The 111,987-nt window shown below is 61.7% G+C and carries 113 protein-coding genes, 1 tRNA gene and 1 riboswitch (2 of these 115 only partly in view); of the genes, 48 read left to right on the forward strand and 66 right to left on the reverse strand.

Translation table 11 applies throughout. The features are described from left to right. The 7 genes from BSY240_RS11645 to BSY240_RS11675 form a co-directional block, all read right to left on the reverse strand. On the reverse strand, positions 1-337 hold the 5' end (the start) of the coding sequence (locus tag BSY240_RS11645) for an ATP-binding protein (RefSeq protein WP_236759248.1). 1,922 nt of this gene lie to the left of the window's left edge; only the first 337 of its 2,259 coding nucleotides appear in the window; the start codon lies at positions 335-337; its stop codon lies beyond the left edge, outside the window. Continuing rightward, the gene (locus BSY240_RS11650; protein ID WP_069042420.1) at positions 334-828 is read right to left on the reverse strand and encodes a molybdopterin-dependent oxidoreductase; all 495 of its coding nucleotides are present in this window, start codon (positions 826-828) and stop codon (positions 334-336) included. Before BSY240_RS11650 ends, BSY240_RS11645 begins: the two co-directional genes overlap by 4 nt. A 17-nt stretch (positions 829-845) precedes the next feature. After that, positions 846-1,241 carry a response regulator gene (locus tag BSY240_RS11655; RefSeq protein ID WP_054149097.1) on the reverse strand — a complete coding sequence of 132 codons (396 nt, stop codon included), beginning with the start codon at positions 1,239-1,241 and terminating at the stop codon, positions 846-848. 202 nt (positions 1,242-1,443) lie between these two features. Next, positions 1,444-2,067, reverse strand: coding sequence for a nucleoside triphosphate hydrolase (locus BSY240_RS11660; RefSeq protein WP_069042421.1), 624 nt, complete (start codon positions 2,065-2,067; stop codon positions 1,444-1,446). Further along, positions 2,064-2,846, reverse strand: coding sequence for an ATP-binding cassette domain-containing protein (locus tag BSY240_RS11665; RefSeq protein ID WP_069042422.1), 783 nt, complete (start codon positions 2,844-2,846; stop codon positions 2,064-2,066). Before BSY240_RS11665 ends, BSY240_RS11660 begins: the two co-directional genes overlap by 4 nt. Beyond that, entirely contained in the window at positions 2,846-3,928 is a 1,083-nt protein-coding gene (locus BSY240_RS11670) for an ABC transporter permease (RefSeq protein ID WP_054149100.1), read from the reverse strand. Before BSY240_RS11670 ends, BSY240_RS11665 begins: the two co-directional genes overlap by 1 nt. A gap of 140 nt (positions 3,929-4,068) precedes the next feature. Further along, positions 4,069-5,094: a sugar ABC transporter substrate-binding protein gene (locus BSY240_RS11675; RefSeq protein ID WP_054149169.1), complete on the reverse strand. Its 1,026-nt coding sequence runs from the start codon at positions 5,092-5,094 to the stop codon at positions 4,069-4,071. Positions 5,095-5,325: 231 nt separating this feature from the next. Here BSY240_RS11675 and BSY240_RS11680 point away from each other — a divergent pair, with 231 nt between their 5' ends. Further along, a complete protein-coding gene (locus BSY240_RS11680) occupies positions 5,326-6,570 on the forward strand; it encodes an ROK family transcriptional regulator (RefSeq protein ID WP_054149101.1) in 1,245 nt (414 codons plus the stop codon). After that, positions 6,554-6,982, forward strand: a complete 429-nt coding sequence (locus BSY240_RS11685) for an RbsD/FucU family protein (protein WP_054149170.1) — start codon at positions 6,554-6,556, stop codon at positions 6,980-6,982. The genes BSY240_RS11680 and BSY240_RS11685 overlap by 17 nt, the downstream gene beginning before the upstream one ends. Positions 6,983-6,996: 14 nt before the next feature. On the opposite strand, the gene BSY240_RS11690 is transcribed toward BSY240_RS11685, so the two are convergent. The 4 genes from BSY240_RS11690 to BSY240_RS11705 form a co-directional block, all read right to left on the reverse strand. Further along, entirely contained in the window at positions 6,997-7,731 is a 735-nt protein-coding gene (locus BSY240_RS11690; RefSeq protein ID WP_006727990.1) for a Crp/Fnr family transcriptional regulator, read from the reverse strand. A gap of 157 nt (positions 7,732-7,888) precedes the next feature. Beyond that, positions 7,889-8,929, reverse strand: coding sequence for a 4-hydroxyproline epimerase (locus tag BSY240_RS11695; RefSeq protein WP_069042423.1), 1,041 nt, complete (start codon positions 8,927-8,929; stop codon positions 7,889-7,891). 288 nt (positions 8,930-9,217) lie between these two features. Then, positions 9,218-9,294, reverse strand: a tRNA-Arg gene (locus BSY240_RS11700). 118 nt (positions 9,295-9,412) lie between these two features. Continuing rightward, a complete protein-coding gene (locus BSY240_RS11705; protein WP_069042424.1) occupies positions 9,413-10,900 on the reverse strand; it encodes a sensor histidine kinase in 1,488 nt (495 codons plus the stop codon). Positions 10,901-11,276: 376 nt separating this feature from the next. Here BSY240_RS11705 and rpmH point away from each other — a divergent pair, with 376 nt between their 5' ends. The 5 genes from rpmH to yihA are packed head-to-tail and all read left to right on the forward strand — an operon-like array spanning position 11,277 to position 15,297. Continuing rightward, a complete protein-coding gene (gene rpmH / locus BSY240_RS11710; RefSeq protein WP_006727993.1) occupies positions 11,277-11,414 on the forward strand; it encodes a 50S ribosomal protein L34 in 138 nt (45 codons plus the stop codon). A gap of 32 nt (positions 11,415-11,446) precedes the next feature. Next, positions 11,447-11,836, forward strand: coding sequence for a ribonuclease P protein component (gene rnpA / locus BSY240_RS11715; protein WP_069042425.1), 390 nt, complete (start codon positions 11,447-11,449; stop codon positions 11,834-11,836). Beyond that, a complete protein-coding gene (yidC, locus tag BSY240_RS11720; RefSeq protein WP_150127457.1) occupies positions 11,836-13,626 on the forward strand; it encodes a membrane protein insertase YidC in 1,791 nt (596 codons plus the stop codon). Before rnpA ends, yidC begins: the two co-directional genes overlap by 1 nt. 57 nt (positions 13,627-13,683) lie before the next feature. Further along, positions 13,684-14,589 carry a DMT family transporter gene (locus BSY240_RS11725; protein ID WP_069042426.1) on the forward strand — a complete coding sequence of 302 codons (906 nt, stop codon included), beginning with the start codon at positions 13,684-13,686 and terminating at the stop codon, positions 14,587-14,589. A 48-nt stretch (positions 14,590-14,637) separates the two neighbouring features. Next, positions 14,638-15,297 carry a ribosome biogenesis GTP-binding protein YihA/YsxC gene (gene yihA, locus BSY240_RS11730; RefSeq protein WP_054149108.1) on the forward strand — a complete coding sequence of 220 codons (660 nt, stop codon included), beginning with the start codon at positions 14,638-14,640 and terminating at the stop codon, positions 15,295-15,297. 59 nt (positions 15,298-15,356) lie between these two features. On the opposite strand, the gene BSY240_RS11735 is transcribed toward yihA, so the two are convergent. The 3 genes from BSY240_RS11735 to BSY240_RS11745 all read right to left on the reverse strand — a co-directional run bounded on the left by BSY240_RS11735 (position 15,357) and on the right by BSY240_RS11745 (position 17,340). Further along, positions 15,357-15,914, reverse strand: a complete 558-nt coding sequence (locus BSY240_RS11735) for a fasciclin domain-containing protein (protein ID WP_069042427.1) — start codon at positions 15,912-15,914, stop codon at positions 15,357-15,359. Between the two features lie 177 nt (positions 15,915-16,091). Beyond that, positions 16,092-16,808 carry an anti-sigma factor gene (locus tag BSY240_RS11740; RefSeq protein WP_069042428.1) on the reverse strand — a complete coding sequence of 239 codons (717 nt, stop codon included), beginning with the start codon at positions 16,806-16,808 and terminating at the stop codon, positions 16,092-16,094. Next, positions 16,795-17,340, reverse strand: coding sequence for a sigma-70 family RNA polymerase sigma factor (locus tag BSY240_RS11745; RefSeq protein WP_069042429.1), 546 nt, complete (start codon positions 17,338-17,340; stop codon positions 16,795-16,797). Before BSY240_RS11745 ends, BSY240_RS11740 begins: the two co-directional genes overlap by 14 nt. A 158-nt stretch (positions 17,341-17,498) precedes the next feature. On the opposite strand from BSY240_RS11745, the gene argB reads away from it, so the two are divergent. Continuing rightward, entirely contained in the window at positions 17,499-18,386 is an 888-nt protein-coding gene (gene argB, locus BSY240_RS11750) for an acetylglutamate kinase (RefSeq protein WP_054149112.1), read from the forward strand. A gap of 21 nt (positions 18,387-18,407) precedes the next feature. Here argB and BSY240_RS11755 read toward each other — a convergent pair whose 3' ends face one another. Together BSY240_RS11755 and BSY240_RS11760 are read right to left on the reverse strand one after the other, a co-directional pair. After that, complete coding sequence (locus BSY240_RS11755; protein ID WP_069042430.1) at positions 18,408-19,904, reverse strand: MFS transporter; 1,497 nt, start codon at positions 19,902-19,904, stop codon at positions 18,408-18,410. 315 nt (positions 19,905-20,219) lie between these two features. Next, positions 20,220-21,134 carry an EamA family transporter gene (locus BSY240_RS11760; protein WP_069042431.1) on the reverse strand — a complete coding sequence of 305 codons (915 nt, stop codon included), beginning with the start codon at positions 21,132-21,134 and terminating at the stop codon, positions 20,220-20,222. Positions 21,135-21,452: 318 nt separating this feature from the next. Here BSY240_RS11760 and BSY240_RS11765 point away from each other — a divergent pair, with 318 nt between their 5' ends. Continuing rightward, the gene (locus BSY240_RS11765) at positions 21,453-22,172 is read left to right on the forward strand and encodes a pyrimidine 5'-nucleotidase (RefSeq protein ID WP_069042432.1); all 720 of its coding nucleotides are present in this window, start codon (positions 21,453-21,455) and stop codon (positions 22,170-22,172) included. Between the two features lie 108 nt (positions 22,173-22,280). Beyond that, positions 22,281-22,964: a calcium-binding protein gene (locus BSY240_RS11770; protein ID WP_069042433.1), complete on the forward strand. Its 684-nt coding sequence runs from the start codon at positions 22,281-22,283 to the stop codon at positions 22,962-22,964. A 39-nt stretch (positions 22,965-23,003) separates the two neighbouring features. Here the strand turns inward: BSY240_RS11770 and BSY240_RS11775 are convergent, their stop codons facing one another. Further along, entirely contained in the window at positions 23,004-23,882 is an 879-nt protein-coding gene (locus tag BSY240_RS11775; protein WP_069042434.1) for an LOG family protein, read from the reverse strand. A gap of 138 nt (positions 23,883-24,020) precedes the next feature. On the opposite strand from BSY240_RS11775, the gene dapD reads away from it, so the two are divergent. The 4 genes from dapD (at position 24,021) to BSY240_RS11795 (ending at position 27,157) form a co-directional block, all read left to right on the forward strand. Further along, complete coding sequence (gene dapD / locus BSY240_RS11780; protein WP_069042435.1) at positions 24,021-24,881, forward strand: 2,3,4,5-tetrahydropyridine-2,6-dicarboxylate N-succinyltransferase; 861 nt, start codon at positions 24,021-24,023, stop codon at positions 24,879-24,881. A 5-nt stretch (positions 24,882-24,886) separates the two neighbouring features. After that, positions 24,887-25,267, forward strand: coding sequence for a DUF805 domain-containing protein (locus BSY240_RS11785; protein WP_054149119.1), 381 nt, complete (start codon positions 24,887-24,889; stop codon positions 25,265-25,267). 113 nt (positions 25,268-25,380) lie between these two features. Continuing rightward, a complete protein-coding gene (gene dapE / locus BSY240_RS11790; RefSeq protein WP_069042436.1) occupies positions 25,381-26,574 on the forward strand; it encodes a succinyl-diaminopimelate desuccinylase in 1,194 nt (397 codons plus the stop codon). Further along, on the forward strand, positions 26,561-27,157 hold the full coding sequence (locus BSY240_RS11795; protein ID WP_069042437.1) for a hypothetical protein: 597 nt from the start codon (positions 26,561-26,563) through the stop codon (positions 27,155-27,157). Before dapE ends, BSY240_RS11795 begins: the two co-directional genes overlap by 14 nt. Positions 27,158-27,167: 10 nt before the next feature. Here the strand turns inward: BSY240_RS11795 and truA are convergent, their stop codons facing one another. From truA to BSY240_RS11820, 5 genes are all read right to left on the reverse strand, one after another. Next, entirely contained in the window at positions 27,168-27,935 is a 768-nt protein-coding gene (gene truA / locus BSY240_RS11800) for a tRNA pseudouridine(38-40) synthase TruA (RefSeq protein WP_054149122.1), read from the reverse strand. Then, complete coding sequence (gene fmt, locus BSY240_RS11805; protein ID WP_069042438.1) at positions 27,935-28,879, reverse strand: methionyl-tRNA formyltransferase; 945 nt, start codon at positions 28,877-28,879, stop codon at positions 27,935-27,937. Before fmt ends, truA begins: the two co-directional genes overlap by 1 nt. A gap of 140 nt (positions 28,880-29,019) precedes the next feature. Next, positions 29,020-29,532, reverse strand: a complete 513-nt coding sequence (def, locus tag BSY240_RS11810) for a peptide deformylase (RefSeq protein ID WP_069042439.1) — start codon at positions 29,530-29,532, stop codon at positions 29,020-29,022. A 72-nt stretch (positions 29,533-29,604) separates the two neighbouring features. After that, positions 29,605-31,107: a globin-coupled sensor protein gene (locus BSY240_RS11815; protein WP_069043951.1), complete on the reverse strand. Its 1,503-nt coding sequence runs from the start codon at positions 31,105-31,107 to the stop codon at positions 29,605-29,607. Positions 31,108-31,220: 113 nt separating this feature from the next. Continuing rightward, on the reverse strand, positions 31,221-32,729 hold the full coding sequence (locus tag BSY240_RS11820; RefSeq protein ID WP_069042440.1) for a globin-coupled sensor protein: 1,509 nt from the start codon (positions 32,727-32,729) through the stop codon (positions 31,221-31,223). 297 nt (positions 32,730-33,026) lie between these two features. On the opposite strand from BSY240_RS11820, the gene BSY240_RS11825 reads away from it, so the two are divergent. The 3 genes from BSY240_RS11825 to BSY240_RS11835 all read left to right on the forward strand — a co-directional run bounded on the left by BSY240_RS11825 (position 33,027) and on the right by BSY240_RS11835 (position 37,704). Beyond that, positions 33,027-34,250 (forward strand): DNA recombination protein RmuC, encoded by a 1,224-nt coding sequence (locus BSY240_RS11825; protein WP_069042441.1) that lies wholly within the window; start codon positions 33,027-33,029, stop codon positions 34,248-34,250. Between the two features lie 54 nt (positions 34,251-34,304). Beyond that, complete coding sequence (locus BSY240_RS11830) at positions 34,305-35,204, forward strand: ribokinase (RefSeq protein ID WP_069042442.1); 900 nt, start codon at positions 34,305-34,307, stop codon at positions 35,202-35,204. A gap of 154 nt (positions 35,205-35,358) precedes the next feature. Beyond that, a complete protein-coding gene (locus tag BSY240_RS11835; RefSeq protein ID WP_069042443.1) occupies positions 35,359-37,704 on the forward strand; it encodes a methyl-accepting chemotaxis protein in 2,346 nt (781 codons plus the stop codon). A 66-nt stretch (positions 37,705-37,770) separates the two neighbouring features. Here BSY240_RS11835 and BSY240_RS11840 read toward each other — a convergent pair whose 3' ends face one another. Continuing rightward, positions 37,771-38,715, reverse strand: a complete 945-nt coding sequence (locus BSY240_RS11840) for a nucleoside hydrolase (protein ID WP_069042444.1) — start codon at positions 38,713-38,715, stop codon at positions 37,771-37,773. A gap of 140 nt (positions 38,716-38,855) precedes the next feature. On the opposite strand from BSY240_RS11840, the gene BSY240_RS11845 reads away from it, so the two are divergent. Further along, entirely contained in the window at positions 38,856-39,278 is a 423-nt protein-coding gene (locus BSY240_RS11845; protein WP_054149131.1) for an Hsp20 family protein, read from the forward strand. A 49-nt stretch (positions 39,279-39,327) separates the two neighbouring features. Continuing rightward, entirely contained in the window at positions 39,328-39,585 is a 258-nt protein-coding gene (locus BSY240_RS11850) for a DUF1150 family protein (protein ID WP_054149132.1), read from the forward strand. Positions 39,586-39,606: 21 nt separating this feature from the next. On the opposite strand, the gene trmB is transcribed toward BSY240_RS11850, so the two are convergent. From trmB to BSY240_RS11930, 16 genes are all read right to left on the reverse strand, one after another. Then, entirely contained in the window at positions 39,607-40,323 is a 717-nt protein-coding gene (trmB, locus tag BSY240_RS11855; RefSeq protein ID WP_069042445.1) for a tRNA (guanosine(46)-N7)-methyltransferase TrmB, read from the reverse strand. A 5-nt stretch (positions 40,324-40,328) separates the two neighbouring features. Then, the gene (metK, locus tag BSY240_RS11860; RefSeq protein WP_069042446.1) at positions 40,329-41,567 is read right to left on the reverse strand and encodes a methionine adenosyltransferase; all 1,239 of its coding nucleotides are present in this window, start codon (positions 41,565-41,567) and stop codon (positions 40,329-40,331) included. A gap of 165 nt (positions 41,568-41,732) precedes the next feature. Then, positions 41,733-42,149 carry a helix-turn-helix domain-containing protein gene (locus tag BSY240_RS11865; protein WP_054149135.1) on the reverse strand — a complete coding sequence of 139 codons (417 nt, stop codon included), beginning with the start codon at positions 42,147-42,149 and terminating at the stop codon, positions 41,733-41,735. Positions 42,150-42,297: 148 nt separating this feature from the next. Beyond that, the gene (gene lnt, locus BSY240_RS11870) at positions 42,298-43,887 is read right to left on the reverse strand and encodes an apolipoprotein N-acyltransferase (protein WP_069042447.1); all 1,590 of its coding nucleotides are present in this window, start codon (positions 43,885-43,887) and stop codon (positions 42,298-42,300) included. Between the two features lie 89 nt (positions 43,888-43,976). Then, positions 43,977-45,278, reverse strand: a complete 1,302-nt coding sequence (locus tag BSY240_RS11875) for a hemolysin family protein (protein WP_236759249.1) — start codon at positions 45,276-45,278, stop codon at positions 43,977-43,979. Between the two features lie 12 nt (positions 45,279-45,290). Continuing rightward, positions 45,291-45,797 carry an rRNA maturation RNase YbeY gene (gene ybeY / locus BSY240_RS11880; RefSeq protein ID WP_054149137.1) on the reverse strand — a complete coding sequence of 169 codons (507 nt, stop codon included), beginning with the start codon at positions 45,795-45,797 and terminating at the stop codon, positions 45,291-45,293. A gap of 20 nt (positions 45,798-45,817) precedes the next feature. After that, entirely contained in the window at positions 45,818-46,873 is a 1,056-nt protein-coding gene (locus BSY240_RS11885) for a PhoH family protein (protein ID WP_054149138.1), read from the reverse strand. 39 nt (positions 46,874-46,912) lie between these two features. Continuing rightward, positions 46,913-48,307 carry a tRNA (N6-isopentenyl adenosine(37)-C2)-methylthiotransferase MiaB gene (miaB, locus tag BSY240_RS11890; RefSeq protein ID WP_069042448.1) on the reverse strand — a complete coding sequence of 465 codons (1,395 nt, stop codon included), beginning with the start codon at positions 48,305-48,307 and terminating at the stop codon, positions 46,913-46,915. Between the two features lie 57 nt (positions 48,308-48,364). After that, positions 48,365-49,159: a lysophospholipid acyltransferase family protein gene (locus BSY240_RS11895; protein WP_069043953.1), complete on the reverse strand. Its 795-nt coding sequence runs from the start codon at positions 49,157-49,159 to the stop codon at positions 48,365-48,367. 33 nt (positions 49,160-49,192) lie between these two features. Beyond that, positions 49,193-49,621 carry a Fur family transcriptional regulator gene (locus BSY240_RS11900; RefSeq protein WP_006728031.1) on the reverse strand — a complete coding sequence of 143 codons (429 nt, stop codon included), beginning with the start codon at positions 49,619-49,621 and terminating at the stop codon, positions 49,193-49,195. A 44-nt stretch (positions 49,622-49,665) separates the two neighbouring features. Then, entirely contained in the window at positions 49,666-50,163 is a 498-nt protein-coding gene (locus tag BSY240_RS11905; protein WP_054149140.1) for a GNAT family N-acetyltransferase, read from the reverse strand. A 1-nt stretch (position 50,164) separates the two neighbouring features. After that, entirely contained in the window at positions 50,165-50,812 is a 648-nt protein-coding gene (gene tsaB, locus BSY240_RS11910; RefSeq protein WP_069042449.1) for a tRNA (adenosine(37)-N6)-threonylcarbamoyltransferase complex dimerization subunit type 1 TsaB, read from the reverse strand. A gap of 21 nt (positions 50,813-50,833) precedes the next feature. Continuing rightward, positions 50,834-51,397, reverse strand: a complete 564-nt coding sequence (locus BSY240_RS11915; RefSeq protein ID WP_054149142.1) for a NifU family protein — start codon at positions 51,395-51,397, stop codon at positions 50,834-50,836. A 100-nt stretch (positions 51,398-51,497) separates the two neighbouring features. Then, on the reverse strand, positions 51,498-51,989 hold the full coding sequence (locus BSY240_RS11920; RefSeq protein ID WP_069042450.1) for a universal stress protein: 492 nt from the start codon (positions 51,987-51,989) through the stop codon (positions 51,498-51,500). A gap of 73 nt (positions 51,990-52,062) precedes the next feature. Beyond that, positions 52,063-53,127: a tryptophan--tRNA ligase gene (gene trpS, locus BSY240_RS11925; RefSeq protein WP_054149144.1), complete on the reverse strand. Its 1,065-nt coding sequence runs from the start codon at positions 53,125-53,127 to the stop codon at positions 52,063-52,065. Between the two features lie 80 nt (positions 53,128-53,207). Further along, complete coding sequence (locus BSY240_RS11930) at positions 53,208-53,636, reverse strand: VOC family protein (RefSeq protein WP_069042451.1); 429 nt, start codon at positions 53,634-53,636, stop codon at positions 53,208-53,210. A 250-nt stretch (positions 53,637-53,886) separates the two neighbouring features. On the opposite strand from BSY240_RS11930, the gene BSY240_RS11935 reads away from it, so the two are divergent. After that, entirely contained in the window at positions 53,887-54,306 is a 420-nt protein-coding gene (locus tag BSY240_RS11935; protein ID WP_054149146.1) for a YcbK family protein, read from the forward strand. Here the strand turns inward: BSY240_RS11935 and murJ are convergent. The 3 genes from murJ to mutS form a co-directional block, all read right to left on the reverse strand. Further along, positions 54,297-55,907, reverse strand: a complete 1,611-nt coding sequence (gene murJ / locus BSY240_RS11940; protein ID WP_069042452.1) for a murein biosynthesis integral membrane protein MurJ — start codon at positions 55,905-55,907, stop codon at positions 54,297-54,299. The two genes, BSY240_RS11935 and murJ, sit on opposite strands and share 10 nt — an antisense overlap. Before the next feature lie 3 nt (positions 55,908-55,910). Then, positions 55,911-58,736, reverse strand: a complete 2,826-nt coding sequence (locus BSY240_RS11945) for a [protein-PII] uridylyltransferase (protein WP_069042453.1) — start codon at positions 58,734-58,736, stop codon at positions 55,911-55,913. Positions 58,737-58,826: 90 nt separating this feature from the next. Next, on the reverse strand, positions 58,827-61,478 hold the full coding sequence (gene mutS, locus BSY240_RS11950) for a DNA mismatch repair protein MutS (RefSeq protein WP_236759368.1): 2,652 nt from the start codon (positions 61,476-61,478) through the stop codon (positions 58,827-58,829). 198 nt (positions 61,479-61,676) lie between these two features. Here mutS and BSY240_RS11955 point away from each other — a divergent pair, with 198 nt between their 5' ends. Then, positions 61,677-63,962, forward strand: coding sequence for an NADP-dependent malic enzyme (locus BSY240_RS11955; protein ID WP_069043954.1), 2,286 nt, complete (start codon positions 61,677-61,679; stop codon positions 63,960-63,962). Here BSY240_RS11955 and BSY240_RS11960 read toward each other — a convergent pair. The 7 genes from BSY240_RS11960 to BSY240_RS11995 form a co-directional block, all read right to left on the reverse strand. Beyond that, a complete protein-coding gene (locus BSY240_RS11960; RefSeq protein WP_069042455.1) occupies positions 63,959-64,876 on the reverse strand; it encodes a LysR substrate-binding domain-containing protein in 918 nt (305 codons plus the stop codon). The two genes, BSY240_RS11955 and BSY240_RS11960, sit on opposite strands and share 4 nt — an antisense overlap. A gap of 448 nt (positions 64,877-65,324) precedes the next feature. Further along, positions 65,325-66,155, reverse strand: a complete 831-nt coding sequence (locus BSY240_RS11970) for a GNAT family N-acetyltransferase (protein ID WP_371418504.1) — start codon at positions 66,153-66,155, stop codon at positions 65,325-65,327. A gap of 137 nt (positions 66,156-66,292) precedes the next feature. Then, positions 66,293-66,784, reverse strand: a complete 492-nt coding sequence (gene lspA / locus BSY240_RS11975) for a signal peptidase II (protein WP_069042457.1) — start codon at positions 66,782-66,784, stop codon at positions 66,293-66,295. A gap of 2 nt (positions 66,785-66,786) precedes the next feature. Next, the gene (locus tag BSY240_RS11980; protein ID WP_069042458.1) at positions 66,787-67,647 is read right to left on the reverse strand and encodes a TrmH family RNA methyltransferase; all 861 of its coding nucleotides are present in this window, start codon (positions 67,645-67,647) and stop codon (positions 66,787-66,789) included. After that, complete coding sequence (locus BSY240_RS11985; protein WP_150127460.1) at positions 67,644-68,786, reverse strand: class I SAM-dependent methyltransferase; 1,143 nt, start codon at positions 68,784-68,786, stop codon at positions 67,644-67,646. Before BSY240_RS11985 ends, BSY240_RS11980 begins: the two co-directional genes overlap by 4 nt. A 96-nt stretch (positions 68,787-68,882) precedes the next feature. Further along, positions 68,883-69,227, reverse strand: coding sequence for a LapA family protein (locus BSY240_RS11990; protein ID WP_054149156.1), 345 nt, complete (start codon positions 69,225-69,227; stop codon positions 68,883-68,885). Between the two features lie 91 nt (positions 69,228-69,318). Further along, positions 69,319-69,621: an integration host factor subunit beta gene (locus BSY240_RS11995; protein ID WP_054149157.1), complete on the reverse strand. Its 303-nt coding sequence runs from the start codon at positions 69,619-69,621 to the stop codon at positions 69,319-69,321. A 301-nt stretch (positions 69,622-69,922) separates the two neighbouring features. Here BSY240_RS11995 and lptC point away from each other — a divergent pair, with 301 nt between their 5' ends. The 6 genes from lptC to ptsN all read left to right on the forward strand — a co-directional run bounded on the left by lptC (position 69,923) and on the right by ptsN (position 75,015). After that, on the forward strand, positions 69,923-70,606 hold the full coding sequence (lptC, locus tag BSY240_RS12000; protein ID WP_054149158.1) for an LPS export ABC transporter periplasmic protein LptC: 684 nt from the start codon (positions 69,923-69,925) through the stop codon (positions 70,604-70,606). After that, positions 70,603-71,154, forward strand: a complete 552-nt coding sequence (locus BSY240_RS12005; protein WP_069042460.1) for an LptA/OstA family protein — start codon at positions 70,603-70,605, stop codon at positions 71,152-71,154. Before lptC ends, BSY240_RS12005 begins: the two co-directional genes overlap by 4 nt. Before the next feature lie 75 nt (positions 71,155-71,229). After that, complete coding sequence (gene lptB / locus BSY240_RS12010; protein WP_054149174.1) at positions 71,230-71,976, forward strand: LPS export ABC transporter ATP-binding protein; 747 nt, start codon at positions 71,230-71,232, stop codon at positions 71,974-71,976. A gap of 139 nt (positions 71,977-72,115) precedes the next feature. Beyond that, positions 72,116-73,684, forward strand: coding sequence for an RNA polymerase factor sigma-54 (gene rpoN, locus BSY240_RS12015; protein WP_069042461.1), 1,569 nt, complete (start codon positions 72,116-72,118; stop codon positions 73,682-73,684). 223 nt (positions 73,685-73,907) lie between these two features. Continuing rightward, positions 73,908-74,483, forward strand: a complete 576-nt coding sequence (gene hpf / locus BSY240_RS12020; RefSeq protein WP_054149161.1) for a ribosome hibernation-promoting factor, HPF/YfiA family — start codon at positions 73,908-73,910, stop codon at positions 74,481-74,483. A 67-nt stretch (positions 74,484-74,550) separates the two neighbouring features. Further along, on the forward strand, positions 74,551-75,015 hold the full coding sequence (gene ptsN / locus BSY240_RS12025) for a PTS IIA-like nitrogen regulatory protein PtsN (RefSeq protein WP_054151256.1): 465 nt from the start codon (positions 74,551-74,553) through the stop codon (positions 75,013-75,015). Between the two features lie 79 nt (positions 75,016-75,094). Here the strand turns inward: ptsN and grpE are convergent, their stop codons facing one another. Further along, complete coding sequence (gene grpE, locus BSY240_RS12030) at positions 75,095-75,721, reverse strand: nucleotide exchange factor GrpE (RefSeq protein ID WP_069042462.1); 627 nt, start codon at positions 75,719-75,721, stop codon at positions 75,095-75,097. 105 nt (positions 75,722-75,826) lie between these two features. Then, positions 75,827-76,915: a heat-inducible transcriptional repressor HrcA gene (gene hrcA / locus BSY240_RS12035; protein ID WP_054151196.1), complete on the reverse strand. Its 1,089-nt coding sequence runs from the start codon at positions 76,913-76,915 to the stop codon at positions 75,827-75,829. Between the two features lie 171 nt (positions 76,916-77,086). Here hrcA and rph point away from each other — a divergent pair, with 171 nt between their 5' ends. Genes rph through BSY240_RS12060 form a run of 5 tightly spaced genes read left to right on the forward strand, consistent with a single transcriptional unit; the run spans position 77,087 to position 80,816 of the window. Beyond that, positions 77,087-77,803 carry a ribonuclease PH gene (gene rph, locus BSY240_RS12040; RefSeq protein ID WP_054151197.1) on the forward strand — a complete coding sequence of 239 codons (717 nt, stop codon included), beginning with the start codon at positions 77,087-77,089 and terminating at the stop codon, positions 77,801-77,803. A 13-nt stretch (positions 77,804-77,816) separates the two neighbouring features. Continuing rightward, positions 77,817-78,221 (forward strand): VOC family protein, encoded by a 405-nt coding sequence (locus BSY240_RS12045; RefSeq protein WP_069042463.1) that lies wholly within the window; start codon positions 77,817-77,819, stop codon positions 78,219-78,221. Between the two features lie 13 nt (positions 78,222-78,234). Continuing rightward, the gene (rdgB, locus tag BSY240_RS12050) at positions 78,235-78,879 is read left to right on the forward strand and encodes an RdgB/HAM1 family non-canonical purine NTP pyrophosphatase (protein ID WP_069042464.1); all 645 of its coding nucleotides are present in this window, start codon (positions 78,235-78,237) and stop codon (positions 78,877-78,879) included. Between the two features lie 4 nt (positions 78,880-78,883). Then, positions 78,884-80,065, forward strand: a complete 1,182-nt coding sequence (gene hemW, locus BSY240_RS12055; RefSeq protein WP_069042465.1) for a radical SAM family heme chaperone HemW — start codon at positions 78,884-78,886, stop codon at positions 80,063-80,065. 13 nt (positions 80,066-80,078) lie between these two features. Further along, positions 80,079-80,816 carry a class I SAM-dependent methyltransferase gene (locus BSY240_RS12060; protein ID WP_069042466.1) on the forward strand — a complete coding sequence of 246 codons (738 nt, stop codon included), beginning with the start codon at positions 80,079-80,081 and terminating at the stop codon, positions 80,814-80,816. Between the two features lie 77 nt (positions 80,817-80,893). Here the strand turns inward: BSY240_RS12060 and dnaA are convergent, their stop codons facing one another. The 4 genes from dnaA to mutM form a co-directional block, all read right to left on the reverse strand. Next, the gene (gene dnaA / locus BSY240_RS12065; RefSeq protein ID WP_054151257.1) at positions 80,894-82,444 is read right to left on the reverse strand and encodes a chromosomal replication initiator protein DnaA; all 1,551 of its coding nucleotides are present in this window, start codon (positions 82,442-82,444) and stop codon (positions 80,894-80,896) included. An 813-nt stretch (positions 82,445-83,257) separates the two neighbouring features. Then, the gene (gene rpsT, locus BSY240_RS12070) at positions 83,258-83,524 is read right to left on the reverse strand and encodes a 30S ribosomal protein S20 (RefSeq protein WP_006724980.1); all 267 of its coding nucleotides are present in this window, start codon (positions 83,522-83,524) and stop codon (positions 83,258-83,260) included. 189 nt (positions 83,525-83,713) lie between these two features. Next, positions 83,714-84,487, reverse strand: coding sequence for an enoyl-CoA hydratase (locus tag BSY240_RS12075; protein WP_054151201.1), 774 nt, complete (start codon positions 84,485-84,487; stop codon positions 83,714-83,716). 27 nt (positions 84,488-84,514) lie between these two features. Further along, positions 84,515-85,405, reverse strand: coding sequence for a bifunctional DNA-formamidopyrimidine glycosylase/DNA-(apurinic or apyrimidinic site) lyase (mutM, locus tag BSY240_RS12080; RefSeq protein ID WP_054151202.1), 891 nt, complete (start codon positions 85,403-85,405; stop codon positions 84,515-84,517). 137 nt (positions 85,406-85,542) lie between these two features. Here mutM and ubiE point away from each other — a divergent pair, with 137 nt between their 5' ends. The 7 genes from ubiE to BSY240_RS12115 all read left to right on the forward strand — a co-directional run bounded on the left by ubiE (position 85,543) and on the right by BSY240_RS12115 (position 92,643). Continuing rightward, the gene (gene ubiE, locus BSY240_RS12085; RefSeq protein ID WP_069042467.1) at positions 85,543-86,319 is read left to right on the forward strand and encodes a bifunctional demethylmenaquinone methyltransferase/2-methoxy-6-polyprenyl-1,4-benzoquinol methylase UbiE; all 777 of its coding nucleotides are present in this window, start codon (positions 85,543-85,545) and stop codon (positions 86,317-86,319) included. Between the two features lie 5 nt (positions 86,320-86,324). After that, positions 86,325-87,899, forward strand: a complete 1,575-nt coding sequence (gene ubiB, locus BSY240_RS12090) for a 2-polyprenylphenol 6-hydroxylase (RefSeq protein WP_069042468.1) — start codon at positions 86,325-86,327, stop codon at positions 87,897-87,899. Between the two features lie 110 nt (positions 87,900-88,009). Next, positions 88,010-89,497, forward strand: a complete 1,488-nt coding sequence (locus BSY240_RS12095) for a sensor histidine kinase (protein WP_069042469.1) — start codon at positions 88,010-88,012, stop codon at positions 89,495-89,497. A 2-nt stretch (positions 89,498-89,499) separates the two neighbouring features. Then, on the forward strand, positions 89,500-89,937 hold the full coding sequence (locus BSY240_RS12100; RefSeq protein WP_069042470.1) for a response regulator: 438 nt from the start codon (positions 89,500-89,502) through the stop codon (positions 89,935-89,937). A gap of 13 nt (positions 89,938-89,950) precedes the next feature. Further along, complete coding sequence (locus tag BSY240_RS12105) at positions 89,951-90,991, forward strand: sensor histidine kinase (RefSeq protein WP_069042471.1); 1,041 nt, start codon at positions 89,951-89,953, stop codon at positions 90,989-90,991. Positions 90,992-91,078: 87 nt separating this feature from the next. After that, positions 91,079-92,293 (forward strand): bifunctional phosphopantothenoylcysteine decarboxylase/phosphopantothenate--cysteine ligase CoaBC, encoded by a 1,215-nt coding sequence (gene coaBC, locus BSY240_RS12110; protein ID WP_069042472.1) that lies wholly within the window; start codon positions 91,079-91,081, stop codon positions 92,291-92,293. Continuing rightward, positions 92,290-92,643, forward strand: coding sequence for an MmcQ/YjbR family DNA-binding protein (locus tag BSY240_RS12115; protein WP_069042473.1), 354 nt, complete (start codon positions 92,290-92,292; stop codon positions 92,641-92,643). The genes coaBC and BSY240_RS12115 overlap by 4 nt, the downstream gene beginning before the upstream one ends. A gap of 8 nt (positions 92,644-92,651) precedes the next feature. Here BSY240_RS12115 and BSY240_RS12120 read toward each other — a convergent pair whose 3' ends face one another. Beyond that, positions 92,652-93,479, reverse strand: a complete 828-nt coding sequence (locus BSY240_RS12120; RefSeq protein ID WP_054151210.1) for a class II glutamine amidotransferase — start codon at positions 93,477-93,479, stop codon at positions 92,652-92,654. Between the two features lie 242 nt (positions 93,480-93,721). Between BSY240_RS12120 and BSY240_RS12125 the strand changes: the two genes are divergently transcribed. Further along, positions 93,722-94,633: a pirin family protein gene (locus BSY240_RS12125; RefSeq protein ID WP_069042474.1), complete on the forward strand. Its 912-nt coding sequence runs from the start codon at positions 93,722-93,724 to the stop codon at positions 94,631-94,633. An 80-nt stretch (positions 94,634-94,713) separates the two neighbouring features. Here the strand turns inward: BSY240_RS12125 and thiD are convergent, their stop codons facing one another. Then, complete coding sequence (gene thiD / locus BSY240_RS12130) at positions 94,714-95,529, reverse strand: bifunctional hydroxymethylpyrimidine kinase/phosphomethylpyrimidine kinase (RefSeq protein ID WP_069043955.1); 816 nt, start codon at positions 95,527-95,529, stop codon at positions 94,714-94,716. 66 nt (positions 95,530-95,595) lie between these two features. Then, a riboswitch (TPP riboswitch) is annotated at positions 95,596-95,692 on the reverse strand. A gap of 127 nt (positions 95,693-95,819) precedes the next feature. On the opposite strand from thiD, the gene BSY240_RS12135 reads away from it, so the two are divergent. Beyond that, entirely contained in the window at positions 95,820-96,494 is a 675-nt protein-coding gene (locus tag BSY240_RS12135; protein WP_150127462.1) for an HAD-IA family hydrolase, read from the forward strand. A 46-nt stretch (positions 96,495-96,540) separates the two neighbouring features. Here the strand turns inward: BSY240_RS12135 and BSY240_RS12140 are convergent, their stop codons facing one another. Beyond that, positions 96,541-98,124, reverse strand: coding sequence for a peptide chain release factor 3 (locus BSY240_RS12140; RefSeq protein WP_054151212.1), 1,584 nt, complete (start codon positions 98,122-98,124; stop codon positions 96,541-96,543). Between the two features lie 86 nt (positions 98,125-98,210). On the opposite strand from BSY240_RS12140, the gene dut reads away from it, so the two are divergent. Together dut and BSY240_RS12150 are read left to right on the forward strand one after the other, a co-directional pair. Then, on the forward strand, positions 98,211-98,687 hold the full coding sequence (gene dut, locus BSY240_RS12145; protein WP_069042475.1) for a dUTP diphosphatase: 477 nt from the start codon (positions 98,211-98,213) through the stop codon (positions 98,685-98,687). A gap of 7 nt (positions 98,688-98,694) precedes the next feature. Beyond that, positions 98,695-99,576 carry a GNAT family N-acetyltransferase gene (locus BSY240_RS12150; RefSeq protein ID WP_069042476.1) on the forward strand — a complete coding sequence of 294 codons (882 nt, stop codon included), beginning with the start codon at positions 98,695-98,697 and terminating at the stop codon, positions 99,574-99,576. Between the two features lie 6 nt (positions 99,577-99,582). Here BSY240_RS12150 and BSY240_RS12155 read toward each other — a convergent pair whose 3' ends face one another. Next, positions 99,583-100,041 carry an Lrp/AsnC family transcriptional regulator gene (locus BSY240_RS12155; RefSeq protein WP_150127463.1) on the reverse strand — a complete coding sequence of 153 codons (459 nt, stop codon included), beginning with the start codon at positions 100,039-100,041 and terminating at the stop codon, positions 99,583-99,585. Positions 100,042-100,147: 106 nt separating this feature from the next. Between BSY240_RS12155 and BSY240_RS12160 the strand changes: the two genes are divergently transcribed. Continuing rightward, positions 100,148-101,050 carry a DMT family transporter gene (locus tag BSY240_RS12160; RefSeq protein ID WP_069042478.1) on the forward strand — a complete coding sequence of 301 codons (903 nt, stop codon included), beginning with the start codon at positions 100,148-100,150 and terminating at the stop codon, positions 101,048-101,050. A gap of 1 nt (position 101,051) precedes the next feature. Then, positions 101,052-101,354 (forward strand): NIPSNAP family protein, encoded by a 303-nt coding sequence (locus tag BSY240_RS12165; protein ID WP_069042479.1) that lies wholly within the window; start codon positions 101,052-101,054, stop codon positions 101,352-101,354. Between the two features lie 3 nt (positions 101,355-101,357). Here BSY240_RS12165 and BSY240_RS12170 read toward each other — a convergent pair whose 3' ends face one another. Beyond that, a complete protein-coding gene (locus BSY240_RS12170; protein ID WP_442855984.1) occupies positions 101,358-102,017 on the reverse strand; it encodes a LysE family translocator in 660 nt (219 codons plus the stop codon). Positions 102,018-102,258: 241 nt separating this feature from the next. On the opposite strand from BSY240_RS12170, the gene BSY240_RS12175 reads away from it, so the two are divergent. From BSY240_RS12175 to BSY240_RS12185, 3 genes are all read left to right on the forward strand, one after another. Next, positions 102,259-102,876: a LysE family translocator gene (locus BSY240_RS12175; RefSeq protein WP_069042480.1), complete on the forward strand. Its 618-nt coding sequence runs from the start codon at positions 102,259-102,261 to the stop codon at positions 102,874-102,876. 176 nt (positions 102,877-103,052) lie between these two features. Continuing rightward, the gene (cysK, locus tag BSY240_RS12180) at positions 103,053-104,021 is read left to right on the forward strand and encodes a cysteine synthase A (RefSeq protein WP_054151220.1); all 969 of its coding nucleotides are present in this window, start codon (positions 103,053-103,055) and stop codon (positions 104,019-104,021) included. Between the two features lie 115 nt (positions 104,022-104,136). After that, positions 104,137-105,180: an HWE histidine kinase domain-containing protein gene (locus tag BSY240_RS12185; protein ID WP_069042481.1), complete on the forward strand. Its 1,044-nt coding sequence runs from the start codon at positions 104,137-104,139 to the stop codon at positions 105,178-105,180. Between the two features lie 57 nt (positions 105,181-105,237). Here BSY240_RS12185 and BSY240_RS12190 read toward each other — a convergent pair whose 3' ends face one another. The 6 genes from BSY240_RS12190 to BSY240_RS12215 form a co-directional block, all read right to left on the reverse strand. After that, on the reverse strand, positions 105,238-106,767 hold the full coding sequence (locus tag BSY240_RS12190; RefSeq protein WP_069042482.1) for a YifB family Mg chelatase-like AAA ATPase: 1,530 nt from the start codon (positions 106,765-106,767) through the stop codon (positions 105,238-105,240). A 193-nt stretch (positions 106,768-106,960) separates the two neighbouring features. Further along, positions 106,961-107,908: a glutathione synthase gene (gene gshB, locus BSY240_RS12195; RefSeq protein ID WP_069042483.1), complete on the reverse strand. Its 948-nt coding sequence runs from the start codon at positions 107,906-107,908 to the stop codon at positions 106,961-106,963. Between the two features lie 96 nt (positions 107,909-108,004). Beyond that, positions 108,005-109,117, reverse strand: a complete 1,113-nt coding sequence (locus tag BSY240_RS12200; protein WP_069042484.1) for a sn-glycerol-3-phosphate import ATP-binding protein UgpC — start codon at positions 109,115-109,117, stop codon at positions 108,005-108,007. A 14-nt stretch (positions 109,118-109,131) separates the two neighbouring features. Beyond that, positions 109,132-109,974 carry a sn-glycerol-3-phosphate ABC transporter permease UgpE gene (ugpE, locus tag BSY240_RS12205; protein ID WP_054151225.1) on the reverse strand — a complete coding sequence of 281 codons (843 nt, stop codon included), beginning with the start codon at positions 109,972-109,974 and terminating at the stop codon, positions 109,132-109,134. A gap of 10 nt (positions 109,975-109,984) precedes the next feature. After that, positions 109,985-110,866 (reverse strand): ABC transporter permease subunit, encoded by an 882-nt coding sequence (locus tag BSY240_RS12210; RefSeq protein ID WP_054151226.1) that lies wholly within the window; start codon positions 110,864-110,866, stop codon positions 109,985-109,987. A 69-nt stretch (positions 110,867-110,935) separates the two neighbouring features. Then, on the reverse strand, positions 110,936-111,987 hold the 3' portion of the coding sequence (locus tag BSY240_RS12215; RefSeq protein WP_069042485.1) for an extracellular solute-binding protein. The gene runs 247 nt beyond the window's last position; only the last 1,052 of its 1,299 coding nucleotides appear in the window; its start codon lies off the right edge, out of view; its stop codon occupies positions 110,936-110,938.

The raw sequence follows: 111,987 nt of genomic DNA on the forward strand, positions 1-111,987 counted from the left end.
CGGAGAAGTAGGTCCCGAACTTCGCTTGATCGAGGATCGAGACGCGGGAATAGAGGATGTCGTAGCGCAGGGACAGATCGTCGAGCAGTTGCGGATCCTGTGGATCGGCTTTCGCGCTGCTCAGGCTATGACTGAACTGTCGTACTTCGCGGTCCAGTTGATAGACCGACCAGAGCGAATTTTCGCGGACGCCATCCTCCATGATCCGGTATTGGCGCGCGATATCGACAAAGAGAACCAGAAGCACGATCAAAAGCACCGCAGACACGGTCTGCAGAACGAAGGCAACAGTGCCTCCGCCTGCAAATTTCCGGGCTTTGGCGCCTGTCAGTGTCACTGGCCGACCTCGATTTCCTTGATCTGCCAGACAGACCGCGAGAAGTACTTCTCGTTGAACAGGTCTGCATTCAGATCGAATGGATAGACCAGCATGAGCGGGCCCTTGTCGCGGATCGACATCGGCTTGCCATCAATCTTGGTGGCGAGGATCGTGTCGAGCTTGGCATCTTCGGCCGGCACATCGGCGGCGTAGTCGTTCAGGGCGCGGACCTTCAAATTCGTGCCGGTCGCACCGACTGCAGCGAGGATTTCGCGCAGGAGCGGGCCTTCGAAGGTCACCCTGCCAGTTGTCCAGGGCGTTTCCATCTCGCCCTTGCGGCCTTTCAGCTTCTCCAGCATCGCCATGTCGAACTGAGCGGCGTCACCGGCGTTGGTATTGGAGATCTTGCCCGTCACGGTCAGCACGACCGGTCCGCTCGGCGCTTCCAGCGCCAGGGCGGCCGTTGCAGAGAGACCGATTGCAAGTATCGCAGCGATAATGCTTTTCATGGTGCAGCTCCTTCCGATCAGGCCGAACGCAGTTCCGGATGCACGGCGCCTGCGCCGATGTGATCCGAAAGCAGCTTGCGGAAGGCGACCGCTTCAACCGGCTTGTGCAGGAAGTCCGTGATACCGGCTGCCTTTGCTTCCTCGCGAAGACGCGGCTCGTCGTCTGCCGTCACCATCACCACAGGAACATCACGGTAACGGTCCATCAGGCGCACGGCCTTGACAAACTGAAGCCCGGACATGCCCGGCAGCATGTGGTCGACAATCAACATTTCGAAGTTCTCGGCATGACACAGCATCAGAGCCGTGTTGCCATCGCCGGCAACCTTGATCTCTTCAACGGTGACCTTCTTTGCGAGATGCTTGATGATCATCGCATTGGTCGGATTGTCTTCGACAATTAGTATGGCCATTTCCAAACCCCCATGAACACGCCCAGCCCAGGCTCCGTCGGCCTTCCAGGCCGGACGGGAACTGCGTTAACCTTTCATGGAGGAGTTGTATCAGGGGGAGGCTGAAATTCGCTGAACCAAACCGGTACAATTTTACCGATGGCACATTTAATTAGAACTTAAGAATTTTCGCAGGCTCGACTACACCTTGAGACGGGCGTGTTCACAGCGTATTGAAGGAGAAATCGGCCGCCGCGCTGCGCTCGATGACGAGCCTACCATTGGGCAAATCATTGCCTTCCACTTTCGCTTCGATCTGTGCCGGTGTGAGACCATAATGGGTCCAGCGTGCTACGAGCCTGCGCTCCAGTTCACTGATCGGCGGCGCAACCATGACGGTAAGGTCGAAGAGATCCGCCAGGCTCGCCCAGCGCCCCTGCTGCAGCAGGAGATAATTGCCCTCGGCAATGACGATGCGATCTTCCGCGACAATGCATCGCGCGGCGGCGATGGCGAGTTCGCGGTCACGATCGAAGACGGGCGTGAAGACTTCACCGCCGGCCTTGACGGCTCTGAGGATGTCGCCCAGGCCCCTGATGTCGAAAGTATGCGGAGCGCCCTTGCGGGCGATGTCACCGCGCTCTTCAAGGATCGCATTGTCGAGGTGGAAGCCATCCATCGGCAGAACTGCGCTACGGTGGCCCCTCTCCGTCAGAGTCTGATGCAATCGATCCGCCAAAGTTGACTTACCCGCGCCTGGTGGTCCGGCCACACCTACGAGCAGGCGGACGCCATCCTGCGCCCGCCGCTCGATCTCGGTGATCAGATCATCCAGCACCGGCGTCATGCGGCGCGCTCGACCTCTGGGGCCGGACGGGCGCCGGTCATGAAGGCGACGGCATCCGACATGGTGTAGTCCTTAGGATTGATGACGCAGAGACGCTTTCCGAGACGGTGAACGTGGATGCGATCGGCAACCTCGAAGACATGCGGCATGTTGTGACTGATCAGCACGATCGGCAGGCCGCGCGAGCGGACGTCGAGGATCAGTTCGAGTACCTTGCGGCTCTCCTTGACCCCGAGTGCGGCCGTCGGCTCGTCAAGGATGATGACCTTGGAGCCGAATGCCGCCGCACGCGCGACTGCCACACCCTGGCGCTGGCCGCCCGAGAGCGTCTCCACCGCCTGATTGATGTTCTGGATCGTCATCAGGCCGAGTTCGGACAGCTTGTCGCGGGCGATCTTCTCCATAGCCGGACGATCCAGCTTGCGAAACAGGCTGCCCATGATGCCCGGTTTGCGCAGTTCGCGGCCGAGGAACATGTTGTCGGCAATCGAGAGTGCCGGCGACAGAGCGAGGTTCTGGTACACGGTCTCGATGCCGGCATTGCGCGCATCGATCGGCGAGCGGAAGTTGATCGGCTTGCCTTCGAGCATGATCTCGCCCTCATCAGGCGAAACGGCACCGGAGATCGCCTTGATCAGCGAAGACTTGCCGGCTCCGTTGTCACCGATGACCGCGAGGATCTCGCCCGGATAGAGATCGAAGTCTGCCTGATCGAGGGCGGTGACGCGGCCGTAACGCTTGACCAGGCCGCGGGCTGTGAGAATGGGTTCCTGGGTCATCAGCCTGCTACCTTTCTGATCCACTGGTCGATTGCGACGGCGGCGATGATGAGAACGCCGATCAAGAGATAGGTCCATTGCGGGTCCGTGCCGATCAGGCGTAGGCCGAGCTGGAAGACACCAACGATCAGCGCGCCGAAGATCATGCCGAGGATCGAGCCACGCCCGCCAAAGAGCGAAATGCCGCCGATCACCACGGCCGTGATGGATTCGATATTGGCAAACTGTCCGGCGGTCGGGGAAACCGAGCCGATTCGGCCGATCAAGGCCCAGCCGGCGAGCGCGCAGATGAGGCCGGACAGCGTGTATACGGAGATCAGCATGCGCTTGACGTTGACGCCTGCGAGTTCCGCCGCATCCGGATCGTCACCGACCGCATAGACGTGGCGGCCCCAGGCGGTGTGGTTCAGCACATACCAGAGGAGTGCAACGAGGAGCACCATGGCGATAACGCCATAGGTCAGCACCGCGCCGCCCATGCGGATGTTCTCCCCGAAGAACTTGAGGATCGGCGCGTTCGCATCGATGTCCTGGCTGCGGATCGTCTCGTTGGCGGAATAAAGGAAGTTGGTGGCAAGCACGATCTGCCACATGCCGAGCGTCACGATGAAGGGCGGCAGTTTCATGCGCGCCACGAGCACCCCATTGATGAAGCCGCAAAAGGCGCCGACACCGAGACCGCAGATCACGGCAAGCTCGGGAGGAAGGCCGTAGCGGAAGGCAAACTGGCCCATGACCACCGACGATAGAACCATGATGGCGCCGACCGAGAGATCGATGCCCTTCGTCAGGATTACCAGCGTCTGCGCTGCTCCAACGATCCCGACAATCGCGACCTGCTGCAGAATGAGCGTCATCGTGAAGGCGGAGAAGAACTTGCCGCCGAGAATAAGGCCGAAGACGGCGATCGACAGAACAAGCACGATCAGCGCCACGGCTGCCGGGCTTGAATGCAAGAAATGCTGGAAGCGCTCGAGGGCACTCTTTTCATGACGGTCGAACGAGGCGACTTCGGTCGAACTCGACGACAGGACCTTTTCAAATTCTTGCGTGGTCCGCGTCTCGGGATTGGCCGGCTGCATGGGTCATCCTCCCTGCCGTTGGTCTCAGTATTTTACATGAAGGATACGCCCGACCTGCCGCCGCGCAAAGGCCGGGCGTTGCGCCTAGCGGCGGGAGACGAGCTCCCGCCGACGTTTCAGTTCAGGCGCAGGAGTTTCGATCAGCCCCAGCACTTCTCGGTGCCGACCTTGGTGTCGATCGACTCGACGCCGGCTGCCGGCTTGTCGGTGACGAGGGCGACGCCCGTGTCGAAGAAGCTCTTGCCTTCGGAGGCCGCCGGCTTTTCACCGGTGTCTGCGAACTTCTTGATCGCTTCGATGCCGAGCGATGCCATCAGCAGCGGATACTGCTGCGAGGTGGCACCGATGACGCCTTCGGCGACGTTCTTGACGCCCGGGCAACCGCCGTCGACCGACACGATCAGCACGTCACCTTCCTTGCCAACGGCCTTCAGCGCTTCATAGGCGCCGGCGGCTGCCGGTTCGTTGATGGTGTGAACGACATTGATGGACGGATCCTTCTGGAGAAGGTTTTCCATGGCGGTGCGGCCGCCTTCTTCATTGCCGTTGGTGATGTCATGGCCAACGATGCGCGGATCGGTTTCGTCGCCGATCTTGTTGATGTCGACCACGTCAATGCCGAAGCCCTTCATGAAGCCCTGGTTACGCAGGACGTCGACCGACGGCTGCGAGGGGGTCAGGTTGAGGAAGGCGATCTTGGCGTCCTTGGCGGCGTCGCCGAGGGTTGCTGCTGCCCACTTGCCGATGAGTTCGCCGGCGAGAAGGTTGTCGGTCGCGAAGGTCATGTCGGCAGAATCGATCGGCTCCAGCGGCGTGTCGAGGGCGATGACGAGGAGACCTGCGTCACGGGCCTTCTGAACAGCCGGAACAATGCCCTTGGTGTCGGATGCGGTGAGCAGAATGCCCTTTGCGCCGTCGGCGATGCAGGTTTCGATGGCGGCAACCTGGCTTTCGCTATCGCCGTCGACCTTGCCGGCATAGGACTTGAGCGTCACGCCAAGCTCGGCGGCCTTGGCGGTCGCGCCTTCCTTCATCTTGACGAAGAAGGGGTTGGTGTCGGTCTTGGTGATGAGGCAGGCAGAAACGTCGGCTGCCTGTGCCGGGGCGGCGAAAACAACGCCGAGGGCAAGGGTCGACAGGGCAGCAGTGATCAGAGACTTTTTCATTTGGTAATCCTCCCGAATGGTGTCGGCCAGCTCCTCCGGCCGCAGCGTGTCGGCACGGATCACCTTCCGGCGATCCGATCGGCTGCCATCAGGCATCCACTCCTCCACGGGCCCATTTAGAACATGAGGACATTTCAGCTGTCAATAAATAAATCCAGTTGAATTATTAAATCGGTGTGACATTCTGCGAGCGCTTTCGTAAAAGGAAGCGGTCGGGAGGAGCGGCCTTCAGTGTCACAGGATGATCATGCACGACTGGCGGATCCGGCGCCCAGGGTGAGCGCCGGCGGCGGCTCGAACCAGGTGCGCGTGCGCGCCTATAACGAGCGGCTGGTGCTATCGCTCGTGCGGCAGAATCCTGGCTGTTCGAAGGCCGATATCGCTCGCCTTACCGGCCTTTCCGCCCAGACCGTCTCGGTTATCATGCGCTCGCTCGAAAGCGACGAACTCTTGATGCGCGGCGAACCGATCCGCGGCCGTGTCGGCCAGCCCTCCGTTCCGATGTTCATAAACCCGGAAGCGGTCTTTTCCTTCGGCGTGAAAATTGGCCGCCGAAGCGCCGACCTCGTGCTGATGGATTTCGCCGGCACGATTCGGGAGCAACGCCACCGCACCTATCGCTACCCCCATCCCGATCATCTCCTGCCCTTCATCTGTGACGGCATCGCCGCCATGGAAGCTGAAATGGACGAACACACGCGGGCACGCATTGCCGGAATCGGCATTGCCGCGCCCTTCGAACTCTGGAACTGGGCCGAGGAAGTCGGCGCACCGGAAGGGGCGATGGATATCTGGCGCAAGGTCGACCTGCAGGTCGAGGTCCAGAGCCGCATGGCGCATCCCGTCTATCTGCGCAACGACGCGACCAGCGCCTGCGGAGCAGAACTGGTGTTTGGCGCAGGCCAACGCTACCCGGATTTCGTCTACTTCTACATCGGCTCGTTCATCGGCGGCGGCATCGTCGTCAATTCGTCCCTCTTCGTCGGCCGAACCGGGACCGCAGGAGCGATCGGCCCCCTGCCCGTCCGCGACAAACACGGCCAGACGCGCCAGCTTCTCGACATCGCCTCGATCTTCGTTCTCGAGAACCTGCTGCGAGAGCGCGGGCTCGATCCCCAGCCGCTCTGGTATGCAGCGGAAGAATGGATCGACTTCGGCGAGCCGCTGGAAATCTGGATCCAGGATACGGCAGCAGCGCTGGCCCAGGCCGTGATCGCGGCCGCATCGATCATCGACTTTGCTGCCGCGATCATCGACGGCGGCTTCCCGGCCTGGGTTCGCCATCGCCTGGTCAAGGCCACCATCGAGGCGATGAACCGCCTCGACCTGCAGGGCGTCGTCATTCCCGACATCGTCGAGGGCGAGGTCGGCGATCAGGCCCGCGCCATCGGCGGCGCCAGCCTGCCGATCTTCGACCGCTATCTCATCGATCAAACCGTGTTGTTCAAGGATACCACCCATGCTGAAGGGCATTGACCCCCTCCTAAGCCCCGAACTTCTCGCCACCCTCCGCGCCATGGGCCATGGCGACGAGATCGCCATCGTTGACGGCAACTACCCTGCGCTCGAACATGCGCGGCGCCTGGTACGCCTCGACGGGCATCACCTCGTGCCCGTGCTGAACGCGATCCTCAGCGTGATGCCGATCGACGATTTCGTGCCGGAGGCGATCTTTCGGTCTGTCGTCGGCGGGAGGCCGGACCAGGTCGATCCGGTGCACCAGGAGATCATCGACTGCTGCGCAAAGCATGAGCCGAAAGTACCCGTGACGAAGCTGATCGGTGCGGATTTCTACAACCGGGTCAAGGCCGCCCATACCGTCGTGCAGACGGGTGAGCCGCGCCTCTACGCCAATGTGATCCTGCGCAAGGGCGTGATCTACCCCTGATCCAGCGGCTGCGCTCAGCCCTCGAGGGCGCGCGAGATCCTTCGGGACAGTTCCACGGGGTTCTTCAGAACGATGGCGCGGCTGGTGCGCTCCACCAGCTGTTCGCGCGCCAGCCTCGACATCTCGCGCGACACCGTCTCTCGGCTAGCGCCGATATGTTCTGCCAGTTCCGCATGCACCAGCGGCGGCGAAATGATGCGTTCGCGACCACCGTCGTTGCGCACGCGCGAAAGCCTGAGCAGTGTGTTGTAGAGGCGATGCTTGGTGTCGAGGAACGAGAGTTCCGACAGGCGATCGTTCATCGCCCTGATACGCTTCGAAAGAAGCTGCAGCAGCGCCAGCGCGACATCAGACCTCTGCCGCAGAATGTCGAGAAAGACGATGCAGGGGATCACGGTCACCGTTGCGTCGCTAACGGCCATGAGGCTTGCGGAACGGGCCATGTCATCGATGGCGGACTGTTCGCCGAGGATGTCGCCGCGCTTGAAGCTGCCGAGAATGGCCTCCTTACCGACGGAGAAACGCAGCACGGCGCGGATCTCTCCCGTCTGGACGATGAAGACATCCTTGGACATATCCTCGAAGTCGACCAGACTTTCGCCGGCACTCAGCGTACGAGAATGGCAGCGCAAAAGCCATTCGCGGTCCTCTTCCGGCGTGAGACCAGCAAAAATCGCACATCCGCGCAGTGTCGGAAGCGTTGTTGCCGGAAGCGGCAGGGCGGAGCCTGTCGTAGCGTTTGCTTTCATTTACGGATTACTTGTCGCGTTCATGACGATGGAGCTTACTTATTCGCCGGTATCGATGCTTAGCAAGATGTCGAAAACCAAGACCCTTACAATTCGGCTACCGCAGAGCATCGAATTTCATTCAATTTGAAACAATGCAGAAACCGGTGCGCAAGAGTCAACCGATGGAACCCGATGACGGCCCCCAGACGTCGGTGAGGGCAAAGCCGCGCTCGAAGGGATCGAAGGGATCGAGCGCGACCTGATGCAGGCCGAAGGTGAAGCCTCGGCCGCTGATGGTCGGGATGACGGCCGGACGACCGGCCACCTCCGACAGGTCGGCAAGGCCCACCTCGAATTCAGAACCGATGATCGAGCGGGACAGCATCGTGTCGCCGACCGCGACCTTGCCTCGGGCGTGCAGCGTCGCGAGATTGGCAGAGTTTCCGGTGCCACAGGGCGACCGATCGACGCGACCCGGCCACATCGTGGTGCAGGTGCGGATTGCACCGTCAGGATCGACATCGCGGAACATCACATAGGCAACGCCGGAAATGGCCGGGATCTCGGGATGGACAACAGGGATCTTGCGATTGATCTCTTCCTTCAGGATCATGCCGGCCTCGACAAGCGCCCGGGCATTGCCCTTTTCGATCGTGAGCCCGACCTGACCAACATCGACGAGGGCATAGAAGATGCCGCCATAGCTCAGATCGAAGGTGATACGGCCCCATTGCTCGGTGTCGAGCGTCACATCCAGCTCGTGCACGAAAGACGGCACCATGGTGAGCTTGACGCGCTCGCAGCGCCCGTCACGGCAGGTGGCGGTCGCCTTGACGAGTCCGGCTGCCGTTTCCAGCATGACGACCGTCTCGGGCTCCTGCATCTCGACCATGCCGCTTTCCAAAAGCGCCGTCGTCACGCAGATCGAGTTGGAGCCGGAGCTCGCATGGGCCTGGTCGGGCTGGAGAATGACGAAGGCGGCATCGGCGGAGGGGTTCTTCGGCGGCAGCAGCAGGTTCACGGAGCCGATAGGTGCGCCGCGCGGCTCGAGCACCAGCATGCGCCTCAGCGCCTCGCCCTTGGGATCCGTGTTCAGCCAAAGCAACTGCTCGGCGACGGTCTCACCCGGGATCTTCGGCACGCCACCGATGGCGACCTTCCCGATTTCACCCTCGGCGTGAACGTCGAGCAATTGAAGAGTGCGCTTCCATCTCATGTCATTACCCCATGCCGGTCGACCAGCCCGTCGCGAAAGCGGGCCACTGCCCTTCAAGAGCACAAGCTTATGCGACATCTCAAGGGGATACATCACAGGCGGCGACCTGCAACGTTGCCGGGGCCGTGTTAAATCAGGGGAACGAGATATCCAAGTGCTTTTATTGCGTGCTCATGAAAACGGCTTTGGCGATCACCCGCGAGTAAGACCGCACGGAGAGTCACGGCAATGAGCCTGCCCTTGGTCAGCTGACGCCGACAATCATGCCATGATGAAAGCGAGAGTAAATGGCGCACCCGAAGAGATTCGAACTCCTGACCCCCAGATTCGTAGTCTGGTGCTCTATCCAGCTGAGCTACGGGTGCTTGCCAAGGCCGACTGTGCGTCGGCATGTGGCGATCCTCTAAAGCGGGACGATCAGGATTGCAAGCGCCCTTTTCGAAAAAAGAGTCATTTTCCTGTCACGTGCCTCGCCGGACGGCCTCAGGCGCGGGCGCGCCAGTCGTCGAGAGCCACTGGCCTGTCGGGGATTTCGACACGGAACATGGTGCCGGGACCCGGCTTTTCCACAAGGGCGATTGTTCCACCATGGGCGATCACCAGCTCGCGGGCAATCGCCAGGCCAAGGCCCGTGCCGCCGGAACGCGCCGAACCACGGAAGGCAGTGAAGAGGTTCTCCCGCGCCTTGCGCGGCATGCCGGGGCCCGTGTCGTCGATGACGATGGCCACGACCGATCCGGTTCGCTGGGCGGATACGGTGATGCGTCGGACATGCTCGGGATCATCAGGCGTGAAGGTGGCCAGCGCCTGAATGGCGTTGCGGCAGATGTTGTGAATGACGCGGAAGAGTTGCTCGCTATCGGCATCGACCTCGATGTCGACGCCGACGTTGTCGATGAATTCGATACCCGCCTCGTGGCTCAGATGCAGGAGATCCCGAACCTCCTGACAGACTTCAGACAAAAGGAAGCGGCGACGGCGCGGCTCGGCTTCCGAGGTCTGGCCATAGGAGAGAACCTCGCTGGTATAGCCGACGGCGCGATCGATGGTGCGCAAGAGCTTGGGGGCGAAGCTTTTCACCAGGGGATCGTCGACATCGACCAGACGGTCGGACATCAGCTGGGCCGAGGCCAGGATGTTGCGCATGTCGTGATTGATCTTGGAGACGGCGAGACCGAGGTCGGCGAGCGTCTTCTGCTGCCGCAGCGTCTTCTGCAATTGGTCCTGCATCCGTGAAAGATGACGCCCAGCAACCGCGATCTCGTCATTTCCGACGGTCGGCGGCAACACGCGCGTGGGATCTTCGGGATTTTCCGCGAACACCTGCATGCTTCGGGCCAGACGTCGCACCGGCATGATCATCACGCGATTGATCGCCAGGAACATCAGGACGGCAGCGATAACGGAAATAATCAGGGAGATGAAGAGGATGTTGCGGGCATAGCCGAGCATGGCCTTGCGCAGCGGCGCTTCGTCCATGACGATCTCGACGGTCACGTCACTGCCTTCCGCGATGGGCCCGTAGACGCGCAACAGGCGGTCGCCGCCGAAGATCAGCGTGTAGAAGGCGTCGCGAATCGATCCGAGCTCCGAGTAATCCGAGAGGTCGAAGGCGGCATCCACTTCGCTCGGCATCTCGGTCACCGCAAGCAGGCGCGAGGTGCCGTCCTTGCGAAGCACGATGGCCTTCGTTCCCGTGGTTGTCAGCGTATCTTCCTGAACACCACGGGGCAGCTCCAGCGGCTGGAGCCCATCGATCACCACTCCAGCGGCAGCCGCTGTGTTCAGCCGATCCTGCAGCCAGCGCTGGCGCATCGTGGCAACGGACGGTGCAAAGATCAGGATCTCAGCCAGCATTACGAAGGCGATTGTCAGCCACAGGAGCTTGCCGGATAGTCCCCTGATGCGGGACGGCATGGCATACCCCCCGGAGAGGTCGGCCTGCAGATGATTGTCCTGCCGGTCGAGCATCGGCCCTCATTCCTTATCGTTCCGGCCTGCCCAAATATGGCGCCGTCCGGCACGACTTCACGTCAGTGTGAAGCTGTCTTCTCATGCGTATCACGCGCAAGCCGCGAAGGAACATGAAAGTTTGGTCATGTTCTTTGCGTGGTCACCAGTATAAACGATGGAGCCGGCGTGGCGGATGTGTGGCGAGACGCGGTTTTTTCGCCTTTATTCGCAAGATAGAGGCTAAAAAGCCGCGTGATTGACTCCTGTGCGCCCTGACACTATAAGCCGCGCACGTTCGGATACAGGCGCCCGGCGGCGCTCACCCGTGCGACGAACCAAAACGCTGTTGCAATTTGCACATCCAAGAAGGGCCGCACACCGCGGTATTAAATAAATGTCGAAGCGTACTTTCCAACCTTCCAAGCTTGTTCGCAAGCGCCGCCACGGTTTCCGTGCGCGTATGGCCACCAAGGGCGGCCGTCAGGTCCTCAACGCACGCCGCGCTCGCGGTCGCGCGAAGCTCTCGGCCTAAGGCCGGATGAGCCCGACGAGGCTGACGGGCCCATGACGTCCACGGACTCCAAGACATCTGTTGGCCGGCTCAAGAGCCGGCCTCAGTTTCTCGCCGTCAGGCACGGCGAAGCGCGCAAGGGTCGCACCTTCCTTCTGGAGGTTCTCGACCGCAAGGATGACGCGCCGCCCCGCGTGGGCTTCACAGTCACAAAGAAACACGGCAATGCAGTGGAACGTAACCGCATGCGGCGCAGGCTGAAAGAAGCCGTGCGACTGAATGCGGCGTTTGCAATGCAGCCGGGACACGACTATGTCATTGTCGCCCGGCGCGAGGTACTCGATGTACCTTTCGATCAATTGTCCCGGCAATTGATCCTGCGCATCGAAAACCGCCAGACGAATAACTCCCGGTCGAACAAGACCGCTCCCAGGAAAGAGTGATGCAGAACAACCGCAACTATTTCATCGCGATTGCCTTATCGGTGGTGATCGTCCTCGCCTGGCAGTTCTTCTATATGAACCCGCGTATCGAGGCCCAGCGTCAGGCTCAGGAGGCGCAGATCGCCCAGCAGCAGGCGCAGGCCGAGCAGCAGGCGACGAGCCCTGCAGCCACGGTTGACGGTAGCTTGCCAGCGGGTGCGGCCGCCAATCCGGAAGCAAGCCGCGATGCCGCCGTGGCCCGGACGGCCCGCGTCGAGATCGACACCCAGGATCTCGTCGGCTCCATCAATCTCACCGGTGCCCGATTCGACGATCTGAAGCTGCGACAGTACCGCGAGACCGTCGATCCGACGAGCCCGATCGTTACCCTGTTCAATCCTGCCGAAACACGGGACGGCTATTTTGCCGAACTCGGCTTTATCGCCGGCGAAAATGCCGGTTCCGTTCCGGGCCCCAACACCGTCTGGACGGCACCCGAAGGCGCAAAGCTGACCGAGGCGACACCTCTTACGCTGACCTTCACCAACGAAGCCGGCCTCACCTTTACCCGCACGATCGCCGTCGACGAACATTACATGTTCACCATCGAAGACCAGATCGTGAACAATGGCGCAGCGTCCGCAAGCCTTGCGCCCTATGGCCGCGTAACGCGCTACAACAAGCCGTCCACGCCTTCGATCTTCGTTCTGCATGAAGGTTTCCTCGGCGTTGTCGGCACCGAGGGCAGCCTGGCGGAATACGACTATACGGATGTAGAGGAAGACGCCGTTGCCAATGCCAAGGCCACCGGTGGCTGGCTCGGCATCACGGACAAGTACTGGGCCACGTCGCTCATTCCGCAGCAGACCCTGCCTTACGAATCGCGCTTCTCCTACTTCACCGACGGTCAGGCCCGCTTCCAGGCCGATTACAAGAACGATGCCGTCAGCATTCCGGCCGGCCAGAGCACCTCGGTCAAGACCCTCTTGTTTGCCGGTGCCAAGCAGGTTCCGGTCATCGACAGCTACCAGGAAAGCCTTGGTATTCCGAAGTTTGATCTGATGATCGACTGGGGCTGGTTCTACTTCATCACCAAGCCAATGTTCCACCTGATGGACTACTTCTTCCATCTCGTCGGTAATTTCGGCGTGGCCATCCTGCTCACCACCATCGTCGTCAAGCTGTTGTTCTTCCCGCTCGCCAACAAGCAGTACGCCTCCATGGCCAACATGAAGCGTGTGCAGCCGAAGCTCGAAGAACTGAAGACCAAGTATGCCGACGACCGCATGGGCCTGCAGCAGGCGATGATGGCGCTCTACAAGGAAGAGAAGATCAATCCGGTTGCCGGCTGCTGGCCGGTACTCCTGCAGATCCCGGTCTTCTTCGCGCTCTACAAGGTCATCTACGTCACCATCGAAATGCGCCACGCGCCGTTCTTCGGCTGGATCCAGGATCTCTCAGCTCCCGATCCGACGAGCTTGTTCAACCTGTTCGGTCTGCTGCCCTTCACGCCGCCGCTCTTCCTGATGATCGGCGTCTGGCCGCTCATCATGGGCGTCACCATGTGGGTCCAGATGCGCATGAACCCGACGCCGCCGGATCCGACGCAGGCGATGCTGTTCAACTGGATGCCCGTTGTCTTCACCTTCATGCTCGGCACGTTCCCCGCCGGCCTGGTGATCTACTGGGCATGGAACAACACGCTGTCGATCCTGCAGCAGGCCTTGATCATGAAGCGTCACGGCGTGGAGATCGAGCTGTTCAAGAACATCGCCAACATGTTCCGGCGGAAACCGGCCCAGACCAAGTGACGATCAAAAGCCCCGGCCATGCCGGGGCTTTTTCTATGGTGATCGAGATTTAATCCCATGTCCGACTCCTCCGCCACACAACGTTCCTGGCTCGGCATTGCTCTCGTTGCCGGCTCGGCGGTCGCGTGGAGCTATGGCGGAGCGATCCAGCGTTTCATCGGCGTGGAGGATGGCTGGACGATCGTGTTCTGGCGCTGCCTGTTCGCTGGCCTTTTTCTCCTTGCCTTCATGCTGATCTGTGATCGGATCGATGGCACGATACGCCTGTTCCGCGCCATGGGCTGGCCGGGCTTCTGCATCGCCGTCGGCTTTGCCCTTGTCTCGACCTTCTTCGTGCTTGCCGTCACCATGACACCGGTGGCCAATGTCGTGCTGTTCATGGCATCCATCCCACTGTTTGCAGCCCTTCTCGCGCGCGTCGTACTGGGGGAACCGATCACGCCGGTCACCTGGGGCGCCATCGCAGCCGTCATCCTCGGTGTGGGCATCATGGTCTCGGCCTCGATCGGTGACGGCGGCTCGATCCTCGGGCTGACGCTGGCCGCCGCCATTCCGGCGATCTTCGCCTGCATGACGGTGCTGACCCGCCGCTATCCCGGCATCCGCATGACGCCGGCTGCCTGTGGCGGATCCTTCATCGCATCCGCGATTGCCGCCACCCAAGCCGGTGCCTTTGCCGTTGGCTTCCAGGATCTCACTTTGCTCTTCTGCTTCGGCGCCCTCAATCTCGGGCTCGGCATGGCACTTTACGTCACCGGTGCCCGGATGATCCCCTCGGCACTCGCGGCGTTGCTCGGTACCGCCGAGATGATCCTTGCGCCGGTCTGGATGGTGATCCTGCACGACGAGATCCCGTCGGGGCGCACGATCATCGGCGGCGCGCTCGTCATGGCCGCCCTATTCACCTATCTCATAAGCCACGCGCGGCAGGCGTTGCGGCCCGTTCCGACCTCTGCTGCTTGACTTTCCGGGCCAAAACCCGGATCTGTCCCGCTTACGAAAGGCCAGCCCATGACCGAGACACACGACAAACCCGACCAGCCGCTTTTCGGCCGCCCCTGGATCTTCATCCGCGGCGTGCCGTCGATGGAATTCCTGCCGCCGGAAGGACCGCTCGAAGTGGCCTTTGCCGGGCGCTCGAATGTCGGCAAGTCGTCGCTGATCAATGCGTTGGTCGGCCAGAAGGGACTGGCACGCACGTCGAACACGCCCGGTCGCACGCAGGAGCTCAACTACTTCGTGCCCGACGGCTATTCCGGCGGCGCCGGAGACCTGCCGCCGATGGCGCTCGTCGACATGCCCGGCTACGGCTATGCCCAGGCGCCGAAGGAACACGTCGATGCCTGGACGAAGCTGGTTTTCGATTATCTTCGGGGTCGCGCGACACTGAAGCGCGTCTATGTGCTGATCGACAGCCGCCACGGTCTGAAGAAGAACGACGAGGAAGTGCTTGGCCTGCTCGACAAGGCGGCGGTCTCCTACCAGATCGTGCTCACCAAGACCGACAAGATCAAGGCTCCCGCTGTGCCGAAGCTGATCGCGGAAACGCAGGAAAAGATCAAGAAGCGGCCTGCCGCCTTCCCGGGCGTTCTCTCGACATCATCTGAAAAAGGTGATGGCCTCGACCAATTGCGCGGGGCAATCAGCGAGGCCATCGGTCGGAGCCTTTGACGCTCAGGCTCCGATCAGGTCGACCCGATCAGGCGGTGACCGGGCCGAACCGTCGTTCCTTACATCTTCGGCAGGATCACTGTGTCGACGACATGGATGACGCCGTTCGACTGCTTGACGTCGGCGATCGTGACGGTTGAGACGCCGCCATTCTCGTCGGTCAGCGTCACCTTGCCGTCTGCTGCCTTGCCCTTCAGCACGCAACCGCCGACGGTCGCCACATCGGCTTCACCGCCGTTGTCGGAAATCATCTTGACGAGGGCTTCGGACATCACGTCAGCTGCCACCACGTGGCAAGTCAGAACCTTGGTGAGCTGTTCCTTGTTCTCCGGCTTCAGCAGCGTGTCGACAGTGCCGGCCGGCAGTTTGGCGAAGGCATCATTGGTCGGTGCGAAGACGGTGAACGGACCGGCGCCCGACAGGGTTTCAACGAGACCGGCTGCCTGGACGGCGGCAACGAGCGTCGTGTGATCCTTCGAATTGACGGCGTTTTCGACGATGTTCTTGGTCTCGAGCATTTCACCACCGCCGACCATCGGATTGGCGGCATAGGCTACGGCAGCGCCTGCCAGGATGGCTGCGGAGAATGCGAGCGGGCGAAGAGCGGTCTTGAACATTACGGTTTCCTCTTATCCTTGGTGTTCACGATCGTGTCCCTGCGGTTCGGGCGGGACATCGGCGTTCCTCAGTCGGAACACCACCAAGGACGGAGCCTCGTACAGCTAAGTTTCAGGCGGCCCGAAAAAATCGACCGCCTGAAAACAATCCATTGAATTTATGAGGGAATTTCTTCGTCAGGGACGAACTTCGCCGAGCGCCACGACAGGCCCGGTGGCTTGTCCAGTTGGCGATCCACCGAAAGGCTCGAGGCTGACGGCCAGCACGACACCCTCCGTCAGGCGCGCGCGCAGCGCCTCGGGAACATCGAGTTCGCCTTGCCCGGTCTGCGGCAGCACGCCGAGCGATATCGGCGGCTGTTCACCCTCGACGAGCCAGAGTTCGAGCGACTTCTCATCTGAACCACCGCTTGCGACGGGCGTGACAGCAAGGCGGCCCGAGTTCCCGTCGTAGCGTGCATGCAGGGCAATCGCCTGGTTCTCGCCAGCAAGTTCGGCGGTCAGAGCGGCCTGCGGCATTGGACGCATGCGTTCTGCATAATCGAGCCCGAACACCAGACCGAGTGCCGCAATGGAAGCAAAGCTCAGGCCGCGCCAGAGCACCAGCGAATTCCACAGGCTGCCCTTTACCGCCGCGACCGCGGCAGGAGACGCAAACAGCCGATCCTCGATCTTCGAAAACAGCTGATCCGGCGGTGAGGCCTCGGCGTAATCGTCGTTGAACTGGGTGAGGTTCTCTTCCCAGCGCTTGACCATGGCGGCGAACTGCCGGTCGTGGCGCAGACGTGCGTCCACCTTCTGGCGCTCGGCTCCACTCAGGACGCCCAGGACGTATTCGCCCGCAAGAACTTCGTCCCGCGACCGGTCTCCCTTGCTTTGGTCAGGCGTGCTCATCCATGCACTCTCTCAGTTTCAAAAGGCTGCGCCGCAGCCAAGTACGCATCGTGTTCAAGGGAACGGCGAAATGGTCGGCCAGTTCCTGATAGGACAGTCCTTCCACATAGGCCTGGCGAACGGCGAGCGCCCGATCAGGATCCAATGCCTCCAGGCATGTGTCAATGCGGCCACCCTCGGATCGGAGCATCGCATGCTGCTCCGGATCCGGCGCGAGATCCGCCAGATCGATCGCCGCCTCTATGTCTTCCCCCTGCGGTCGACGCGCCCGAAGACGATCAATGCAGTGGTAGCGGACGATGGCGCAGAGCCATGGATAGGCATTGTCGCCGTCGCCCGTATAGCTGCCGGCCTTGTGCCAGATCTTGACGAACACGTCCTGGAGCGCCTCTTCGGCCTCTCCCCTGTCTTTGAGCATACGGATGCAGATGGCGAAAAGTTTCGCTGAAACACGACCATAGAGCAAGGAAAAGGCGCTCCGGTCCCGCAGGGCTACCCGGGCCAGCAATCCGCCGATGTCGTCGCGTTCCATAGAGCCCCCTCACCCAGTGGCCTTGATATAGCACGGCATCTTCGGTGGACAATGCGACGAGAAGAAGAAGCATGTCACGTGCCGCTTATATTGTGGCTCGATTATTCCCTACAGGCGACACATGCGCTAAAAGGCCGCCATCCAATGCGAGGTTTCCCATGACATCGACCGAAAGCGAAATGCAGGCCCGTCTTCTCGTCCAGGCCCTGCCCTTCATGCAGCGCTACGAGAACAAGACGATCGTCGTCAAATATGGCGGCCATGCCATGGGCAATCCTGAGCTCGGCAAGGCGTTTGCCGCCGATATCGCACTTCTGAAGCAGTCGGGCGTCAACCCGATCGTCGTGCATGGCGGCGGCCCGCAGATCGGCGCCATGCTTGCCCGTATGGGCATCGAATCACGCTTCGAGAACGGCCTTCGCGTCACCGATCAGAAGACCGTCGAGATCGTCGAGATGGTGCTGGCCGGCTCGATCAACAAGGAAATCGTCGCGCTGATCAACCAGACCGGCGAATGGGCGATCGGGCTCTGCGGCAAAGACGGCAACATGGTCTTTGCCGAAAAGGCGCAGAAGAAGGTTCGCGACCCCGACAGCAATATCGAGCGCGTGCTCGATCTCGGCTTCGTTGGTGATGTCGTCGAAGTCGACCGCACACTGCTCGATCTGCTCGCCCGCTCAGAGATGATCCCGGTCATCGCGCCTGTCGCTCCTGGCCGCGATGGTGCTACCTACAATATCAATGCCGACACCTTTGCCGGTGCGATTGCCGGTGCCCTCAATGCCTCGCGCCTGCTCTTCCTCACCGACGTGCCCGGCGTGCTCGACAAGGACGGCAAGCTGATCAAGGAACTCTCGGTCGCTGAAGCCCATGCGCTGATCAAGGACGGCACGATTTCCGGCGGCATGATCCCGAAGGTCGAGACCTGCATCGAGGCCATCCAGGCCGGCGTGCAGGGCGTCGTCATCCTCAACGGCAAGACCGCCCATTCCGTATTGCTCGAGCTCTTCACCGAGACGGGTGCAGGCACGCTGCTCGTTCCCTGACCCGGATCTCAACGCTGCCGGTCACTCGATCGGCAGCGGACGCTCCAGCTTCTCGCTTCCCGGCGTCACTGTGCGCATCGAGGCAACCGCGATCAGCACGATCGCATAGGCGACGAAGTTGTAGATCAGGCCGAGGCTCAGGCCTTCGGCATAAACCTGCTGTCCAGACATCCCTGCAGCAGCATTCCTCGCCAGATCCGAGAAGAAGATCTCGCTGACGATCGCGATCCCCAATGCGCTTCCCACCTGCTGGATCGCCTGAAGCGCCCCCGATCCGCCACCGGCATCCTGCGGTGGCACCCCGGCCAGCACGAGCTGGAACATCGGCGCAATCGCAATGCCCATGCCAAGGCCGCTGAGCAGGAACCAGGGCAGGAGCGCCATGCGGTCAATGCTGTCCCCTACAGTCTGGATCTCGCTCCGCAACAGCCCCATGCCGATCACCACCATGACGACACCGACGACCACACGGATGCGCGGCGCAATACTGCCAAGGCGGCCTGAAATCAACGAAGCGATGAAGATGCCAACGGAGAAGGGCACGGTGGTCATGCCCGACTGCAGCGGGGTGAGACCATAACCCTGCTGCAGGAACATCGCAAAAATCAGAAAGAAGCCGGGCAGCGTCGAGAAGAAGGTCGCAGTCATCAGCGAGCCGATGACATAGTTGCGGTTTTTCATCAGCGCCACGGGTAAAAGTTCCGGTGCCTTGATGCGGTGCTGGCGACGCTCCCAGAAGCCGAAAGCCACGCCAAAGGGAATGGCCATCGCGACCATCACGAAGCACCAAAGGGGCCAGCCGAAACCGCGTCCCTCGATCAGCGGGAAGATGATGCAAAAGATCGTCAGGGCAGCCAGAATGATGCCGACGAAATCGTTCTTCAGGCCGGGCTTGGGCGGAAGTGCCGGGATCAGACGCCAGCCTAGCAGGATCGTCATGATCCCGACTGGAATGTTGATGAGAAAAATCGGCCGCCAGCCAAGCCCGAGTACATCGAGACTGATCAGCCACCCGCCGAGGATGGGCCCGGACACCGAAGCGAGGCCGGCGCTGAGGCCGAACAAGGAGAAGGCCGCAGCCCGCTCTTTCGGCGGGAACATCATCTGGGCAATCGCCAGCACCTGAGGCGTCATCACCGCAGCCCCCGCGCCCTGCAGCAAGCGTGCGACGACCAGCCAGCCGATGTCCGGCGCCAGGCCGCACAGCAGCGAGGCGATAGTGAAGGCCGCGACACCAACCAGAAACACCTGCTTCTTGCCCCGGACATCCCCGAGACGTCCAAAGGGTAGGAGCCCGAGCGCGAAGACGAGCACATAGCCGGCCACCACCCACTCGATCTGGCTCGAGGTCGCGCCAAGCTCCGACTGAAGGCTCGGCAGCGCGACATTGACGATGGTGACATCAAGCAGGTTCATGAAGTTCGCCAGCATCATGACCGCCAGCGCCGTCCAGCGCTTGGGGTATGGATGCGACGCGTCGGCGCTGATCGCTGGTGACGCGGGTGTCTTGGTGTGCACTTTTGTCTCCCCGCCCTCGGCGCGCTTGTGCCGTACGGTGTATCGCGCAGCGGGATGGGTCGCAACGGGGCAAAGGGTGTCCGCTATGCCGAGGTGGGCGTGGGGTCCCATCTCCCCCTTGGTGGGGGAAAGCGATTTCGATGAATTAGGCCAGTGCAAATGGTCTAAACATCAGAAATCGCAAGTGAGGGGGGCCGTGATGTCGTGGCAACGGAACCGATCCCCTCACCAACAAAATCTGAGGTTTAGCCCTGATCGGGCTAGGCCCTCGATTTTGTAACCTCTCCCACAAGGGGGGAGAGGGGTATCGCCCCCTCACACCAGCACCAGCAACAAAACCCCGAACACAATCAGCACGCATCCCGCAATCTCCAGCCTGTTGATCCTCTCCTTGAAGAACAGCACCGACGACGCAAAGGTGAACAGCATCTCGACCTGGGCGAGCGCCTTGACCACCGCCACCTGCTGCAGCGTCATAGCCGTGAACCAGCCGAAGGAGGCCGTGGCGCCAACGAAACCGACGAGGGCGCTGACCTTCCAGGCAGCGCGGACGCGGGTCAGCTCTGTCCGATCACGCCAAGCCATCCAAAGAAACATCGACAGGGTTTGGATCGTGATGACGACGCAAAGCGTGTAGCCGGCCTGCACCATGGCATCCGGCGCGGGCAGGCTCGGGGCCAGTGACAGTGAGGCGGAGCGGTAGGCGATCGCGGAGACACCGAAGAAGAAACCGGAGGCGAGGCCGATCAGTGCCGTGCGGCTTCCAACCGAGGTGACGAGGCTCATGGGCGTGAAGGCCGTACGCGCCACGGAAATCAGCATGACACCAAGGATCGAGACGAGGATTGCGGCGGCCGTGCCCAAGCCGATCGTCTCTCCGAACAGAAGAAGCGCCAGCAAAGCCGCTTGCGCGGGTTCGGTGCGCGAATAGGCGGTACCGACAGCGAAGTTTCGGAACGAAAAGAGGTGCACGAGCAGGAAGGTGGCGGTGATCTGCGCGAGCGCCCCGATGACCGCCCAGATCGCAAAGGTCAGCCCCGGCACCGGCAGCGGACGGTCGAGGCCAAGATGCAGGATGGCGAGATAGAGGAAGGCGAAGGGCAGGCCGAAGCCAAAGCGGACGAAGGTGGCACCTGTTGTGCCCATCCGGCCTTTAAGGTGTTTTTGCAGCGTCGAGCGCAGGTTTTGCAGGAAGGCGCTGCCAACCGTGATGAGGGCCCAAAGTTCCATGGGAGAGCGTCCAGAAGAGCCGCAGCGCAGGGATGTCGGCTTGCGGTAGGAAATCGGAAAGGGGGGAGGTCTTGCCTGAGCTTACGCCTCAGGTCCTGCGGCTCACGCCTGACGCTGGCGAATCGTACCGGCGCTGACCGGATGAAAACGCGCGGGCAGGCGCTTGCGGTCCTGCAGGACCACGACCCGCTCCATTGCAGAAATCGCCATCTTCTTTCCCATCTTTTCCAGATAGCACTTCCCGAAGCGGCGACCAATGCTAATTAGAGGCAACGCGCCTGATGTCGTCAGGCCTTTCGCACTGCCCAAGAGGACCTGATGAACACGCCAGCCAAGATCCCCTCGCCCGCCGATTTTTCCCATGTGCGCGACTGGGTCTTCGACCTCGACAACACGCTCTATCCGCATCACATCAACCTCTTCGCGCAGATCGATACGAACATGACCGCCTTCGTGTCCGAGCTTTTGCAGCTGGAGCCGGCCGAGGCGAAGCTTCTGCAGAAGCGCTACTACCACGAACACGGGACGACGCTTGCCGGGCTGATGCTGCATCACAAGGTCGATCCGAACGCGTTTCTGGAACGGGCGCATGCGATCGACTATTCGGCGCTTCTCCCCGACGAGGTCCTGGGGTCTGCGATCAAGCGGCTGCCGGGCCGCAAATTCATCTTCACCAACGGCACGGTTGCGCATGCGGAAGCGGCGGCCCGGGCACTCGGCATCCTCGACCATTTCGACGACATCTTCGACATTGTCGCTGCCGATTACGTACCGAAGCCGGCAGGCGCGACCTACGACAAGTTTGCGAGCCTCAACCGCATCGACACGAAACATGCCGCGATGTTCGAAGACCTGCCGCGCAATCTGATGGTGCCAAAGGCACTCGGCATGAAGACGGTGCTGCTCGTGCCCCGTAATCTCGACACCGCGATCCTTGAGACCTGGGAGCGGGTCGAGCATATCGATGCCGATATCGTCGACTACCTCACTGACGATCTCACCAGCTTCCTGCAGCGGCTGCTCTCCGATCCAGCGTGAGCACAAGCTTACGAAAGTTTCATGCAGCTTACCGAGAGTTAAGTAGGGCCTGAGCCTTGCCGCCGTTACGGTTATCCCATCGAAGCAGACACTTGAAAGGATATCCCAATGAACGGCAAGACCCTGACGCTGGCCGCCGTGGCAGCCTCCCTGCTCATCGGCACGACCGCCGGCGGCGCCTTTGCGCAGGACCGCGGCGAGCGCCGTGGCGGTCCGGAAGTGATGTTCGTGCAGATGCTGCAGCAGCACGACACCAACAAGGACGGCAAGATCAGCAAGGAAGAAGCGACGGCTGCGGGCAAAGCAATGTTCACCGCCATCGATGCCGACAAGGACGGCGTGCTCATCCCTGGCGAGATGCGCCAGCATCGGGAAGCGATGCGCGAAGAGCACAAGGCGGCCCGGGAAGCCATGCGGGCCGAGCGCCAGGCGGAACGCGAAGCCGCCAAGGCCGATGCGTCCACCCCACCCCAGGGTGGCGCACCGCAGGAGCAGGCCATGAACGGCGACGGTCCCGGTCGGGATGGCCGAGGCCATGACGGCAAAGGACATGAAGGCAAGCGCCATGGCTGGCACAACGAGCGCGCCGATCGCGGCGGGGATCGCGGTGGCCGAGACGGCATGCGCGGCGAGGGCCGGATGATGCGGGTGGCCGATACCGACGAGAACGGCCAGATCAGCCAGGCGGAAGCGACCGCCATGGCCGACCGGATGTTCACCCGGATGGACCGTAACAATGACGGCGTCATCAGCGCCGAAGATATGCCGAAGCGGCCGGTCATGATGCGCTGATTGCGCGATCACATCACCAAATCAACTGACGGCGGCCCCTCATGGGGCCGCTTCGTCGTTCAGATCATAGAAATCAGCGATGATCTTCCAGGCCTCTTCGGCCGTTTCGGCGAACTGGAAAAGCTCTAGATCGTCAGGGGCGATCGTGCCGAAGGCGGCGAGCGCCTCGAAGTTGATGATGTCCTCCCAGAAGGCGCGGGAGAAAAGGATCAGCGGGATCGGCGCCATACGCTTGGTCTGAATGAGCGTGATCGTCTCGAAAAATTCGTCCAGCGTGCCGAAGCCGCCTGGAAAGATGGTGATCGCCTTGGCGCGCATCAGGAAATGCATCTTGCGGATGGCGAAATAGTGGAAGTTGAAGCTGAGCTCCGGCGTCACATAGGGATTGGGCGCCTGCTCGTGCGGCAGGACGATGTTGAGGCCGATCGAGGGCGCGCCGACCTCCTGGGCCCCGCGATTGCCAGCTTCCATGACACCGGGGCCCCCGCCGGTCACGACCACATATTCCTGGTAGCCGCTGTGTTGTGCATGCTCAGAGCAGAGTTGAGCAAACTTGCGGGCTTCCTCATAATAGATCGAAGCGTCTTCCAGGTTCTTCTTCTGGATATCGTTCTTCGCCGCCCAGGCAGCTTCGCCGGGCGCGGGGATGCGCGCGCCGCCGAACATGACGACCGTCGACTTGATGTTTCGTTCGGTGAGGATCATTTCCGTCTTCAGCAATTCGAGCTGTAGACGCACCGGCCGAAGTTCCTCGCGGCAGAGGAATTCATCGTCGACATAGGCAAGCGTATAGGACGAAGACGCCGATTGCGGCGTGCGCGGAATGACTTCAGCCGTCTGCTTGTCGGTCGAGCTATCCTTCAGCGGATCCCAGGATCCGTCCTTGCGTCTGTGCTTGCCATTCTTCCACCGTGCCATGCCTCTTCCTTTCCAAAGCGCAGAGCTCCCACGGCTGTTTTCTTCCAGCCCTTTATGCGCTAGAGCTTTGCGCGAATTTTCGATCAGATCCTGATCGGTTCCATCCCCACGGTAGACAACGAAGTTTAAGGAATTCAGATGAGCGCCACCGATCTCGCCCAGCTCGAACACGTCATCGAAGCGGCATTCGACAACCGCGATACGGTTTCGACCACCACCACGGGCGAGATCCGCGACGCGGTCGAAACAGCGCTCAACCTCCTGGACAGCGGCCAGGTTCGTGTCGCAGCCCGTGGCGAAGACGGGACCTGGACCGTGCATCAGTGGCTGAAGAAGGCCGTGCTCCTCTCCTTCCGTCTGAACGACATGGAAGTCGTGAAGGGCGGTCCGGGTGCTTCCACCTGGTGGGACAAGGTGCCGTCGAAGTTCGAAGGCTGGGGCGAAAGCGAATTCCGCTCGGCCGGCTTCCGCGCCGTACCGAACGCCGTTGTCCGCCGCTCGGCTTACGTGTCCAAGGGCGTCGTCCTGATGCCGTCCTTCGTCAATCTCGGCGCCTATGTCGGTGAAAACACCATGGTTGACACCTGGGCGACGGTCGGCTCCTGCGCCCAGATCGGCGCGAACGTGCATCTGTCCGGCGGCGTCGGCATCGGCGGCGTGCTTGAGCCGCTGCAGGCCGGCCCGACGATCATCGAGGACAATTGCTTCATCGGTGCCCGCTCGGAAGTCGTTGAAGGCTGCATCATCCGCGAAGGCTCGGTTCTCGGCATGGGCGTTTACATCGGCAAGTCGACCAAGATCGTCGACCGAGCCACCGGCGAAGTGATGTATGGCGAAGTGCCGCCCTATTCCGTCGTCGTTGCCGGCTCCATGCCGTCGGGCAATGCGGTCATGGCAAACGGCTTGGCCGCACCGCATCTCTACTGCGCCGTCATCGTCAAGCGCGTCGATGAAAAGACCCGCTCGAAGACCGGCATCAACGAATTGCTGCGCGACTAAAGCGGATGTCCGGGCCGGGGCGAGAGACGACGGTCGGCTGGGCGCTCTTCCTTTGGGACGGGCGCATCGGCCGGCGCATCTTCATCCTCGGCACCCTTTTCTGGATGATGACGAACGCGGCCGTGATCGCGTTCGTCACGGGCCAATCAGACGAGCAGGTCGCACCCGGCTTCCTCTCGCTCTTCCTCGCCTCTGCTTCCCTCTCCCTCCTGTCGTTGCTGATGCTCGGCACCAAGAGGCTGCACGATATCGGCATGCCGGGCGTGGTGGCGGCGCTCCTGATCATGCCTGCGTTCTCACTGATCATCTTCTTCGCGCTCTGCGTCTGGCCCTCGGTCGAGGATGACAACCGCTATGGACCGGGTCCTGATATGCGTTCGACCTGAGGGGGGCGCGTGGTGGGTGACAGGCTCCGGCGGATCGGCTAAGTCTGCCTTATCTTCTCAAGGCACCGACGGCCGGGCTGAACCGGCACTCGGTCAATCCCGTAAAAGTTTTCATGACCACTACCAATCCCGTCGATATCCTCCAGGCCCTTATCCGCTGCCCCTCCGTCACGCCCGCCGAAGGCGGCGCGCTTGATGTGCTGGAAGGCCTCCTTTCGCCTCTCGGCTTCAAGGTCGATCGTATGGTCGCAAGCGACGAGGGCACGCCTGATATCGAGAACCTCTATGCCCGGGCCGGATCTGATGGACCGCATCTGATGTTTGCGGGCCATAGCGATGTCGTGCCCGTTGGTGCCGAGACCGACTGGAGCGCTGGCCCGTTCTCGGGCGACGTTCGTGACGGAATGCTCTATGGCCGTGGCGCTGTTGATATGAAGGGCGGGATCGCCTGCTTCATCGCGGCTTATGCGCGGCTGGTCGAAGCCGGTAAGCTGCCGAAGGGCTCGGTCTCGCTGCTTATCACCGGCGACGAGGAAGGACCCGCCGTCAACGGCACGGTGAAGTTGCTCGAATGGGCGGCGACGCGTGGCGAGCGCTGGGACGCCTGCCTGGTCGGTGAGCCGACCAATCCCGATGCACTCGGCGACATGATCAAGATCGGCCGGCGGGGCTCGGTTTCGGGCACCGTTACGGTGAAGGGCGTGCAGGGTCACGCGGCCTATCCGCATCTCGCCGACAATCCGGTGCGCGGGGCGCTGTCGCTGGCGAAAAGCCTGATGTACCCGGCCTTCGATCAGGGCACGGAAAACTTCCAACCGTCCAACCTCGAAGTGACCACCATCGATGTCGGCAATGCGGCAACGAATGTCATCCCGGCATCCGCTCGCTTCAAGTTCAACATCCGCTTCAACGATCTGTGGACCGCCGACAGCGTCAAGGCCGAGATCATTCGCCGGCTCGAAGCTGCGGCTGTGGATCCCGAGCTTCGCCCGGATCGCGCTGCGATCGGCTACGATATCGTCTGGTCGGAGCGTCCGAGCCATGTTTTCCTGACGCGCAACAACGCGCTGATCGCCTCGCTGTCGGGTGCAATCGAGACGGTAACGGGCAAGACGCCGAAGCTCTCGACCACCGGCGGCACATCGGATGCCCGGTTCATCAAGGATTATTGCCCGGTGGTCGAATTCGGCCTTGTCGGGCAGACCATGCACATGGTCGACGAAAGGGTTGCCGTTTCGGATCTGGAAACGCTCACCGTGATCTACCAGACCTTCATCGAACAGTGGTTCGCCCATGCCGACGCTTAAAGAGGTCGAGTTCTATCTCAGGGGCCTCTGGCTGCTGTTCAAGCAGGATCCGTCAGGCTTTTCCTATCTCGACCTGACCGACCGCGGCGCGATGCGCTCTTTCTGGGCCGTGCTCTGGGCGCTGCCCGCGATCCTGATCTCGTTTGCCTGGTGGCGGCTGCTCTATCTCCAGGGCCTGCCGGAGGGGACGGAGACAGGCGCCCTGTTCTTCTTCCGCCTGGCGCTGGTCGAGGCCTCCAACTGGCTGTTTCCGCTGATATTGCTTGGCATTCTCTGCTGGATGGTCGGGACCGGCGAGAAATACGCATCGATGGTCGTGGCGATCAACTGGCTTGCTCTGCCGGTCTCCTATTCCTACGGCCTTCTGGTCCTGTTGATGATGTTCCTGCCCGGCCTGGCAGGCCTCGTGGCGCTGTTGTGGTTTCTGCTGATGATCACCGTCATCGCGGCGCTCTTCCGCATCATACGCATGATCGTCGGCGACCAGTTGCTGATGGTCTCAACCATCGTTCTGATCCTGCTCGTGCCCGCCATGATCATTGCCGAGGTGCTGGAACGCTATCTCGGCGTCTATCCGGGTTGAGCCTTGAGCCTCAGCCGCTGAACGGCTCGTCGCCGGGATAGTCCACAGCCATGAAGAACAGTCCTTCCGGTGGCGCGACCGGCCCGCAGGCTGCACGATCACGGGCTTCGAGTGCAGCGCGCACATCGGCCGGTGTCATCTTGCCCTCGCCGGCAAGCTTCAAGGTGCCGGCGAAAGACCGGATCTGATTGTGCAGAAAGCTTTGGGCCGTGGCGCGGATCTCGATGAGATTGTCGGAGCGCGTGACATCCAGGCGATCCAGCGTGCGGACTGGGCTCTTCGCCTGGCAATGGGCCGAGCGGAAGGTGGTGAAGTCGTGGTGACCGACAAGCTGCTGCGCCGCCGCATGCATCGCCTCGTGATCGAGCGGCTTCGGCACCCACCAGGCACGTTTGTCCTCCAGCGCGAGACGCGCCGGGCGGGTGATGATGCGGTAGAGATAATGCCGGCGGAGCGCCGAGAAGCGGGCGTCGAACTCATCAGGTACGGCCTGCACATCGATTACGGCGACCTGTTCCGACGCCATGGCAAGATGAGCGTTCAGCGCGTTGCGCAGCTTGTGCGGCTCCCAGGCGCGGGAAAGATCTGCATGGATGACCTGGCCCATGGCATGGACACCGGAATCGGTACGACCTGCGCCCCGGATCACGACAGTCTCGCTGGTCAAAGACAGGATCGCTTGTTCGAGGGCGGTCTGGATGGAGTGGCCGTTGTCCTGGCGCTGCCAGCCGACATAGGCCGAGCCATCATATTCGACGGTCATCCGGAAGCGGGGCATCAGGCGATCACCGTGCCCTTGGGGAGTGGGGTGCCACGCAGGAAGTCTTCGGCGTTCAGTGCCTTGCCGCCGGCCTTCTGGAGGCGGACGAGGCTGATTGCGCCCGTACCGCAAGCGATCGTCAGGTGCTCGTCAAGGGCCGTGCCGGCAGCCGCCAACACTTCATCCTTCTCGGCGAGATGCGAGGCGAGGAGCTTGACGCGTTCGAGCTTGCCATTGACCTCGATCTCGGTCCAGGCGCCCGGGAAGGGCGAGAGGCCGCGGATATGGTTGTGGACCTCAGTTGCCGAACGGGAGAAGTCGACGCGGGTCTCGGCCTTGTCGATCTTTGTCGCGTAGAGCACACCGTCTTCGGCCTGGGAGACGGTTACGAGTGTTCCAGCTTCCAGCCCCGCCATTGCCTCGACCATGGCTTCGGCGCCGGCCAAGCTCAGAGCGTCGTGCAGTTCGCCGGCGGTCATGTCGGGACCGATCGCAACCTTGCGTGTGAGTGCTACGGGGCCCGTGTCGAGGCCCTTGTCCATTTTCATCACCATCATCCCGGTCTCGGCATCGCCGGCCATGATGGCGCGCTGGATGGGGGCAGCCCCTCGCCAGCGCGGCAGCAGGGAGGCATGGCCGTTATAGGCGCCGAGACGCGTGCCGTTGAGGATCGCCTCCGGCAACAGCAAGCCATAGGCAACGACCACCGCGACATCGGCCTCAAGCGCGACAAAGGCATCACGGTCGGCCGGATCGCGGAAATTCAGGGGGTGGCGGACTTCGATGCCGAGGTCTTCGGCCGCCTGATGCACCGGCGACTTCTGCAGGTCCAGGCCACGGCGACCGCCCGGACGGGGCGGTTGCGAGTAAGCGGCGACGATCTCGTGGCCTGCCGCATGCAAGGCTTTCAGGGTCGCGACGGAAAAGTCCGGCGTGCCCATGAAGATGATGCGAAGTGCCATTCTGTCAGCCTTCAAGCGCGGGTTAAACTACGCCCAGAGCATTTCCGGCGAAAACGGAGCGCCGTCAATGCTCTATCATTTTGTTTATACGCAATTCCGGACGCAAAACCGCTTCGCACTTTTGCTAGATTTGCTCGATATCAGATCTTCTGACGGGCGGCCTTGGTGAACCTCTTGATCACCATCTCACGCTTCAGGCGGGAGATGTGGTCGATGAAGAGCACGCCGTTCAAATGGTCGATTTCATGCTGAAGGCAAGTGGCGAGCAGGCCGTCGGCCTCGGTCACCGTCTCCTTGCCGTCCCGGCCGAGCGACTTCACCGTGATCGAGGCCGGACGTTCAACCTCGGCGTAATAGTCCGGGATCGACAGGCAGCCTTCCTCGTAGACCGAGCATTCGTCCGAACTCTTGACGATCTCCGGATTGATGTAGACGAGCGGCGCCGGCTCTTCGCCTTCCTTGGCGAGATCGATCACCAGCAAACGGCGCGGCACGCCGACCTGGATCGCCGCAAGGCCGATGCCCGGCGCTTCGTACATGGTTTCGAGCATGTCATCGATCAACTGCTCGAGCTCGGCATCGACGCGCTCGATGGGCGCGGATACCTGACGCAGCAGGGGATCGGGCAGGATGATGAGAGGCTTGATGGTCATGGTCTCCCTTAGCGCAACTTCCCCACGGAGGAAACGGAAAAAACGCTTCCGTTTCTCCGATTCTGAGCCGGATCAGGCGACCCGTCGTTCCATGATGCGACGCCCCTGCGGGGCTGCGTCGGCACGGGTGCGGATCTGAGACAACTGCTCGACGAGACCGGCGACCTCGGCCCGCAGGCGGCGCGTCTCGTCCGACGTGCGCTCGACCATGTCGCTGTTCTCGTGGGTCAGGAGATCCATGTTGCGGGTCGCCTGGTTCACTTCATTGAGGCCGATCGCCTGGTCCTTGGCCGCGGTCGCGATGTCGGAGACGAAGGTGTCGATCGCATCGATGCGCGTGATGATGTCGGTCAGGGCTTCGCCGGTGCCGGTGACAAGACCGACGCCTTCCTTCACCTGGGCGGAGCTCTGGGAAATCAGCTGCTTGATTTCCTTCGCCGCATCGGCTGAGCGCTGGGCAAGCTGGCGGACTTCCTGGGCGACCACGGCAAAACCCTTGCCGGCATCGCCAGCGCGTGCTGCTTCGACGCCGGCGTTCAGCGCGAGCAGATTGGTCTGGAAGGCGATTTCATCGATCACCCCGATGATCTTGGAGATCTCAGTGGAGGACTTTTCGATCGCATCCATGGCGGAGACAGCCTTCGACACGACCGTACCTGACGTCTTCGCCTGCTGCTGCGTATCGCGCACTTCCTGCGAGGCACGCTCGGCATTGGCTGCCGTCTGACTGACGCTGACGGACAGCTGCTGCAAGGCGGTGGAGCTTTCCTGCACGCCGCTGGCCTGGCGGGTCGTGCGGCTCGCCAGTTCGCTCGAGGCGTGAGCGATCGCATCGGTTCCGCTCAGAATGCCTTCCGAGGCGCGGCGGATCGCGGCAAAGGAAACGTTCAGGCGATCGACCGTATCGTTGTAATGCCCTGCCATCTCCTTGAAGTTCTCAGGCAGGTCCGTGGTCATGCGGGCTTCGAAGTCACCTTGGGCCAGCGATTCCAGGCCACGACGCAGATGCTCCATGGCGATCGCCTGATCGGCCTCAAAACGGGCACGCTCTTCCTCGAGCGCCCGGCGCCGGCTTTCCAGCTCTTCCAGGTAGACGGAAATCGAATAGTCCATGTCGAGCATGGCGGCCTTGACCACGGCGCGCATCTTGTCGGCGAGCGAGGCGGCATGCTGTTTGCCGAACGGGAAAGGCCAGTGCTTGACCAGGATGCCGGCCAGAAGTTCGCCGACCAGCATCGAATAGCCGCCGATATACCAGCGAGGCTCGAGACCGATCCGGGCATGGGCCTTGCCGACAGCCGTGACCCCGCGCACGTAGTTTTCATCGAAATTGCCGCTGGCGACCTTGTCCCAATGGCCGATCTGGGCGCTCTTTGCGCCATTCATATGGGCGCCATCGCGGAAATGCGCGGCGGTCTTCCCGGTCTTTGAAACCTTGGCGTAAAACTTGTCCAATGCCCCGCCCAGGACCTCCTTGATCGAAGGCCGAAGCTCGGCGAGCGTGCTGCGCGTCTTCTGATCGATCTCCAGGAATTCAAGACGTTCGGTGAGGTCGTTCTGAGTGTTCGAGGTCATGATGTTATGAAGACTTTCGGTTTGGCTGGTATCAGTCAGAACTGCCACGCTTTGCTGAACAGTTCCTAAACGGTCGCGCGGTTTCCGCGCGACCGTGACGGGCAAGGGCCGGATTACGAGGCCATGCGGTAGTTGCTGCCCGGGTTCGACGTCTGCATGCGGCTTCCGCTCGTCTTGAAACCTTGCAGCGCCTGGACGAGGCGCCCGGCCTCTTCCATCAGCGTCGCGGTCTGGGCCGAGCTTTCCTCGACCATGGCGGCGTTGCGCTGGGTGATCTGATCCATCGACTGAACTGACGTGTTGACCTCGCGCAGGCCGCCGGACTGGTCGGCTGCGGCAAGCGCGATCTTGCCGACGATGTCGTTGATCTCGCCGATGCGAACGATGATCTTGCCGAGTGCATCGCCAGCATTGTTGACGAGGCCGACACCAGCTTCGACCTGTGTCGAGCTCTGCGAGATCAGGTTCTTGATCTCGCGGGCGGCGTTGGCGCAACGCTGCGCAAGCTCACGAACTTCCTGCGCGACGACCGCGAAGCCACGCCCGGCCTCACCCGCACGGGCAGCCTCCACGCCGGCGTTCAGCGCCAGAAGGTTGGTCTGGAAGGCAATCTCGTCGATGACGCCGATGATCTTGGAAATCTCGTCGGAGGATTTCTCGATGGCCCCCATGGCGGTGACAGCGCGGGAGACAACCTCTTCGGAGACGCGGGCTTCCGTCAAGGCAGCACCGACGACCGTGGCAGCCTCCTTCGCGCCATCGGCGGTCAAGGTGACATTCTGGGTCAGCTCGTGCAGCGCGGCAGTGCTTTCCTCGAGACCCGCCGCCTGCTGCTCGGTGCGCTGTGCGAGATCATCGGTGGCATCGGAAATCGCAGTCGTCGACTTGAAGATTTCGTCGGCAGAATGGCGCACGGTCGTAATCGTCGCGCGCAGTGCATCGACCGACGCATTGTAGTCCTCGGCCATCTGCGCGAAATTGGCCGGCAGATCGTTCGGCAGCCGGGCTTCAAGATCGCCGGCAGACAGCTTGCCGAGTGCGCCGCGCAGGGCTGCGAGCGCCGTTGCCTGCTCGGCTTCCGCCTTCAGCCGGGCGTCTTCCGCAGCCTGACGCTGCTCGGCCAGGATCGCCAGATAGACGGAGATGGAATAGTCCATGTCGAGCAAGGCAGCCTTGACGACGACAGAGATCTCTTCAGCGAGCTGCTCGGAATTGCGCCGACCGAAACGGCTCGGCCAACGTTCGCGAACGACCGCATGTACGAGTTGCTCGAGAACGAGCGCATAACCACCGATATACCAGCGTGGCTCGAGGCCAATGCGCGCATGGGCCTTGCCGACCTTGGTGACACCCTCGACATAGCTATCCGTATAGTCTGCGGTGCCGACGATGCCCCAGTGTTCTTCCTGACGCTTCTTGGCACCCTTAATATGATCGTCGTTGCGAAAGAAAGCGGCGGTCTCTGGAACCTTGCGGATCTTGTCGTAGAATATTTCGAGTGCACCGCCGATGTTCTTGCGGATCAGCGGTCCAAGTCTTCGCAGAGTTTCCCTGCCCTTGTCGTCCAATCCCAGGAAGCGAAGACGGTTCTTCAGATCTGCATTTTCGGTTTGCGACGCCATGGCCGGTACTTCACTCTTCTGGTTCACAAAAACATCAGCGATTGCTGATAAGCGACATTCAGAGAATTCTAAAATGGTAAATGTTCAGTTGTCGGGGGAGAGCATATTTTTGCCTTCGCGAGCGTATCGCGGTCGCACTGAACGAAAAACGTCCAGATTTCCGGGGAAGGATTGATTATCGTCACATACTGAAGGCGCGTATTTTTTCGCTATAGCAACCTGTGACTTCCCGGCAAGGGAGACGTCCGTTCACTCTTTGATCTGTTTTCGCGGTCCGAATCAGCTATCATCCCGCGCATGACCCTTCTCGACATTCCGGCAGTGACCATCGGCTCAGTCACCCTTCAGCCCGCGTTCCTCATCGGCCTCGTGGCTCTTCTGTTTTTACTGCCGCTCGTCTTGATCGTCATCGCGACGATGCGGGCCGCACGTTTGCGCGCCGAATTGCGGGAAGAGACTGCACGGCGGGACGAAGCTGCGGAAGCGCGGCTTGCGGAACTGCTGAAGGCCCAGGCCGAAATGCAGGGACGGCTTGCAACCATGGCCGAAGTGTTCGGCAGCCGCCAGGCCGAGCTCAATCAGTCGATCAGCCAACGGCTTGATGGCATGACGCATCGGTTAGGCACGACGATCACCGAGCAGACCAAGTCGACGCATGACAATCTGCGCACGCTGCAGGAGCGACTGGCGGTAATCGATGCCGCGCAGAACAACATCCAGTCGCTGGCCAAGGATGTCGTCGGCCTTCAGGCGATCCTGTCCAACAAGCAGACGCGCGGCGCCTTCGGCCAGTCGCGCATGGAGACGATTGTCGCCGACGGTCTGCCGATGGGCGCCTATGCGTTCCAGACGACACTTTCCAACGGCTCGCGTCCCGACTGCACCATCCGGATGCCGAACAATTCGCCGCCACTGGTGGTGGATGCGAAGTTCCCACTCGAAGCCTGGAACGTGATCCGGGAGACGGAAAATCCGGAACAGAAGAAGGCTGCCTCGCAGCAGTTCCGCCGGGATATGGAGGTGCATATCCGCGACATCTCGGAGAAGTACCTGATCCCCGGCGAGACCCAGGATATGGCCTTCCTGTTCGTGCCGTCGGAATCGATCTTCGCTGAGATCCACGAGAACTTCGAAGGCGTTGTGCAGAAAGCGCACCGGCAGAAGGTGGTGATCGTGTCGCCATCGCTGCTGATGCTGTCCATCCAGGTGATTCAGGCCGTACTGAAGGACCAGCGCATGCGTGAACAGGCGCACCTGATCCAGGGCGAAGTCATCCGATTGATGGAGGACCTTGGACGTCTGGACGACCGGACGCGAAAGCTTCAGAGCCATTTCCTCGCGGCCCAGAAGGATGTCGAGATGATCATCACCTCCTCGGACAAGCTGGCAAAACGCGGCGCCAAGATCGAAGCCATGGAATTCGAAACACCCGGCGGACGAGAGGATGGCGACGATGCGCCCAGCCGCGCCGTCGAGAGCCGCACGGGTCTACTCAAGCTCAGGGTTGTTGACGAGGACTGAGACCCGGTCCAAAAGAGCGCGACAGCCTAGAGCATTCAGGGAGGCACCGCGCTCATGATCACCGTCTTCGGCTCCATCAACATGGACCTCGTTGCCACCACGCCCAGGCTGCCAAAGCCGGGTGAAACGGTCGCCGGGACGGGATTTGCAACGGCAGCGGGCGGCAAGGGTGCAAATCAGGCGCTGGCAGCCCGGCGCGCCGGGGCCGAGGTGCGCATGGTCGGCGCTGTCGGTCGCGACGAGTTCGCAGGCCCGGCGCTTGATCTTCTCGACAAGGCAGGCGCAATCCTTTCGGCCGTTGCCCGCGTCGATGGCCCGACCGGTACCGCGCTCATCCTGGTGGGGGGCGACGGCGAGAACATGATCGCCGTCGTGCCCGCCGCCAATGGCACCGTCAGCGCTGCGCAGGCCGAGAGCGCTATAGAGGGCATGCAGGACGGCGATATCCTGATGGTGCAGCAGGAGGTGCCGGCAGGCTCCGTCGAGGCTGCGCTGAAGAGCGCGAAAGCACGGGGCGTCCGGACGGTGCTGAACATCGCACCCCTCACCCCGGAGACAGAAGACCTGGCGGCGCTTGCGGATATCGTCATCGCTAACGAAACCGAATTCGAACGGCTGGTCGGCCGTGACAACCTGACAGGCGAAGAGCGGGAGCAGATCCTCCTCGACATGCATGGCAAGACCGGTCAGATCCTGATCGTCACCCTCGGCGCCGATGGCGTGATTGCTGCCGAAGGTGGCACTGTGCACCGGACCAAGGGCCTGAAGATCGTGCCGGTCGATACGGTCGGCGCTGGCGATACCTTCTGCGGCTATCTTGCCGCGAGCCTGGACGCTGGTCTTGCTTTCGGCGATGCGCTGCGCCGCGCAGCCGTCGCCGGATCGCTTGCTTGCCTCAAGGCCGGCGCCCAGCCGTCGATCCCCGTGGCCGCCGATGTGACGGCCTCGCTTTGATACTTAATCAGGCCGCTTAAGTCTGATTTATTGCCCGTTAAGCAATGGAACATAGCATCGGTCGCGATCGGGGTATGCGAAAGCGTGCCCGGCCGCGCCATGACAGCGCGGAACGAATGTCCCTGCGTCCTGATCCTCAGTTTTCGAGGCTCCCATGTTCGCCTTCTTTACCCGTTCGATCGCCGCCAAACTTCTGGTCGTCACCGGCGTTGCCATCGGACTTGTGCTTTTCCTTTCCAATCTCGTTCTGATTTCTCAGACCCGTGATCGGGTTCATTCCCTGACAATGGAACAGGCCAATGCCGAGGCCAAATCCATCGCCCGCGAGATCGCCGGGGACATCGGCGAACTGGCAAGTGCCGCACGCACCATGTCCGGCGTCATCGGTCGCGGCCACGAAGGAAAATCGCTCGACCGCCAGGGGATCACGAACATCCTCAAGGCCAACCTTGAGCAGAACCCATTCGCCTTCGGAAGCTGGATGGCGGAGGAACCCCGCGCCATCGACGGTCAGAAGGATGAAATCAAGGGCAAGCTTGAGCTCTCCGCCAATGACGACGGTGACTTTACGCCCTATTGGTCGAAAGATCGTAATGGCGACATTCAGTTCTCCACCTTCCGGGCGGACTATCCGGCAGAATGGTACGCACTCGCTGCCAAGAGCGGCAAAGGCGCGATCACCGCACCCTATCTCGCCGAAGGCACCGACGTTCCGACGACGATGAGCTCTATTGCCTATCCGGTCTATTCCGGCGGCAAGCTGCTCGGCGTGACGGGCGTCGACATGTCCCTGCTTTCGCTCTCCGAGAAGCTCAAGGCGTTGAAGCCATTTGAAACCGGGCGTGTGCTGCTCGTGGCGCAAGGCGCGCAGTGGCTCGTGGCCCCGACTGACGAGCTTCTGATGAAGTCATACGAAGCCGAAGGGGCCGACGCCCTCAAGACTTCGCTGTCGAACGGAACCGGCAGCCTCGTACCAAATCTTTCCGACGCAAGCGGCGAAGGCTACGACCGCCTGCTCTACCCCTTTGCCGTTCCCGGCGTGAACGCCACCTGGGCGGTGATCATCGACATTCCGCATGCTGCGATCAACGCACCGATCGAGGCACAGACCATGATGATGATCATTGGCGGCCTGATCGTACTTGCAGCCGTGATGCTGGCGCTGTTCCTTGCAGTGCGTTCGATCGCCCAGCGCCCGCTGCACGGGCTGGTCGGCGACGTCGAACGCATGACCAAGGGCGACTACGCCAGTGACGTTTCAAACCAAGATCGCCAGGATGAGATCGGTCTTGTCGCCAAGGCGCTCGACGGCTTCCGCCACAAGCTCGCCGAAAGCAACATGCTTGCCGCCGAAGCCGATGCACAGCGCAAGGCCGCTGAAGGCGAGCGCCGTCGCAACGAAGACGAACGCACTCAATCCGCTTCGGTGCAACAGCATGTCGTGACCGCGCTCGGAAGCGGTCTCGCGCAGCTCTCTCAGGGCAATCTCACCTATCGGATCGCCGACGAATTCCCGGGCGAGTATGCCGCCCTGAAGCGCGACTTCAACGATGCCGTGACAAGCCTCGAACAGGCGCTCGCCTCTGTGAACGGCAGCGTGGTCAACATCGCCGCCGGCACCAGCGAGATCTCCGAAAGCGCTGCAGACCTTTCCAAGCGAACCGAGCAGCAGGCGGCGAGCCTTGAGGAGACGGCGGCGGCTCTGAACGAGCTGACCGAACAGGTCAATTCGAGCGCCGACAATGCAGGGACAGCGGCAAACACCGTTTCGGTTGCAGTGAAGGATGCCGAAAAGTCTGGCGAGGTAGTACAGAAAGCAGTTGCCTCGATGCATGGCATCGAGCAGTCGTCGCAGGAAATCTCCCGCATCATCGGGGTCATCGACGAGATCGCCTTCCAGACCAACCTGCTCGCGCTCAATGCGGGCGTGGAAGCGGCGCGTGCCGGGGAAGCCGGAAAGGGCTTTGCCGTCGTCGCGCAGGAAGTCCGTGAGCTCGCCCAGCGTTCGGCAACGGCCGCCAAGGAGATCAAGGCGCTGATCAATGCCTCGGCCGCCCAGGTCAAGGACGGCGTCGAGCTTGTCGGCGAAGCCGGTCAGACGCTCGAAAAGATCGCCCAGCAGGTCATGCAGATCAACGGCCTCATCCGCCAGATCTCCGCTTCGGCAAGCGAACAGGCATCCGGCCTCAAGGAGGTCAATGCCGCCGTCAACCAGATGGACCAGGTGACCCAGCAGAACGCTGCGATGGTGGAAGAGACGACGGCGGCCAGCATGGCGCTGCGCAACGAGTCCGATACGCTGCGCGGCCTGGTGGCGAAGTTCCAGGTAACCGGCGCTGCTGCGCCAGTTGCGGCCCTGCGCGCTGCGGCGGAAACGATGCGAAGCCCCGCAACCTCAACGGCTGCAAGCCCCAGAGCACCGGTCTATACGCCGGCCCCTCGCAAGATGGCGGCGGCAGGCGGCGCTGCGGCAAGTGCGGACAATTGGGAAGAGTTCTGAGGTTCAGAGCCCAAGTCCAAATCCAAATCAAAGGGCGCTGCCGAGGCAGCGCCCTTATTCGTTTGATCAAAGGCGGGCAAAGCGCTCGATCAACAGATCGAAGAAGCCGTCGGCATCGACGCTGCGCATGAAGGTCGCATTCGGCGTGCGGCCGGAGACGCGCCACCAGTCGACAACGGTCATGCCGACCGTCAGCTCGGACTGAAGCTCGACTTCGACATTGCAATGACGTCCGCTGAAGAGTTCCGGCTTTAGAAGGTAGGCAACCACCGTCGGATCATGTAGCGGGCCGCCATCCGAGCCGTATTTCTCCTCGTCGAAGCGCTCGAAGAATTCCAGCCACTCGACCATGACCTTGGCCGGCTTTGTGCCGAGCGCCGCCATGCGCGCAACGCGGGCCTTGGTGGTCATCAGCTGGTGGGTGACATCGAGCGGCATGATGGTGACCGGGATGCCCGAGCCGAGGACGGCAGCCGCGGCATGCGGATCGACATAGATGTTGAATTCGGCGGCCGGCGTGATGTTGCCCCCCTCGGAGAAGCCACCACCCATCATCACCAGTTCCTTGACGCGCGGGGCGATGTCCGGCGCCTTCTGAAGCGCAAGGCCGATGTTCGTCAGCGGGCCGAGCGTGCAGAGCGTGACGGTGCCTGCCGGCTCGTTGCGGACTGTCTCGATGATGAAGTCCACGGCGTGCTGGCTCTGGACGGCCATTGTCGGTTCGGGGAGAACCGCACCATCAAGTCCGGTCTTGCCATGGACGTGTTCGGCTGTGACGAGCGGGCGTACCATGGGCCGATCAGCCCCTTCGAAGACGCGCCGGTCGGTCTCGCCGCAGAGCTCGCAGACGATGCGGGCATTGCGGCTCGTCATCGTGAGGGGCACGTTGCCGGCGACCGTGGTGATGCCAAGCAGGTCGAGTTCATCCGGGCTCGCAAAGGCGAGCATGAGGGCGGCGGCATCGTCCTGACCGGGGTCGGTATCGATGATGATCTTGCGGGGTTCTGTCATGGAGCAATCCTAAAGTCGAAAGGCCGAGGCTTGGAACGCGGGTTCGCTTTTGTCAAGCAAGACAGTGCTTGTCGAGGGCCGTGCGATTTCCCATATTTGGCAGACGACGACAGTCCTTGAGGGCTGCACAAGGGAATGAAATGACGCGCAACAGACTGCCATCCGAAGCCTTCATCATCACCTTCGACACCGGCGACGGTAGCGCCTTTCGGCGCCCACGGGGTAGCGATGGCTACCCGCCCTATGACATCGAGCGACTGCCGCCGCAGAAAGGCAGCGAACGGCTGCGCGTGACGCTCGCCGTGGCAGGCTTCGCAGAGGACGAACTCGATGTCAGCGTGGAGGCCAGTCAGCTCGTGATTCGTGGCAAGCAGGCCGAACGCGAGGAGGCAGACTATCTCTTCCGAGGCATTGCCTCACGTCAGTTCCAGCGGGTCTTTGCCATCGAAGACGGCATGGAGGTGACCGGGGCCTCGCTGAGAAACGGTCTTCTGGCAATCGAGATCATCCGCCATGATCCCGTGCATCTGGTAAGGAAAATTAACATCTCCACCGCAGAATGAAGTTCGCGGCAATGTTCTGCCGCCTCTCCCTCATTCGCGGAGGATCGGAATGTTACTCAAAGAAGCCTCATCCCGCCTGACGAAATCCGAACTGGCGCATCTCGGCGCCGGCGAAGTGGGCTATATCAGGAAGATGAAATCGGACGACGTGTCCCGCTGCTTTCCGGAGGCCCCGGAAATCGATCCAACGCTGGATCTCTGGGCGCTGTTTGCCGCAGACGGCACGCCGATCCTGCTCACCGACAACAGGTCCAGCACCTTTTTCAAGGCAGCGGAAGACGACCTCAAGACCGTTTCGCTGCACTAACAAGTGCAGCGAGCCGCCATCTCACAGAGATGCAAATCGGCGCTTTTGAAATGTGAGATAGGCCGACGACCGGCCTTCACGCCGAGCCTTGGCTTCATAGCGTGTCCCCGGCCAGCCCTCATAGGGCGTGAGCCAATCGCTCGCATTGCGGGCCAGCCACTCAAAACCACCATGATCGCGGCAGTGTTGCAGCGTCCAGTTGACGTAGGTGTCGATGTCGGAGGCGAAGCAGAAGGTGCCTTCCGGCTTCAGGACCTTGTGGAAGCGCTGCAGGTTCACTTGCGAGACGAAACGTCGCTTCCAGTGCTTTTTCTTGGGCCAGGGATCAGCGTAGAGAAGATCGATCTGGTCGATCTGGCCTTCCGGTAACCAGTCCAGCAATTGGGTCGCGTCATCATCATAGACGCGAATGTTCTTCAGACCCTCGGCCTCGACGACCGCGAGTAGTTTTGCCATGGAATTGACGAAGGGTTCGACACCGATAAAGCCGGTCGTCGGATTGTTCCGGGCCCGGTGAACCAGATGCTCACCGCCCCCGAAGCCGATTTCGAGACGGATCTTGTCGACGGGAATAGGGAAGAGCGACTTGAGATCACCCGGCACCGGCGACGCCAGGTCGACCTTCAGCTCCGGCAGGACGGTTTCCATGCGCTCGACCTGTTGCTCGCGCAACGGCTTGCCCTTGCGTCGACCGAAGAAAGCTTCGGTCGACCTCGTCCTGCGTTCCTGTTCCGTCATTCAGATCAAGCCTTGATCGTATCCTTGAGCGGCTTGACCAGATCCAGCTTCTCCCAGGAGAAGGAACCATCACGGCCAGCCTTGCGGCCGAAATGGCCGTAGGCCGACGTCTTAGCATAGATCGGCTTGTTCAGGTCAAGATGGCGGCGGATGCCCGATGGGGACAAGTCCATGACCTTGCGGATGCCGGCTTCGACCTCGTCCTCGGTCACCTTGCCGGTGCCATGCAGGTCGACATAGATCGACAGCGGCTGGGCAATGCCGATGGCATAGGAGATCTGGATCGTGCAGCGGTCAGCCAGACCGGCAGCGACGACGTTCTTTGCGAGGTAGCGGGCAGCGTAAGCGGCCGAGCGGTCGACCTTGGTCGTGTCCTTGCCGGAGAAGGCGCCACCGCCATGGGGGGCTGCACCGCCATAGGTGTCGACGATGATCTTGCGGCCGGTGAGGCCGGCGTCACCATCCGGGCCGCCGATGACGAACTTGCCGGTCGGGTTGATATACCAGGCGCAATCGTCGGCAATTTTCAGGTCGCCCAGTGCTTCCTGGATATAGGGCTCGACGACCTCGCGAACCTTCTTGGAGTCCCAGCTCTCGTCGAGGTGCTGGGTGGAGAGAACGATCGACGTTGCTTCGGCAGGCTTGCCGTCAACGTAACGGACGGTGACCTGGCTCTTGGCATCAGGGCCGAGCTTGCCGACATCGCCCTCGCCCTTCTTGCGGGCGGCAGAGAGCGTCTGCAGGATCTTGTGCGAATAATAGATCGGGGCCGGCATCAGGTCCGGCGTTTCCTTGCAGGCGTAACCGAACATGATGCCCTGGTCGCCAGCGCCTTCGCTGTTGGAACTGTCGGCCGCCTTGTCGACGCCCTGGGCGATATGAGCCGACTGCGAATGCAGGAGCACATCGATCTTGGCCGTCTTCCAGTGGAAGCCGTCCTGCTCATAGCCGATGTCGCGGATTGCCTTGCGTGCGGCGGACTTGAACTTCGCGGGGTTGATGACCTCGTTGCCATTCTTGTCGGTCTTCATCAGGCTCGGCGGAAGGCGGACTTCACCGGCAATAACGACACGGTTGGTGGTGGCAAGCGTTTCGCAGGCGATGCGTACGGTCCAGGGATCGACACCAGTCTTGGCGGCTTCGCGGTAAACGAGATCGACGATTTCGTCGGAGATTCGGTCACAAACCTTGTCCGGATGACCTTCGGATACGGATTCGCTGGTGAAAAGATAATTCGCACGCATCGGGATTCCCCTCAAAGTATGGATGGCGGGCATCGTTACTCAGTTCGAAACCCGATGACAAGGACACAACCACATAAATATATCTTTATGTGAGTAAATTTTTCCTTCCGCGGGCACAAAAAAAGCGGCCCTGCGGCCGCTCTCTTTGTCAGGAGTGCATCCAGCTTACTCGCTGTCTGCTTCAGCCGCCAGCGCCTTGACGAGGTCAACGATCTTGCGACGGACCTTGGCGTCGCCAATCTTTACAAAGGCGCGGTTGAGCTGCAGGCCTTCGGAAGACGACAGGAAGTCGACAACGTAATTCGAGCTGGAGGCTTCTGCCATGCCCGCACCCGACGGCTGCTCGCCCGGCGCATCTTCGAAGAAGAAGGAAACCGGCACAGTCAGAATGTTGGAGATGTTCTGAAGGCGGCTCGCACCAACGCGGTTGGTACCCTTTTCATACTTCTGGATCTGCTGAAAGGTGATCCCGAGGCTTTCACCAAGCTTCTCCTGGCTCATGCCCAGCATCGTACGACGAAGGCGAATCCGGCTTCCGACATGGATGTCAATCGGGTTCGGCTTCTTCTTGTTCTCGATCATTAATGTCGTCCTGACAAAATTGTTGGCGTTGCGACCATAACCCCTTGCCCGCCAAACCATAACGAGACGTTGTGCTCGCCATCGATCATCTTTCAGCATACTTGCAGATTATCGGTCTGATCCACTATGCAATTTTAGGGGTTTTTGGTCAATTCGTCCGCCTAATAAAACCCAGACTAGAAACTACAGCCAGAAGGCTCATGAACACCAGCACCAACCAAAAGTTTAAATTGTGGTTGTGGATGTTTTTTTCCGGAACAGATTCTATACCGAAGGTTGAATCTGCAGCTCCGACGGCATCAAGAGAAAGTCCCTCAATGACACGTCCATAGGGGTCGATCACAGCGGAAATGCCGTTATTGGCTACCCGGATCAGCGGCACGCCAGTCTCCACGGCGCGCAAACGGGCCTGAAGGAAGTGCTGGTATGGGCCCGGGGTTGCGCCGAACCAGGCGTCATTGGTGACGTTCAAGATGACACTGGCGCCGGCGAGATCAGGGGCAATTTCCGCCGGAAAGATCGCCTCGTAGCAGATCAACGGATAGAGCCCGATGCCGGAGGGAAGCGTCAGTGGCGTGCGGCTGGATGCTGCGGTGAAGCCGCCGGGCAGGCTTATCAGTTCCTCAATCCCGAATTCCCGCAACAGGCTCTCATAGGGCACATATTCGCCGAAGGGCGTGAGATGGACCTTGTCGCTCGCGGCGAGGATCTGGCCCTCGTCGTCGATCATGTAGACGGAATTGTAGTAGAGCGGCATCTGGCCCGCGCCGCGCTCCTCGGCCCGAACGGCGCCAGTCAGCAGGATCTGCCCTTCCTCGAGCACATCGCCAATGCGCGCCAGAGCATCAGGGTTTTCCGTCAGGATGAAGGGGACCGAGGTTTCCGGCCAGACGATCACATCCGGCCGGGGCTTGCCTTCCTCCGGTGCTGCTGCCGTCAGCGCCAAGTGCTTCTCGAAGATGCCGATGCGGTCGGTGTTCTCCATCTTTTGCGACTGATCGATCGATGGCTGCACGAGGCGGACAGTGAGCGTCTTGTCCGTCGGAACCACCGGCGCGACATACAGGCGGTAGGCGCCATAGCCCAGATGAGCGCTGAGAAGGCTCGCGGCCAGCAGCAAACCGGGCCACGCCCCGCGACGCGTGCCGAGGAGTGCCGGAGCCGCAAAGACGAAGACGGCCAGCGGTGTGATGGCGAGGACGCCGAGCACATGGCTCGACTGCATCATCAGGGGGACGGGCATGGCGGCATAGCCGATCGCATTCCAGGGGAAACCGGTCGCGACGAAGCTGCGGAGCCACTCGGCAAAGCCGAAGGCGGCAGCAAGTGCTGCTATGCGGCCCATCCCATCCGACCAGACGAGACGTGCAAGCAACGTGGCCAGTCCATAGAAGATGGCGAGCACGGCGGGCAGGCCGAGAACCGCAAGCGGGATTGCCCAGGCGAATTCGTCCGCTTCCAGAAGCAGAGCGTTTCCGAGCCACCAGAGGCCACAGACAAAATACCCTAGACCAAAGAGCCAGCCCGTCCAGAAGGAGGACGACAGCCCTGCCCTGCCCGTATCGGCATTACCGGTCGCACCGTCCAGCAGCCAAACCAGCAGCGTGAAGGAGATGAACATCGATGCGAAGATGTCGAAGGGCGGCAGGGCGAGCGCCCCGATTGCGCCTGCGAGCACCGCGAGCCCTGCCCGCCTGAGACCCCACATGAGCAGGATCCTCGCTGCCAAAGCCTGCATGTCCACCCCTTCTGCCCCGAATCAATCGCGGGCAGTCTCCCAAAAAACGGAGGCCCTGTCGCGGTTTTCGCTGCGGAGTGTGGCGACCTTCAGACTGACGGGCGCTCGGCGTTTTCCATCTCGGCCACGGTGCCTTCCGGGACGGTCTCGGCTGCAGGTGGCGTTTCGACCTTTGGCGCGCGGGGCTTGGCGGCGGCCCTTGTCCGTGGCTTCGGTGCAGCCTCACCCGCGGAGACGGCGGTGGCGTTCGGGGTCTTCGTCTCGGCAGCCTCGTCAGCACGCGCCTCGACATCACCCTTGGCGGTCGAGCGACGACGGGCGCCGGCCCGCTTGCGGCCGATCCGGACGCGCTTGATGCGACGTGGATCTGCATCCAGAATGTGGAATTCGAAGCCGGGCAGAGCCTGGACGACTTCGCCACGCGCCGGGATGCGTCCAAGCGCCGAGAAGATCAGACCACCCAGCGTGTCGACGTCTTCGATCCGGTCGGCAATGTCGAAATCCGGGCCTATCGCTTCGGCGATCTCTTCGAGTTCGACGCGGGCGTCGGCGATAATGACGTCGTCGGAAACGCGGCTGAACATGACTTCTTCGTCGTCATGTTCGTCATCGATGTCGCCGATGACCATTTCGACGATGTCCTCGTGGCTGACGAGACCGTCGGTGCCACCATATTCGTCGATCACGAGCGCCATCTGGGTGCGTGCTGCCTGCATGCGGCTCATCAGGTCGGAGGCGAGCATCGATGGCGGCACGAAAAGGATCGAGCGGATGATGCCGGCTTCGGCGACCGTCTTGCTGAGGTCGATGCGGGCCAGATCAAAGTCGATCTTCGGCTTGGCAGACTTCTCGACCTTTTCGGCCTTTTCAGCCTTCTCGCCACCGTTCGCTCCGTTGGTGGCCTTGGCCGTCACACGCCGGCGACTGCGGGCCTGCTTGGTGACGTAGGACAGCAGGTCACGGATGTGGACCATGCCGCGCGGATCGTCCAGCGTGTCGGCATAGACGGGCATGCGCGAGCGACCGGAAACGTCGAAGATGGTCATCAACTCGCCGATGGTCACACTCTGATCGACCGCTTCGATATCGACACGCGGCACCATGATGTCTTCAACGCGCACTTCGCGGAAGCGGAGAATGTTGTTGAGCATCGCCCGCTCTTCGGGCGTGAAAGCCTCTCCGAGGCTGGCATCGGCGCTCAGGGCGACCGTCAGGTCTTCGCGCAGGGTCGTGGTGGAGGACGGCTTCAGTATTCGGCCCAGACGGGCCCAGAAGGAAGGATGTTGGCGTGCCGAGCTTTCCGCTCGGGTAGGACTACTGCCCTCGTCCGAAGACGATCCTTCGTTGCTTTCTTTGGCCTCGGGGGCCGTTTTCGTCGCAAAATCGGTCATTGTTCCAAACTATCAGATGGGGTCCTGCCCCGCATAGGGGTCAGATAGGCCAAGTTCCGCCAGAATGCGAGTCTCCAGCGCTTCCATTTTTTCGGCGTCATCGGCCTCGATATGGTCGTAGCCGAAGAGATGCAGGAATCCGTGAACCATCAAGTGGGTCAAATGATCCTCGAAACTCTTTTCGAGATCGACTGCCTCACGCTCGACTGTCTCCCGGGCGATGATGATATCGCCGAGCATCGGACCCGGCATCTTGCCGGGGGTCACCGGGAAAGCGGGAAAGGACAGGACATTGGTCGGCTTGTCCTTGTTGCGCCATTCCGCATTGATCTCGCGGATCATTTCGTCGTCGCCGAAGACGAGCGAAACCTCTGTCGGCTGCTTCGGAAAGGGCTGGCGTTCTTTTGCAGCGAGATGGTTTTCAGCAGTACCGAGAACGCGAAGAGCCAAAGCCTCCAACGCGGTCTCGTCTGCCCAACCCTCGGCCTCGACGGCAATCTGTATATCCAACTTGGTCATCGTTTGATCGCAGAGCGGGCTTAGTGCTCGCTCTGCTCGCTCTCGTCCTGTACCTTGTACTTGGCGTCATAGGCCTGCACGATGCGGCCGACAAGCGGGTGGCGCACCACATCCGTATCCTTGAAGCGGACCACCGATACGCCCTCCACGCCCTTCAGCACCTGCAAGGCCTCGACGAGACCTGACGTCACGCCGCGCGGCAGATCGACCTGGCTCGGGTCGCCGGTGATGATCATGCGGCCGTTCTCGCCGAGACGGGTGAGGAACATCTTCATCTGCATCGAGGTGGTGTTCTGCGCCTCGTCGAGGATGATCGCGGCATTGGCCAGCGTCCGTCCGCGCATGAAGGCGAGCGGGGCAATTTCAATGACGCCAGCGGTGATGGCGCGCTCGACCTTGTCGCCGGGGATCATGTCGTAGAGCGCGTCATAGAGCGGGCGAAGATACGGATCGACCTTTTCCTTCATGTCGCCGGGCAGGAAGCCGAGACGCTCGCCAGCTTCGACGGCCGGACGGGTCAGGACAATGCGATCGACAACGCCGCGCTCCAGCAACTGGGCCGCATGGGCAACGGCGAGATAGGTCTTGCCGGTGCCGGCAGGACCAACGCCGAAGACCATTTCCGATCGTTCGAGCGCGCGCATGTAGGCGTCCTGGGTCGGGGTGCGGGCGGCAATCGTCTTCTTGCGCGTGGAGATCTGCGCCATCGAGAGCTTGGCTTTGCGCTCCATCGTCGGAAGAGAAAGCTGATCGTCGGCGGCCACCGCCATGCGGATTGCCCCTTCGACATCCGAAGCGTCGACCGAGACGCCGCTCTGCAGGCGGGCATAGAGGAAATCGAGTGCGCGTCGGGCCTGGTTGGTGGCCTGCAACTCACCCGTGATGGCGACAGAATTGCCACGGGCGCGGGCTTCGATCTGAAGGCGCTGCTCGAGAAGCTTCAGATGTTGGTCGAATTGACCGAAGAGCTCGCTCGCAAGCCGGTTGTTCTCGAACGTCAAGATGAAGTGATTGGCGTCGGTCGCAGTTGTGCGGACATTGCGCGAGGGTGAAGAAACCACTTCTGTTGCGTTCAAGCGATCAGGCTCCTGTTCGATCAGGTTCAGGCCCTCACTCTAACCCTCTGCCACCTCGGCAAACAAGCTGTTTGGGCCGGCTGCGGTGATTCGTACCTGTATAATGTCACCGATTTGCGATGACTTTGCATCAACATTCACAGACTGCAGCCAGGGCGAACGGCCGATGAGCTGTCCCGGCATACGGCCCGGCTTCTCCAGAAGCAGATCGATGGTCTTGCCGATCATCGACTGCATGAAGGCTTGCTGCTGGTCGAGCAGCAACGCCTGCAGCCGTGCCAGGCGTTCCGTCTTCACATCCTCGGCCACGTGATCGGGCAGGTCGGCGCCGGGTGTGCCGGGACGTGTCGAATACTTGAACGAATAAGCCTGCGCGTAGTTCACTTCGCGAACGAGATTCATTGTGTCCTCAAAGTCCTGATCCGTCTCGCCCGGGAAACCGACGATGAAATCGCCCGAAAGCGCGATGTCTGGACGGACAGAGCGGATGCGCTCAATCAGGGCGACGTATTCGGAGGCCTTGTGGCGCCGGTTCATGGCCTTGAGGATCCGGTCGGAGCCGGACTGCACCGGCAGATGCAGATACGGCATCAGCATGCGCAGGTCACGGTGCGCCTCGATCAGACGGTCATCCATGTCGCGCGGGTGGCTGGTGGTGTAGCGCAACCGGGCGAGCCCCGGGATCTCCGCAAGCTTGTAGAGGAGGTCACCGAGGCCGATCGCCCTGCCCTCTCCATCCTCGCCGTGCCAGGCGTTGACGTTCTGGCCGAGCAAAGTGAGTTCGCGCACGCCACTGTCGACCAACCGACGGGCTTCCGCCAAAAGCTGGGAGAGCGGGCGGGAGACTTCCGAGCCACGGGTATAGGGCACCACACAGAAGGTGCAGAACTTGTCGCAGCCTTCCTGAACGGTGAGGAATGCCGTGACCGAGCGCGGCTTGCCAACGACCTTGGTCGGGTCCGGCAGATGCTCGAACTTGTCTTCCAGCGCATATTCGGTATCGACCACGCGCTCGCCGGCGCGGGCCTTGTGCAGCGCCTGCGGCAGACGGTGATAGGTCTGCGGGCCAATGACGACGTCAACGGCCGGCTCTCGACGGGAAATCTCCTCGCCCTCGGCCTGTGCCACACAGCCGGCGACGCCGATCATGAATTCCTTGCCTTCCGCCGCACGTACCTTCTTGTGCTCTCGCAGGCGGCCGAGCGCCGAATAGACCTTTTCGGCGGCCTTTTCGCGGATGTGACAGGTGTTGAGCAGGACGAGATCGGCCTCTTCCATGACCTCGGTCGGGGCGTAGCCATCCGCCGCCAGGGCATCGGCCATGCGGCCGCTGTCATAGACGTTCATCTGGCAGCCATAGGTCTTGATGAAGACCTTGCGCGTGTTGGCGCCCGGCGCCGGGGTATCTGAGAGGCTCGCGGTTTCCTGGGTCATGCCGCGCTATTTAGTGGTTTTCGGTCCGCGATTAAACCGAAAAATTGTCTGTAGGGCTCAGCGACCGTGACGGCCGCGCAGATGGGCGAGCAGCATCGAGCGCAACTGCTCCTCAATGCGGGTGGCAAGTGTCTTGCGGCTGTCGCCCTTTTTGAACTCCACCGTCTCTCCAAAGGTGACATCGACATCGATGGCCCCTGCACGCAGGACGCCGAGCAGATGCTCCACCAGGCCGATGTCGCCTGGCCAGCCAGCGATCGGCCGGTGATAGCGGCCCATGGGCATGCCCTGAACGCGGGTATAGGCGATCGCGACCGGCTGGACATGTACCACCGCGTCGTCTTCGGGTGGCAGGGCGGCTGCGGCCGCCCCAAAGAGCGAGGACTTGATACCTAGAATACGATTGCCATCGGAGGTCGTACCTTCCGGGAAGAGCACGACGATTTCGCCATCGGCCATGCGGGCCGCGATCTCGTTGACCTGGTCACCGGTTCGGCGCTTTTCTTCCCGCACGACGAAGATAGTTTTCTGCAACCTTGCCAGGAAGCCGAAGACGGGCCAGGAAGCGACCTCGGTCTTGGCGATGAAGGTGACGTCGGCGAGGGAACCGAGGACGAGAATATCTTTCCAGGAGGCGTGATTGGCGGCGATCATCAGCGGACGGCGGGTGTCGAGCGCGCCGTGGACATGGACGCGGATGCCGAGGAACCAGAGGGCCAGACGATGCCAGTGGTGCGGCAAACGCCGGCGAAGCGGCCAGTCGAAGCGCAGTGCCAAAAGCTGGACCGGGATCAGCAGCCCAGAGACCACGAGCAGTACGATCAGATAGAGCCCGACCCTCAGCCAGTTGATCACGCGGGCCTCACTGGCATGGCGGGCATTGGCTCACTTTTCGTCTTTCGACAGCGGAATGCCATAGAGCTCAAGACGGTGACCGACGAGGCGGAAGCCGTGTTCGCGGGCGATGCGCTCCTGGAGCGCTTCGATTTCCGGAGAGTGGAATTCGACGACGGTCCCGGTCTTCAGGTCGATCAGGTGATCGTGGTGTTCTTCCGGCACAGTCTCGTAGCGCGAGCGTCCATCGCGGAAATCGTGGCGCTCGATGATGCCGGCGTCTTCGAAGAGTTTGACGGTGCGGTAGACCGTCGAGATCGAGATTTTGGCGTCGATCTTGGAGGAGCGACGATAGAGCTCCTCGACATCGGGATGATCGTCGGATTCTTCGAGGATGCGAGCGATGACGCGGCGCTGCTCGGTCATGCGCATGCCCCGCTCGGCACACAGCGCTTCCAACGATTTCAGGGCGTCATTCATGGTGTCAGCATATCCGCAGAAGGTCGGTTCGTCCAACCGACCGGTTAGCGAAGATCACGGCGCATGACAAGCGCAGAGGACCGGCGGCCGTTTTCGTCAGTGTAATAGGCCGGACGCTCGCCCGCCTTCTCGAAGCCGAGCTTGCGGTAGAGGCCAAGGGCTGCGTGGTTGCCGTCATCGACCTCGAGGAACATGGATTCACCGCCCCTCGCCTTCGCCTCGCGCAGAGCCGCCTGCATGAGGCGCCAGCCGAGGCCGAAGCGGGCGACCTTGTCGCCGACGGCAATCGTCAGGATCTCCGCCTCGCCGGCCACTTCGCGGGAGAGGACAAAGCCGGCCAACGGCGCCTTGAAGACCAGCGTATTGGTCTGCCAGGCAGCAAAGCCGAAGCTGTTGGGCTGGAGGAGCAGGCTGAGGAACTCGCCATCGCCCCAGGCGCGGGGGAAGCGCTGGGCATGCAACTCGGCCACTGCACGGCAGTGTTCGGAGGTCATGGGCACGATTTCGAATTCGGGCTGGCGGTAGAACAGGCTGTCGCGCATGTCAGGCTCTCGATACGGCAAATCCCGTCTGCGGTTTCGCATCCGGTCCGCGCAGATAAAGCGGCTTCGGCTTGCCCTGAGCTTTCGCCGTTGCTGAAATGCGCGCGACGATCTCGATCGGATAGTGATCGGGGGCGGTTTCAGCCTCGCGGTCGGCGACAAGGGCAGTAGCCGAGCCGACGAGCACTTTGCCAGGAATGGCAGCTCGGGCGAGATAGTCGTCGAGCTCCAGCAGTAGTGGGTCGCCCTGAGGCGCACCGTGTTCGAAGCTCTGGGCATATACCTGATCGCGATGGGCGTTGATCGCGGCCAGCACTGGCTTTTCCGGTTCGGATGCGGTCTGCGCCAGCACTTCGAGTGTCGAGACGCCGACGCATTCCACGCCGAGCGCGAGAGCCAGGCCACGGGCCGCGGCAACACCGACACGGATGCCGGTGAAAGAGCCGGGTCCGACGGTCACGCCAATGCGCTCGATATCGCCGAGCGTCAGCCCGGCTTCGGCGAGCGCCTCGTCGATCATCGCCATCAGCCGTTCGGCATGGCCACGGCCGATTGTTTCGCTAACGCGACCGAGAATGGTGCCGGCATCAGAATCAAAAACGGCGGCTGCGCAGTCCACACCCGCCGTGTCGATCGCAAGAACGATCATGTCGTCTCCAGTCCGGTCAAATCAGACCGCTTCGACTTCCTGCACTTCCGGAACGAAGTGGCGCAGCAGGTTCTGCACGCCATGCTTCAGGGTTGCCGTCGAGGACGGGCAGCCAGCGCAGGAACCCTTCATGTTGAGGAAGACTTTGCCGTCCTTGAAACCGCGGAAGGTGATGTCGCCGCCATCCTGGGCGACGGCGGGGCGGACGCGGGTCTCGAGCAGTTCCTTGATGGTCGCCACGATCGTCTCGTCGCCGGCATCGAAGAATTCCTCATCGCTGTCGTTCTGTGCTGAGGTCGAGGCCGTGCCCATGACCGGGGCACCGCTCATGAAATGCTCCATAATGGTGCCGAGGATCGCCGGCTTCAGGTGATGCCATTCGGGGCCGTCCTTGGAGACAGTGACGAAATCGTAGCCAAAGAAGACGCCGGTAACGCCCGGGATCGCGAAGATGCGTGCCGCAAGCGGAGAAGCGCTCGCGCTGGTGGCATCGCGGAACTCGGCGGTGCCGGTTTCCATGACCACCTTGCCGGGGAGGAATTTCAGGGTCGCCGGGTTCGGCGTGGCTTCGGTCTGGATGAACATGTTGGCCTCCGGGCGGTGAGTGCACCGCTAAAGATTAGAATGTTTCAAAAATAGACCCTGCAGGCTCCATCTTCAAGACGTGATCGGCAGGATGCTCAAATTAGCAAAGCGCGTCGATTTCTTCATTGGTCAGCGTATCCGGCAGGACCGTGACCGGGATAGGGAAAGCGGCAGCCCGACCGGCGATCATCGAGACCAGAGGGCCCGGACCGTCCTTGGTCGAGCCTGCGGCCAGAACGAGGATCGCGATGTCGCGGTCTTCTTCGATCAGACTATTGATCTCGGGATAGGCGCTTCCCTCGCGGATGATCAGCTCAGGCTCGATGCCGATGGTTTCGCGTACCGTCTGGGCAGCCTTGGCCATGATGGCTTCGGCCTCTTCCCGGGCTTCTGCCCGCATGATCTCCTCGACACCCAGCCATTGCTGGAAATCACCTTCCGGGATCACATAGATCAGCACCAGTCCGCCATTGGAATTCTTGGCGCGGCGGCCGGCATAATGGACCGCACGCGAGCATTCCGGGGTGTTGTCGATCACCGCCATGAACTTGCGGCGGTGACCTTCAAGACGTGACAGACGCGTTGAAACCATAGAGAACCCCGCCGCCGGACTGATAACATGTGACGCGGGCGGGCTCCGGGCGGACCCGCCAGCGACCGAGACCTTATCGCACGAAGCCGATGATGTCGCGGACTTCGTTCATGGTCTTTTCGGCGCGGGTGCGGGCACGCTCGCCGCCGTCCCGGAGGACCGCATCAATGTGACCGGGGTCTTCCATGAGACGACGCATCTCGGCATTGATCGGGCCCAGTGCCGCGACCGCCAAATCGATCAGTGCCGGCTTGAAGACGGAGAACTGCTGGCCGCCGAACTCCGAAAGAACATCCGCTTTGGAGCGGTCCGCGAGCGCTGCGAAGATGCCGACGAGGTTGTCGGCCTCAGGGCGACCCTTGAGGCCATCGACTTCGCTCGGCAAGGCATCCGGGTCGGTCTTGGCCTTGCGGATCTTCTTCGAGATGGCGTCCTGGTCGTCCATCAGGTTGATGCGCGAAAGGTCTGATGGATCCGACTTCGACATCTTCTTGGTGCCGTCCTTGAGGCTCATGACACGGGGCGCCGGGCCATCGATCAACGGCTCCACCATCGGGAAGTAAGCATGTACCGGCTCTTCGCCAACCTTGATGTCGATGCCGAGGCCCGTCGGCTTGATCTTGTCATGGAAGTCCAGGTTGAACTTCATGGCGATGTCGCGGGCGAGCTCCAGATGCTGCTTCTGGTCTTCACCAACAGGCACATGGGTCGCGCGGTAGACGAGTATATCTGCGGCCATCAGGCTCGGATAGGCATAGAGGCCGAGCGAGGCCTGCTCGCGGTCCTTGCCCGCCTTGTCCTTGAACTGGGTCATCCGGTTCATCCAGCCGATCCGGGCGACGCAGTTGAAGATCCAGGCCAGTTCCGCGTGCTGCGGCACCTGGGACTGGTTGAAGACGATGTGCTTCTTCGGGTCGATGCCGGCGGCGAGGAAAGCCGCGGTGATCGAGCGGATCTGGGTCGCCATGTCCTCGTGGACGAGCTGGGCCGTCAGCGCATGCAGGTCGACGACGCAGTAGATGCAGTCGTTGTTTTCCTGGAGCGCGACGAACTTTCTGATGGCACCGAGGTAGTTTCCGAGATGGAGATTGCCGGTCGGCTGAACGCCGGAGAAAACCAGCGGCTTGAACTCAGTCATAATAATCCTCAACAGGCTGGTGGAGGGCCCGATCATCTGATCGCGTCGGTCAGGGCTTATGCACGGCGAGCGGGGCGCAATCAAGCGGTCACTTTGGCGGAGACCGAGGGGTCGGCTGGCGCCGGCTCGATCAGGTCCCAGAGATTGCCGTAGAGATCATGGAAGACGGCGACGGTTCCATAGACTTCTTGGCGCGGCGCCTCCTGGAAGACGACACCCGCCTTCACGAAGCGTGCCTGGTCGCGGGCGAAATCATCCGTTTTCAGAAAGAAGCCGACGCAGCCACCGGCCTGGTTGCCGATCGCGGCACGCTGGGCATCGTTCGACGCCTCGGCGAGCAGAAGCGAGGCGCCTTCGGAACCGATTGGACGGACCACCAGCCAGCGTTTGCCGTCCGGCATTTGGGTGTCCTCCATGCACTCGAAGCCGAGGCCATCGCAATAGAAGGCCTTGGCCCGATCATAGGTGTCCACGACCAGACTGACGAGAAAGAGGCTGTTTCCGCTCATGAAATCGCACTTTCGGTTTGATGTGTGACGAAGACACCATCGATGTCACGCATAGGGAAATTTCCTCCCAGAATCGAGGGGTTTAGGGAATAAATTCGCGACGTGCCAAGACCTCGATTCACGAGCTGATGCGGGCTCGAAACTCAGAAACGAGCAAAGCGCACCAAATTTGACACATTTCGGGGAATAAAAACCCGCCGCAAGCGATCTGGATCGCTCCAAAGAACAATCTCATTCCAGAAGGTCACTCATGCGCACTTTGTTTCGCGTCGCGCTCGGCTGCGTTCTTTCGCTCTGTCTCCTCTCCCCCGTCGAGGCCGTGGAGAAGAAGAAGCGACACTTTTTCATGAAGCACGATACTGCTGTCGCTTACACGCTGCAGCGGGTCAGCGTCAAAGCCAACTGCTTTCCCGACGAATTGAAGGCGATCCTGGCCCATATTGCCAAGAAGACCGGCAAGAAGCCGGTCGTAACCTCAGGACATCGCCCGCGCTCCGGCCGCTCGCAGCACAGCCACTGCTTTGCAGCGGACATTCGCGTGCCCGGCGTGCCCGAGAAGAAGATCGTGGCCGCCGCCCGCAGCGCGCCCGGCATCGGCGGCATCGGGCGCTACTGCAACGGCATCGTGCATGTCGATATCGGGCCGAAGCGGACCTGGACTTACTGCTGACCCGGGTCGGGTGAGGTCGTTGCGGCCTCGCCAGCCGTTTTCTTCCTGCGCTGGAGGCTGCGACGGACCAGGCGCCAGTCCGCACCGCCGATCAGTAAGGCGATGCCGAAATAGACCGGCATGGCGATTGCGATCAGCCCACCCAGCGCCAGCAACTGATCGAAGAGCGGGCTTGATGGTGAAAGCCAGGCAGCCCAACGATCGGAGAGGTAGACGAGCAGCCCGGCCATGATGGCGGAGGCGATGATCAGACGCAGGGTGCGCGTGAGCAGTGACCACTCGAAAACGAGGTGGCCCCGCCATAGCAGCACCGAAAACAACAGGATGGTGTTGGTCCAGCCGGCGGCAGCCTCGGCCATGGCAATGCCGCTCTCCTCGAAGATCGGGAAGAGCGTGATGGCAAGCCCCGTGTTGAGCGCGACCGACACTATGGTGAAACGCATCGGCGTCTTGGTGTCTTCGCGGGCGTAGTAACCCGGCTGAAGCGCCTTGATCAGCACGAAGCCCGGCAGGCCTATACCGTAGATCGCAAGGATCGAGGCGACGACGGCAGTGTTCTGTTCGGAGAAGGCGCCACGCTCGTAAAGCACCCGGATGATTTCATCGGACAGCACCCAGATTGCGGCAGCGGCCGGCAGCGTCAGGAAGAGAACGAACTCGATCGAGCGGTTCTGCAGCCCCTTCGCCTCGTTCATGTGACCGCCCTTCAACGCACGCGCGAGTTCCGGCAGGAGGACGACGCCGACGGCGACCCCTACGACGCCGAGCGGCAGCTGATAGATGCGGTCGGCATATTGCAGGGCGGAGATTGCCCCCTCTTTCGTCGAGGCAATCGCCTGGCCGATAAGCTGGTTGATCTGGGTGATGCCGCCGGTGATGGCAGCGGGAACGGCGAGCACCAGCAGGCGCTTGACGTTGGGGGTAAAACGCGGATGTTTGAAGCCGATGCGGATGCCGGCATGGCGCACGCCAAGATAGACCACGGCCATCTGCAAGAGGCCTGCCCCCAGCACGGACCAGGACAATGCCCAGGCGGTCGCAGCGGGATCAGCGCCCGTCCACAGAGCCCAGCCAAGCGCACCGATCATCAGCACATTGAGAAATACGGGCGCGATGGCGGCTGCAAAGAAATGATGCAGCGAGTTGAGCATGCCGCTCAGCATGGCCGTCAATGACATGCACATGAGATAGGGGAACATGACGATCGCGAGGCGGACCGTCAGGTTGAACTTTTCCGGATCGTCGGCAAAGCCCGGCGCGATGATCCACTGGACCAGTAGCGGCATGGACAGCTGCATGCCGATGGTCAGGATCAACAGGACCGAAAAGAGAACTCCGAAAACCTCTTCGGAAAATCGCTTGGCGCCATCAATGCCATTCTCCTCGATCTCCTTGGCGAAGAGCGGCACGAAGGCAGCGTTGAAAGCGCCCTCGGCGAAGAGGCGGCGGAAGAGATTGGGGAAGCGAAAGGCGGCATAGAAGACGTCGGCAACCGGGCCTGTGCCGAGTGCCGCGGCCATCAGGGTTTCGCGGGCGAAGCCGAAGATGCGGCTGCCGAGCGTCGCCCCACCGACCGTCATGAATTTCTTGACGAGGCTCATTCCTCAGGCCCGTGCCTTTTTCGGCGCCGGCGCTGCGCGGTGTGGCTGGGCGATGATGCCCGAGGGCATGTTGTCCTTGAGCTCGTCCGGCTGTTCGGTCATCACCGGCTTCAGGCGATTGGCAATATTGGCCTGCCGGTTCTCGTTGGTCACCTTCTGTCCGACGAGGTCGGTGACATAGAAGGTATCGATGACCTTTTCCCCGAAGGTGGTGATCCGTGCGGAATGAATGTCGAGCGACAGGTCCGACAGGACTGCGGTGATCTCGGCAAGGAGACCGATGCGGTCGAGGCATTCCACCTCGATAACCGTGAACTTGTTGGACAGCGCATTGGAGATGCGGACATCCGGCTGAACCGGAAAGGTCTTGTTGCGCTTCTTGCCCTTTGTGCGCGTGGCAATGACCTCTGGCAGGCGCTTACGGCCCGAGAGCACGTCCTCGATCATCTTGCCGATGGTGGCCGCGCGGCGGGTTTCGTCCTCGTCGATCGGGAACTCCCGGTTGATCAGGATCGTATCGAGGGCCCGGCCGTCCGAGGTCGTGAAGATCTGGGCATCGGCGATGTTGGCGCCGGCCGCCGCACAAGCGCCGGCGATGATCGACAGGAGACGTGGATGGTCAGGAGACAGCACCGTGATCTCGGTGATCGCGTGAAACTGGTGAGTGCGCACCATGGTCGCCAGCGCCTGTCCCGATTTGTCGGTCTGGCGGATGAAATGGGCGTGGCGGACCTGGTCTTCGAGATCGACCGAGAGCAGGTAGGGCTCGTAATGCAGCTTGGTATAGGTGCGCTGGTCCTTCTGGCTCCAGCCTTCGAGCGCCTGGCTGAGCTGCTCGGCGGCATGCTTGGCGCGTTCCTTGCGCGAGACCTGGGAGAAGCCGCCTGACAGCAGCAGTTCGGTCTCGTAATAGAGCGTGCGCAAAAGCTGGCCCTTCCAGCCATTCCAGACACCCGGGCCAACGGCCCTGATATCGCAGATGGTCAGAACCAACATCATCTTCAGCCGGTCGAGAGACTGCACCTTTTCGGCGAAGTCGGTGATGGTCTTGCGGTCGTGCAGGTCGCGCGTCTGAGCCACCATCGACATCAGCAGATGCTGGTCGATCAGCCAGGCGACCATTTCGGTCTGCTTGGGCGAGAGGCCGAGACGCGGGCAGAGCTTGCGGGCGACCTTGGCGCCGGCGACGGAGTGATCCTCCTGGCGGCCTTTGGCGATATCGTGCAGGAGGATCGCGACATAAAGCGTCTGGCGATCCTCGATTTCCGGCATGATCTTGTTGGCGAGCGGATGGATCTCCTCCGCCTTGCCGTTGTCGATCTCGGAGAGCACCTCGACCGTGCGGATCAGATGCTCGTCGACGGTATAGTGATGATACATGTTGAACTGCATCATCGAGACAATCTTGCCGAATTCCGGCATGAAACGACCGAGCACGCCGGCCTCGTTCATGCGCCGAAGGATGAAACCCGGATCCTTGCGTGAGGTCAGGATCGAGAGAAACAGGCGGTTGGCCTCTTCGCTTTCGCGGAAATCATTGGTGATCAGCGACAGCGAGCGGGTGACGGCCTTCAAGGCATCAGGATGGAATTCGAGCCCGTTCAGATCCGCCACGTGGAAGAGGCGCATGATCGACATCGGGTCCTTCTTGAAGACGCCGGGATCGGCAAGCGCAATGCGGCCGCGATCATCGATGAATTCGCTGGCGCCGGGGATCTTGCGCGGGCGGTTGGCAAAACGGCCGATCATGCCACCGATACCGGGGGCGGCCTTGGCCTGCTGGTCTTCAAGTGCTGCCGCAAAGATGCGGGTGAGATCGCCGACGTCTTTTGCCACAAGGAAGTAGTGCTTCATGAAGCGCTCGACGGCGGAAAGACCCGGGCGCGCCTGATAGCCGAGGCTCTTGGCGATCTCCGGCTGGATATCGAAATACAGGCGCTCTTCCGGCTTGCCGGTCAGATAATGCATGTGGCAGCGAACCGCCCAGAGGAAATCGTCAGCCTTCTGGAAAAGGCGCCACTCGTGGCGGGAGAGCACGCCGAGACGCACCAATTCGCCGGTGTCGCGGACATGGTAATTGTATTTGGCGATCCAGAAGAGGGTCTGCAGATCGCGCAAGCCCCCTTTGCCTTCCTTGACATTGGGCTCGACGAGGTAGCGGCTGTCGCCAGCCTTGCGGTGCCGCTCGTCGCGTTCGGCAAGCTTGGCGGCGATGAATTCAGGCGCAGTACCGGTCGTTACCTCCTGGTCGAAGCGGCGCTGGAGCTCGGTGACCAGAGCCTCGTCGCCGCAGATATGGCGGGTTTCGAGGATCGCGGTCCGAATGGTCATGTCCGTGGTTGACAGGCGGATGCACTCCTCCACCGTGCGGGTGGCGTGGCCGACCTTGAAGCCGACATCCCACAACAGATAGAGGACGAACTCGACCGCCTTGTGCATGGCGGGACCAGCCTTCGGCGGCAGCAGGAAGAGCAGGTCGATATCGGAGCCTGGCGCCAGGGTTCCGCGGCCGTAACCGCCGACGGCGGCGACGGCCAGACCGTTGGCGTCCTTCGGATAGACATGGGTGCGGGCGAAATCGAAGATGACCGAGATCAGCTGATCCTGGATCCAGGAAATCCGGTTGGCGCAGTTCATGCCGCTGCCGTCTTCGAAAAGCTTCAGCCGCGCCTGTTCGCGGGCCTCGGCAGAGGCCTTCTTCAGGATCGGCAGGAGCTTCGAGCGGGTCTCCAGCATATTGCCGCAGCCAGCCTCCGCGATGGTTTTGCAGGACGCACGGAGCGCGTCGATGTCGAGGAGATCGTCGAAGGCAAGCTCTGCTGTGGCCATGGGTGCGGCATCATCTCTTGGGACCGGGGAATCAACCGGATCGGTGGCGCTATAGCGCTTTTCGGGCGCGATTGACAGGCACTCTACCGGTCAAGGCTTGCCAAGTTGTTTCTTCAGATCATAGAGCGCATCGAGCGCCTGGCGAGGCGTGAGGTCGTCAAGATCGAGTGAGCGCAGCGCCTCTTCGACCTTGGAGGGGCCGGATTTCTGGATCTCCTCGCGGCGCACGGCGACCTGAAAAAGCGGCAGGTCATCGATCAGCTGGGCGGCCGGGTTCTTTCGGTCGCTGTCTTCCAGGCGGGTCAGAACTTCCCGAGCACGGGCAACGACGGCAGCTGGCAGGCCGGCCAGACGGGCGACCTGGATACCATAGGAGCGATCGGCGGAACCGGGGCCGACCTCATGCAGGAAGATGACGTCGCCGTCCCATTCCTTGACCCGCATGGTGACATTCGACATGCGGGCGAGTTTTTCGGACAGCGCCGTCAGTTCGTGGAAATGGGTGGCAAAGAGCGAGCGGCAGCGGTTTGCCTCATGCAGGTGCTCGACGGCGGCCCAGGCGATGGAGAGGCCATCGAAGGTGGCAGTGCCGCGTCCGATTTCATCCAAGATGACCAGCGAGCGGTCGGTGGCCTGGTTGAGAATGGCGGCGGTCTCGACCATCTCGACCATGAAGGTGGAGCGACCACGGGCGAGATCGTCGGAGGCGCCGACGCGGGAGAAGAGCCGGTCGACGATCCCGATATGGGCGGCACCGGCGGGCACGAAGGAGCCCATCTGGGCGAGAATGGCGATCAGCGCGTTCTGGCGCAGGAAGGTCGATTTACCGCCCATATTGGGGCCGGTCAGCAGCCAGATGGCGCCGGGGCCTTTGGTATCGTTGGGCGAGAGATCGCAATCATTGGCGATGAAGGGGCTGGCGGCCTGGCGGCGCAGAGCCTGCTCGACCACCGGATGGCGGCCAGCGGTGATGGCGAACATTCTCGAGTCATCGACCAGCGGGCGGCAATAGCCCTGCTCTTCCGCCAAGGCCGCGAGGCCGGCTGCGACGTCGATCACCGCAAGCGCCCGGGCCGCGGCTTTGATAGGTTCTGCGGCGGAGACCACCTGGCTCACCATCTGATCGAAGGCTGCGAGTTCGAGCGAGAGTGCCTGCCCGGCGGCGTTCGCAATCCGGCTTTCGAGATCGGCGAGTTCGGTGGTGGTGAAGCGCATGGCGTTTGCCATGGTCTGGCGATGGATGAAGCGGGCCTTGGCTTCGTCGCCCTCGGTCATCGGACCGGCATTGCCGGCGGTTACCTCGATGAAATAGCCGAGCACATTGTTATGCTTGATCTTCAGCGACTTGATGCCGGTTTCCTCGGCATATTGCAGCTGAAGGCCGGCGATCACACGTCGGGACTGGTCGCGCAGCGCGCGCAGCTCGTCCAATTCCTGGATCGCGCCATCGCGCAGGAAGCCGCCATCGCGCTTCAGAAGCGGCAGTTCCTCGGCGAGCATCGCGGCCAGGCTGGAGCCAAGATCGGCGGGCAAGGCTGCGAGGTCGGCAAGGGCTTCGGACAGTTCCGCTGGCAGGCTTGATGGGTGCAGAAGGCGGCCGACCTCAGCGGAGGCTGCGAGACCGGCGACGATGGCACCGAGGTCGCGCGGGCCACCGCGATCGAGCGCCAAACGGGAAAGGGCGCGCGGCATGTCGGGCACGCGCTTCAGGGCGTCGCGGAGGCGGTCGACGAGCAGGCCATCGGCCAAGAGATGGGCGATCGAGTCCTGGCGGTCGGCAATCGCTTCGGGGTCCGTCAGTGGCGACATGAGGCGTTCGGCAAGCAGGCGGGCGCCACCGCCTGTGACGGTGCGGTCGATCGCTTTCAACAGCGAACCGTTGCGATCGCCAGACAGCGTCTTCACCAGTTCGAGATTGGCGCGGGTCGCGGGATCAATGAAGAGGGTCGAGGCCGCATTCTGCCGTTCGGGCAGACCGAGCGGCGGGCGCTCGGAGATCTGGGTCTTTTCGACATAGGCGACGGCGGCGGCGGCCGCTGCGATTTCGGCGCGGGAGAAGGCGCCGAAGCCATCCAGCGTTCCGACGCCAAAGTAACGGACGATGCGGCCTTCAGCACTTGCACTGTCGAAGAGCACGCCGGGCTGGGGCACGACGACACGACCGAGCACGTCGAAGGCGGGCTTCAGTTCTTCGTCGTGGAACAGCGTATCGGGCACGATCAGCTCGCGCGGCTCGATGCGCAGGATGTCCGCGAGCAGGCGCGTCTCAGTCGTCTCCGCGAGGCGGAAGATGCCGGTGGAAATATCGATCCAGGCGAGCGCCAGTTGCGGGGCGGAACCGCCCCGGATCCGGGCGAGTGCCATCAGGTAGTTGGATTCGAAGGGCGAGAGGAGTTTATCCTCGGTGATCGTGCCCGGCGTAACGAGGCGGACGACGTCACGCTTCACCACGGATTTCGAGCCTCGCTTCTTGGCCTCTGCCGGATCCTCGATCTGCTCGCAGACCGCAACGCGGAAGCCGAGCGAGATCAGTTTCTGCAGGTAATCATCGGCAGCATGCACCGGCACGCCGCACATGGGGATATCCTGGCCGAGATGCTGGCCGCGCTTGGTCAGCGTGATGCCGAGCGCGCGGGAGGCGTCGACCGCATCCTCGAAGAACAGCTCGTAGAAATCGCCCATGCGATAGAAGAGCAGGCTACCCGGATTGGCGGCCTTGATCTCGATGAATTGCTCCATCATCGGAGTGGCCGTGGCGCGGCTCTCCTCCGAGGTCAGCTCGGCGACGTTCAGGACATCACTTTGGGTGGCTTGATATAGCGTCACGGGCTCAATGTTTTCTTGAAAAGGAAGTCGTGCAACACTAACGACTTAAGGCGAGGAAAAACAACCAGGATGGGCCGGCGTTCGCCCGCTGCCCACAACAAGGTGAGGGGAAGCATGGCAAATGAGAAGACGACCGGCCGGACGAAAGTCTCGGTGACGGAACAGGAAGCGCTGGACTTTCACTCCCAGGGGCGGCCGGGCAAGCTGGAGATTACCCCGACCAAGCCAATGGCGACGCAGCGCGATCTGTCGCTTGCCTATTCCCCCGGCGTTGCCGTTCCCGTGAAGGCGATCGCTGCCGATCCTGCCACCGCCTATGACTATACGACCCGCGGCAACATGGTGGCAGTCATCTCCAACGGCACAGCGATCCTTGGCCTCGGCAATCTCGGGGCGCTGGCCTCGAAGCCCGTGATGGAAGGCAAGTCCGTTCTCTTCAAGCGCTTTGCCGATGTCGATTCGATCGATCTTGAGGTGGACACCGAGAATGTTGACGAGTTCATCAACTGCGTGCGTTATCTCGGCCCGTCCTTCGGCGGGATCAATCTCGAAGACATCAAGGCGCCCGACTGTTTCATCATCGAAAGCCGGCTGCGCGAGCTGATGGACATCCCTGTTTTCCACGACGATCAGCATGGCACGGCGATCATCGCGGCTGCCGGCCTGATCAACGCGCTGGAACTGACCGGCCGCGACTTCAAGACGACCAAGCTTGTCTGCAACGGCGCGGGGGCTGCGGCGATTGCCTGTATCGAGCTGATCAAGGCCATGGGCTTCAACGGCGAGAACATCATTCTCTGCGACACCAAGGGCGTGATCTACCAGGGTCGCACCGAGGGCATGAATCAGTGGAAGTCGGCCCATGCCGTCAAGACCGACCGGCGGTCGCTGAAGGAAGCCATGGTGGGTGCTGATGTCGTGTTCGGCCTCTCCCAGAAGGGTGCCTTCGCCGCCGACATGATCGCCTCGATGGCTGACAATCCGATCATCTTTGCCATGGCCAATCCGGACCCGGAAATCACGCCTGAGGAAGTGGCCGAGATCCGCTCAGATGCGATCATGGCCACCGGGCGCTCGGACTATCCGAACCAAGTGAACAATGTTCTCGGCTTCCCTTACATCTTCCGGGGTGCTCTCGACGTGCGGGCAAGCCAGATAAACGATGCGATGAAGATCGCTGCCGTCCGGGCGCTCGCCGATCTGGCGCGCGAGGACGTGCCTGACGATGTGGCCGCGGCCTATCAGGGCGAGCGGCCGCGCTTCGGGCCGCAATACATCATCCCCGTACCCTTCGACCCGCGCCTCATTTCGGCAATCCCGGTTGCCGTCGCCAAAGCAGCGATGGAAAGCGGCGTGGCACGCAAGGAAATCGAGGATCTCGGCGCCTATGCGCATGAGCTTTCCGCCCGCCGCGACCCGATCGCGGCCGCGACGCAGCGCATCTACGAGCATGTCCGCAGCCACCCCAAACGCGTCGTCTTTGCCGAAGGTGAAGAGGAGCAGGTCATGCGTGCGGCGATCTCATTCGTCAATCTCGGCCTCGGCACCGCGATCCTGCTGGGCCGCGACGAGCCCTTGAAGGCGACCGCCGAACGGGCCGGCATTGATCTCGACCGTCCAGGCATCGAGGTGGTCAACGCCCGCATGTCCACCCGCGTCGAGGCCTATACCGAATATCTCTATGCCCGGCTGCAGCGGAAGGGCTACCTGCATCGCGATGCGCAGCGGCTGATCAACACCGACCGCAACCACTTCGCCGCCTGCATGGTGGCGCTGGGCGATGCGGATGCCATGGTGACGGGCACGACGCGCAATTATTCGACGGCACTCGAGGACGTGCGCCGCTGCATCGACACGGCGCCCGGCCACCGGGTAATCGGCGTGTCGCTGGCTCTGGCGCGTGGCCGCACGATCGTCGTGGCAGACACCGCCGTGCACGACATGCCGACGGCGGATGAGCTGGCCGATATCGCCGAAGAGGCGGCGGGTGTCGCCCATCGGCTGGGGCTTGTGCCACGCGTGGCGCTGCTGGCCTATTCCACCTTCGGCCATCCAACCGGCGAGCGCTCCGAGCGGGTGCGGGAAGCCGTGAAGATCCTCGACCGTCGCGGCGTCTCCTTCGAATATGATGGCGAGATGGGAGCTGATATCGCGCTCAACCAACACCGGATGGAGCAGTATCCGTTCTGCCGCCTCTCGGGCACAGCCAATGTGCTGGTCATGCCGGCGATCCATTCGGCGGCGATCTCGACGAAGATGCTGCAGGAGCTGGGCGGCTTGACCGTAATGGGGCCGCTCTTGATCGGGCTCGAAAAGTCGGTGCAGATTGCCCAGATGGGCGCGAAGGACAGCGACATCGTCAATATGGCAGCGATTGCGGCCTATAACGCGGCGGGTTAAGCGAAGACCGGAGCGGCTTTTGCAAGCCGCTCCATGTCGTCCTCGATCTCGCGCTTCAGCCAGCGCTTGAACTTTTCCACCTTCTCCGAGCGCCTCGCGTTCTCGGCGGTCACGAAGTAGTGGCCGAAGCCGGTTTTGACCGCCGGACCAAAGGGCGCGACGAGCTGGCCGTGCTGCAGCTGATGCGAGGCGATCGTTTGCCAGGCGAGCATCACCCCCTGCCCCGCGATGGTCGCGTCGAGGCAGAGCGAAGCCTCGCTGAAGGTGTGACGGGCCTTGATCTCAGCGCCTTCGAGACCGACGGCGGAGAGCCAGACATCCCAGGTAAACATGGCCCTGCCATCGATGACCTTCGGCAGGTCGAGGATATCTGCGGGCTCGCGCAGCTTTTCGGCCATGGCCGGGGTGCAGAGCGGGGCCACCCGCTGTTCGAGAATGAGTTCGGCCTTGAAGCCCGGCCAGTGACCCCGTCCGACACGAATTCTGAGATCGACATCTGTCTGGCTGGCATCGGTCAGGCGGTCGTTGGCGTCGATGCGCAGGCTGATCTGCGGGAAACGTTCGGAAAAGTCTGCAATTCGATGCACGAGCCAGCGGGCGGCGAAGACCGGGGCGACCGAAATGGTCAGCAGGCTGTCATCGCTGCGTCTGGCGAGGGCCACGGCGCCCGAGAGGTGGCGGAAGCCATCCGAGAGGCGTGCCAGCATATCTGTCGCCGTTTCTACCGGGACCATGCCACGGCTCGTGCGCTCGAAAAGCATGCGACCGAGCTGCTGTTCGGTCTTGATGACCTGCTGGCTGACGGCGCCGATGGAGACGCAAAGCTCTTCCGCCGCCGCCTGGAGTGAGCCGAGACGTCCCACGGCTTCGACGGCGCGCAGGCCGTTCAGATGCAACTGATTGAGGTTCTTCATATAGAAAAGCTATAATCACAAGGAGCAAAACTCAATTGAAATGTACAGGATTCAAGCAGAGTATCAGGCATCATTTCAACCGATTTCCCATCCATTAGGCGCGCGGAAGGCTAGGTCATGCTCAAGATTTTCTGGAAGCAAGCGACAGCTAAGGCGAAAGCAAGGGCAGACTGGCGGCATGACCCCTTGGGGCATCCGGCTTTACAGGAGATGAGCCTGCTAGAGCTTGCCGATCTTCCGATGGTGGCGGAAGTGCAGATGCGGCAAGGTCGAGCGGAGGTGGTCGAAGATTGTCGTCTAAGCGCCAGCCACGGGCATCGAGCCGGATGCAGTGTATCGCGCTGATCCCAATAGTGAGGGCATTCGGCTTCGCCGCCCCCTCATCCCCGGTGCAACGAGTTGCACCTGAGGGCTGCGCGCCACCTTCTCCCCGATGGCGAGAAGAGGATCAGCTGGCGCTGGCGAAGCGGCCGGCGTCTGCGCCGTAATAGTTGACGTAACGACCGGAAATGCTGGCGATCGGCAGGATGATCAGGACGTCTGTCGTGTTGAAGGCCTGGTCAACCACCGCGCCGTTGCCGACCATGGCGCCGAGGCGCAGATAACCCTTGATCAGCGGCGGCATGGCGAAGAGGGCGCGTCGGGCATTCACGGCTTCCGACGGCATCAGGTCCATCTCGCGGTAGAGATGCGGCAGCGCGTCAACGGCCCACTCGCCCCTGGCGACGGCGTTCTGGTGCAGGAAGGAAAGCGCCAGCGCATGCTCCTCCGGCTGCGTGCCGGGGAAGGAGCCGCAGCCGAACATGGCGTCGATGCGGTTATGCAAGGCATAGGCCCAGCAGCCCTGCCAGAGCAGTTCGACCGTGCGCTTCGTGCGGTATTGCGGCAGGACGCAGGAGCGGCCGAGCTCCATGAAACGCTTTTCCGGATGGCGGGCGACGAGCGCGTTGACGCCGAATTCGGAGCCGGAATAAAAGCCGCCATGGGCGATCGCCACTTCATGGCGCAGCAGGCGGTAGGTGCCGACAATCTGGTCTTCGGCGTCGCCATCGATCGAGCGGTCGAGGACCAGAAGATGATCGCAAAGGCTATCCCAGCTGTCGACTTCCCGGCCGCGGCGCGCATCTTCGACGCAGACCTGCGCCTTCATCTCCTCGACAAACACGCGATAACGTACGGCCTGGGCCGCGTCGATCTCGCGTTCGGTGCGGGCGATGCGCGTTTCGAGGCTACCGATTCGGCCCAGGATATCGCGCGAAGCGGGAAGTCCCAGCGGCATACCGGCCGGGTTTTCCAAGAGAAGGTCTCGTTCGATCAGTTCCACGCTCATGGGATCTATCCAGCGTTGAAGTCACGGCCTTTAAACACGAGACTGCTACAGGAAAGTGACAAAACTTCGGAAGCCTCAGCCGCCCCTCAGGCCTCCGGCGGCTTCGGCTTGCGGTGCTGGATGATCTCGTCGATGACGATGCAGATCGCCCCGATCGTGATGAAGCTGTCAGCCAGGTTGAAGACCGCGAAGGACCAGGTGTCCGTGTAGAACAGGATGTAATCGACCACATAGCCATAGGTGAAGCGGTCGATGATATTGCCGAGCGCGCCAGCGATGATCATCGCAAAACCGAGATGGGCGAAATGCTGCTCCGGACCGGTCTTGCGCCACAGCCACAGGACGAAACCGACAATGACGAGGCGCAGGCCGATGATGAACCAGCTGTCGAGATGCGACAGCATGGAGAAGGCGACGCCGAGATTGTGGGTGCGGTAGAGCGCCCAGAACGGCAGAACCGGGATCAGCTCATGCATCGGCAGATAGATTTCGACCGCGTATTTGATCGCCTGGTCGAGGATCAGGGCGATGGCGATGAAGGTCAGAACCGGACCGGGCCGGTTGAAGGCGGCAAGCATGGTCACTTGGCTCCGTCGAGGGCGAGCAGGTGGCGGCGGACCTCGAAGAGCATCACGCCGGTGGCGACTGCCAGATTGAGGCTGTCGGCCATGCCGACCTGGGGAATGCGGGCGAGCTTGTCAGCGGCCTCAGCCAACTCATCCGGAAGGCCGGATTGTTCGTTGCCCATCATCAGGATGACCGGCTTCGACTTGTAATCAATCGTGCGATAGTCGACGGCGCCGGCGAGATGCGTGGCGACGAGGCGGGCATCCACCGACTTCTTCCACTTGAGGAAATCAGCGGGCGTGGTCTTCACCAGCGGCAGGGCGAACATCGAGCCCATGGTGGCGCGCACGGTTTCCATCGAGAAGGGATCGGTGCAATCGCCAACAAGGATGACGCCTGCGGCACCGGCAGCATCAGCGGTGCGAATGATGGTACCGAGATTGCCGGGGTCGCGGACGCGGTCGAGAGCGATCCAGGTTTCCGAGCCCTTGGGATTTATATCCTTGAGCGGCGTCCAGCGCTGTTCGAAGACGGCGGCGACCATTTGCGGGTTATCGCGCCGCGTGATCGAGGACATGACTTTTTCGCTCACTTCCAGCACGAGGCCGCCTGATGCCACCGTGCGGGCAGCGACCTTTTCAACCAGCGGCTTGCCCTTGCCGGCCTTGGCATAGACGAGGGTGCGGATGGTCCAGCCGCGATCGAGCGCGTCGATCACGAGCTTCAGGCCTTCAGCAAGGAAGGTGCGGCTTTCGTCGCGGCTCTTCTTCTGGGAAAGCGCCTTGATGTCCTTGATGATGGGATTGGCGAGGCTGGTGACCTCCTTGACCTGACCGACGCGGCGCGGGCCGTCCTGGCGATAATCATCGGTCATTTCGGCACCCAGCGGCTGAAGAGAGAGGTGGAGAGCGCACGCCCCGGCGTCTTGCCGTCGAGACCGGCCTCGCGGATGACGAGCTCGCCTGACTCGACCAGGCCGCCCTTGCCGCGCATGGTTTCCCGCATCAGCTCGTGGATCGAGTAGAAGCTGGCACGGATCGAATAGGCGGTCAGAACAAGCCCGACGGCCTTGGGCGCCAGCAGTTCGCGGCATATGTCGAGCATCAGCGGCAGATGATCGAAGAGCTGCCAGACTTCACCATTGGGACCACGGCCGAATTTCGGCGGGTCGGTGAGAATGATGTCGTAGCGATGACCGCGCCGTTCCTCGCGCAGGATGAACTTCATTGCGTCCTCGCAGATCCAACGGATCGGCGCCTTGTCGAGGCGGCTCAGCGACTGGTTCTCGCGGGCCCAGCCGATCGCCTTCTTGGAGGCGTCGACATGTGTGACTTCGGCGCCCGCAGCGGCGGCCACCAGCGAGGCGACGCCGGTGTAACCAAAGAGGTTCAGGACCTTCAGCGGCCTGTCGGCAGCCTCGATCTTCTCTTTCATCCAGCTCCAATGGGCGATCTGCTCCGGGAAAACGCCGACATGACGGAAGGCGGTGAAACGGCCGTGGAAATCGACGCCGAGCAGGGAGAGCGGCCAGGTTTCGCCCAGCGCCTCACGCTGGAAGCGCCAGCGGCCCATGCCGTCTTCGTCGGTATCGCCGGTGAAGACAGCGTCGGCCTTGTCCCAGACATGGGTGGGTAAAGCCTTCGGCCACAGCGCCTGGGCTTCGGGGCGAACGATGCGATAAGGGCCGTATTGCTCAAGCTTCAAACCGTCGCCGCTGTCGATCAGGTGGAAATCGCCCGCGCCTGAGGATTCGAGGATCAGCGGCACGCGCTCGGCCGGGCGGTCACCGTTGCGGACCGTCAGGGCGCGGGCGGGTTCGGCCGTCACATCGGGCGATTGCGGCTGTGGCTTTGGCTTTGGTGCCTCGGCATCACGGCGCGGCGGGCGGGCCGGGCGATCGTCCCTGCCCTTCGACGGGTACGGCTTCGCTGATCCGGGCCGTGTGTCGCCACTGGCTTTCGCCTTCGCTCCCGGGAATGGCTTGGCGCCGGGGCGACGTTCCTTGTTCTTCACGTCAATGATCCGTGGGTCGTGTTCGTTTGCGCCAGCCCATAGCATTGCCGGCACGGCGCGGAAAGGAAATTTGCCGCGAGACCGAATGACCTGATGTCACTTGGCGCCGAGTTGGGGCAGCGTCGAACCGGCAATCTGTTCGGCCCTTGTCTTCTGGCGATCGGCCTCGGCCTGCCATTGCTGCGCCTCACGCGACTGGCTGCGCGCCTTCTTGCGATGTTTGCCCTGGGTGAACCAGGTCACAACGGAGCCAAGGAGCACACCGAGCATGACCGCAAGAATGAGGAAGACGAAGAAGGGTGCGGAGACAGACAGAGCCTGATCCGCGGGATTGAAGGGGTTGAGCGCGAGACTGACAACGCCGCGATTGGCCACAGCCAGAACGATGAGCAGCACACCGAGGGGCAGAAACACCACGAGGCTCACGACTTTCCGGATCATCTGGACAACTCCCTGTTCACTCCGAGGTGAATGCATCACCTCTTTGGGCTCAAGTTAAGGACAGGGGCGGAATTTTCAACGCGAAAAGCGCTTATTCGTCGTCCTCGTCACCCATGCCCGGGTTGAGGCGCTCGCGCAGTTCCTTGCCCGTCTTGAAGAACGGAACCCATTTCTCCTCGACAAACACGGTTTCACCTGTACGCGGATTGCGCCCCGAGCGCGAAGGACGGTTCTTGACGGAAAAGGCACCAAAGCCGCGGAGCTCCACGCGATTGCCGGCGGCCAGCGCATCAGTGATTTCGTCCAGAACCGCATTGACGATATTCTCGACATCGCGATGATAGAGATGCGGATTGCGGGCCGCGACGATCTGCACCAATTCCGACTTTATCACGCGGACCCCCTGAAATTTCTATTGTGACGTTGAGCGGCGATAACGTTGCCAAAGCAAAAAAGCTCAGTCAAGGAACAACTTAACCATAAATTGCCGGCTTTGCGAGAGATATGACGAGCGTCACACGCAATATCGTGATCGCGAGGGTCACATTTTCACCCTCCGCGTGCTGCATGGCTTGTGTGGCGCTTTCTTGTAACAAGTCTGCCATAATCCATATTGGCAAGGCCGAACGGACATGCGAAACGACGAACAGGCGGCTTGCTGACGGCCACCGCCACAATATTACGGATCCTAGGGAATGCTGGAAGCGACACATGAAGGCCTGCCGCCGCTGGAGCGCCGATCCGAAGCCGATGCCTATCGGCGGGCGGTCAGCCATTCGCGTCGCGTCCGGCGTCTGCGCTTCCTTCTACCTGTCGTCGCACTGGCCATCACTCTGGCATTCGTTGCGGTCTCCTTCGTGCGCAGCCTGATGCCCGACGAATTGCAGATTGAGTCCGCCACTATAGAAGACGGTAAGGTCGTGATGGAAAAGCCTGCGATCGCGGGCCGCAACGACGAGGGCGTGCGCTATTCGATGCGCGCTGAGCGAGCGCTGCAGGACATCAAGAATCCCAATATCATCGCGCTCGAGACCATTGCCGCTGCCGTGCCGGTCAACGACAAGATCATCGCCCGAGTTGTCGCCTCGAGCGGCATCTTTGACCGTGGCGCGAACACCCTCAACCTCGACAAGCCGTTCACTCTCAATCTCAGCAGCGGCATCGACGCGCAGTTCAATTCCGCCAATCTCGATATTGCCGGTGGCACGATGAAGACAAATGATCCTGTCGCCATCCAGACCAAAGGCGCGTCGATTGTTGCGAACTCGCTCGAGATGAAGGATAAGGGGCGAACCATGATCTTCGCGGGCAGTGTCAAGTTGAACATCGAGCCGTCCGCCATTCAAAGCAATCGGTCCACGGAAGCCGCCCAGCCATGATTCACAGCACCTTCGCCAAGTTTTCCTTTGCTGGCTTCCTTCTGGTTTCGGCAGGTCTAATTGCCGGACCATCGCCGGCACAGACGACGAACAGCCAGATGAACGGTCTGAAGCTGTCCAACGATCAACCCATTCAGATTGAAAGCGATCAGCTGGAGATCCGCGAGCAGGAAAAGAAGGCCTTCTTCACCGGCAATGTGAAGGTTGTGCAGGGCACGACGACGCTGCAGGCCGGGACCATGGTCGTTCACTATCGCGGCGAGGGCCAGACGGTGACCCAGGGCAATGCCGATATCGAGAAGATCGACGTGGCCCAGAAGGTATTCCTGTCATCCGGCACGCAGCAGGCGACTGCCGATACGGGGTATTTCGACATGGCGCAGCAGGTCTTCGTACTCGAAGGCGAGCGCGTCGTGCTTTCCGAAGGGCAGAACGTCTTTGTCGGCTGCAAACTCACCGTCCAGATGAATTCCGGTCAGGCCAAGCTCGACAGCTGTGGCCGGCGCGTTCAGATTCAGCTCGACCCCAAGTCCCAGCAGAGCAACTGACGGGTTCGCGTGAACGTGCACATTCCATTTTTCTCCAGGACGAAGCAGCCCAAAAAGGCGGCGAACCCGACCGGCCTGCCGGGCGACAAGTCGCGCTATGAAGGCACACTGATCGCGCATGGACTGACGAAGACCTACAATTCGCGCCGCGTCGTCAACGGTGCTTCGCTGGTGGTCCGCCGCGGCGAAGCCGTCGGGCTGCTCGGGCCCAATGGGGCGGGCAAGACGACCTGTTTCTACATGATCACGGGCCTCGTTCCGGTCGATGCCGGTACCATCTCGATCAACGGCAACGACGTCACCTCCATGCCGATGTATCGGCGCGCCCGTCTCGGCGTCGGCTATCTGCCGCAGGAAGCGTCGATCTTTCGCGGCCTGACGGTGGAAGAGAACATTCGCGCAGTGCTTGAGGTCCATGTCTCCGAGAAGCGCAAGCGCGAAGAGAAGCTCGACGAACTGCTCGCCGAATTCCACATCGAGAAACTGAGGAAGTCGCCGGCTGTCGCGCTTTCCGGCGGTGAACGCCGACGTCTGGAAATCGCACGTGCCCTTGCGACCGATCCGACATTCATGCTGCTGGACGAACCCTTTGCGGGCGTCGATCCGATCTCGGTCTCCGACATCCAGAACCTCGTGCGACATCTGACGGCACGCGGCATCGGCGTTCTCATCACCGACCACAATGTGCGTGAAACGCTCGGCCTGATCGACCGCGCCTATATCATCCATGCCGGTGAAGTGCTCACCCATGGCCGGGCCAACGACATCGTCAACAATGCCGATGTGCGTCGCCTCTATCTTGGCGAACAGTTCAGCCTCTGACGGATCTTTGAAGAAAAGACCGCCTCACCATTCCCACGGCTTGACCAAAACAAAATAAAAAGCAATTTTTGGGCCAAGTGGAATTTCCCGCCATAAATGGCGGGATTGCGGGGAAATGTAGGGGAGTCGAACGTCCGCCATGGCCTTATCCGCCAATCTGTTCCTGCGACAAAGCCAGTCCCTGGTGATGACTCCCCAGCTGATGCAGTCGATTCAGCTGTTGCAGATGACTCACCTCGAGCTGATGCAGTTCATTGCGCAGGAAGTGGAGCGGAATCCGCTGCTCGAAATGGCGGCAGATGATGGTGATTTAGGCGGCGAAATGCCTGACAATGCCGATCGCCACGGCAATACGACGCAGGAAAACCAGGCCGCTGCAGACGAGGCTGGCGCCTCCCCATCGCTCGACAGCGATTGGTATGAGAACGGTGCGAGCGAGCGGCTGAACGACAGGCTCGATACGAATTACGATACCGCCTTTGCCGACGAAGGCTCCACGCAGCGGCCCGATGCGCCGGAGCTGCTTGGGCAATGGAAATCCATGCCCGGTCAGTCCGGTGACGGAAGCGAGGGCTATGACCTCGACGATTTCGTTGCCGGTCAGGTCAGCCTCAGGGACCACCTGAACCAGCAAGTCCCCTTCGCACTCTCTTCGGCCTCGGATCAGTTGCTAGCCTCCGTGCTGATCGACCATCTGGATGAAGCGGGCTATCTGCGCGCAGATCTCGACGAGGTGGCGTCTCGCCTCGGTCTGAGCGGCGCGGATGTCGAAGCGGTTCTTGCGACCCTGCAGACGCTCGAGCCCGCCGGGGTCTTTGCGCGCAGCCTCAGCGAATGCCTGGCGATCCAGCTGCGTCAACGTGATCGGTATGATCCGGCGATGGCAGGTCTCATCAACAATCTCGAATTGCTTGCAAAGCGCGACTTCGCCACGCTGAAGAAGATCTGCGGCGTCGACGAGGAAGATCTCGTCGACATGCTGTCGGAGATCCGCAAGCTCAATCCGAAGCCGGGCAGCAGCTTTGAGCATGCGGTCAGCGAATCCGTGACGCCCGATATCGTCGTACGTCCCGACGGGCTTGGAGGCTGGCAGGTCGAACTCAATCCGGATGCGCTTCCGCGCGTGCTTGTGAACCATAGCTACATGGCCGCCGTTGGGCGCCCGAAGGCGTCCAAGGACGCCCCCGACCAGGCCTTCATGTCGGAATGCCTGCAGAACGCCAACTGGCTCACGCGCAGCCTCGACCAGCGCGCGCGAACGATCACCAAGGTCGCAGCCGAGATCGTGCGCCAGCAGTCCGCCTTCCTCGACCACGGCGTCGACCACCTGCGGCCGCTGAACCTGAAAACGGTCGCCGATGCCATCAAGATGCACGAATCGACCGTCAGCCGCGTGACGACGAACAAATACATGCTCACGCCCCGCGGGCTGTTCGAACTCAAATACTTCTTCAGCGTGTCGATCGCCTCGGCGGAAGGCGGCGACAGCCATTCGGCGGAAGCCGTGCGCCACAGGATCCGCGCATTGATCGAGAAGGAAAGCCCTGAAGCGGTTCTCTCCGACGACGATATCGTCGACCAGCTGAAATCATCAGGCGTCGATCTCGCCCGGCGCACCGTCGCCAAATATCGCGAGTCGATGAACATCGCTTCTTCCGTCCAGAGACGTCGCGAGAAGCGCGCCATGGCCAAGGTTTCGGCCGGCTGACGGCCCCCTTCCCGCCTTAAAGATTAACAGGAGATTGACTCTTTCCCCGTGGGCGGCTAGAAGCGCGCCGCAATCGACAGCGCACACTGTCAACCGAAGGACAGATCCTTCGACGACGCCCGACAAACGAAGGCACAGACTAACCTAACCGTTCGAAAAGCTTGGACGCGGCCGTCGCTTGGCGTAAAATGGATACGCAACCAATCATAAGAAGGGAAACTCCATGAGTGTGCGTGTATCCGGCAAGCAGATGGAAATCGGCGAAACGTTCCGGCAGCGGATCGAAGATCGAATCCAGGATGCGGTTACCAAATACTTCGACGGAGGGTATTCCGGGCAAGTGGTCGTCTCGAAGTCGCAGTCGCGCTTCGCGGCAGATTGCCTGGTGCATCTCGATACCGGCGCAAACCTGCATGCAGCAGGTGAGGCCAATGATCCGCAAGTGGCCTTTGACACCGCCTTCGAGCGCGTCGAGAAGCGCCTGCGCCGCTACAAGCGCAAGCTGAAGGATCATCACGCGGGAGAAGCACAGAACCCGTCGATCGAGGTCGCCTACACGGTTATGGATTCCGTCGACGAGGATCACGAGGAACTTCCCGAGGACTATGCGCCGACGATCGTTGCCGAGAGCACCAAGAAACTTCGGACCATGTCCGTCGCTTCCGCAGTTATGGCTCTCGACATGACTGACGACCCGGTTCTTCTGTTCAGAAACCCGGGAAGTGAACAATTGAATATCGTTTATCGTCGGAATGACGGTAATATCGGGTGGATCGATTCCGCCAACATCAAAGGCTGAAGATCGGCTTGGGCGGCTGCGCGAGGCAGCCGCCCGTTCCTCGATCCGAGGCATGAAGGACATTGATATGGCATTGGCAGATTTGCTGCAGCAGGATGCTGTCGTACCGGCTCTCCGGGTGAACTCCAAGAAGCAACTGCTTCAGGAACTTGCGGCCAAAGCCTCCAAGCTTACCGACATTCCGGAACGGGAAATCTTCGACGTGATCCTGCAGCGCGAGCGCCTCGGCTCGACGGGCGTGGGTAACGGCATCGCCATCCCGCATGGAAAGCTGAACAAGATCAGCAAGATCACGGGCGTCTTCGCAAGGCTCGAAACGCCGGTCGATTTCGAAGCGCTCGACGATCAGCCGGTCGATCTGGTTTTCCTGCTGCTCGCGCCCGAGGGTGCCGGGGCAGATCATCTCAAGGCGCTGTCGCGCATTGCGCGCGTGCTGCGCGACCAGGACCTGGTGGCCAAGCTCAGGGCGACTGAATCGGCCTCCGCGATCTACACCTTCCTCAACGAGGAACAGGCGTCGAACGCCGCCTGAGCGACTGCCTTTAGGTCCAGACAGCAAAAAAGCGCCCGAATGGGGCGCTTTTTTTTCATTCACGCGATATCACGTCTGCTCACGCCTTGGCGGCATCCTCGGCTGCGGCTTCCTTCGGGCCGCCCTTGGCAACACCGACCATGGCCGGGCGCAGCACACGCTCGCCGATGGCGTAGCCGGCCTGAACGACCTGCACGACCGTGTTGTTGGGGACGTTCGGATTGGGCACCTCGAACATCGCCTGATGGAAGTTCGGATCGAACTTCTGGCCTTCCGCCTCGATCTTGCGCACGCCATGGCGCTCGAGCGTTGCCAGCATGCCGCGCTCGGTCATCTCGACGCCTTCGATCAGAGCGGTGACGGTCGCGTCTGCGGCGGCGCGAGCCTCGTCCGGCAGCGTCTCGATAGCGCGGCGCAGGTTGTCGGAAACGGAGAGCATGTCGCGGGCGAAGCCGGTTACCGCATAGGACTTCGCGTCCTTGATTTCGCGGTCGGTGCGGCGGCGCAGATTGTCCATTTCAGCGGCCAGGCGCAGGAAACGGTCGCGCAGATCGGCGTTTTCTGCCTTCAAAGCGTCGATCGGATCATTCTCCTGCGCGGACCCGGCCTCGCTTTCGTTCGCAACCTGTCCTTCTTCGGTGGCCGCGGTTGCTTCTGCCTCGGTAGCTGCCGCGTCAGGTCCGTTCTTGTTGGTTTCTTCGGTCATGACGTTCTCCGGATGATGTCTCGTTTTCGAAGCTCAAAGCTTTCGAATGCGTGCCCGATATCAGGGTTTGACGAGAAAAAATCAAGGGTTTGTCGGGAAATTGGCTCAGCGCGCGCCGCGCGAGAGCCTCGCCATCAGCTGAGCGGTGTAATCGACCATCGGCACTATGCGCGAATAGTTGAGGCGGGTCGGACCAATCACGCCGACGGCGCCGACGATGCGGTCTTCGCCATCACGATAGGGCGCGACGATCAACGAGGAACCGGAAAGCGAGAAAAGCTTGTTTTCCGATCCGATGAAGATCCGGACCCCCGGGCCGCTTTCGGCCAGATCGAGGATTTCGATCAAGCTTTCCTTGCGCTCCAGATCGTCGAAGAGCAGGCGCAGGCGATCAATGTCCTCGGAGCCGGCCAGACCTTCGAGCAGATTGGCGCGACCGCGGACGATCAGGCGGGCGGGCTGCTTTTCGGCCACTTCGCCCGACCAGACGGCGAGGCCGCGCTCGACCAGATCCTGGGACAGGGTGTCGAGCTCGGTCGCCACCTGGGACTTCAGGCTTTCAATCTGGCCACGCAGTTCGCGCAGCGTCTGACCTGCCAGGTTGGCGTTCAGGAAATTGGCCGCCTCGGTCAACTGCGAGGCCGTGATGCCTGCCGGCAGTTCGATGATGCGGTTCTCGACCTGATTGTGCTCGCCGACGAGAACGGCGAGCGCCTTGGTCGGTTCGAGCCGAATGAATTCGACATGCTTGAGAACGGGATCGTTCTTTGCCGAGATGACGAGACCGGCGCCACGCGACAGGCCGGACAGCATGCGGCTTGCCTCGGTCAGCATGGCCTCCATCGGCTGATCGGCACTGGAAGGCCTGATCTGACGCTCGATTTCGTCGCGCTCGCCTTCGGAAAGATCCCCGATCTGCATGAAGGCGTCGACGAAGAAGCGCAGGCCGGCCTGCGTGGGCAGGCGTCCAGCGCTGATATGCGGCGCGTAGATGAGGCCGAGTTCTTCGAGATCACTCATGACGTTGCGCACGGAGGCCGGCGACAGCGACATGGGCAATAAGCGCGAAAGATTACGCGAACCGAGCGGATCGCCGCTGTCGAGATAGGTCTCGACGATACGGCGAAAGACCTCCCGGGAGCGGTCGTCCAAGGAGGCGGACACGTCTGCGACGGTCGTCTTCGGTGATGCCATTATCGGAGCGAACATGATCTCAGAGGTTTCATGCAAGAAATATAGTCACTGCTTACGGGATGACCAAGGGGTATTTCGCCGCGCGCAAGGCTCTCTGCGCTGCGGCATGGTTTTTCTTTGCAAATAAGCTGCTCCGTCCTTAGAAGGCAACTAACAACCCAGGAGATTGCAATGCGGCCATCCGGCAGAAAGACCGATCAAATGCGCAAGGTTTCATTCGAGCGCAACTTTTCCAAGCATGCAGAAGGCTCCTGCCTGGTGAAGTTCGGCGACACGCATGTGCTGTGCACTGCGAGCCTGGAAGAGAAGACCCCGCCGTGGCTGCGCAATTCCGGCAAAGGCTGGGTGACGGCGGAATACGGCATGCTGCCACGCGCCACCGGTGACCGCATGAAACGCGAGGCCGCCTCGGGCAAGCAAAGCGGTCGTACCCAGGAAATCCAGCGCCTCATCGGCCGGTCGCTGCGGGCGATCGTCGATCTCGAGGCTCTCGGCGAACGCCAGATCTCGATCGACTGCGACGTTATCCAGGCGGATGGCGGCACGCGCACGGCGGCGATCACCGGCGCCTTCATTGCCCTGCATGACTGCCTGAAGTGGATGGAAGCCCGCAGCATGATCAAGGTCGAGAAGGTCCTCAAGGATCATATCGCGGCCGTTTCGTGCGGCATCTTCGCAAGCCAGCCTGTGATCGACCTCGATTATCTGGAAGACTCGGCTGCCGAGACGGACGCCAACTTCGTCATGACTGGCTCTGGCGGCATCGTCGAGATCCAGGGCACGGCAGAAGGCAAGCCGTTCAGCCAGGACGAGTTCCTGACGTTGCTTGGTCTGGCGCGGAACGGCATCGACGAACTGGTGGCGCTGCAGAAGCAGACAATCGCCTGAGAAGAAGGGCCGCATGATCGAAGGGATCCTCGAAACCGCACTCTATGCGGACGATCTGGACAAGGCAGAGGCGTTTTATGACGGCGTCCTCGGCCTCGAAAAGATCCGCCGTGGCGGCAACCGGCATATCTTCTATCGGTGCGGGTCCGGCGTCCTTCTGATCTTCAATCCGGCAGAAACGGAGACACCCATCGCCGACGACCCCTTCCCTGTCCCGACCCACGGGACGAGGGGCCCTGGCCATGTCTGTTTCATCGTCCGTCACGACGATCTCGATGCCATGCGCAGTCGGCTGCAGCAGGCCGATATACCGGTCGAGTCCGAACTGACATGGCCGAACGGCGCATGCTCGATCTACTTCCGCGATCCGGCCGGAAACAGCCTGGAATGCGCGTCCCGCACCCTTTGGACTTCTTGAACGGACCTATCGCATGCGCAAACTCGACACCCGCACCATCGTCGTTGCCAGCCACAATGCCGGCAAGATCGCTGAAATCGCCGACCTGATCGGCCCCTTCGGCTTTTCTGCCAAATCGGCCAAGGACCTTGCCTTCGTCGAGCCAGATGAAACCGGTACGACTTTCGAGGAAAATGCCGCGATCAAGGCGCTCGCCTCTGCCAAGGCTTCGGGGCTGCCTGCGCTCTCGGACGACAGCGGCCTTGTCATCGATGCACTCGACGGCGCCCCAGGCGTCTATACGGCGAACTGGGCCGAGCGCGAGGATGGCAGCCGCGATTTTCAGATGGCGATGGAGAAGGTCGAGAAGGCTCTCCAGGAGCGCGGCGCAACGGATGCGGCTCAGAGAACCTGTCGCTTCGTCAGCGTGCTCTGCCTCGCCTGGCCGGACGGTCATACCGAATTCTTCCGGGGCGAGGTCGAGGGCGTGGTTGCCTGGCCGCCGCGCGGCACCGCCGGTTTCGGCTATGACCCCGTCTTCCAGCCCGAGGGGCATCAGCGCACCTTCGGAGAGATGACCGCGGACGAAAAACATGGCTGGAAGCCCGGCAATCCAGAGGCTCTGTCGCACCGTGCCCGAGCCTTCAAGCTTTTCGTCGAAACCTGCCTGGAGGCATGACGCCTTGACCGATCGGTCCTTCACGCTCCTGCCCGACACTGGCGAGCCTGGTTTCGGGGTCTACGTGCATTGGCCCTTCTGCGCGGCCAAGTGTCCGTATTGCGACTTCAACAGCCATGTGCGGCACCAGCCGGTCGATCAGGCGCGCTTCGTCGCCGCCTTTCTTGCCGAGCTGAAGGCTGTGCGGGCCATGTCCGGGCCGAAGACCGTCACCAGTGTCTTCATGGGCGGTGGTACGCCGTCGCTGATGGATCCCTCGACGGTCGGCGCGATCCTCGACGGCATTGCGGCCAACTGGCATATGCCAGACGGCATCGAGATCACCATGGAGGCGAACCCGTCCAGCGTCGAGGCGACCCGCTTCCACGGCTATCGGGCAGCGGGCGTCAATCGTGTTTCGCTCGGGGTGCAGGCGCTGAACGATCCAGACCTCAAGTTCCTCGGACGCCTGCATGATGTCGCCGATGCACTCAAGGCGATCCGACTGGCGCGCGAGATCTTCCCGCGCATGTCCTTCGACCTGATTTACGCCCGACCCAACCAGACGGTGGAAGCATGGGAGCGTGAGCTGAAGGAGGCGATGTCGTATGCCGTCGATCATCTTTCGCTCTACCAGTTGACGATCGAAGAAGGCACAGCCTTCTATGGCCTGCACAAGGCCGGCAAGCTGATTGTCCCCGATGACGAGCATGCCGCCACACTCTACGAGGCGACGCAGGAAATCACCGCGTGTGAAGGACTGCCGGCCTATGAGGTTTCCAACCACGCCCGCCCGGGCGCGGAGAGCCGCCATAACCTGACCTACTGGCGTTATGGCGATTACGCCGGCATCGGTCCAGGCGCGCATGGGCGCCTCACCCAGGGTCGCACGAAGATTGCAACGGTCGCCGAACGGCATCCGGAAACCTGGCTTTCGGCCGTCGAGCAGAATGGTCACGGCATTATCGAACGCGAAGAGCTCGATCACGAGGCGCAGGCCGACGAGCTTCTCCTGATGGGCTTGCGGCTTCGCGAGGGCGTAGATCTCGCCCGGTGGCAGCAGCTGTCCGGCCGCGACCCCGATCCGGACAAGGAGCAGTTTCTGCTGGATCAGGGCTTCATCGAGCGGCTCGGCAATTCGCGGCTGCGCTGCACACCGCCGGGCATGCTGATCCTCGACGCCGTGGTCGCGGATCTCGCCTGCTGAGGAGGAAGAGACAATGCCGGTCGATCCAGCCTTTGCCCGCTTCGACATGGCCCGCCTCTATGACGCCTTCAACCATCATGGCGAAGACGGTGATTTCTACGAGAATTTCACTAAGACTCCCTGCCGCGTGCTCGACATCGGATGCGGCACAGGATCGGTGACGCTGCGTCTGGCAGACTGCGGTCACAAGGTCACCGGCGTCGATCCGGCAGACGGCATGCTGCAGGTCGCGCGGATGAAGGACAGGGAAAGCAAGGTCGAGTGGGTTCAGGCACCCGCTGCCGAGTTTACGCTTCCCTATCGTTTCGACCTTGCCATCATGACGGGGCATGTCTTCCAGGTCTTTCTCGACGACGCCGAAACCCTGGCTGCCCTGCACAATACTCACCGGCATATGGCGCCGGGCGGCAGGCTGCTCCTCGAAAGCCGCAACCCGCTGGCCAAAACCTGGGAAGACTGGACGCGGGGGAAGACACGCGAACAGCGGGTCATCCACGGCATCGGGCCAGTGGACGTCCATTACCAGATCAAGGATGTCGAGGGCGAACATGTAACCTTCGATGCGGTCTTCACCATCGGAGCAACGGGCGAAACCCTGGTCAGCGAGAGCCGGCTGAGGTTTGCGAAGGCGGAAACTATCCAGAGCCTGCTGTCTGCCGCGGGGTTTGGCGAAGTCGAGCTCCTCGGCTGGTGGGATGGGGCGCCCTATACGGAAACCAGCCTCGAGATCATCGCGATCGCCCGCGCCTGAGCCACTTTCCGGATACAAAAAGGCCACCGCGAACCCGTTTGAGGATCGCGGCGGCCAATATCAGTCCGGTCTTGCGCTTACTCGTTTATCAGACGGCGCAGAAGTTCGATCTCCTGCGACAGCTTCTGGTCTGCCGAGATCAGCTCTTCGATCTTGCGGACGGCATGCAGTACGGTCGTGTGATCACGTCCACCGAAGCGACGACCGATCTCCGGGAAGGAGCGCGGGGTGAGCGTCTTCGACAGATACATGGCAATCTGGCGCGGCTTGACGATCACGCGGGTGCGGCGGTTCGATACAAGTTCCTGGCGCGAGACGTTGTAATGACGGGCCACGACGCGCTGAATGTCCTCGATGCGCACGCGCTTCTGATCACCGGCGCCGACGAGGTGAGCGAGCAGTTCGTCAACGCGCTCGATCGACAGGTTCGGCTCGAAGGAGCGGCGGAAGAGCAACTGGTTGAAGGCGCCTTCCAGATCGCGGCCGCTGCTGGTGATGTTGCGGGCCACATGCTCCAGGATCTCGGCGGGGATGTCGATCGACGGATCGTCCTTGCGGGCGACGTCGAGGCGCGACTTCATCATGTCGAGGCGCATGTCGTAATCGGGCGCTTCCATCTCGATGGCGACGCCACCCTGCAGGCGCGAACGAACGCGCGGATCGAGCGATTCCAGTTCCCAGGGCGCACGGTCGGCGGCGACGACGACCTGCTTGGCACTGTCGAGCAGCATGTTCAAGAGATGGCAGAACTCATGCTGGATCATCTTACCCTGCAGGAACTGCATGTCGTCGATGATCAGAAGGTCGATATTGCGCAGCGAGTCCTTCAGCGTCAGGGCATCATTGTCGCGGATCGCGGTTGCGAAACGCCACATGAAGTATTCTGCCGTGAGATAGACGACGCGCGGCTGCCGCGGGCTCTGGATTGCGGCATTGGCGATGGCCTGCAACAGGTGCGTCTTGCCGAGGCCGACGGACGAATGGATGAAGAGCGGGTTGAAGCGCACGGCGCCGGCGCCGGCTTCAGCGATCGTCTTGGCAGCTGCGAGCGCCACGCGGTTCGAGGACCCTTCCACGAAACCATCGAAGGTATAGCGGCTGTCGAGTGGCGAGCCGAACAGCGGACCTGCCTGTGTGGTACGGGCGTTCGACGGTGCCTGGGTCTGGGCCGAGGCGATCTGGCCTACGGTCTGCGGTCCGGTCTTGCGCGGCGAAGTCGGCTGGCTGACGTCCGATCCGACCGAACGCTCCTCGACGACAGGACCACGGGTGCTGCGGCTAGCGCTGCGCACCATGATTTCAACCTTCAGGATCGACGGATCTTCAGCCTGGAAGATCGACGTGATCAGGTCGAGGTAACGGTTGTTGATCCACGACTTCAGAAATGTCGTCGGTACGGTCAGGCGCACCACGCTTTTCGATGCTGAGTGCAGCTTCAGACGCCCAAACCAGCTCTGGTATACGTCCACACCCACCTGAGCCTTGAGCCGCTTGCTGAAACGATCAAACAGAGCATCATGCTTCATCTCGGCATTGTCTCCTGCCCCTTCGGAGCATGCGGCGCCGAGCGCCGAATGTGCATTGTCCCCGTTCGCCAACGCACCGGCCGTCATAGAGTTCATATGCATTTTGCCGCCTTCCAAATTCATTCCAGGTGCCGGGCGTATCCATTTGCGCCCGACAGCCGCTTCATCTCTAATCGATCCCTTGAGGGATCGATGGTCCCCGAACACATCGCGCCGACTTCAGCCAAAAGTCAGCTCAACGCGCCATCGCCCCCTCACGACAATGGCAGTGCTCATACGTGCGACATCCTCGTCATCCCGCACATCCTTGTCCTTGTCGTGGCCATCAGCCACCATCAAGGCGCAAAACCGCCATCACGCGGAAACAGCTAAGTTTCCGATGCAACGTCGATCACTTTATGAGAAAACGGAATGGAAACACTCCGTCCCGGCAAGAGCGACCTGTCACGATGACATTGCTGTCGTCCGGACCGTCGTTTTCGGCCATTGGCTGGCCTCTTGCTGAGAAACATTAAGGCAGGATCAAAAGCCAAGATCAACACCGATTTTTAGGCTATCGGGCGCCTGGACCATTGACTCTTCGTACTTCATTTTCGCGTCACATTCGGGCGAAAAAGAATCGCTTTTGAATCAAGGAGATTCCCAAACAGACACAAGACAGGGCGCTGGCAATGCGAAAAAATAAAATTTCTCTTGACTCATGAGGGGGCCAATCTGCCCCAGCGTGAAGGCAGCCCGCCCACAAGCACCTCCCGGAACCATATGAAATCATTGCGTTTTTCATGTCATCAGACTGACAATATGCAGTGCAGCAGAAAACTCTAAAACAACAATTTTCGATAACCGAGAGCAACAACGACAAAAAGCCCGGCGCAACGCCAGGCTCTTCGAAAAATGTCAGAAAGGTGTCTAAAATTAGACAGCCAGGGCCTTCACACGAGCGGCCAGACGCGAGATCTTCCGCGATGCGGTGTTGGCGTGAACCACACCCTTGGTGGCAGCGCGCTGGATCTCAGGCTGAGCAGCCTGCAGGGCGTCCTTGGCAACAGCTGCGTCGCCGGAAGCGATGGCTTCTTCGACCTTGCGGATGAAACCACGGACCCGCGAACGACGAGCCTTGTTGACTGCAGTACGGGCAGCGATCTTGCGGGTCGCCTTCTTCGCCGAAGTTGTGTTGGCCATGATGCCTCTCTCGAATTCAAACCAAAGCCCACCATCGCCGCGTCGGGTCGTTGCGACCTGCCATACCAGCACTTGGGGAGCTGTTTCATGGGAAAAGCGCATCGGCTTTCCCAACCGTGGGCGGGCATATAGCGGGAAAGCGCGAATGCGTCAACGCGGATTCTGCAGATAACGCGCCTTCCCTTGCGCTTATCTATGCTTGAAGGCGGGCTTCCGCTTCTCAACGAAGGCCGCCATGCCCTCCTTCTGGTCTTCCGTCGCAAACAGCGAATGAAACAGCCGGCGTTCGAAGCGCAAGCCTTCGCCCAGGGTCTGCTCGAAGGCGCGGTTCACGGCCTCCTTCGCCATCATCACTGAAGGCAGCGAGAAGGAGGCAATCTTGGCTGCCGCTTCCAGCGCCTCGTCCAGCAGGCGCTCGGGCTCGACGACGCGCGCCACCAGGCCGGCACTTTCCGCTTCCGCGGCATCCATCATGCGGCCGGTCAGACAGAGATCCATGGCCTTGGCCTTGCCGACGGCGCGGGTCAGGCGCTGGGAGCCGCCCATGCCGGGAATGATGCCAAGGGTGATCTCGGGCTGGCCGAACTTTGCAGTCTTCGAGGCGATGATGAAGTCGCACATCATGGCGAGCTCACAGCCGCCGCCGAGTGCGAAACCGGAGACCGCGGCGATGAAGGGCTTGCGGAAGCCGGCGATGTGATCCCATCCGCCGATGAAGTCACCGGTATACGTGTCGACGAAACCAAGCGACTGCATTTCCTTGATGTCAGCACCGGCAGCGAAGGCCTTTTCCGAGCCCGTGAGCACCACAGCACCGACGGTCGCGTCGGCCTGCAGCTCGGCGAGAAGCTGGCTTAGCTCACGCATGACCGTCGAGTTCAGGGCATTCAGTGCCTGGGGCCGGTTGAGCGTCACCAGCGCAACACGGTCGCGCCGTTCGATCAGCAGGGTTTCAAATGACATGGCTTCCTCCTCCACGACCCGAAGGCCTCATTTCTGGCAGGTGCGACAATAGAATGTCGAGCGGCCGGATTGAACTATCCTTTCGACGGTACCCCTGCAACCATTCGTGAGGCAGGGCTCGCCCTCTCGATCATAGGCGCGGAAGGAATGCTGGAAGTACCCCAAGGTGCCATCCGCCTGGATATGGTCGCGCAGCGACGAACCACCTGCCTCGATCGCATCGGCAATGACCTCGCGGATCGACTGGGTGAGCAGCTCAAGTTCCGCCTTCGGTTTTCCCTTCGCCGTGACCAGGGTGGAGACCTTGCGCGTCGGCGACAGATGCGATCGCCAGAGCGCTTCACAGACGTAGATGTTGCCGAGGCCGGCAATCACCTTCTGATCGAGCAGAGCCCCCTTCAGCGGCTGGCTGCGGCCTGCAAAACGGGTCGCCAGATAGTCCGGGGAAAGGATATTGCCGACCGGCTCGGGGCCGAGATCGCGAAATGCCGGATAGGTATCGAGTTCAGAACGCGCCATCAGCTCCATGAAGCCGAACCGACGCGGGTCATTATAGACGACGCGGACAGGGCCCTCCGGACGCTGCAGATGAAAGACGACGTGGTCGTGCTTCTCATCCTTGCTGCGCTCGTGGTGGAAGACGCCGGGGATGTTTGCCTCGGCTGCCGCTTCGATACGGAACGAGCCGGACATGCCGAGATGCGCGATGACGGTCAGATCCTCCTCAAGGTCGACGAGCAGGTATTTCGCCCGACGGGACAGCGCGAGAATACGCCGACCTTCGACCCTTGCGGCAAAATCGCGCGGGAGAGGAAAGCGCAGATCCGGTCTGCGCAGCTCCAGGCGCTGCAGATTGGCGCCTTCCATGGCGGGCGCAAGGCCGCGTCTGACTGTCTCAACCTCTGGCAATTCCGGCATTTCCGCCCATCTTTCTGTTTGAACCGCTTCTTTAAAGGTCTATAGACCAGCGAAGCCAAGGCTTCTCCCACGCAGATAGCGCGAGACAGGCCTTTTCGCTATGGTCCGCCGACCGTTCCGATATGTGGAGTGAACCGATGACTGCAAGCCGCATTTCCGCCGATGGCGGCATGGAAACCTCCTACGGGTTCCGCCAGGTCGACGAGCAGGAAAAGCAGGACCTGGTCAACGATGTCTTCCACAAGGTGGCCAAACGCTACGACATCATGAACGACGTCATGTCAGCCGGCCTGCACCGTGTCTGGAAGGATGCGCTGGTGGCGGCTCTCAATCCGCGCAAGGATCAGAACTATAAGGTGCTCGACGTCGCCGGCGGCACGGGCGACATCGCCTTCCGTATCGTCGAAGCCTCCAACCGGATGGCGCATGCGACCGTGCTCGACATCAACGGCTCCATGCTGGGCGTCGGTGCCGAGCGGGCGGAGAAGAAGGGGCTTTCCCCCAACCTCACCTTTGTCGAGGCCAATGCCGAAAGCCTGCCCTTCGAGGACAACAGCTTCGACGCCTATACGATCGCGTTTGGCATCCGCAACGTGCCGCATATCGACGTGGCACTGTCGGAAGCCTTCCGGGTCCTGAAGCGGGGCGGACGGCTGCTCGTGCTGGAATTCTCGGAGGTTGAGCTGCCTTTGCTCGACAAGGTCTATGACGTCTGGTCGTTCAATGCGATCCCGCGCTTCGGCAAGATGATCACCGGCGATGCCGAGCCCTACCAGTATCTCGTCGAGTCGATCCGCAAATTCCCCAATCAGCCGGATTTTGCCCGGATGATCGAGCGCGCCGGTTTCTCCAACGTCCGCTTCACCAATTACACCGGCGGCATCGCGGCGCTCCATTCCGGCTGGAAGATCTGAGGCGCATGAGCACGATCGGGGCATATTTCCGCCTGGCGCGGGTTGGGTGGGTGCTGGTGCGCGAAGGGGTGGTCGCGGCCCTTCCGTCGGAAGGACTGCCGCCGCTCGTCGGCATCGCCAAGGCGGCCGTCGCGCCGCTCGCGCGTGGCCGGGCGAAATCGGTCGAGCGGTCGGATCGTCTCGCCAGGGCCGTTGCACGCCTCGGCCCGTCCTATGTGAAGATCGGCCAGTTTCTCGCCACACGTCCGGATGTCGTCGGCGCTGAATTTGCAGAGGATCTCGCCGGGCTGCAGGACCGGATGGATTTCTTCCCGACGCAAGCCTCGAAGACGACCATTCAGGAATCGCTCGGCCGCTCCATCGAAGAGCTTTACACGCATTTCGGTGAACCGATCGCCGCCGCCTCGATCGCCCAGGTGCACCCGGCCCAGGTCGCAACGCCAGAGGGCTCGCGAAAGGTTGCCGTCAAGGTGATCCGCCCGGGCGTGCGCAAGCGGTTTGCGGCCGATCTCGAGGCCATGTATCTCGTCTCGCATCTCCAGGAACGTTTCCTGCCGCATGCGCGGCGCCTGCGGCCCGTCGAGGTGACGAAGACGCTGGAGCAGACCACCAAGGTCGAGATGGATCTGCGCCTTGAGGCTGCGGCCCTGTCCGAGATTGCGGAAAACACCAAGGACGACCCGGGCTTTCGCGTGCCCGAAGTCGACTGGGAACGCACGGGCCGCGACGTCGTCACCATGGAATGGATCGACGGCGTCAAGATGTCCGATGTCGAGGGCTTGAGGGCCGCCGGTCATGACCTCAACGCGCTCGCCGACACGCTGATCCAGTCCTTCCTGCGCCATACGCTTCGCGACGGCTTCTTCCATGCCGACATGCATCCGGGCAATCTCTTCGTCGATCCCGCCGGCATGATCGTCGCCGTCGACATGGGCATTGCCGGACGCCTTGGAAAGAAGGAACGCCGCTTCCTCGCAGAGATCCTCTACGGCTTCATCACGCGCGACTACATGCGCGTGGCAGAAGTGCATTTCGAAGCCGGCTACGTTCCGTCGCACCACAATGTCGCGAGCTTCGCCCAGGCGATCCGCGCGATCGGCGAGCCGATTCACGGGCAGCCGGCCGAGACCATCTCGATGGGTAAGCTGCTGACGCTATTGTTCGAAGTCACCGAGATCTTCGACATGCAGACACGCCCTGAACTGGTGATGCTGCAAAAGACCATGGTCGTCGTCGAGGGCGTCTCGCGCATTCTCAATCCGCGCTTCAACATGTGGAAAGCCGCAGAGCCGGTCGTCTCAAATTGGATCCGCGACAATCTGGGTCCGAAGCGGATTGCGACCGATCTCAAGGACGGCGCCAAGGCAGCACTCAGGCTGGCCGAAGCTCTGCCAGAAATCGCCAGCAAGACCGAGAAGCTTCATGGCGAGATCGTGCGGATGAGCGAGGAAGGTCTGCGTTTCGATGCGGACACGGCCGAGCGCATCGGACAGGCAGAAGCGCGACATACACGGTCTGGTCGGATCGCGCTCTGGGTGATCGCGGTCGCAGCTGTGGTGACCGCTTTCCAGGTGTCCTGACGGCAACGACGGACAAAGATAAATCGCGAGTCCGCGATTTTTTGATGGAACAAACATATCGATCGTGCGTTGGAACCACCTAACGCGCTTTATGTTCCGTCGGGAGTGACATGTCTGCCACCCAAACCGGCTTCGTTCGGTCCACGCTGCTCTTTCTCCTGATTGGCACCGCAATCCTCATCGGCATTATCGTCGCGACCTTTGGTCTCGTCGAGCGCACCCAGGCGACCTTCGAATACATCCTGCAGGAGCGTAACATCCGGCGCATGGCCGCCGACCTCATGCAGAAGCTGACCGACGCCGAGACCGGCCAACGTGGTTTTGTTATCACGCAGGACGAGCTATTTCTTGAACCTTACGAGTCCGCCGTCGGCGCGATCCGGGAAGAGGTCGACCGGCTGGCGACAGCGGTTGCCGATCGCCCGGTCAAGGCAGCCCAGATGGACCGGTTGCGCGACCGGATCCGGGGAAAGCTCGCCGAGATGGGGCAGGCCATCAATCTCATGCGCAGCGGCGAGCAGGCTCAGGCCGTCGAATTGATCCAGAGCGATGTCGGTCGTGAGCTTATGGACGACATCCGCTCCATGCTCGATCAGTTCAAGGAACTTTCGGACGCGAATGTCGACCGGGGAACCGAGGCGCAGATCAGTGCGACCCAGCAGCTTCAGTGGATCACGGTCGGCGGCGGCATCGCCATCATAGCCGTGATGGGTGGTGCGATCCTGGTCGTTGCGCAGCATGTGCGTGCGCTTGCAGCTTCCAGGCGGGAGGTCGAGGTGTTGAACGAGGGCCTGGAAGCCCGTGTTGCGGAGCGCACCGAGGACCTCATGCAGGCAAACCAGGAGATCCAGCGCTTCGCCTATATCGTCACCCATGACCTGAGGGCACCGCTCGTGAACATCATGGGCTTTACCGCAGAGCTCGACGCCTCGCTGAAATCCTTGCAGGCCTATGTCCTGAACGACGGCAAGCCGGTGTCCGAAGAGGAGATCCGCGAGGCCAGACTGGCTGCGTCGGAAGACCTGCCCGAAGCCATCGGCTTCATCCGCTCGTCGACAAAGAAAATGGATGGACTGATCAACGCGATCCTGAAGATCTCGCGCGACGGGCGACGCCAGCTGAAGCCCGAAATCGTCGAACTGCAGCCCCTGCTGGAGACCATCACCAACAGCGTCTATCACCAGATCAGCGAAAGCGACGGCAGCATCGATATCGACATCAAGGCCACCCGCCTGAACACCGATCGATTGTCGGTCGAACAAATTCTTGGTAACCTTTTTGACAATGCTATCAAATACAAGCATCCCCAACGGCCCCTGACGCTCGCCGTCCGAACCGCGCCCGAAGGGCGTCACATGGTAAGGATCGAGGTGGAGGACAATGGCCGTGGAGTTGCAGAGCAGGACCACGAACGCATTTTCGAACTTTTTCGCCGCGCCGGTCAGCAGGACCAATCGGGTGAAGGCATCGGCCTTGCCCATGTCCGCTCACTGGCACGGAACCTTGGGGGGGAGATCACCGTTCAATCCCGTTTAGGAGAAGGGTCAACCTTCGTACTGCGACTGCCATCTGATCTGTCACGCTTGGTACGGAGTTGATAATGAAAGCCGTGGGTAAAGAAGTCACCATTGTCATGGTCGAAGACGACGAGGGTCACGCCCGTCTGATCGAAAAGAACGTGCGTCGGGCCGGCGTCAACAACGAGATCGTGCCCTTCACCAACGGCACCGATGCGCTGGACTATGTGCTGGGCAAGGATCGTAGCGGCAAGATTTCAGAAGACCGCTACCTGTTGATCCTGCTCGACCTCAATCTGCCCGACATGTCGGGTACCGATATTCTCGACCAGATTAAATCCAATCCGCACACGCGACGGCTCCCGGTCGTCATCCTCACGACGACGGATGACGAACGCGAAATCCAGCGCTGCTACGATCTCGGGGCCAATGTCTATATTACCAAACCTGTCGATTACGACAATTTCGCCAACGCCATTCGCCAGCTCGGACTGTTCTTCTCCGTCATGCAAATCCCCTGATGGCGGTCAGGCGATGAGCTTCAGCGTTCTCTATATCGATGACGATGCTGCCATTGCCCGGCTGGTCCAGAGGCATATGGGACGGCTTGGTCATGAGGTGTCGCATGCCGAGAACGCCGAAGACGCGCTTGAACTCCTGAAGACGGCAGCATTCGACGTCGTCGTGCTCGATCATTACCTGCGCCAGACGACCGGCCACGACGTGCTCGGCCGCATGCGCGATGCCGAGATCGATGTGCCGGTGGTCTATGTCACCGGGTCCAACGAGGCGCAGGTCGCGATTGAGGCGATCAAGGCGGGTGCTGCGGACTACGTGATCAAGACAGTCAGCGACGACTTCCTGTCACTCTTGTCGAGCGCGATCGAGCAGACGGTCGCCAACGCCCAGCTGCGTGCAGCGAAGGCCCGCGCCGATGAAGAGATCAGACTTGGTAAGGAACGTGCCGAGGCGCTGCTGGCCGAGGTCAACCATCGCGTCGCCAACTCGCTGGCGCTGGTCGCCAGCCTGCTCAGGCTGCAGATCTCGGCGGCCCGCAGCGATGAAGTGAAGGCGGAACTGGCAGAAACCCAGGCGCGCATCACGGCAATCGCCGGCATGCACCGCAGTCTCTACACCTCCGACGACGTCAGCCGGGTGGAGCTTGATCGTTACCTCAACCGTCTCACCGTTGAGCTCTACAATTCCCTGCACAGCGCCGAAAAGCCGGTGCGCCTGCTGCTCGATGCCGATCCCATATCTCTCAGCGCCGACAAGGCGGTTTCGGTCGGCATGATCGTCACCGAACTCGTGACCAACGCCTTCAAATACGCCTATGCGACCGGCCAGCCGGGTGACATCAGGGTGCATCTGAAAACGATGGGCAACGGCGAGGCGCTGCTCCGGGTCGAGGACGACGGGGTCGGCATTGATCCTCAGAGCGCGCCCAAGGGAACCGGCCTCGGGAGCCGGATCGTCAAATCCATGGCCTCGACGCTGGGAGACGGTCTGCGTTATCTCGAAGGCACCCGAGGCACCGTTGCGGAAGTCCCGCTCAAGCTCGACAGCGGAGCTTGAGCCGCGTTTACCACTCCGGCGTCCAGTGATTTGCCAGCGACCCGATTTGCGTTAGGGTCGCGCGGCAAAGATTAGGGGTTCTTCTTCATGAGCTTGGTCGGAAAGCGGATTTTGCTTGTTATCGCGGGCGGCATAGCCGCCTACAAGAGCCTCGACCTCATCAGGAGGCTCAGGGAGCGCGGTGCGAGCGTGCGGCCCATCATGACGCGTGGGGCACAGGAATTCGTGACGCCGCTTGCTGTTGGCGCGCTGTCGGCCTCCCATGTCTATACCGAACTCTTCTCCCGCGAAGACGAGCAGGATGTCGGCCATATCCGGCTGGCGCGCGAATGCGATCTCGTGCTCGTCGCACCCGCGACCGCCGACCTGATGGCGAAGATGGCGAACGGGCTGGCGGATGATCTTGCATCCACAGTGCTGCTTGCGACCGACCGTCCCGTGCTGATTGTCCCTGCCATGAACCCGAAGATGTGGGCGCATCCGGCAACACAGCGGAACCACGCCACACTGCAACGTGACGGCATCAAGGCCATCGGCCCGATGGAAGGCGAGATGGCGGAAAGCGGCGAGCGCGGACGCGGGCGCATGGCCGAGCCGATCGACATCGCGGACCGTGTCGAAGACATGCTCTCCGGGCCGAAACCGCTTGCGGGCATGACAGCCGTCGTGACCTCGGGCCCGACGCATGAACCGATCGATCCCGTACGCTACATCGCCAATCGCTCCTCGGGCAAGCAGGGCCACGCGATTGCGGCAGCCCTTACCCGCCTGGGCGCCGAGGTTACCCTGGTCTCCGGCCCCGTGACCATTGCCGATCCCGCGGGCGTTCGCACCCAGCATGTGGAGCGGGCCGAGGAGATGCGCGATGCCGTGCTCTTGGCACTTCCGGCCGACATCGCGGTCATGGTTGCCGCCGTCGCCGACTGGCGCGTTGCGTCCTCGGCGGAGCAGAAGATCAAGAAGCAGCCCGGCGAGGCGCCGCCGCCGCTCGAACTCACGGAAAACCCTGACATCCTCAAGACCGTCGGCCATCATCCTCAGCGCCCACGGCTCGTTGTCGGCTTTGCCGCAGAGACCCAGAATGTCGAGGAAAACGGCCGCTCCAAGCTTGAGCGCAAGGGTGCCGACCTGATCGTCGCCAATGATGTCTCGCCCGAGACCGGCATCATGGGGGGCGATCGCAACCGGGTGAAGCTGATTTCCCGCGACGGGGTCGAAGCCTGGCCTGATCTCTCGAAAGACGAAGTGGCCGAACGGCTGGCACTCTGGATCGCGACCCAGATCGGCGGGACAGGCGCATGAGCCTCTTTACGCGCGCCGGCTTCGAGGCCTTTGTCCAAGGGTTTGCCGGCACAACACAGGTCGACCAATGGGACAGCCGTGTCGCCAAGGTCGGAGACAAGGTCTTTGCGCTGCTCACCAACAGTGAAAGCCGGTTGACGTTCAAGGTCAGCGAAGAAAGCTTCGAGATCCTGACATCGCTCAGAGGCGTGTCACAGGCGCCCTATTTCGCCAAGCGCAAATGGGTCAGCGTCGAACCGGACAGCGAGCTCGGCGAAGCCGACCTTATGGAATATCTCACCCGCTCCTATCGCACGGTCAGTGCGTCGCTGACCCGCAAGCTGCGCGCCGAACTCGGCATCGTCGAGTAAAGCTGTGATCAGACCGCAGCCATCGCCGGCTGACGGATCTGCTCGACCCGTGTGCGCTCGACGTCAGGCTTGAACTCGGCGGCATCCAGACCGTTTTCGCTGAGGATCACGGCACTGCCTGCGGGAATTTCCACCCAGGTATCCGTCTCGTCGTTCAGCGGCTCCGACACGAGACAGAAGCTGCCCTTCGGCCCCATGGGCGCTGCAAACAACGTTGGAGCATATTCGTCCGTCGAGTAGCGCACGGCATAGAGCGTCTTGCCATCGGAAAAGGCAGCCGTCATGCGGATGCGGGCGGTGCCGGTCAGATGCAAGCTGATCTGCTCGACGAAGCCGACGGCCTCGCTCATGGCCGCGATAGGGCGCTCACGCAATCCGAACTGAAGGGCCAGCAGGAAGAGCAGTTCGCTGTCGGTCGTGCCAACACGGGCATGGAAATGCTCATCGTCCAGCATGCCTTCCATCGGCCGGCGGATGCGATCGAAATTGTCGATCTGGCCGTTGTGCATGAAGGACCAGTTCCCCTGGACGAAGGGATGGCAGTTGTCGCGGCGGGTGGCGCCATGGGTTGCAGCGCGGACATGCGCGAGAAACAGCGGCGAGCGAATCTGGCTTGCGAGGCTCTTCAGATTGCAGTCGGACCAGGCCGGCAGCACATCCCGGAAGCGGCCCGGCTCGGGGCGGTCACCATACCAGGCGAGACCGAAGCCATCGCCGTTGGTGGCGGTCTTGGCGCGGGTTGCGCAATGCGATTGCTCGATAAGGGAATGCGCAGGCGAGGTCACCAGCTCCTCGAGGAAGATCGGAACACCACGGTAAGCTGCCCAACGACACATATGAATTCTGCCCCAGGTCCATCGACCGACTGCGAATCTTCGGTAGTCTTCGCCCGATAGACTAATGATTTGCAAACATCGCATCCTTCATGACAAAATTTTGTCGGGCAGTGCAACATTCTTCCTGCTGTCGACTGGCACAAAAGTGAACACTGCGTTCTGCCCGGCGGGCCTGCGTGCCATGGTTCTCTCGCCTATATTGCTTCCCAAGCAACGAGCCCGTTCCCCGAGGAGGTCCGCCAATGTCCATTCGCCCTGTCAAGCATGAGAGCCGCGCCACGCCGACCATGGAAGGCGCCGGCGTCAAGCTGCACCGCGTCTTCGGGTTCGGCGATCCCTCGATGACCGACCCCTTCCTGATGATGGACGACTTCCGCAACGACGAGCCGATGGACTACGTCCGCGGGTTCCCCTGGCATCCGCATCGCGGCATCGAGACGATCACCTATGTGCTGGCCGGCACCGTCGAGCATGGCGACAGCCTGGGCAACCAGGGCATGCTGGGCGCTGGCGACCTGCAATGGATGACCGCGGGCAGCGGCATCCTGCACCAGGAAATGCCAAAGGGCGATTTCGCGGGGCGCATGCATGGCTTTCAGCTCTGGGCCAACCTGCCCTCCTCACTGAAGATGACCAAACCGCGCTACCAGGACATCAAGTCGCCCGAGATCCCCGTCGTCATCGATGACGACGGCACGGCGGTGCGCGTGATCTGCGGCGACTTCTGGGGCAAGAATGGCCCGGTAGACGGCATCGCCGCTGAACCCGTCTATCTCGACATCTCCGTGCCGCCGGGCAAGCGCAAGACCTTCCCGGTCGACACCTATCGCTCGGCGTTTGCCTATATTTTTGCAGGCTCCGGCTCGTTCCGGGACGCGTCCAAGCCCTTCGGCGTCAAGGTCGAGAAGGAATATATGGGCGAAGAGCTGAATATCCGCGACCTCTCCGGCAACCGGACGCTTGTCGTTTTCGACACCGGCGACGAGATCACCGTTCAGGCCGGCGAACAGGGCATCCGCTTCCTGCTGGTCACCGGCAAGCCGATCAAGGAGCCGGTCGCCTGGCATGGTCCGATCGTCATGAACACGCGGGAAGAACTTATGCAGGCGATGAAGGAGCTGCAGAACGGAACCTTTATCAAGGCCGATCATTAACCCCACGCAGTCAAGTTCACTTCAACCCGGCGTCTCCAGCGCCGGGTTTTCTTTTTTGTCTGCATACACCGCCTCAGAGATCAAGTCTGTGCAGGCGCCGGCCAGAGCGCGTGGAAATGATGCACCGGCCCATGTCCTGAACCAACGGTCAGCGCATCGGAACGCCGAACAGCCTCCGCCAGCCAGGCCTTGGCAACATGCACGGCCTCCTGTGGCTCCAGCCCCTTTGCCAATTCGGCAGCGAGCGCGCTCGACAGAGAACAGCCAGTGCCATGCGTATTGCGCGTTAGGATCCGTTCCGCCTCGAACCAGGTCACCTGGCCATCCGCAACCAGCACATCCGGGCTTTCCGGACCTGCCAGATGGCCACCCTTTAGCAACACCGCCCGGGGTCCGAGTGCTGTCAGCCTGATGGCCTGGGATTCCATGATGCGGCGGTCGAAAGCCTCGGGATCACCGAGCAGGGCTGCAGCCTCCGGCAGGTTCGGCGTCAGGAGCGTCGCGAGCGGCAACAAGTCCTCCGTCAAGGCCGCGACCGCATCCGGATCAAGCAGCGATGCACCGCCCTTAGCGATCATGACGGGATCGAGAACAACAGGGATGCCGCGATAGGCTTTCAGTGCTTCGGCGACGGCCGAGGCAATGCCAGCATTGGCGATCATGCCGATCTTCACCGCATCGACCCTGACATCGGCAAAGACCATGCGGATCTGCTCGGCGACAAAACCGGGATCGAGCGGCACGACGGCCGAGACGCCCGTCGTGTTCTGCGCCGTCAGCGCCGTGATAGCAGCCATTCCGTAGCAACCGCGGGCCGAAAAGGCCTTGAGATCGGCCTGGATGCCCGCCCCACCGGAAGGGTCGGAGCCGGCGATGGTCAGCACGTTGCGGATGATGGATGATCTCATGTCTGCGTCTCCCAAGGCGGCGGAGACGCAGCGGGCACAGCGCGGATTATCTTGCGCGACACCCGAGCGACTCCCTCCGCCAGCATGATCTGGTTCAGGTTCAAAGGGTGCTTCTCAGCCCGGCTTGCGCCAGACGCCCCTGTCTCTCAGGCGCCAGACTATGCCACAGCATCGTTCCTGTCACCTGGGTCTCTCGTCATTCCCATTCAGCGTTTGCAGCCGAGGAGCAGAGCCGCTAGGGAGGCCGGGATATCCAACCGACCCGAGGAGAGATTGCCTTGCATCACGCGCCAGACCGCCTTTTCGATCGCTCCTATGATGGCTTTCTCTTTGACATGGACGGAACGCTGCTCAATTCGATCGCCGCTGCCGAGCGCGTCTGGAGCCTCTGGGCACTGAAGCACGGTCTGGATCTCGAAACCTTCCTGCCGACCATGCATGGCAAGCGCGGGATCGACACCATCAGCGCCCTGAACCTGCCCGGCATCGATGTGGTGAAGGAAGCGCTCGAGGTGGAGCGCGGCGAGATCGAGGATCTCGACGGTATCGTGCCGATCCCCGGCGCCATCGACTTTCTGAAAAGCTTGCCCGCCGAACGCTGGGCGATCGTGACCTCGGCTCCATCAGCCCTTGCCCGCGCCCGCATCGGGGCCGCCGGCCTGCCACAGCCGCTGCAGATCGTGACGGCGGAAGACGTGAAGATCGGCAAGCCTGATCCGGCCGGCTACCGGCTCGGTGCAGAGCGGCTCGGTTTCGCTGCATCGCGCTGCCTGGTGTTTGAGGATGTGCTGGCAGGCGTCAGAGCCGGAGAAGCGGCAGGGGCAGATGTCGCCGTGATCACGGCGACGCACGCGCATCCGCTGGAGACGTCCCATCCGACGATTGCGAGTTATGAGCAGCTGAGGGTGGAGTTCGACGCGTCCCGGGGACTGCGGATCAAGGCGGCAGAATAAGCCGACCCGGCGGCGACGGGAATTCCGTCACCGCCCTCGACCAAACTCACGCCGCCTTGGCGACGTGATACTCCTTGATGGCGACCATCTTGATCGCGGGGTAACGTTCGGACTCGTAGCGCAGCGAGAACTGGTCCTGCGCCATGAAGACCGGGTCGCCGTCGAGATCCCGGCAGATATCGCCACGGCGCTGGGTCATGAACTTTTCCAGATCGTCCTTGTTCTCGGCCGAGATCCAGCGGCAGACGGAGAAGCGGGACATTTCGAAGGACACCGGCAGGCCGTATTCGCCCTGCAGTCGCTCCTTCAGGACGTCGAGCTGCAGTGCACCGACGACGCCGACGATGGCCGGCGAGCCGTCTTCCGGCGAAAAGAGCTGCACCACGCCCTCTTCCGCCATCTGCTGCAGCGCTTCCTTCAGCTTCTTCGCCTTCATTGCATCTTCCAGACGCACACGGCGCAGGATTTCCGGCGAGAAGTTCGGCACGCCCTGGAAGACGAGGTTTTCGCCTTCGGTCAGCGTGTCGCCAATGCGCAGCGTCCCGTGGTTCGGGATGCCGACGACGTCACCGGCATAGGCCGTATCCGCCAGCTGACGCTGCGAGGCGAAGAAGAACTGCGGCGCCGTCAGGCCCATCTGCTTGCCGGTGCGGGCCAGGCGCGCCTTCATGCCGCGCTCGAGCTTGCCGGAGCAGATGCGGGCAAAAGCGATGCGGTCGCGGTGGTTCGGGTCCATGTTGGCCTGGATCTTGAAGACGAAGGCGGTCATCTTGTCTTCGGCGGCATGCACCGTGCGGGTGTCAGCCACCTGGTCGCGCGGCGGGGGCGCATAGGCACCCAGCGCATTAATGAGGTCGCGGACACCGAAGTTGCGCAGTGCCGAGCCGAAGAAGACAGGCGTCATGTGGCCTTCGAGGAAGCTCTGGCGATCGAAGGGCCGGCAGGCTTCGCGGGCAAGTTCGAGCTCGTCGATGAAGGTCTGGCGCTCGTTTTCGGGCAGGTTCTCCGCCACGCTCTGCGGACCGTTGACCTTGAGCGGCTCGACCTGGGCATCGCCGCCCCGATAGGTGTTGTTGGCCAGATTATAGGAGCCGCAGAAGGTCTTGGAACGGCCGACGGGCCAGGTGATCGGTGCCGTGTCCAGCGCCAGCTTCTCTTCGACCTCGTCGAGGATCTCGAAGGGGTCGCGGCTTTCGCGGTCCATCTTGTTGATGAAGGTGATGATCGGAATGTCGCGCATGCGGCAGACCTCGAACAGCTTCAAGGTCCGCGGCTCGATACCCTTGGCGGCGTCGATGACCATGACGGCGGCGTCGACGGCGGTCAGCGTGCGATAGGTGTCGTCGGCGAAGTCTTCGTGGCCAGGCGTATCGAGAATGTTGAAGACATGGCCTTCATATTCGAAGGTCATGACCGAGGTCACGACCGAAATGCCGCGCTCGCGTTCGATCTTCATCCAGTCCGACCGGGTCTGGATGCGATCCTTCTTCGCCTTGACTTCACCGGCAAGCTGAATGGCACCGCCGAACAACAGCAGCTTTTCGGTCAGCGTCGTCTTACCCGCATCCGGGTGCGCGATAATAGCAAAGGTGCGGCGGCGGGAGACCGCCTCGGCGAGCGTTTCAGCCATATCTCAGGAGTCCTTCTGGTCGGGCGGTTATCTAGCGTTTCGACGGCCAATATGCAATTGAGCGCGACAAACAAAGGAATCTCGCCATGGCTGCCATCCGCACCGACATCCTCGGCCCCGTGCTCAACCTCAAGCGTCTGCCGCATGGGCAAGGGCTTGATCTGCCCGCCTATGAAACGGCAGGAGCGGCGGGAATGGATCTGAGGGCAGCGGTGTCCGATGCGGAGCCGCTGGCGCTTGCCCCGGGCGCGCGGGCGCTGGTGCCGACCGGCTTCATCATGGAGATCCCTGAAGGCTTCGAAGCCCAGATCCGCCCACGCTCGGGTCTCGCCTTCAAGAACGGCGTGACATGCCTCAACACACCCGGCACGATCGACAGCGACTATCGCGGCGAGGTGAAGGTACTGCTCATCAACCTCGGCCAGGAGGATTTCGTCATCACCCGCGGCATGCGCATCGCCCAGATGGTGATCGCACCGGTGACGCAGGTGCGCGTGACCGAAGTGACCGAGACGAGCGACACGGCGCGCGGTGCCGGCGGCTTTGGGTCGACGGGGGTATGAAGATCCAATGCGGGAAACGCTGACGCTGCGAGAAGGCTATTTCGAAGATCCGAACGCCTTCCGAGCGCTCGCGGACCTGCTGCAGGACGTGTTCGGCATTGACATCGGGCTGCAGAGCCGCTTCGGCGGGCCAGATCCGTCCTCGATGCCCTTTGGCTATTTCGACGGCGCTGGCCGTTGCGTTGCCAATTTCTCAGTGTTTTCCATACCGCTTTTCATAAAAGGGCGTGTCGTCAAGGCGGCTGGGTTTCAATCGGGTGCCGTTCGCCCTGCGTTTCGTGGACAAGGGCTCTATCGCGATCTGATGCAGCGCGCCTTTGCCTGGGTCGACAAACAGGGTTTCGAGGCCGGCTTTCTTCTAACCGGCAAGCCGGAACTCTATCACGACTATGGTTTTCGAGTTGTGCCGCAATTCTGCTTCTGCGGCGAGGTCACACAAGCGGTGCCTGCGGACGCCGAGGCGCGGGAAATCGACTTGGAAAACCAGGACGACGTTGCGCTTGTCTTGAGGATCCTCGCCGATCGGGAGCCTGTCTCTCGTCAGCTTTCCGTTGTGCGCCAGTCCGAAATGTTTCTGCTCAATGCCGCGCTCGATCCGGAGATCAGGCTGAGTTACTTGCCCGGCTTCGACGCCATCCTTGCCTGGAAGCTCCGTCGCGGCACATTGCAAATGCTCGATATCGTCGCCCGCCAGATACCGTCGATGTCAGAGATCCGCGGCGCATTGAGTGTTCCGCACGACCGCATCGAGGTATTCTTCCCGACCGACCGTCTCGAATGGAGCGGGAACACCAGACCGTATGATGGGTCGTGCGCCCTGATGGTCAGCGGGCTTCAGCCATCCGACATCCCGACTCCCAGCATGTTGTCGCCGATGGCTGATTTCTAGTGCTTGTCACAGGACCGGCGGCAGGCGCCGCTTGAGGGGCGTGGACTTGACCATTGCGGTATTGGTCTGCGCCTTCTCGGTGATCCGGTCGTGGACCCGGTCGAGATCGGCCATGTTGCGCACGGCCACGCGGCACACAAAGCAGTCGTCACCGGTAATCTTGTCACACTCGATGATCTCTGGCGTTTCCAGAATGATCTTCTCGACGATATGCAGCATGCCCGGCAGCGGACGCACGCGCATGATGGCCTGCAACGGATAGCCGAGAGCATCGAGAGACACGTCTGCGGCATAGCCTAAGAGAACGCCACGCTCTTCCAGACGGCGCAGACGCTCGGAACAGGCGGGTGACGAAAGACCGGCGCGTGCTGCCAGTTCTTTCAGCGACAGCCGAGCATCGTGCGCGAGGGCGTCAACGATTTTGCGGTCTGCCGTATCCAACACTTGAGGAAAATTAGGATTCATCGCCGATCTCCTGCGCATAATTCCGCAGATGCGAGACTACACCTAATTTGCGCAAAGGAAATCCCGACTTTCCAGGCATAGACTGCGGAAAACTCGGAGATCGACCATGAACCATGTTACGAAGCGCGGAATCTTAGACATGACCTTTGCGATGGTCATGTCCGGCACGATCGGCTGGTTCGTGCTGCAATCGGGCCAAAGCCCCTACAACGTGGTCTTCTTCCGCTGCCTGATCGGCGCTCCGGTTCTCGCCTTGCTCTGCTTTCACCTGAGGGCCTTTTCCAGTTCGGGCCTCGATGCGAGGCGTATCCTGATCGCGGCCGGTGGCGGTGTGGCGCTGGTGATGAACTGGCTGCTGTTGTTTTCGGCCTATCCGCTGGCCTCGATCTCGGTGACCACGATCGTCTACAATTTTCAGCCCTTCATGCTCGTCGGGCTTGGTGCGCTGTTCCTCGGGGAGCGCGTGGGCGCCGCCAAACTCGGCTGGATGGGTCTGGCCTTTGCCGGAATGCTGGCGATGACAGTGAGCGGAACATCCCTCAGCGGTCATGCGGGCCAGGGATATCTCACAGGCATCCTGCTCGCGCTTGCGGCCGCCTTCTGCTATGCGGTGGCCGCCTTTGTCACCCGGCGGCTGCGCAGCACGTCGCCTTATGTCATCGCCCTTGTCCAGGTTCTTACCGGTATCGTCATCCTTGCGCCCCTCGCCGATTTCAATGCACTGCCGAGCTCGCCGCAGAGCTGGGCCATGGTGGCGACCATCGGGGTTGTGCACACCGGGGTGATGTATGCCTTCCTCTATTCGGCGATCCAGAAGCTCCCGGTCGTGCTGACGGGCACGCTCTCCTTCCTCTACCCTGTCGTCGCCATCCTGGTGGATATCCTGGCCTATGGCCATGTGCTGACGCCCGGACAGGCGCTGGGCGGCGCGGCGATCCTGCTTGCCGCCGTGGGCACAACCCTCAACCTCACGCCACGACATCTTCTACCCGGAACCCGAAAGGCCTGACATGATCACCTGCAGCCTGCGTTATGAGATCGATCCCTACAAGCTCAAGGAGTTCGAGCACTATGCGGCCCTCTGGATCCCGCTGGTCAATCGGCTCGGCGGCAACCATCACGGCTATTTCCTGCCGCATGAAGGGGCAAACGACATCGCGCTTGCGCTGTTCAGCTTTCCGTCGCTCGCGGCCTATGAGGCCTACCGCGCGGCGATGGCGGCAGATGCCGAGTGCCAGGCGGCCTTCGCCTATGCCGAGGAGACCCGTTGCATCCTGCGTTACGCACGCAGCTTCATGCGGCCGCTGTTCTGATCGTCAACGCTGCGCTTCCGTGACCATGCGGATGGCGAGAGCCGCGAGCACCGTGCCCATGAGCCAGCGCTGGACGACCATCCAGAGGGGGCGACCGGCCAGGAAGAGGGCGATGGAACCGGCAGAGAGCGCGATCAAACCATTGACCGTGACGCTGATCACCACCTGGGTGAAGCCGAGCGCCAGGGACTGGATCAACACGCTGCCACCAGCGGGATCGATGAATTGCGGCAGCAGCGAGAGATAGAGCACGGCGACTTTCGGGTTCAGCAGGCTAGTGACGAAGCCCATCAGGAAGAGCTTTCGATTGCTGTCGGCGGGCAGGTCGCGGACCTGGAAGGGCGAGCGGCCGCCGGGCTTCAGCGCCTGCCAGGCCAGCCAGGCCAGATAGAGAGCACCGGCAATTTTGAGCAGGTCATAGGCGAAGGGGACTGCGAACAGCAGGACCGTGAGCCCAAGCGCCGTCAGCAGCACATAAACGACGAAGCCGAGGGCCACTCCCGCCAGCGAAACGAGGCCCGCCATCGGCCCCTGACAGATCGAGCGCGAGACGAGATAGATCATGTTCGGCCCCGGTGTCAGCACCATGCCAAGGCAGATCAGGGCAAAGGCAAGCAGCATGGCGGCGCTGGGCACAGGGGCGTTCTCCGAGAGGTCCTTCATGACTATGCGTGTCCGCCAGCGACCGCAAACGAGATCGTGTCATCGAGACAAGTCCGCCGGAACGCACGATCGCGACGACGGCGGACGTCATGGTACGGCCACGCCAACGATGTCGCAGGCGACATCCGGCGCCGGGGTTTGTGCCGCGTGTATCGCCGTGGATCTTGCGCAAGAGCTGTAATCCAGGCGCTTTCCTATCCCTCTCAAATTTAATAGAACGGCTTGTGAGCGGAAGACCTCCATGACACTGACGACCATCATCGCTTATTGCGGCGCGCTGTTCATTGCCGCCGCCATCCCGGGACCCGGCATGACCGCCATCGTCGCGCGGGCGCTGGGGTCCGGATTTCGCCCGACCTTCTTCATGGGGCTCGGGCTCATCCTCGGCGATCTCGTCTATCTGACCGCCGTCATCCTCGGGCTGTCCGTCTTGGCGAAAACCTTCGTGACGCCCTTCCTGATCCTGAAATTCCTGGGTGCCGCCTACCTCGTCTATGTCGCCTGGAAGCTCTGGACATCAGGTCTTTTGCCGCAGGACATCAAGGCAGAGCGCGCCATGCGCCCGTCCATGTCCTTCCTCTCAGGCCTTCTGGTGACGCTGGGCAATCCGAAGACCATGCTGTTCTACGTCGCTCTTGTCCCGACGCTGATCCCGCTCGAGGCGATCGGACTTGCCGACTACATCCTGCTCGTCGGCCTGACCTTCGTCGTGCTGATGGCGGTGCTTCTGCCCTATATCCTGCTCGCGGCTCAGGCGCGCGGGCTCATGAAGCGTCCGGAAGCGCTGAAAGTCCTGAACCGAAGTGCTGCCGGCATCCTTGCCGGCACCGCCGCCTATATCACGGCGCGCGCGGCCTGATCGGCACGCGGCATGAAACAAACAGGCGGCAGGCGCTTTTCTCACCAGGAGACGAATGCGACCGGGCCCACGGAGCAGATTTTTCCACGGATCAAGCTCGCCGCGGCATGGCTATGCTGGCAAGGACCGGTCGGCGGGCGTAAGCTCGCGCCAACCAAATCATAAGGGAGACACCGATGACTGAGCAGAAGAAACCCGGCCGCGGACGCGTCTATGGCTCGATCACCGAGACGATCGGCGACACCCCGATCGTCAGGCTCGACAAGCTCGCCAAGGAAAAGGGCGTGAAGGCGCATCTGCTCGCCAAGCTCGAATTCTTCAACCCGATCGCCTCCGTCAAGGATCGTATCGGCGTTGCCATGATCGAGAGCCTGGAAGCCCAGGGCAGGATCGTGCCCGGCAAGACGGTTCTCATCGAGCCGACCTCCGGCAATACCGGCATTGCGCTCGCCTTTGCGGCAGCGGCAAAGGGTTATCGCCTGATCCTCACCATGCCGGAGACCATGTCGATCGAGCGCCGCAAGATGCTGGCCCTGCTCGGCGCCGAACTCGTCCTGACCGAGGGCGCAAAGGGCATGAAGGGCGCCATTGCCAAGGCACAGGAACTGGCCGAGACGACGCAGGACTCGATTATCCCGCAGCAGTTCGAGAACCCCGCCAATCCGGAAATCCATCGCAAGACGACAGCCGAGGAAATCTGGAACGACACCGACGGCCAGATCGACTTCCTCGTCTCCGGCATCGGCACAGGCGGCACCATTACCGGCACCGGCCAGGTGCTGAAGAGCCGCAAGCCCGAGATCAAGGTCGTCGCCGTCGAGCCGGCCGACAGCCCGGTTCTCTCGGGTGGCAATCCCGGCCCGCACAAGATCCAAGGGATCGGCGCGGGCTTTGCGCCCGCCATCCTCGACACCCATGTCTATGACGAGGTCGTCACCGTGACCAATGACGAAGCCTTCGAGCATGCACGTCTCGTTGCTCGCCTCGAGGGCGTACCGGTTGGCATCTCTTCGGGCGCCGCGCTGACGGCAGCGATCAAGCTTGGCCAGCGTGAAGAAAATGCCGGCAAGACGATCGTCGTCATCATTCCGTCCTTTGCCGAGCGCTATCTGTCGACTGCGCTCTTTGCCGGTCTCGGCGAGTAAGCCACCGAAGGGGCGCCGGGCAACCGCCGGCGCCTCCTCACCCCTCGATTGCAGCCGCCCCATTCCCCGGCTAGAGTAGCTCACAACAGGTCGACTGCAGTCCTGAAGGGCCCCCATGCGTGCATTACTTCACCGCCTGCCTGCGTTTGCCTCCGTTCAAGAGCGACTGTCGACAAGCAGCTTGATCGCGACCTATGTCGCGAGCCTCATCGTCTTCGCAATGGCACTGGCGATCCGCGCCTGGTTCGACCCCGTGCTACCCGCAGGCTTCCCGTTCCTCACCTTCTTTCCCGCAGTGATCATCTGCGGTTTTGTCTTCGGCGTCCGGCAGGGCCTGATCGTCGCCACGCTCTCCGGCCTTGCGGCCTGGTTCTTCTTCATCAGTCCAGGGCGCTTCGACTTCTCGCTTGGCACCTTGCTCGCCATGGGGCTCTACCTTTTCGTCGTCGCCACCGACCTGACGCTGATCTACATGATGAAACAGGCCTATCGTCAGGAGATCGGCACACGCGAGGAGGTTCAGCGGCTGGCCGAACAACAGGAGGTCATGGCCCAGGAACTGGACCATCGCCTCAAGAACATCTTCGCCACCATCAATGCGATCATCAGCCTTTCCCTTAAGAATGCCTCAAGCGCCGACGAGCTGGCCGCACGGCTGCGCGACCGACTGACTGCGCTCGGCCGCTCCAACCTCCTGCTGCGGGGTCTTCGCGAAGGCGAGGACGCCTCGCTGCAAAGCGTCGTCTTCCAGGCGCTCGAACCCTTCGCTATCGTCGGCACACCCCGCTTCACAGCGCATGGTCCGCGCGTCCCGATCGGCGGCCAGACCGTCGTCGTGCTCAGTCTGATCCTGCATGAGCTCGGCACCAATGCCGCAAAATACGGCGCCCTCAGTGTCGGCCATGGCCAGGTATCCCTGATCTGGGACATCGAGACCGACCAAGACGGAACCGAGCAACTCGTGATGCGCTGGAGCGAAAGCGGCGGTCCGCCACCCCTTACGCCACAGCCGGGATCGGGCGGTTTCGGCTCGACCCTCATGAAACGCGTCATCGCTGGCGTGCGCGGCCACACGGAGATCGCCTATCCGGAGACCGGAGCCGAGGTGCGCCTCACGCTTCCCGTCGACATGCTCCGCCCGACGGCCGTGCCGGCCTGATCCACTCTTCCTCTTCCTGCCCCGTTCCTCCTATCCCTTCCTCCTACAGGCCGCCAGTCACGCGGCCGCTGCCAGCCGCTCGGAGGCGATGCGGTAAGAAATCGCCTCGGCCAGGTGAATCCGCCCCAGGGTTTCCACCCCATCGAGATCGGCGAGGGTCCGCGCCACCTTCAGCACCCGGTGATAGCCGCGCGCCGAAAACCGGAATTTTTCGGCAGCATCGCGCAACAATTGCAGCCCCGAGGCATCTGGCTCGGCCAGCGTCTCGATCAGGGCCGTCGAGCAGCGGGCATTGGTGCTGAACGGAAGGCCCAGACGCTCGAAACGATCTCGCTGACGGGCGCGGGCCGAGGCCACACGTTTTGCGACCTCCGCACTGCTTTCGGCCGCACGGGGCCGGATCAGGTCCGTGGCCGAGACGGCGGGCACATCGATGCGGATGTCGATGCGGTCCATCAGCGGCCCCGAGATGCGGCCCTGATATTCGGTCTGGCAGCGGATGCCGCGCGCGCAGACATGGCCAGGCTCGCCTGCCATGCCGCAACGGCAGGGATTCATGGCCGCCACCAGCTGAAAGTCGGAGGGGTAGGAGACCCGGTGGTTGGCGCGGGCGATGATGCATTCGCCGGTCTCGAGCGGCTGGCGGAGCGCATCGAGCACCGGCGGCGCGAATTCCGGCAGTTCGTCGAGGAAGAGAATGCCATGATGGGCAAGCGACGCCTCGCCGGGCTTGGCCTTCAAACCGCCGCCGACCAGAGCTGCCATGGTGGCGGAGTGATGCGGCGTGCGGAATGGCCGGCGATCGGAGAGCTTGCCGCCCGAAAGTTGCCCCGCGATCGAATGGATCATCGAGACTTCGAGCAGCTCAGTCGCCGAGAGTGGCGGCAGGATCGAGGGCAGGCGGGCAGCGAGCATCGACTTGCCCGAGCCGGGCGGGCCGACGAAAAGCAGATTATGCCCGCCGGCGGCGGCGACCTCCAGCGCGCGCTTGGCGCTTTCCTGGCCCTTGATGTCAGCCAGATCCGGCAGGTTGGCCGCGGGTGCCCGGATCGATGGTTCCGGCCGGGAGAGCACCTGCGTGCCCCTGAAATGATTGGCTAGCGCAATCAGGCTGCGCGGGGCGAGGATATCGATCTCGCTGCCGGCCCAGGCGGCCTCGGCACCGCTGTCGGCCGGGCAGATCAGGCCCTTGTCCATGGCATTGGCGCTGATGGCCGCGGGCAAAGCCCCCGCGATCGAGGCGATCGTACCATCAAGATTGAGTTCTCCGATCACCAGAAAGCCCTGGAGCGCATCACCCGGGATGGCGCCGAGCGCCGCCATCAGGCCGAGGGCGATCGGTAAATCAAAGTGAGAGCCCTCTTTCGGCAAATCGGCTGGCGCGAGATTGACCGTCACCCGCTTGGCAGGAAGCGCCAGTCCCGACGCATGCAAGGCCGCCTGGACCCGTTCGCGGCTTTCGGCCACCGCCTTGTCCGGCAGACCGACGATCTGCATGCCCGTCTTGCCGGGCGCGACCATGACCTGAACTTCGACGGGCACACCCTCGATGCCCTGGAATGCAACCGTACTGACACGCGCTACCATTGCCCGCCCTCGTCGATCGACCTGAAGTCACCGCTGCAACTTCATATTGCGTGTGGCGACGAGAACAATCTCGCATAAGACGAGGGGGTGCGCAAGAACATTTGCGGAACACCTGCATCTTCAGATAGGTTTCAGGTTGCATCCAGTTGAACAACTGGCACAAGCCTCGAACTTCCAAAGAGGATTCAGTCGGTTAGGCCCGCTTGCGCTCGATGGCATCCCAGAGAAGTGCTGCGATATCGGCGCCACCGAATTTCTTCACCTCGCGGATGCCAGTCGGTGACGTCACGTTGATCTCGGTCATGTAGTCGCCGATGACATCGATGCCGACAAGCAGGAAGCCACGCTCACGCAGAGCGGGGCCGATGCGGGCGCAGATTTCCCGCTCGCGCGCGGTCAGTTCGGTCGGTTCCGGTCTGCCGCCCGCATGCATGTTGGAGCGGGCATCATGTTCGGCAGGAACGCGATTGATTGCGCCGACGGGCTCGCCATCAACAAGGATGATGCGCTTGTCGCCCTTGCGCACCGCCGGCAGGTAGCCTTGCGCGATAAAGGGTTCGCGGAACATCTGGCCGAACATTTCCATCAGCGAGGAGAAGTTGCGATCGTCGCGGGTCGAGTGGAAGACGCCGGCGCCACCATTGCCGTAGAGCGGCTTCAGGATGATGTCGCCCTGCTCCTCACGGAACCGGGCAATCTCGGCCGGATCCTTGGTGATCAGGGTGGGCGGCATCAGGTCGGCGAATTCGGTAACGAAGATCTTTTCCGGCGAATTGCGCACCCAGGCCGGGTCGTTGACGACGAGCGTCTTCGGATGGATGCGCTCGAGCAGATGGGTCGAGGTGATATAGGCCATGTCGAAGGGCGGATCCTGCCGCAGCAGGATCACATCCATGGTCGAGAGGTCGACACGCTCAGGCGCGCCGAGGGTGTAGTGGTCGCCCTTGACGTCGCGCAGTTCCATGGGCTCGACGGTTGCAAAGACCTTGCCGTCGCGCATCGAGAGCCGGTCCGGCGTGTAATGGAAGAGCTTGTAGCCACGGTTCTGGGCCTCGATGCTCATCGCGAAAGTGCTATCGCCCGCGATGTTGATCGTGGATACGTGGTCCATCTGGACGGCGACGTTTCTGATATTGGCCATGAGCTATCCCCTGCGATTGCCCAGCAGATTTAGGCGGCGCGCCGCGCGAAGGCAACGCCGCCGACCTTGAATTTTGCTGAAGCGATGGTGAAGCGCTCAGGCGAAGACCCGCTCGGCCTCCTGCGCGACCGGCTGCGCATCCGAAGGCGGCAGACCTGCGTCCAGCCGGCGCCCCGTATCGACGGAGAAGACATGCAGCTTGGACGGGGAAATGCGCAGCGGAAGCCGCTCGCTCAACTCGACATGCGAAGCGATGACCGCAGTCATCGGCTGACCTGCGACCAGACCATGGACCAGACGCTGGGCGCCGAGTTCCTCGACATAGTCGATGGCGAGCGAAAACTGAGCATCGTTCTCATGGGTCAGAACGAGATCCTCGGCGCGCATCCCAAGACGGACCGGGCCTTCCGACCAGGCGCCGTCCACCGGGAGCGCGATATCCGCGAAGTGAAGCTGTCCGCCTTCGATGCGGGCATCGACGAGGTTCATGGCCGGCGAGCCGATGAAGCTTGCGACAAAGGTGGAGGCCGGGCGATTGTAGACCTCAAGCGGCGTGCCGATCTGCTCGATGCGACCGCCGTTCAGGACCACCAGGCGATCAGCGAGCGTCATGGCTTCCAGCTGGTCGTGGGTGACGTAGATCGCGGTGGTCTTCAGCCGCTTCTGCAGCTTGCGGATTTCGCCGCGCATGGTGACGCGCAGCTTGGCGTCGAGGTTCGACAGCGGCTCGTCGAAGAGGAAGACAGCCGGCTTGCGGACGATGGCGCGGCCCATGGCGACGCGCTGGCGCTGGCCACCAGAGAGCGCCCTCGGCTTGCGGTCGAGATATTTCTCGATCTCCAGCATCTTGGCGGCTTCTGCGACGCGGGCGGCGATTTCCGTTTTCGGCGTGCCGCGGTTCTTCAGGCCGTAAGCGAGATTATCGTAGACGGTCATATGCGGATAGAGCGCATAGTTCTGGAAGACCATTGCGATGTCACGGTCTGCCGGCTCGACTTCGTTGACCACGCGGTCGCCGATCGAGATCGTGCCTTGCGAGATTTCCTCAAGCCCTGCCACCATGCGCAGCAGCGTGGACTTGCCGCAGCCCGAGGGGCCGACGAGCACGATGAACTCGCCGTCCTCGATCTGGATATCGACGGTATCGACAGCCTTGGCACCGCCCTTGTCGTAGATCTTGCAGACTTCGTTGATGTCGATGGACGCCATGATCGGCACTCCCTTTACTTGTCGGTTTCGGTGAGGCCCTTGATGAACCAGCTCTGGAACACCACCACCACGATCACGGGCGGCAGCATGGCAAGCACGGCCATGGCAAAGGCTTCGTTATAGTCGGGGATCTGCGAGCCGATCCACACCTGGAGGATCTGCTTGATGCCGCGCATCAGGGTGTAGAAGCCCTCTTCCGTCGTCATCAGCATTGGCCAGAGATACTGGTTCCAGCCGTAGACAAACATGATGATGAAGACCGCCGCGATCATGGTGCGCGACAACGGCAAGAGCACGTCGATGAAGAACTTGAACGGACCCGCGCCGTCGATGCGCGCAGCCTCCAGGAGTTCGTCGGGCACGGACTTGAAGAACTGGCGGAAAAAGAAGGTCCCCGTTGCGGATGCCAGGAGCGGCAGGATCAGGCCCTGGTAGCTGTTCAGGAGGTTGAGATCGCTCATCACCTTGTAGGTCGGCAGGATACGCACTTCGAGCGGCAGGAGCAGCGTCGTGAAGATCAGCCAGAAGGCGAGCGTTGCAAAGCGAAAGCGGAAATAGACGATGGCATAGGCGGCCAGCATCGAGAGTATGATCTTGCCGATGGCGAAGCCCAGCCCCAGGATCAGCGAGTTCATCGCCATGGTCAGGCCGGTGACCTGGCCGGTGAAACCACCACTCTCAAACAGGACCTTTTCATAGGTCTCGGTGAAATGATCACCGACGGAGAGCATCAGGCCGTTCGAGTGGATCTCGGCCGCGGAATGCGTTGATGTGGTGAAGGCGACCACCAGCGGCCCGAGCATGAAGATCACGCCCGCGATCAAGATCAGGTGGTCGAAGAATTTGGTGCGGTACATGGCGCTCTCCTCAACCGTAATGGACGCGACGTTCGATGAAGCGGAACTGGATCATGGTCAGGACCAGCACGATCAGCATCAGAATGACTGACTGGGCCGAGGACGAACCGAGGTCGTTGCCGCGGAAGCCGTCGAGATAGACCTTGTAGACCAGCGTGATCGGATTGTTGGCGGCACTGTCTTTGACGATGACGTCGACGACGCCGAAGGTGTCGAAGAGCGAATAAGTCATGTTGATGATGAGCAGGAAGAAGGCGGTCGGCGCCAAGAGGGGGAGCGTCACGGTCCAGAAGCGGCGGGTGCCGGACTTGCAGTCCATCGTTGCCGCCTCCCGGATCGAATTCGGGATGCCCTGAAGCCCGGAGAGGAAGAAGATGAAGTTGTAGGGGATCTGGTTCCACACGGCGATCAGCACCATGGCAAAGGCCGTGTCGAAATAGTTGATACCAATCTTCATGTCCCAGCCGAACCACGAGACAAAGGTAACAAACGGGCCGATGTGCTGGTCGAAGAACATCAGGCCAATCAGGCCTGCTACAGGTGGGGCAATGGCATAAACGATGATCAACAGGGTCTTGTAGGTCGACTGCCCTCTGATGACCGCATCGGCCTTCAAGGCGAGCAGCAGGCCGAGAGACAGGACGAGAAAAGTGACGATGACGCTGAAAGCGACCGTGAAGCGCGCGATGCGTCCATATTGGGACGCCGAGAAGATGTCGCCATAATTGCTCAAGCCGACAAAGGTCGATCCGAAGCCGAAGGGATCTTCGATGTAGAAGGAGGACTGGATCGCCTGCACAGACGGCCAGTAAAAGAAGATCGCGATGATCGCCAACTGCGGCAGAAGAAACAGGTAAGGCAGAAATCGCGAATTGAACTGGACGCGCTTCATCAGGGGCCCCTTAATGGAAAGCCCGGGGACCGATGGTCCCCGGGAACGACATTGGACAGGACGGTTCTATCAGCCGGCGGTCTTGGCGAAGCGGGCGAGGATCTCGTTGGCTTCGGCTTCGATCGTCTTGAAGGCGTCTTCTACGGTGACTTCACCCGAGAAGATCTTGACGAATTCGCGGTTCATGACGTCGCGGATCTGCGGGTAGAAGCCCATGCGATAGCCCTTCGACCATTCGCCGCCCTTCAGCATCAGCTGCTGCAGGCCAACTTCTGCCTGGGGGGTGCGCTCGTAGTGGCCGTCCTTCTTAGCCAGCTCATAAGCGGCCGTCGTCAGCGGCACGTAGCCGGTTTCCTTGTGGTAGTAGTACTGGATTTCCGGCGAGGCGATGAAGTTGAAGAAGTCGCCGGTGCACTTGTTCTCTTCAGCCGGCTTGCCCGCCATGGCGAACAGGGCAGCGCCACCAATGAAGGAGTTGGTGCCGGAGCCTTCGATGCTGCTCCAGCTTGGCAGGAAGGTCGCGGCGAAGGGCATGGTGGCGGTCTTCAGGAGGCCGCCGAAGGAACCGGAGGAGCCAACCCAGAGAGCGACCTTGCCTTCTTCGAAGGGCTTCTGGTTGTCGTTCCAGCCGGCGCCGTAGAAGGCGAACATGCCGGCGTCCTGCCATTCCTTGAGCTTGGAGAACATCATCCGCTGCTCTTCGGTGTTGATCAGGATTTTGGTGTCTACGACGCTTTCGTAACCATTGTTGTTGGTCGCGAACTGGAGATTGTTGCGCGAATGGAAGTTCTCGACCATCTGCCAGGGCAGGTGCGACTGGACGAGCGGAGTGTAGCCGGCTTCCTTCAGCTTCGGCGCAATCGCCTCAAACTCTTCCCAGGTCTTCGGGGCCTCAACGCCGGCCTTCTTCAGGGCGTCGACGTTGTAATACATGATCGGGGCAGACGAGGACAGCGGCATGCCGACAAACTTGCCGTCTGCATCGGCGTAGAAGTAGCGAACGCCCTGGATGTAGTCTTCGGCGTTGAAGGTGTGGCCGGCTTCGCGGATGATGTCTTCAGCGGCGACGGTTGCACCCTTGGCATTGATGATGGTGGCAGCACCGGCATCGAAGACCTGCA

The organism is Agrobacterium sp. RAC06 (genome assembly GCF_001713475.1).
Classification (GTDB): domain Bacteria; phylum Pseudomonadota; class Alphaproteobacteria; order Rhizobiales; family Rhizobiaceae; genus Allorhizobium.

Excerpts from the sequence above, each read along its gene's own strand:
- ptsN (WP_054151256.1), top strand. The coding sequence starts at position 74,551 with ATGGCATTGGCAGATTTGCTGCAGCAGGATGCTGTCGTACCGGCTCTC.
- BSY240_RS11660 (WP_069042421.1), bottom strand. The coding sequence starts at position 2,067 with ATGACGCCGGTGCTGGATGATCTGATCACCGAGATCGAGCGGCGGGCG.
- BSY240_RS12115 (WP_069042473.1), top strand. The coding sequence starts at position 92,290 with ATGAGCCTCTTTACGCGCGCCGGCTTCGAGGCCTTTGTCCAAGGGTTT.
- mutM (WP_054151202.1), bottom strand. The coding sequence starts at position 85,405 with ATGCCGGAATTGCCAGAGGTTGAGACAGTCAGACGCGGCCTTGCGCCC.
- BSY240_RS11920 (WP_069042450.1), bottom strand. The coding sequence starts at position 51,989 with ATGGTTTCAACGCGTCTGTCACGTCTTGAAGGTCACCGCCGCAAGTTC.
- BSY240_RS11705 (WP_069042424.1), bottom strand. The coding sequence starts at position 10,900 with ATGCTCGACCGGCAGGACAATCATCTGCAGGCCGACCTCTCCGGGGGG.
- dapE (WP_069042436.1), top strand. The coding sequence starts at position 25,381 with ATGACCACTACCAATCCCGTCGATATCCTCCAGGCCCTTATCCGCTGC.
- BSY240_RS11665 (WP_069042422.1), bottom strand. The coding sequence starts at position 2,846 with ATGACCCAGGAACCCATTCTCACAGCCCGCGGCCTGGTCAAGCGTTAC.
- rpsT (WP_006724980.1), bottom strand. The coding sequence starts at position 83,524 with ATGGCCAACACAACTTCGGCGAAGAAGGCGACCCGCAAGATCGCTGCC.
- BSY240_RS11840 (WP_069042444.1), bottom strand. The coding sequence starts at position 38,715 with ATGACAGAACCCCGCAAGATCATCATCGATACCGACCCCGGTCAGGAC.
- BSY240_RS12200 (WP_069042484.1), bottom strand. The coding sequence starts at position 109,117 with ATGGCGTCCATCGACATCAACGAAGTCTGCAAGATCTACGACAAGGGC.
- BSY240_RS12160 (WP_069042478.1), top strand. The coding sequence starts at position 100,148 with ATGAACCATGTTACGAAGCGCGGAATCTTAGACATGACCTTTGCGATG.
- argB (WP_054149112.1), top strand. The coding sequence starts at position 17,499 with ATGACATCGACCGAAAGCGAAATGCAGGCCCGTCTTCTCGTCCAGGCC.
- gshB (WP_069042483.1), bottom strand. The coding sequence starts at position 107,908 with ATGGCCAATATCAGAAACGTCGCCGTCCAGATGGACCACGTATCCACG.
- BSY240_RS11875 (WP_236759249.1), bottom strand. The coding sequence starts at position 45,278 with ATGACCGATTTTGCGACGAAAACGGCCCCCGAGGCCAAAGAAAGCAAC.
- BSY240_RS12005 (WP_069042460.1), top strand. The coding sequence starts at position 70,603 with ATGATTCACAGCACCTTCGCCAAGTTTTCCTTTGCTGGCTTCCTTCTG.
- hpf (WP_054149161.1), top strand. The coding sequence starts at position 73,908 with ATGAGTGTGCGTGTATCCGGCAAGCAGATGGAAATCGGCGAAACGTTC.
- BSY240_RS11735 (WP_069042427.1), bottom strand. The coding sequence starts at position 15,914 with ATGTTCAAGACCGCTCTTCGCCCGCTCGCATTCTCCGCAGCCATCCTG.
- BSY240_RS12045 (WP_069042463.1), top strand. The coding sequence starts at position 77,817 with ATGATCGAAGGGATCCTCGAAACCGCACTCTATGCGGACGATCTGGAC.
- BSY240_RS12210 (WP_054151226.1), bottom strand. The coding sequence starts at position 110,866 with ATGAAGCGCGTCCAGTTCAATTCGCGATTTCTGCCTTACCTGTTTCTT.
- BSY240_RS12165 (WP_069042479.1), top strand. The coding sequence starts at position 101,052 with ATGATCACCTGCAGCCTGCGTTATGAGATCGATCCCTACAAGCTCAAG.
- BSY240_RS11930 (WP_069042451.1), bottom strand. The coding sequence starts at position 53,636 with ATGAGCGGAAACAGCCTCTTTCTCGTCAGTCTGGTCGTGGACACCTAT.
- BSY240_RS11740 (WP_069042428.1), bottom strand. The coding sequence starts at position 16,808 with ATGAGCACGCCTGACCAAAGCAAGGGAGACCGGTCGCGGGACGAAGTT.
- dapD (WP_069042435.1), top strand. The coding sequence starts at position 24,021 with ATGAGCGCCACCGATCTCGCCCAGCTCGAACACGTCATCGAAGCGGCA.
- BSY240_RS12175 (WP_069042480.1), top strand. The coding sequence starts at position 102,259 with ATGACACTGACGACCATCATCGCTTATTGCGGCGCGCTGTTCATTGCC.
- ugpE (WP_054151225.1), bottom strand. The coding sequence starts at position 109,974 with ATGTACCGCACCAAATTCTTCGACCACCTGATCTTGATCGCGGGCGTG.
- mutS (WP_236759368.1), bottom strand. The coding sequence starts at position 61,478 with ATGATGGAGCAATTCATCGAGATCAAGGCCGCCAATCCGGGTAGCCTG.
- BSY240_RS11900 (WP_006728031.1), bottom strand. The coding sequence starts at position 49,621 with ATGAATGACGCCCTGAAATCGTTGGAAGCGCTGTGTGCCGAGCGGGGC.
- lspA (WP_069042457.1), bottom strand. The coding sequence starts at position 66,784 with ATGCTTGCCGCCTTCAACCGGCCCGGTCCGGTTCTGACCTTCATCGCC.
- BSY240_RS12190 (WP_069042482.1), bottom strand. The coding sequence starts at position 106,767 with ATGGTAGCGCGTGTCAGTACGGTTGCATTCCAGGGCATCGAGGGTGTG.
- BSY240_RS11905 (WP_054149140.1), bottom strand. The coding sequence starts at position 50,163 with ATGCGCGACAGCCTGTTCTACCGCCAGCCCGAATTCGAAATCGTGCCC.
- BSY240_RS12170 (WP_442855984.1), bottom strand. The coding sequence starts at position 102,017 with ATGAAGGACCTCTCGGAGAACGCCCCTGTGCCCAGCGCCGCCATGCTG.
- BSY240_RS12185 (WP_069042481.1), top strand. The coding sequence starts at position 104,137 with ATGCGTGCATTACTTCACCGCCTGCCTGCGTTTGCCTCCGTTCAAGAG.
- BSY240_RS11990 (WP_054149156.1), bottom strand. The coding sequence starts at position 69,227 with ATGATCCGGAAAGTCGTGAGCCTCGTGGTGTTTCTGCCCCTCGGTGTG.
- BSY240_RS11655 (WP_054149097.1), bottom strand. The coding sequence starts at position 1,241 with ATGGCCATACTAATTGTCGAAGACAATCCGACCAATGCGATGATCATC.
- BSY240_RS11850 (WP_054149132.1), top strand. The coding sequence starts at position 39,328 with ATGTTACTCAAAGAAGCCTCATCCCGCCTGACGAAATCCGAACTGGCG.
- BSY240_RS11945 (WP_069042453.1), bottom strand. The coding sequence starts at position 58,736 with ATGGCCACAGCAGAGCTTGCCTTCGACGATCTCCTCGACATCGACGCG.
- BSY240_RS11745 (WP_069042429.1), bottom strand. The coding sequence starts at position 17,340 with ATGGAACGCGACGACATCGGCGGATTGCTGGCCCGGGTAGCCCTGCGG.
- BSY240_RS11970 (WP_371418504.1), bottom strand. The coding sequence starts at position 66,155 with ATGCCGCTGGGACTTCCCGCTTCGCGCGATATCCTGGGCCGAATCGGT.
- rnpA (WP_069042425.1), top strand. The coding sequence starts at position 11,447 with ATGACGTCCACGGACTCCAAGACATCTGTTGGCCGGCTCAAGAGCCGG.
- BSY240_RS12105 (WP_069042471.1), top strand. The coding sequence starts at position 89,951 with ATGAGCTTCAGCGTTCTCTATATCGATGACGATGCTGCCATTGCCCGG.
- BSY240_RS11955 (WP_069043954.1), top strand. The coding sequence starts at position 61,677 with ATGGCAAATGAGAAGACGACCGGCCGGACGAAAGTCTCGGTGACGGAA.
- BSY240_RS11825 (WP_069042441.1), top strand. The coding sequence starts at position 33,027 with ATGACCCTTCTCGACATTCCGGCAGTGACCATCGGCTCAGTCACCCTT.
- coaBC (WP_069042472.1), top strand. The coding sequence starts at position 91,079 with ATGAGCTTGGTCGGAAAGCGGATTTTGCTTGTTATCGCGGGCGGCATA.
- rdgB (WP_069042464.1), top strand. The coding sequence starts at position 78,235 with ATGCGCAAACTCGACACCCGCACCATCGTCGTTGCCAGCCACAATGCC.
- BSY240_RS12140 (WP_054151212.1), bottom strand. The coding sequence starts at position 98,124 with ATGGCTGAAACGCTCGCCGAGGCGGTCTCCCGCCGCCGCACCTTTGCT.
- BSY240_RS12125 (WP_069042474.1), top strand. The coding sequence starts at position 93,722 with ATGTCCATTCGCCCTGTCAAGCATGAGAGCCGCGCCACGCCGACCATG.
- BSY240_RS11865 (WP_054149135.1), bottom strand. The coding sequence starts at position 42,149 with ATGATCGAGAACAAGAAGAAGCCGAACCCGATTGACATCCATGTCGGA.
- BSY240_RS11760 (WP_069042431.1), bottom strand. The coding sequence starts at position 21,134 with ATGGAACTTTGGGCCCTCATCACGGTTGGCAGCGCCTTCCTGCAAAAC.
- yihA (WP_054149108.1), top strand. The coding sequence starts at position 14,638 with ATGACCGAGACACACGACAAACCCGACCAGCCGCTTTTCGGCCGCCCC.
- BSY240_RS11915 (WP_054149142.1), bottom strand. The coding sequence starts at position 51,397 with ATGTTCATCCAGACCGAAGCCACGCCGAACCCGGCGACCCTGAAATTC.
- metK (WP_069042446.1), bottom strand. The coding sequence starts at position 41,567 with ATGCGTGCGAATTATCTTTTCACCAGCGAATCCGTATCCGAAGGTCAT.
- BSY240_RS12075 (WP_054151201.1), bottom strand. The coding sequence starts at position 84,487 with ATGTCATTTGAAACCCTGCTGATCGAACGGCGCGACCGTGTTGCGCTG.
- cysK (WP_054151220.1), top strand. The coding sequence starts at position 103,053 with ATGACTGAGCAGAAGAAACCCGGCCGCGGACGCGTCTATGGCTCGATC.
- fmt (WP_069042438.1), bottom strand. The coding sequence starts at position 28,879 with ATGGCACTTCGCATCATCTTCATGGGCACGCCGGACTTTTCCGTCGCG.
- BSY240_RS11835 (WP_069042443.1), top strand. The coding sequence starts at position 35,359 with ATGTTCGCCTTCTTTACCCGTTCGATCGCCGCCAAACTTCTGGTCGTC.
- tsaB (WP_069042449.1), bottom strand. The coding sequence starts at position 50,812 with ATGATCGTTCTTGCGATCGACACGGCGGGTGTGGACTGCGCAGCCGCC.
- BSY240_RS11795 (WP_069042437.1), top strand. The coding sequence starts at position 26,561 with ATGCCGACGCTTAAAGAGGTCGAGTTCTATCTCAGGGGCCTCTGGCTG.
- rph (WP_054151197.1), top strand. The coding sequence starts at position 77,087 with ATGCGGCCATCCGGCAGAAAGACCGATCAAATGCGCAAGGTTTCATTC.
- BSY240_RS11845 (WP_054149131.1), top strand. The coding sequence starts at position 38,856 with ATGACGCGCAACAGACTGCCATCCGAAGCCTTCATCATCACCTTCGAC.
- BSY240_RS11685 (WP_054149170.1), top strand. The coding sequence starts at position 6,554 with ATGCTGAAGGGCATTGACCCCCTCCTAAGCCCCGAACTTCTCGCCACC.
- trmB (WP_069042445.1), bottom strand. The coding sequence starts at position 40,323 with ATGACGGAACAGGAACGCAGGACGAGGTCGACCGAAGCTTTCTTCGGT.
- BSY240_RS11770 (WP_069042433.1), top strand. The coding sequence starts at position 22,281 with ATGAACGGCAAGACCCTGACGCTGGCCGCCGTGGCAGCCTCCCTGCTC.
- def (WP_069042439.1), bottom strand. The coding sequence starts at position 29,532 with ATGACCATCAAGCCTCTCATCATCCTGCCCGATCCCCTGCTGCGTCAG.
- BSY240_RS11785 (WP_054149119.1), top strand. The coding sequence starts at position 24,887 with ATGTCCGGGCCGGGGCGAGAGACGACGGTCGGCTGGGCGCTCTTCCTT.
- BSY240_RS11935 (WP_054149146.1), top strand. The coding sequence starts at position 53,887 with ATGCGCACTTTGTTTCGCGTCGCGCTCGGCTGCGTTCTTTCGCTCTGT.
- miaB (WP_069042448.1), bottom strand. The coding sequence starts at position 48,307 with ATGACCCAGGAAACCGCGAGCCTCTCAGATACCCCGGCGCCGGGCGCC.
- BSY240_RS12095 (WP_069042469.1), top strand. The coding sequence starts at position 88,010 with ATGTCTGCCACCCAAACCGGCTTCGTTCGGTCCACGCTGCTCTTTCTC.
- ubiE (WP_069042467.1), top strand. The coding sequence starts at position 85,543 with ATGACTGCAAGCCGCATTTCCGCCGATGGCGGCATGGAAACCTCCTAC.
- BSY240_RS11695 (WP_069042423.1), bottom strand. The coding sequence starts at position 8,929 with ATGAGATGGAAGCGCACTCTTCAATTGCTCGACGTTCACGCCGAGGGT.
- BSY240_RS11675 (WP_054149169.1), bottom strand. The coding sequence starts at position 5,094 with ATGAAAAAGTCTCTGATCACTGCTGCCCTGTCGACCCTTGCCCTCGGC.
- BSY240_RS11980 (WP_069042458.1), bottom strand. The coding sequence starts at position 67,647 with ATGACCGATGATTATCGCCAGGACGGCCCGCGCCGCGTCGGTCAGGTC.
- rpoN (WP_069042461.1), top strand. The coding sequence starts at position 72,116 with ATGGCCTTATCCGCCAATCTGTTCCTGCGACAAAGCCAGTCCCTGGTG.
- hrcA (WP_054151196.1), bottom strand. The coding sequence starts at position 76,915 with ATGGCATCACCGAAGACGACCGTCGCAGACGTGTCCGCCTCCTTGGAC.
- ubiB (WP_069042468.1), top strand. The coding sequence starts at position 86,325 with ATGAGCACGATCGGGGCATATTTCCGCCTGGCGCGGGTTGGGTGGGTG.
- murJ (WP_069042452.1), bottom strand. The coding sequence starts at position 55,907 with ATGAGCCTCGTCAAGAAATTCATGACGGTCGGTGGGGCGACGCTCGGC.
- BSY240_RS11690 (WP_006727990.1), bottom strand. The coding sequence starts at position 7,731 with ATGAAAGCAAACGCTACGACAGGCTCCGCCCTGCCGCTTCCGGCAACA.
- rpmH (WP_006727993.1), top strand. The coding sequence starts at position 11,277 with ATGTCGAAGCGTACTTTCCAACCTTCCAAGCTTGTTCGCAAGCGCCGC.
- ybeY (WP_054149137.1), bottom strand. The coding sequence starts at position 45,797 with ATGACCAAGTTGGATATACAGATTGCCGTCGAGGCCGAGGGTTGGGCA.
- trpS (WP_054149144.1), bottom strand. The coding sequence starts at position 53,127 with ATGACTGAGTTCAAGCCGCTGGTTTTCTCCGGCGTTCAGCCGACCGGC.
- lptC (WP_054149158.1), top strand. The coding sequence starts at position 69,923 with ATGCTGGAAGCGACACATGAAGGCCTGCCGCCGCTGGAGCGCCGATCC.
- BSY240_RS11830 (WP_069042442.1), top strand. The coding sequence starts at position 34,305 with ATGATCACCGTCTTCGGCTCCATCAACATGGACCTCGTTGCCACCACG.
- grpE (WP_069042462.1), bottom strand. The coding sequence starts at position 75,721 with ATGACCGAAGAAACCAACAAGAACGGACCTGACGCGGCAGCTACCGAG.
- BSY240_RS11815 (WP_069043951.1), bottom strand. The coding sequence starts at position 31,107 with ATGACCTCGAACACTCAGAACGACCTCACCGAACGTCTTGAATTCCTG.
- BSY240_RS11670 (WP_054149100.1), bottom strand. The coding sequence starts at position 3,928 with ATGCAGCCGGCCAATCCCGAGACGCGGACCACGCAAGAATTTGAAAAG.
- BSY240_RS11820 (WP_069042440.1), bottom strand. The coding sequence starts at position 32,729 with ATGGCGTCGCAAACCGAAAATGCAGATCTGAAGAACCGTCTTCGCTTC.
- BSY240_RS11960 (WP_069042455.1), bottom strand. The coding sequence starts at position 64,876 with ATGAAGAACCTCAATCAGTTGCATCTGAACGGCCTGCGCGCCGTCGAA.
- BSY240_RS12155 (WP_150127463.1), bottom strand. The coding sequence starts at position 100,041 with ATGAATCCTAATTTTCCTCAAGTGTTGGATACGGCAGACCGCAAAATC.
- dnaA (WP_054151257.1), bottom strand. The coding sequence starts at position 82,444 with ATGCATATGAACTCTATGACGGCCGGTGCGTTGGCGAACGGGGACAAT.
- BSY240_RS11725 (WP_069042426.1), top strand. The coding sequence starts at position 13,684 with ATGTCCGACTCCTCCGCCACACAACGTTCCTGGCTCGGCATTGCTCTC.
- truA (WP_054149122.1), bottom strand. The coding sequence starts at position 27,935 with ATGCCCCGCTTCCGGATGACCGTCGAATATGATGGCTCGGCCTATGTC.
- BSY240_RS12100 (WP_069042470.1), top strand. The coding sequence starts at position 89,500 with ATGAAAGCCGTGGGTAAAGAAGTCACCATTGTCATGGTCGAAGACGAC.
- BSY240_RS11765 (WP_069042432.1), top strand. The coding sequence starts at position 21,453 with ATGAACACGCCAGCCAAGATCCCCTCGCCCGCCGATTTTTCCCATGTG.
- BSY240_RS12120 (WP_054151210.1), bottom strand. The coding sequence starts at position 93,479 with ATGTGTCGTTGGGCAGCTTACCGTGGTGTTCCGATCTTCCTCGAGGAG.
- BSY240_RS12060 (WP_069042466.1), top strand. The coding sequence starts at position 80,079 with ATGCCGGTCGATCCAGCCTTTGCCCGCTTCGACATGGCCCGCCTCTAT.
- lnt (WP_069042447.1), bottom strand. The coding sequence starts at position 43,887 with ATGCAGGCTTTGGCAGCGAGGATCCTGCTCATGTGGGGTCTCAGGCGG.
- BSY240_RS11650 (WP_069042420.1), bottom strand. The coding sequence starts at position 828 with ATGAAAAGCATTATCGCTGCGATACTTGCAATCGGTCTCTCTGCAACG.
- yidC (WP_150127457.1), top strand. The coding sequence starts at position 11,836 with ATGCAGAACAACCGCAACTATTTCATCGCGATTGCCTTATCGGTGGTG.
- BSY240_RS11775 (WP_069042434.1), bottom strand. The coding sequence starts at position 23,882 with ATGGCACGGTGGAAGAATGGCAAGCACAGACGCAAGGACGGATCCTGG.
- BSY240_RS12150 (WP_069042476.1), top strand. The coding sequence starts at position 98,695 with ATGCGGGAAACGCTGACGCTGCGAGAAGGCTATTTCGAAGATCCGAAC.
- dut (WP_069042475.1), top strand. The coding sequence starts at position 98,211 with ATGGCTGCCATCCGCACCGACATCCTCGGCCCCGTGCTCAACCTCAAG.